This is a genomic window from Ochrobactrum sp. RH2CCR150 (genome assembly GCA_014138095.1).
GTDB lineage: Bacteria > Pseudomonadota > Alphaproteobacteria > Rhizobiales > Rhizobiaceae > Brucella > Brucella gambitense.
The window spans coordinates 115344-230686 of the sequence record JACGXE010000007.1 but is presented as its reverse complement, the minus strand read 5'-3'; the positions used below and the strand labels follow the sequence as shown (position 1 = coordinate 230686).

Below are 115343 nucleotides of genomic sequence, written 5' to 3'. Positions count from 1 at the left end.
GTTCAAACATATTCCGGTCTATTATCCGGGTAATGTGGGTTCGGTTGGCGGTCTGGTCGGCATGATCGGCGGTCTGGGCGGTTTTATCCTGCCTATTCTGTTCGGTGTGCTTCTGGACCTGACCGGCTTGTGGACGAGCTGCTTCATGTTGCTCTTTGTCATCGTCGCCGTCTCCTTTGTCTGGATGCATGTTTCGATCCGCCAGATGGAGCGCGCGGCACAGGGTAAGGCTGCGGAAGAACTTCCGGCCTTTGCAGAATTGCAGGGACTGAAGAAAGCGGAGATCAAGCCGAGCAAGAGTGACGCGGTTTTGACCGATTGGCGCCCTGATGACCCAGTCTTCTGGGAGCAGAAGGGCAAGAAGATTGCCAAGCGTAATCTGTGGCTTTCCATTCCTGCCCTCCTCTTGTCCTTTGCTATCTGGCAGGTCTGGTCTGTGGTGGTGGCAAAACTGCCGCTGGTAGGCTATCAGTTTACCACTGACCAGTTGTTCTGGCTGGCGGCTCTTCCCGGTATTTCGGGCGCAACATTCCGTATCTTCTATTCCTTCATGGTGCCGATCTTCGGCGGCCGCCTGTGGACCACATTGACCACCTGGTCGCTGGTCATTCCGGCCATCGGCATCGGTTATGCTGTGCAGAACCCGAACACGCCTTACTTCGTGTTCCTACTCCTTGCGCTCTTCTGCGGCTTTGGCGGCGGCAACTTCGCCTCGTCCATGTCCAACATTTCGTTCTTCTTTCCGAAACACGAAAAGGGCAATGCAGCGGCGCTCAATGCGGGCCTCGGTAATCTCGGTGTCAGCGTGGTGCAGTTCGTGGTGCCGCTCGTCATTACTGCCGGTATCTTTGGCAAACTCGGCGGCGATCCCGCAATGGTCGCGACCGAGGCTGGCAATGCACCGCTCTGGCTGCAAAATGCCGGTTTCATCTTCGTACCGTTCATTGTCATCACAGCTTTCGCCAACTGGTTCGGCATGAACGATATAGCCTCGGCCAAGGCGTCCTTTGCCGATCAGGCTGTCATTTTCCGCCGCAAGCACAACTGGATTATGTGCTGGCTTTACACCGGCACATTCGGTTCGTTCATCGGCTATTCGGCGGGCTTCCCGCTTTTGACCAACATCCTGTTTCCAGAGGTCAATGCACTCCATTACGCCTTCCTTGGCCCGCTCGTCGGCGCACTGTCACGGTCAGGTTCGGGTTGGCTGGCGGATAAATATGGCGGTGGGCGCGTGACCATCTGGGCATTCGTGCTGATGATGATCGGTGTTGCAGGCGTGCTGTGGTTCGTCGGTGTCAAAGACCAGCCGAACGCTTTCTGGGGCTTCTTCGCATCCTTCGTCCTGCTGTTCTTTGCAACCGGTATCGGCAATGCATCCACCTTCCAGATGATCCCTGCGATCATGTCGAAGGAAATGGTCCGGCTGATGCCAAATGCCACCCCGGAGGAGCGCCGTCACGAAGCGGAAAAGGAATCTGCCGCCATCACCGGCTTCACCTCGGCCATCGCTGCTTTTGGCGCGTTCTTCATTCCGAAGGGCTACGGCACCTCGATCAGCATGACTGGCGGACCGGAAGCTGCACTCTGGGCGTTCCTGATCTTCTACGTGACCTGCCTCGTCATCACCTGGGGCGTCTACACCCGAAAAGGCGGTCTGCTCTACGACGTGGAACATGCCCGCAAACCGGCACCTGCCGCTGCCTAACGATAGAATGTGAGGATAAAATCATGAGCCTGCTCCTCGATCGCCTGAACTTTCTTGCGCGCAAGAATGTCGGCACCTTTTCGGAAGGCCATGGCGTCACCACCAATGAAAATCGTGATTGGGAAGACGCCTATCGTAAGCGCTGGCAACACGACAAGATCGTCCGCTCTACCCATGGCGTAAACTGCACCGGCTCCTGCTCGTGGAAGGTTTACGTCAAGGGCGGGATCATCACCTGGGAAACCCAGCAGACGGACTACCCACGCACCCGCGCCGATCTTCCCAACCACGAGCCGCGCGGTTGTTCGCGCGGGGCGAGCTATAGCTGGTACGTCTATTCTGCCAATCGCGTGAAATACCCGCTGATCCGCTCGCGTCTCCTGAAACTGTGGCGCAGAGAGCGTGCGATGAAAACGCCGGTCGCCGCTTGGGCTGCAATCCAGCAGGATCCCGCCAAGCGCGCGGATTATATGAAGGTACGTGGTCTTGGCGGTTTCGTGCGCGCCAGCTGGGAGGAGGTCAACGAGATTATCGCTGCCGCGAACGCCTATACGACCAAGACCTATGGGCCGGATCGCGTGATCGGCTTTTCGCCGATCCCGGCGATGTCGATGGTGTCCTACGCGGCGGGCTCCCGCTATCTGTCGTTGCTTGGCGGCGTCTGCATGTCGTTCTACGATTGGTATTGTGATTTACCGCCAGCTTCCCCGATGACATGGGGTGAACAGACCGACGTGCCGGAATCGGCTGATTGGTACAATGCCGGGTTCCTGATGCTCTGGGGTTCCAATGTTCCGCAGACCCGTACGCCGGACGCGCATTTCTACACCGAGGTGCGCTACAAGGGCACGAAGTCGGTTGTTGTTTGTCCCGACTATTCGGAAGCGGCCAAGTTTTCCGATCTGTGGTTACATCCCAAACAGGGAACGGATGCCGCGCTCGCCATGGCGCTTGGTCATGTCATCCTGCGCGAATATCATCTGGACCGGCAGGTTCCCTATTTCGAGAATTATTGTCGCCGCTATAGCGATTTTCCGATGCTGGTCATGCTCAGCAAGAAGGACGGGCAATATGTGCCGGATCGGTTCTTGCGGGCTTCCGATTTCAAGGGTGATCTCGGCGAAGGAAACAATCCAGACTGGAAGACCGTCGCATTCGACACCAAGTCAGGCGCCTATGTTGCACCGCAAGGCTCCATCGGCTTCCGCTGGGGGGATGACGGCAAGTGGAACCTCGAAGAAAAGGACGGCAAAGGCAAGGACGTCGAACTGGCCAAGAGCTTCATCGATGTGGACAGCCATGATGCAGTCGCTGATGTGGCTTTCCCTTACTTCGGCAACCGCGAGCATGATTATTTCGAAGGCACAGACCATGAAAGCGTGCTTGTGCGCAAGGTTCCAGCCCGCAAGCTGAAGCTGAAGGGCGGTGAGGTTATGGTCGCCACCGTGTTTGACCTGTTTGCAGCCAATTATGGTCTTGATCGGGGTCTTGCTGACAAGAATTCAGCCAAGTCTTATGACGAGGCTCTACCCTATACCCCGGCATGGGCCGAAAAGATTACTGGTGTTCCACGCGATCAGATTATCGCGGTTGCGCGAGAATTCGCGACCAATGCGGAAAAGACCAATGGTCGCTCCATGGTCATTCTGGGGGCTGGTCTCAATCACTGGTACCATATGGACATGAACTATCGCGGCATCATCAATATGCTGGTGATGTGCGGTTGTATCGGCCAGTCTGGTGGTGGCTGGAGCCACTATGTGGGACAGGAAAAACTGCGCCCGCAAACTGGCTGGACAGCGCTCGCTTTCGCGCTCGACTGGAACCGTCCGCCGCGCCACATGAACTCGACCTCGTTCTTCTATGCCCATACCGACCAATGGCGCTACGAGACGGTCAAGGTGCAGGATATCTTGTCCCCGACCGCGCCTGATGGTGCATGGGACGGCACTTTGCTCGATTACAACATCCGTGCCGAACGCATGGGCTGGCTGCCATCTGCGCCACAGTTGCAGACCAATCCTTTGGACATAGCAAAGGAAGCATCAAGCTCCGGCAAGGAACCGAAGGACTTTATCGCCAATGCGCTGAAGAATGGCACAGTCACCATGTCCTGTGAGGACCCGGACCACGAAGCCAACTGGCCGCGTAACATGTTTGTCTGGCGCTCGAACCTGCTTGGCTCATCAGGCAAGGGACACGAATATTTCCTGAAGCACCTGCTCGGTACCTCCAACGGATTGCTTGGCAAGGATCTGGGGCAGGACGGCGCGCAGGAAAGCCGCGAGGCGGTCTGGCACGAGAATGCGCCGGAGGGGAAGCTCGACCTCCTCGTCACGCTCGATTTCCGCATGTCTACGACCTGTGTTTATTCCGATATCGTTTTGCCGACTGCTACCTGGTACGAGAAAAACGATCTCAACACATCCGACATGCACCCCTTCATCCATCCTCTGTCGAGTGCGGCGGACCCGGCATGGGAAGCGCGCAGCGACTGGGATATTTTCAAGGGCATTGCGAAGAAATTTTCCGAAGTGACCCCTGAAGTGCTAGGTGTCGAACAGGACGTTGTTCTGGTGCCGACCCTGCACGATACCGCGGGCGAACTGGCGCAGCCCAAGGACGTGCTCGACTGGAAAAAGGGTGAGGTTGAACCGATCCCCGGCAAGACCATGCCTTCGGTCGTCGTCGTAGAACGTGACTATCCAAACCTCTACAAACGCTACACCTCGGTTGGACCTCTTCTTGACAAGCTCGGCAATGGCGGCAAGGGCATTTCGTGGAATACCGAGCATGAGGTCGATCTGCTGGCCAAGCTCAACGGGAAAGTTGAAGAGCCGGGTGCAAGCCAGGGCCGCCCGCGCATCTATACCGACATTGATGCAACGGAAGTCATTTTGTCGCTCGCGCCGGAAACCAACGGCGAAGTGGCGGTCAAGGCGTGGGAAGCACTTTCGAAGTTTACCGGACGCAACCACTCCCATCTGGCGATCCCCAAGGAAGACGAAAAGATTCGCTATCGCGATATCGTTTCACAGCCGCGCAAAATCATTTCGTCCCCGACATGGTCGGGCATTGAATCAGAGAGCGTGTGCTACAATGCGGGCTATACCAATGTTCACGAGCTTATTCCGTGGCGCACCCTGACAGGCCGCCAGCAGCTCTATCAGGATCATTTGTGGATGCGTGCCTTTGGTGAAGGTTTCTGCGTCTATCGTCCACCGATCGATACAAAGACGGTCAATCCAGCGATCCGCGAGAAGGCGGACGGCAAACCGCATCTGGTGTTGAACTTCATTACGCCGCACCAGAAATGGGGCATTCACTCGACCTATACTGATAACCTCTTGATGCTCACGCTCAATCGCGGCGGGCCGGTGGTGTGGATTTCGGAGCCGGATGCTGCAAAAGCGGGCCTCGTCGATAATGACTGGGTGGAAGTCTATAACGCCAATGGAGCCATTGTAGCCCGTGCGGTTGTCTCCCAGCGCATGAAGGACGGCACTGTCTTTATGTACCATGCGCAGGAGAAAATCGTGAATACGCCCGGTTCGCCGCTGACTGGCCAGCGTGGCGGCATTCACAACTCCGTTACGCGTATCATTACCAAGCCGACGCATATGATTGGCGGCTATGCCCATCAGTCTTATGGCTTCAACTATTACGGAACAGTTGGGTCCAACCGCGACGAGTTCGTGGTGGTTCGCAAGCTTGACCATGTGGACTGGATGGAAGGTCCGCTGGAAGAAGGCAAAGCTTCGTCATTCGCCAAGGAGGCAGCAGAATGAAAATTCGTGCTCAAATCGGAATGGTGCTCAATCTCGACAAGTGCATCGGCTGCCATACCTGCTCGGTGACGTGCAAAAACGTCTGGACCAACCGTGAAGGCGTGGAATATGCCTGGTTCAACAATGTTGAGACCAAACCCGGCATCGGCTTCCCCAAGGAATGGGAAAACCAAAAGAAATGGAACGGCGGCTGGGTCCGCAAGAAGAATGGCAAGATCGAGCCCAAGATGGGTTCGAAATGGCGCATCCTGGCCAAGATTTTCGCCAATCCCGACCTGCCCGAAATCGACGATTATTACGAACCGTTCGATTTCGATTATGGTCATCTCCAGACGGCAGGCGAGAGCAAGACCATGCCGACCGCCCGTCCGCGTTCGCTGATTTCGGGCGAGCGGATGGAAAAGATCGAATGGGGTCCGAACTGGGAAGAAATTCTCGGCGGCGAGTTTGCCAAGCGTTCGAAGGATTACAATTTCGAGGGCGTCGAAAAGGAAATTTACGGCCAGTTCGAAAACACCTTCATGATGTATCTGCCGCGTCTGTGCGAGCACTGCCTCAATCCGACCTGTGTTGCGGCTTGTCCATCGGGCGCAATCTACAAGCGTGAGGATGACGGCATTGTCCTGATCGATCAGGAAAAGTGCCGCGGCTGGCGCATGTGCGTTTCCGGCTGCCCTTACAAGAAAATCTATTACAACTGGAGCTCGGGCAAATCCGAGAAGTGCATCTTCTGCTATCCGCGCATCGAAGCCGGTCAGCCTACAGTGTGCTCGGAAACCTGTGTCGGTCGCATTCGCTATCTTGGCGTCATGCTTTATGATGCTGATCGTATTTCTGAAGCCGCTTCCACGGCCAATGAGCAGGATCTCTATCAGGAACAGCTCAACATCTTCCTCGACCCGAACGATCCTGCGGTGATCGAACAAGCCCGCAAGGACGGTGTGCCGGAAGCCTGGCTGGAGTCTGCCAAGCATTCGCCAGTCTATAAGATGGCGATGGAGTGGAAGATTGCCTTCCCGCTCCATCCTGAATATCGCACCTTGCCGATGGTCTGGTATGTTCCGCCGCTCTCGCCACTGCAGTCGGCCGCCGCCGCAGGCAAGCTCGGCATGGACGGACCATTGCCCGATGTGCGCTCCATGCGCATTCCGGTGCGCTATCTCGCCAACCTTTTGACGGCGGGCAAAGAAGAGCCGGTCATCTCGGCGCTGGAGCGCATGCTCGCCATGCGCGCCTATATGCGCGCCAAGACCGTTGACGGTGTTCTTGATGAGGCGATTGCTGATCGCGTCGGCATGAGTGGCGCGATGATCGAGGAAATGTATCACATTATGGCTATTGCCAATTATGAAGACCGCTTTGTCATCCCGACCACCCATCGCGAAGTGACCGAAGACGCTTATGATATGCGGGGGTCGTGTGGCTTCACCTTCGGGAACGGTTGTTCAGGTGGTTCGTCGACAGAAGACCTGTTCGGCTCCAAGCGCCCGAAGCTGGTCCAGACGCCAACAGATATTTTCAGGGAGCGTGTGTAATGAACAAGACCCTGAAAATCATATCGCTTTTGCTTTCCTATCCGACCGCCGAGCTCCAGCTTGGCGGGCATGAGCTGAAAGATGTGCTTGCGGAGGAAAAACTTTCATCCGGTATCCGCAAGCTTCTTGACGGCCTTACCGATTACGTCTGCAACTGCGATCTCTATGAGGCGCAGGAGCGTTATGTTCATCTGTTTGATCGGACGCGTTCGCTGTCGTTACATCTTTTCGAACACGTCCATGGCGAAAGTCGTGATCGTGGTCAGGCCATGGTTGACCTGATGAAGATGTATGACGACAACGGCTTTGTCGTGGACGCCAAGGAATTGCCGGATTATCTGCCGCTGTTTCTGGAGTTCCTCTCGACGCGGTCGCCGGAAGAAATCCGCGATCTTCTCAGCCAGACAGGCCATATCACAGCAGCAATCGGTGAACGTTTGCGCAAGCGTCAGTCGCCTTATGCGAACGCCTTTGCGGCGCTGCTTCATGTCGCCAATGCCAAACCGGACAAGAATCTTGTCGGTGAGTTGCTTCGACAAGAAGAAGATGATCCGAACGATCTCGCTGCGCTCGACCGCATATGGGAAGAGGAGGTCGTGACCTTCGGCGGCAATGCGGGCGAAAATTCCTGCGGACCGGACCGGTTGCGTACGCAGATGCGTGCTGCGCAACGAAAAGCCGGAAGCCAGTCCAACCCATCACACCTATAGGAGACGGAAAATGGCTTATATCCATACGTTTCTGTTTGGCATCTATCCCTATATTGCGCTCAGCGTGCTCGCGCTCGGTTCAATCTTCCGCTACGATCGCGAGCCATATACGTGGCGTTCCGGATCGAGCCAGCTTCTGCGGCGCAAGCAACTTATGTGGGGCTCGGTGCTTTTCCATGTCGGCGTATTGTTCATCTTTGCCGGGCACTTTGTCGGGCTTCTGACGCCGATCTGGGTTTTTGACACGCTTGGCATCAGCCATGAGGCCAAGCAGATACTGGCCGTTGTCGCAGGTGGAATCGCGGGCGTGATGGCTATCATCGGCGCATCACTTCTGGTGCATCGACGGGTTTTCGATCCACGTGTTCGCGCGTCGTCGCGCCCAAGCGATACGCTGATCATCATTCTGCTCTGGATCCAGCTTCTGCTCGGCCTTAGCTCGATCCCGATCTCGTTACAGCACATTGATGGCCATGAAATGGTGAAGTTCATGAACTGGGCGCAAGGTATCTTTACCTTCAATCCCGAAGCTTCAAGCTATATCACCGATGCATCAATCGTCTTCAAGATGCATATTTTCCTCGGGCTCACCATCTTCCTGTTGTTCCCGTTCACGCGTCTTGTGCACATGTTGAGCGCTCCGGTGCGTTATATCTGGCGGCCGGGCTATCAGGTGGTACGTGAACGCAACCATACAGCGCAGCCCTCGCATATGCGCCTGCCTGCGGAGTAAAGTACATGGTGACACTTTTTGATCGGAAACAGCCATCAGATCAGCCGCATGGCGCTCATGTTCATCAGGAAGGTTACACGACCTATAAGGAACCGGATACGCGTGTGCCGCCAAAACCGCGCCCGGTCTTCGACGCTGTATCCGTCAATGGCGTAGCGATTGATGAAACCAGTATTTTGACAGAGGCGCAAAACCATCCATCGGAAAATCCCGGGGAAGCGCTACTGGCTGCAGCGCGTGCGCTGGCGGTGCGTGAACTTCTTTTGCAACGGGCAGGAGAGCTTGGCCTCGCGCCAGCGCACGAAAAAGATGCCGAAGGGCGTAGCGAGACCGATGAAGATGCGCTTGTACGCATGGTGATCGAGCAGGAGGTTGCAGTTCCATCGGCAACGCAGGATGAAGCCTTGCGTTTTTACGAGAAAAATCGACAACGTTTCACCAGTGAACCCATTCTGGAGGCCAGTCATATACTGATTGCTGCTGATCCCGCCGATGAGAAGCAGCGCGATAGCGCGCGTGAAGCTGCGGCGCAAATCGCAGCCTCAGTGATTGCCGAGCCGGATCGTTTCGCTGCGCTTGCCCGTGATTGCTCTGCGTGTCCGTCCAGTGCACAAGGCGGTAATCTGGGACAACTAACACGGGGCAGCACTGTGCCGGAATTCGAGCGGGCTCTGGAACGTCTGAAGCCAAGCGAGATCACAGCAGCACCGATCGAAAGCCGCTTTGGCTTTCACATCATCCGTCTCGACCGCAAGGTCGATGGCGAGGCGCTTCCCTTTGATTATGTTGCGGACCGAATTGCGGGCTGGCTGGAGGCATCGGCTTGGTCGAAAGCTGTTTCGCAATATATCGCAATTCTTGCCGCAGATGCTACAATCACCGGAATTGATCTTCTGGCGGATGATCGGGGAAATGCATGAACCACAGGCCCAGTCTGGCTGCTATTCACTGTGTGAAGGATTTGCCGGTCGATCATTTTCTGGTCGATGTTGTGGCGCGAGCGCGGGATGAAGGTCTGCGGGTCACGGGGTTTCTTCAGTACCGTGGTGCTAAAACCGATGAATGCTGCCGCACAATATCTGTCGAGAATATCGACAGTGGCGAGGTGCGGCTCATTTCGCAGCCATTGGGCGCAGGGTCTGCAGGGTGTCGGCTCGATCCGGCAGCGCTTGCAGACATCGCAGGTGAGTTGCTGGTCGAACTCGACATGCCGACGGATTTGCTGGTCGTTAATCGCTTTGGCAAGGGCGAATGTGAGGGCCATGGTTTGCGCGCGGTTATCGAAACCGCGTTTGCGCGCGGCGTGCCGGTTCTGACCATTGTGCGCGATACTTATGCAGATGGGTGGCGTGATTTTGCAGGTCATTTCGGTGTCCTGCTGGCCGCTGATCAACAGAGCGTAACTGACTGGTTTGACGCGCATATTTCGCGTCGGACCAGGGTTCTGCAAGACAGTTTTTAACAATAACCTCTCTACCCTATGCCCCCGACATGCAGGTACGTTTCGCCGCACCTATAAAGAAGTATTTTATTTGCATGTTTTCGTGAGGACATATAGATGCATATCAGATACGTGATTTAATCATGTGACGCGCGTTCCGGCGGTCCCTCCGCCGAAATGCGCAACAAGGCCGGACAAGGATCGGGCCGCCTGACATGCATTTGATACGGAGACACACATGTCGCAGACACTGAACGAAAACACGGTTGCTATCGTCAAGGCTACTGTTCCCGCGCTCAACGCCCATGGACTGGATATTGTTCATGAGATGTATTCGCGCATGTTTCAGAATCCTGAGATTAGGGACCTGTTCAACCAATCTCATCATGGTGATACCTCATCGCAGCCCAGAGCCCTTGCGGGGGCCATTCTTGCTTATGCCAGCAATATCGAGAATCTGGGTGCGCTTGCTCCGGCAGTGGAACGGATTGCGCAAAAGCATGTCGGCCTTCAAATCCTGCCGGAACATTATCCGCATGTGGCCGAGGCTCTGCTCGGCGCGATCAAAGCTGTTCTGGGCGACGCTGCAACCGATGAAATTCTGGAAGCTTGGGGAGAGGCTTATTGGTTCCTGGCGAACATTCTGATGGCCCGGGAAAATCGTATCTATGACGAGCAGAAAGTCGCCGATGGTGGCTGGAATGGTTGGCGCGATTTTCGCATTGAGGAGATCATTCGCGAGAGCAGCACCATATCGTCGTTCGTTCTTCGCCCGGTGGATGGCGGGCCGGCGATGGAGCACAAGCCGGGCCAGTATCTGACTTTCTGGTTTGAAATCGACAATCAGGCGCCGATCAAGCGGAACTACTCCATTTCCAGCGCAACCAACGGCAAGACCTACCGCATCTCGGTCAAGAAGGAGCAGGGAGGTGTAGCTTCCAGCTGGCTTCATGAGCAGGCCGGTGTCGGTAGTGTCATCAAGGTTGCAGCGCCAGCGGGTGAGTTTTTCCTTGCAGAAAACCCAGCGCGTCCGGTGGTTTTGCTGTCTGGTGGGGTGGGCCTTACGCCGATGGTCGCCATGCTGGAAACCATTGCTGACCGACACCCTGCGCTTCCAACGCAGTATATTCACGGCACGCATGATCGTGAGACGCACGCGATGCGAGATCACGTTCGCGCACTTGCTGCAAAGGGCAGTACTATTCGCGTGAGCGACTTTCATCAAACGCCGCTTGCCGGTGAGGAAATTGGCGGCGATTACGATCATGCGGGACTGATTACGGATGAGTGGCTTGTTGCAAACACGCCGTTGAAGGACGCTGATTATTATATTTGCGGACCGCGTCTTTTCCTTCGCGCCGCCGTGTCAGCGCTCTCGCTTGCTGGCGTGCCTTCCGACCGAATTCACTATGAATTTTTCGGACCTGCCGACGAACTTCTGGCAGCGTGAGGTCGCTCTCAAATAATGTGCGACGACAAAACATGGAACGGGTGAAAGCCCGTTCCTCAGACTAATCCACCAGGTCAAAGCCAAGCGGTGGCTTGCGTTCAGTCAAGCGGCGCATGACTGTCTTGTCTGTCAGCAGGTCTTCAACCGTATAGCTATCGAAGACACGAAGCATCGCTTCAACACCCTGAGCGAGCACGCCTGTGAGGCCGCAAGCGGGTGAAAGTGCGCATCCCGGGCAATCTGCCAGTTGATGGAGCCCTTCCTCAGTATGTCGGACAACAGCGCCAACCGATATCATCTTCGCAGCACGCGCCAGACGCAGGCCTCCGCTCCGTCCACGAACAGTTTCAATGAAGCCACCACTCACCAGACCATTGACGACCTTCATCAAATGGTTGTGGGAAATTGAATATGCGTTGGCAATTTCTCCAATCGAGCACAGACGGTCCTCATGAATTGCCAGATGGATCAAGACGCGAAGCGAAAAGTCCGTATAGAGCGTCAAGCGCATATGATTTTGTCGGTGCCTTTCGTTCGCGTAAGATGTGAGAGGAATATGAGCTGTTCGGTATTACACAGGACGTCGCCAGACATCTCTTGTTTGGCGTGCGTATAATAGCCGTCTCAGGCAGCTTTCCTATCAGTTTATGCCGGGCATGTTAAGCAGAACCCAAAAAGGCTTTCGTTGAGCCTTACGAAGATGAGCCACTTTTCAAAAGCGCGGCAAAACGCGGGTCGAAATGTCTGCTGATCTGCTCCAGCGCCGCTCCCTTCGCTACTGCCCATATGTCGGTTATCCCGACCAGCAAACGGGGCAGCGTTCGCACTGGATAGTCAACACTGGAAGAAACGAGCGGTTCGATGCGGTCTACAAGCCGATTGACCAAAAGCTTCGGTGCTCCGCCGCACAAAATGACGGTTTGGGGATCGAAAAACGCCTCTATCGTATGGATCGCTGATCTGAGTTCCAAAGCCGCCCGTTCCAGCCATGCTTCGACTCGGGGGTCGTTCTGCAGCAATATGGTTTCAAGCTCGGCGGACAAATCGGGCTGTGCTTCGTCGAGTTTCAAATGCTTGTAGAGTGACGAAAGAGAGGCGTGGTGTTCCAGTGGTGTCTCCGGACCCCGATTGGCCATCAGCATAGTGCCAATTTCACCGGCATTGCCTTTGCTGCCTGTATAGATTTCTCCATTCAGTATCAGACCGGCGCCAACGCCGTATCCAATATAAACACAGACAACATTGTCGAGCCCGTCTGCAAGGCCGACCATTTTTTCTGCACGTGCACAGGCCGTCGCATCGTTCTGCAACGTTACCGTCAGACCTGTGCTTTCGGTGAGTCTGTCAATCAAGGGGAAAGATTGCCATGCGCTCATCACCCACCGGTCATCCTCGGGAACCGGAGTGCCAAATGGTCCAGGCATCGCGACACCAAGTCCCGACATTCGGTAGTGCCCATGGGGAAATTCGCGTGCAAGCGCAGCCTGCACTTCAGCAATTTCCTCCAGAATGATGGCGCAGCCCTTTTCGGGGTCATCAGGTGGCAGGACGGCTTCCCGACGCATCACTTCATCGCCGGTCAGATTGACGACGACGATCCGCGTCAAATGTCGGTCGATCTGAACCCCCAGTGCAAATGCACCCTCCGACACCAGTCGATAGGGCGTTGCCGGTTGTCCGCGACCTTGTCTGACGACATTCTCCGAGCTCACCAATCCGTCGCTTTCCAGACCTTCAATGAGGTTGGAAATAGTCTGTTTCGTGAGGTTTGTCGCGCGGGCAAGTTCGGCGCGTGAAAGCGACCGGTTCTGACGCAGGGCGTCGATAATCACCCTGCGATTATGCGCACTTGTGCCTTCATGGTTGGTGCCGCTTGTGGCCCGAATGTCGCTCTTTCTTGGCATCCTCAATCCCTCTTGACACCAATAGATATTTATAACACGTTTAAGTCAATGGATTTGACTTAATAAAGAACATGAACATTTAACGGTGGAACAACAGCTCTGAATTCACGGCAACAAGGCAATGTGCGGGGCACGTTGCACGGGCCAAAGTCAAGTTAACGGGAGGTAACATGCTTAAATCAATTCACACGATCCTGCTGGGTACGCTGGCCGTATCCGCTTTCTCCGTCCCTCATGCTTTTGCCGAGACGACCCTGAACGCTCTGTTCATGGCGCAGGCCGCTTATAGCGAAGCAGACGTGCGCGCGATGACGGATGCCTTTCAGGCGGCCAATCCGGATGTGAAGGTCAATCTGGAATTCGTGCCTTATGAAGGCCTGCACGATAAAACGGTTCTGGCTCAAGGGTCGGGGCAGGGCTATGACGTCGTGCTGTTCGATGTGATCTGGCCAGCCGAATATGCAAGCAACAATGTCCTCGTTGATGTCTCTTCGCGCATTACGGACGAAATGAAGAAGGGCGTTCTGCCGGGTGCCTGGACGACGGTTCAGTATCAGGATAAATATTACGGTATGCCGTGGATTCTGGATACCAAGTATCTGTTCTACAACAAGGAAATTCTTGAGAAGGCGGGCATAACCAATCCGCCAAAGACTTGGGCCGAGCTGAACGATCAGGCCAAGATCATCAAGGATAAGGGCTTGCTGGCATCGCCAATTGCCTGGAGCTGGGCGCAGGCCGAAGCAGCCATTTGCGATTACACCACATTGGTCAGCGCTTATGGCGGCGACTTCCTGAAGGATGGGAAGCCTGCGTTCGATAAGGATGGCGGACTGGATGCCCTCAAATATATGGTGGACAGCTATAAATCCGGCCTCAGCAACCCGAATTCGAAAGAGTTCCTCGAAGAAGACGTGCGCAAGGTCTTCCAGAATGGCGATGCCGCTTTCGCTCTGAACTGGACCTATATGTATAGCAAGGTCAATGATCCTGCAGAAAGCAAAGTGGTTGGCAAAGTGGGTGTTGTGCCTGCACCGGGTGTTGACGGCAAGAGCAAGGTCTCGGCGGTCAACGGCTCGATGGGGCTCGGCGTGACGACCACCAGCAAACATCCCGACGACGCATGGAAATACATCGTCTTCATGACGTCGCAGAAAGTCCAGAACGATTATGCGAAACTGTCTTTGCCAATCTGGGCATCCTCTTATGACGACCCGGCTGTGTCCAAGGGACAGGAAGATCTGATCGTGGCGGCGAAGCTCGGTCTGGCTGCCATGTATCCGCGTCCAACGACGCCGAAGTATCAGGAAATGTCCACGGCATTGCAGCAGTCCATTCAGGAAGCCCTGCTGGGGCAGTCTTCGCCGGAAGATGCCCTCAAATCCGCAGCTGAAAACAGCGGTCTCTAACACGCTAACGGGGGTGGGCGCGCACGCATCCACTCCCTTCTTTTATACAGGCTGAGGTGCAAACAATGTCCGGCAACTGGATGACAATGCGAGCGTGGTTGCTGATGCTCCCGTTACTCGCCGTCATGATCTGCGTGATCGGCTGGCCAATGTTTGAAACGGTCCGTCTGTCATTCACAGATGCAAAGCTTGTCGGCACTGGCGGCGAATTTGTTGGAATCGCCAATTACTTGAAGATGCTGTCCAGTACCAATTTCCAGCGCGCCTTCTGGACCACGACCTGGTTCTCCCTCATCTCGGTCACGGCCGAAATGGTTCTTGGCGTTTTGGCCGCCCTTTTGCTGAACCAGCAGTTTTATGGCCGCACTATTCTGCGCGCTTTGCTCATTTTGCCATGGGCGCTACCAACGGTGGTCAATGCAACGCTTTGGCGTCTCATCTATAATCCTGAATATGGTGCCCTCAATTCGCTGTTGACGCAGCTTGGCATTATTTCCGAATATCAGTCATGGCTCGGTGAACCGTCAGCGGCAATGACAGCTCTGATTGTCGCCGACTGCTGGAAGAATTTCCCGCTTGTGGCACTCATCGCACTGGCGGCGCTGCAAGCAGTGCCACGAGACATAACGGCCGCATCGCTTGTGGACGGCGCGGGTCCGCTTAACCGCTTTCGGTTTGTCATTCTGCCATATCTCGCAGGACCGTTGATGGTGGCTTTGGTGCTCCGCACGATTGAGGCGTTCAAAGTCTTTGATATCATCTGGATTATGACACGCGGCGGCCCGGCCAATTCAACGCGAACACTTTCTATCCTTGTGTATCAGGAAGCCTTTTCCTTCCAGCGGGCCGGATCGGGCGCATCGCTGGCGCTCATTGTGACGTTGATCGTTACAGTTCTGGCTTTGGGCTATGGACTTCTGGTGCGTAAAACGGCGGGAGCGGCAACGTAATGGAACGTCGAAACCCAATCGCTACTTTCTTCGTTTATGTCGCCGCGCTGTTGCTGGCAGTCGTGATCCTCGCGCCGTTGTTCTGGCTTTTTGTCATGAGCATTTCGCCGATGGCGGATTTGTCTGTGCGCCCGTTAAAATGGTGGCCTACAACGGTCGATTTCTCACGCTACCAGGCTCTGCTGTCCGCTGTTCCAAACAGTGCTGGCGCGGCCTTCGTCGCATCGATGTATAACAGTTTGAGAGTGGCGGGCATGGCGACATTGGTCGCGATCCTCGTTGCAATTCCTGCCGGTTGGGCAGTTTCACGAACGTCGCGCATCGGGTGGTCGCTAACACTGGTCATTGGAACCTATATGCTGCCCCCTGTTGCGCTTGCGGTTCCGCTCTACATGGTCTTGGCAAAACTTGGCCTCCTGAATTCGGTGTTTGGCCTCGCGCTGGTTTATTTGACCATTCTAGCGCCTTTCACCACATGGCTGATGAAATCCGGCTTCGATGGTATCCCGCAGGAGATTGAACAGGCGGCCATGATTGATGGTGCAAGTCTTTTCCAGACATTGCGCATCATCACCCTGCCGCTTGCATTGCCGATTGTTGCGACATCTGCCCTGTTTGCATTCCTGCTCGGCTGGGATGAATTTTTCTATGCGCTACTGTTCACGTCGGATCAGCGAGCGCGAACACTGACAGTTGCCATTGCCGATCTCGCTGGCGGGCGTGTTTCCGATTACGGCTTGATTGCAACCGCTGGCGTTCTGGCTGCGCTGCCTCCGGTTATTGTCGGCCTTTTGATGCAGCGCGCACTTATATCCGGCCTGACCAGTGGTGGTGTGAAAGGATGATAATGAATACGCAAAAGCCCCGTCCAGAAGGACTTGTCGCAATCGATAAGGAAATGGCGCGCCAGTTCGGCGATGCCCTGATTTCCTTTCAGAACAATCGTGATCTTGCCGAAAAGATCGCCGGGAGTTTGCGTAAGACTGGCAAACTGTTGCTGTTAGGGATGGGCGGTTCGCATGCTGTCAGCCGTGCAGTGGAGCCACTCTATCGCGCCCATAATATTGATGCGGTCGCCATACCACTTTCGGAACAGCTTGGTGCGCCTCTGCCCATCGAGGGCAAGACCGTTCTGGTCACATCACAGTCCGGCGAGAGTGCCGAGGTCGTGCGCTGGTTTGCCGAGAAGAAGGGCAATGCAGACATATTTGGCCTGACGCTCGACGCTCAGTCGTTTCTCGGCAAAAAGGTTGATTGCCTGGTGGGACATGGCGGCGGAGAGCTGGCATTTGCCGCAACCCGCAGTCTGACGATCAGCTTTGCGCTACATCTGGCCATACTTGCGGCGCTGGGCGACGATCCGGATTCGGCGCTGAACGTACTGAAATCGCCTCGAACTGTTGTGATCGATGCAGCGCTTGGCTGCATTGCCGGTGTCGATACGATTGTCACGTCAGGGCGCAGTCTTCAAGGTGTTGCGGAAGCAATCGCTCTTGGCTCTACGGAGCTTTCGCGCGTGCCGAGCTATTCTCTGGAAGGCGGTCAGTTGCGTCATGGCCCGATGGAAATGCTCTCGCCCAAGGTTGGCGTCGTCCTGTTCAAAGCTGATGATGCGACTGCACCGCTGGTGACAGCAATGGCGGAGTCTGTTGTCGAGGCCGGTGCGAAGCTGGTGGTGTTCGACGCTTCTGGCGAACCGCCCGTTCCGGGAGCGGTGACAATTTCCGTTGCCGCAGCGAGTGGGCTTGCAGCCATATTCGAGATCCTGCCCGCGGCACAGCGGCTCATGATAGCTTTCGCCGACATGCGCGTCGAGAACGCCGGAACGCCGGTCCGCTCTTCCAAAATCACACGGAGCGAGTGAGTGAGGCCAATCGCAATTATCGGCAACGTCAATGTCGACATGATCCTCGGTCCCACTGCAGCCTGGCCGCAACCGGGAACCGAGAACATTGTCAGCCATGATGAGTTGCGCGTCGGCGGTTCGGCGGGCAATTCTGCCCTGACGCTTATGGCGCTTGATGTGCCGTTTCAGATGGCTGCCAATACCGGTTCAGACCAGTTTGGGCGTTGGCTTGCCGAGCATTTTGTTGATCATGCCAGTCAATGGGCGGTGTTCTCAGGCAAGACTACCCTGTCAGTTGGTCTGACGCATCCAGACGGCGAGCGAACGTTCTTCACGACGCTCGGCCATCTGCCGCATTTTTCCATTGAAGATACTTTGGCGGGACTTGATGGTCAGGCTCTGTCTGGTGGTCTGGCGCTGCTGTGCGGAAGCTTTCTGACTGACAGGTTGGCCGATGCTTATGACCAGTTTTTCGATTGGGCTGATCATCACAATATCGACGTGGCACTTGATACTGGCTGGCCTGTTGAAGGCTGGACCGAACGAAACCGAAGTCGCGCGCTTTCATGGTTGAAACGCTGCAAATTCGCAATGTTCAATGAGGTTGAGACAGTCAATCTTGGAAACTCGGCTGACCCTATAGAGGCTGCACGCAGCCTTTCTCAGATTATGCCGGACAGCGCCCTTTTTATCGTCAAATGCGGCCCGAATGGTGCATTTGCAGTCGAGCGTGATGGCAGTGTTATATCGGTGGATGCACCGCAGGTGACGGTTATCGACACCATCGGTGCGGGCGATGTCTTCAACGCGGCTTTCCTTGCGTCTTTCGCCAAGGGGCAGCCGGTTGAAGCAAGTTTGCGAGCCGCTACACGCAGCGCTTCTAGGGCAATCTCGACCAACCCGCGGGCATATGAATCGGATACCGAAGGAGCGCTTGCATGAGCACCCTGACTATAAGCAATGTATGCAAGAGCTTCGGGTCGACCGACATCCTCAAGGGTATCGATCTGTCGCTGGCCAGTGGTGAGTTTCTGGTTTTGCTCGGCGCTTCTGGCTCCGGCAAATCGACATTGCTCAACATTATTGCGGGTCTGGCCGAGCCAACGAGCGGCGACATTCGCATCGATGAGCGTTCTATCGTTGGCGTTCATCCCAAGGACAGGGACACGGCGATGGTGTTCCAGTCCTATGCGCTGTACCCAAATCTGAATGTAAGGCGCAATATTGGCTTCGGTCTCGAAATGCGCAAAGTGCCAGCCGCAGAAAGGGAAAAAGCTGTTCTGGAGGCGGCGCGCCTTCTACAGATAGAAAACCTGCTGGATAGAAAGCCGGCGCAGCTTTCTGGTGGGCAACGTCAACGTGTTGCAATCGGACGCGCACTGGTGCGACACCCGAAGCTGTTCCTGTTTGACGAACCGCTGTCCAATCTTGATGCCAAACTGCGCATGGAAATGCGCGCCGAGTTGAAGCGACTGCATCAACTCATGAAGACCACAATGGTTTATGTCACGCACGATCAGATCGAAGCGATGACGTTGGCGACGCGGATTGCGGTGATGCGCAACGGGCGCATCGAGCAATTGGATACACCAGAGAATGTTTATAATCGCCCTGCGACCCTTTATGTGGCGACATTTGTCGGCGCTCCGCCGATGAATATGCTGGAAGCCACGTTTAACGGGGATCGTTTGACGATTGATGGCACGGAAACCAGCATTCCGGCGAGCAGTCTCCCAAATGTTACCCATGGCAAGCGGGTCCTGCTGGGTGTCCGGTCAGAAGCAATCGGACGGGAGCGCAAAGATCACAGTGTTGCATTGCGTATGAAATGCGATATCGCAGAACTCACCGGCCCAGAACTGATCGTCACAGGGACGGTGGGTTCGCAAAGGCTCGTGGCAGCGTTGCCGCCAAGTCACAAAGTACAGCCGGGTGAAGAGTTCGATGTCATGCTCGATCCCGAGAATGTCCATCTCTTTGATCCCGAAACCGAATTGCGACTGAACTGATTTCTCCGGCTTAATACAGCCCGGGGGTCAGTCCAATAGCTTCATCGCCGTCTCTTCGTCCGTAATGAGGCCATTGATGATCTGGCCTCGGAGCGCCGACAGCAGTGGCTGTACTTTGCGCTGTCCTGAAGCCACACATATGCGTTGTCTGCTGACATTGATTTGCGGCGCGACGCTGGTAATCCGCAGATTTGTCGCGCCATTGACGATCTTCCCGTCGATATCGAATGCCCAGCCGCAAATCTCGCCAACGCCACCGAGCCTGTTGAGTTCAAAAAGCTCATCACGGCTGAGAAAGCCTTCTTTGGCGAGTGGAGAATCCGCAGCCAGATCGCTGATGCCTGTCAGCCAGAGGTCGGCAGTTGACGCCAGTTCATGAACGCGCCGTACCGGCTCAATTGCCAGCAAGGCATCCCTTTCTTCCACTGACGAAAGATAAAGCGGCAGGAGGAGAGGGTAATGCTGTGCGCTGACCGTTTCCGACAGTTTGATCAAGGCATCGAAAGGGCTTGCCGATCCGTCGATGCCGATATGGCCCACCAACGATACCAGGCGATGAACAGAGCCGTTGAGTGGCGAAACGCGCTGGACCGTGGCGCGCATGGTGCGGCCGGTGCCAAGCGCCATGACGATGGCGGTTCTGGATCGCAATTGCCGTTCGATAAAGACGGCAGCCGCTTCAGGAACCGTCGTCGAGCCTTCCGGCCACGCACCTTCCGAGGGGACGACGTCGCAGTAAACGAGGTCGAATTTCTCCGACAGTCTTCCTGCAAGCTCCATGCAGTTTGCAATTGGATGGTTCATCCGAAATGTAATCAGCCCTTCGGACCGGCATTGCGAAACAAATCGCTGCGCCGTCGGGCGGGAAACGCCCAGCATCTGGGCGATCTCGTCCTGGGTCTTGCCGGCAATATAATAAAGCCAGCCCGCTCTTGCGGCATCGTCCAGTCTGGGCTTGTCGTTATCGGCCATCGGCGGAAATTTCTCTTAGTAAGGAAGGTAGATCGGCAGCATGCTTTAAAATGTGATCCGCACCGGCATTACGCAATGTTTCAGTGTTGTCCAGTACGGAATAGTGACTCCCACCGGTAAATCCGACAGCCGTCATGCCTGCAGCCTTGGCAGCTTTCACGCCGCTTGGGCTGTCCTCAATGACGACACATCGCGAGGCCGATACGCCCATCTGTCTGGCCGCATAAAGAAAGAGGTCAGGAGCTGGCTTGCCATGCTTCACCATCGTTGTACTGAAGATATTGCCTTCGAAAAGCGGCAGCAGACCCGTCTGCCCCAATGATATCTGAAGTCGCTCCTCATCGCTAGACGATGCAACGCAGCGGGGCAGTGGTATCGCTTCAATTGCCGAACGAATTCCCTCGACGGCAATCAGTTCCTTTTCGAAGCGTGCAAAAAGATACTCTCGCCAGCTTGAGACAAAGGTGTCGGGCAGCGGCTTGTTGGTTTGCTCGGTAAATGCATCCGTCACTGCCGATGCCGGACGCCCCAAAAACGTGCGCAGCGCATGATCGAGTTCCGTTGGTACGCCATGCCTGCTCAGCACATCGGCCACTGCGCCGCAGCTGATGATTTCGCTATCGACCAGCACGCCATCACAGTCAAAAATCACCAGATCGAATGCCAGTGGGGCGGAGTTTTTGGGATTGATATCCATTGAGCGACTCGTGAGAAAATGATTGATGTATGAGCGTATGATAAGCATGACGTATTGCGAAGAGCAATAAGTCTTCGGTAAAATAGTCGGCTTAATGCGATTAAAGCGTGATTATGCCGAATCTCGCGCGATTATAAAAATTGGCTGGACAAACCTATATCGGAGCGTATGCTCATTATTAAAGCACTTGATCGATATGGGAGGAAACGATGAAGCGTCTTCTGGTGGCATCTTTGATGCTAGGCTGTTCTATGCTCTCTACGCTGGCAGCAGAGGCCAAAACGCAGCTCGAATTCTGGCATGCGATGGGAGGCGTGCTTAACGACCGCGTCAGCGAACTGTCCAAGAAGTTCAATGAATCTCAGGATGAGTATGAGGTTGTCCCGGTAAACAAGGGCAATTACGAAGAGCTCATCAATGCGATGATTGCGGCTTATCGTGCAAAGCGGGCGCCTGTCATCGTGCAAACCAATGAGCGTGCATTTCTGACCATGCTGAACTCGTCGGCGATTATCCCCGTCGCCGATTTGATGGCCAAGGAAGGCTATACTATTGATTGGAGCACGGTGATTGCGCCGGTTGCCGCGTATTACAGCGACAAGGGCAAGCTGCAGGCTTTACCATTCAACTCGTCAACGCCGATCCTTTGGTACAATCAGGATCACTTCAAAGCGGCAGGTTTTGAAAAACCTGCCGACAACTGGGAAGAGCTGACGCAACAGCTGCACGCAATCCATGACAAGGGCGTTTCAAAATGCGCAATGGTCTTGCCGGGCGACTATGAATGGAGTTTCCTCGAAAACTATGCTGCCGTGAACGACTTCCCTTATGGCACAAAGCGCAACGGCATTGACGGTATCGACACCGAGTTTATTTTCAACAAGTCTCTGACCCGTCAAGTTGAGCGTATGCATGACCTTGTTTCGAGTGGAGTGATGGAAATCGCGGGTCAGGGAATTCAGCCGGTCCAGCTTTTCACTTCAGGCACCTGTTCGACGATTATTGCATCGACTGCATCCCATGCCGCCGTAGAGGCTTCGGCCAAATTCCCGTGGAATGCGACTTTCCTTCCCCATGAAAAGGACCGCACCGCACATAACAGTGTCATCGGTGGCGGCGCTTTATGGGCAATGAAGGGCCATTCCGATGATGAATATAAAGGCGCTGCAGCATTCTTTGATTTTCTTGCTAAGCCCGAGACCCAGGTTTGGTGGAGCAAAAACACCGGCTATGTTCCTGTTACGACGACAGCTTACGAGGCGCTGAAAAGCGAAGGCTACTTCGACAAGCACCCGACCCGGGCCATTGCGATTGAGCAGCTTATGCGCAAGCCGAATTCCGATAATTCGCTTGGTTTCCGGTTCGGTAATTCCAATCAGGCCAATATCTTCATTATGGAAGAAGTGATGGCAGCCTCACTGGGGCAAAAGCCGGCACGGGAAGCGCTGGATTCCGCTGTTACACGGGGCAACGAAGTGCTTCGCCGCTTCGAAAAGCTGAACGCAGGAAAATAATACAATGAAAGCACAAGGTGGAGGTGCTTTCCGACTGCGCTCCCCATTTGGGGAGCGGCAGGAAAGCGGTCTGAAGCGCGCGCATTTTCGGGAATGGAAGACGCCGGTTCTGCTACTGGCACCGCAATTGCTCGTCCTGCTATTCTTCTTCTTTGTTCCCTCATTCCGAGCGCTGATTCAGGCGTTTCAGCTCAACGATCCGTTTGGCGGCTCGGTGCAATGGGTCGGGTTTTCCAACTTTGCGGCATTGTTCGCTAGCCCGCCTTATTGGATGTCAGCCAAAATGACGCTCTGGTTCACGCTGGCACAGAACGCAATCACGCTTTCGGTCGCGCTGCTGTTTGCCTTCGCGACCAACCATGTCATTCGTGCGCGTGGCGCTTATCGTACGATCCTGCTGCTTCCTTACGCAATTGCTCCTGCAGTCGCGGGCATTATGCTGGCATATTTGTTCAATACCCGTGTTGGTCCCATCGCACAGATGTTGCATATGCTGGGGATCGGCTGGGACCCCACAAAAAACGCCACTGATGCGATGATCCTTGTCATCCTTGCGGCGTCGTGGAAGCACATCTGCTACAATTATATCTTTCTGGTAGCAGCATTGTTGGCTGTGCCCCGTTCGATCCTGGAATCTGCAGCCATTGATGGTGCTGGACCACTTCGCCGGTTTCAGCGAATTTCCCTACCGATGATCGCGCCCACACTGTTCTTTCTGGTCGTCATCAATTTCGTCTACGGCCTGTTCGACACATTCGCGATTATCGATGCCACCACACGTGGCGGCCCCGCAGGTGCGACGTCGATCCTCGTCTATAAGGTCTATCAGGATGGCTTCGTCAATCTGGACATGGGCTCATCAGCTGCTCAATCCGTTATATTGATGATACTCGCTCTCGCCCTCACATTCGCGCAGTTCCGCCTCGTCGAGCGGCGCGTCAATTATGCGGTGTAACTCATGCATGAAAGAACACCGATCCTCGATGCAATTTGCCATGCGGTTCTCATAATCGGGATCGTTCTCGTTTGTCTGCCGCTTTATTTCGTGGTGGTCACGGGTTCGTTGAGCCAGCAGGACGTGTTGAAAGTGCCGATGAGTTGGCTGCCGGGCGATCAGTTTCTGGTCAATTCGCGCGAAGTTCTGACAACGATTCATTTCGGACAGCTTTTGCTGAACACATTTATCGTGGCTCTTGGCATTACGGTTGGAAAACTGGCTCTGTCAGTGCTCGCCGCCTTTGCGGTCACTTACTTTCGCTTTCCGTTCCGAATGACCGCTTTCTGGCTGATATTCATATCGATGATGCTGCCAATCGAGGTCCGCATTGTTCCAACCTATGAATCCGCAGCCAATATGGCGCTGCCGTTGAACATCATTTTTGCGTGGCTCGGTGTTTCGGTAGAGTTGAACTGGAACATGGTGAACACCTATCCCGGACTAATCCTGCCGATCATCGCTTCCGCGACGGCCACATTTTTGTTCAGACAGTTCTTTCTGACAATTCCGGACGATCTGTGTGAAGCAGCGCGCATTGACGGCGCCAAGCCGATGCAATTCTTCTTTCGCATTCTGCTACCGCTATCGCGGTCGAACATTGTGGCGTTGTCGATTATTCTCTTCCTGATGGGCTGGAACCAGTATCTGTGGCCTTTGTTGATGACGACCGACCCCAATATGGCAACGGCCGTTGTGGGTTTGAAACAGGTCATGCCGCAGTCGGACGGTCTTCCGACATGGCATCTTCTGATGAATGCCTCGCTTTGGACCATGCTTCCACCAGTGCTGGTGATCCTCATTATGCAGCGATGGTTCGTGAAGGGCCTCGTCGACAGCGGCAAATAGCAAGATAATTGGAGAATATGAAAATGGTGAAGATCATTGGTCATCGTGGCGGGCGCAATCTGTGGGCTGAAAACAGCATAGCCGGATTTCAAAACCTGCTCGCTTTGGATGTCGACGCGGTGGAGCTTGATGTTCATTTGAGCTCTGATGGTGTCCCGGTTGTGATCCATGACCCATTGCTTGATCGCACCACGAATGGTCGGGGGGCGGTTCAGGCGCAAAGTGCAGAGGCGCTTGGAAAAGTCCTCCTGAATGACGGTCGCGGTCAAACTGTACCAACTCTGGCGGCCGTTCTGGATATCTTCGCTCCCACCAAGCTGGAGCTAGAGCTGGAGATCAAGATAGATGAGCGTGGGAGACCTTATCCCGGTATGCCCGAAAAGATCATCGCGCTTGCTCAAGAGCGCAATATGCTCGATCGCGTCTTCCTTACCTGCTTCGTGCCGGAAGTTCTGGAAGATGTCCGTATGAAATTTCCCGACCAGCAATTGCTGATGTCGATTGACCGGCGCTCGGCGGAGTTCTTCGGTGGATTTGAAAAGGTGCTCAAGCGCGGCAACGATGTTGCAACGGTTCTGGCCTTCGAGAAGAGCTTGCTCGAGATCGTATTGGACCAATGTGTGGCAGAGGTTGGGACGCCAAGGCTAGGATGCTGGGTGCCTAACACGGAAACCGAGCTTGAGTATTGGTTGAGCAAGCCAATCGGCCAGCTGACGACTGATAGGCCCGACCTTGCAGTTCTTGTTTCTGGCCGACAGTCATCATCGGTCAATCGGCAGAAAGGGTGAGCCTATGGCATCGGTTGAGCTTCGTTCAATTCACAAGACCTATGGCAATGTGGAAGTCATTCCGGGTATTGATCTGTCGATTGCTGACGCCGCGTTTGTTGCGCTTGTTGGACCTTCAGGGTGCGGCAAGTCAACATTGCTTCGCATGATTGCCGGTCTTGAACAGATAACCTCTGGTGATCTGCATATTGGCGACAGGAATGTAAACCGTGCTAATCCCAGCGAGCGTGATGTTGCCATGGTTTTCCAGAACTATGCGCTTTATCCGCATATGTCTGTCTTCGACAACATCGCATTCAATCTTCAGCTTGCGGGCCGACCGAAAGCCGAAATACGGGATCGGGTGAATGAAGCTGCTCGTATGCTGGATCTGACTGCATTATTGGACCGCAAACCGCACCAATTGTCTGGAGGTCAGCGCCAGCGTGTCGCAATGGGGCGCGCCATTGTGCGAAAACCTTCTGTTTTCCTGTTTGACGAGCCGCTTTCCAATCTGGATGCAAAATTGCGCGTTCTGATGCGCGCTGAGATCAAGGAACTACACCAGAAGGTAAAGATCACGTCGATCTATGTCACGCATGACCAGATTGAAGCGATGACACTGGCGGATAGAGTGGTGGTGTTGAACAAAGGGCGGATCGAACAACAGGGAACGCCTATGGAACTCTACACAAAGCCCGCCAATGTCTTCGTCGCAGGCTTCATTGGTTCGCCGTCCATGAACTTCCTAGACGCGACCGTCGAGCAGGGTGCGGCAGGCGCTGCTATCGTTCTGAGAAATGGCGCAAAACTGGACCTGCCCAATAGCAATCTCGATAGAAACGGCACGGTCGTGCTGGGGTTACGCCCAGAGCATCTGGAAGTCCGCCGCGACGGTGGCATTCCGGCAAAAGTGCGTCTTATCGAACCCACCGGGGCTCAAACGCATGTCGTGCTTGAAGTCGGCTCCGAAAAATTGACGGCTGTTGTTGACAGTGAAATGCCGCTGACAGTTGGTGATGTGGTCGGTCTGAATATCGCGCAGGAGCGCGTGCATCTATTCGATCCGTCCAATGGTGCTCGTATCAACTAGTGACCGCCGCATGGCATGTCGGTAGAGCTTTAAGAACGCTCATTTTTGATGGCTTCAAAAAGCCAGGGGCAATCGGCGACAGCCGGTGCGCGAATGCCGCGAGCGGCAGCGTCGAGCCGCATGTCGCGCAGCCGCTTTCGACCACCTTCTTCTGTCAGGTAGAGACGCTCATGCCCCCAGAAAGAAGGGCCGTCTGTTGTTTCATGCGGCTCCCAATTTGCGGGGTCAATCTGTCGTCCACCCCAACCATTTTCTACAAAGAAACCGGAAGGTGTGTTTGCATAGAATGATGTCATATAGTCGTTAGTATGGCGTCCAAGCGTATAGGCTAGCCTGCCGTCTTCAAGCCCTGCAAGGTCGTATCCTTGTCCGACATCATCGAGATTCTTGAACTCAACCATAAAGTGATGGAAGCCCTGTTGACCTGAACCCACCATCGCAAAACTATGGTGTCGGTCATTCACATGGAAGAAGTAGAGCCCATAGGGCTTCAGTCCATAATCCGTGACATGGAAATCCAGATTATCCCGATAGAAGGGCATCATAATCTCGATATCCTTCACATGCAGCACTGCATGTCCCATGCCGAGCGGCCCGGTGTTGAACCCTGATATGGGGCGGCCCGGAACGAAAAGATCGGAAGCAATCATCGGTTGCCAGATCAGTTCGACGCGATTGCCCATCGGATCGTCGAACCATACCATATCTGCGCAAAATCGCTGATCGCAAAGCGCGGCATTGGCGCGATGAACGCGGGTGCCGACCGCTTCCAGACGCGATGCATAGTGATCGAGGTCTTGTTGAAACGCGACTTCCCAGCCCATGCAAGCCAGTGTTTCGCCCGGTTCATCCATCACGATCAAGCGCTGCATGCGGTCATCCATCCGGAATGCAAGTTGCCCGGCCGTGCGGTCAATCTTCTGCATGCCAAGCAAACCGGATGCAAAGCCGGCCCAGTCATCAAGCTTGTCGGAGCGCACGCCGATATATCCCAGAGCATTGATGGCCATGGCCTTTTCCTCCTCGAAAGTTCCGATTAGCCCCGCTTTGGGCGGGGCCGTAAGCATCAGGCTGCGTCGGCAATTGGATTTGACAATGTGCCAATGCCGCTGATTTCAACCTCAACGCGGTCACCCGCAAACATATAGAGCTGAGGCTCACGGAATTTGCCGACACCGCCAGGCGTTCCGGTGGCGATAACGTCGCCGGGCAGCAGTTTGGTCACCGTTGAAACATAGGCAATGATTTCGCCAATCGAGAAAGCCAGATCGGAAATCGGGGTCGTCTGGACTTCCAAACCGTTTACCCGGGTGCGCAGATGCTGTTCTTCCGGGTTCGGCAGCTCGTCTTTCGTGACCAGCCATGGTCCCATGGAGCCGGTATCATCAAAGCTCTTTCCGGGCCAGAACTGGGTCGTATGGCGCTGGAAGTCGCGGATTGAGCCATCGTTGAAGCAGGAATAACCGGCAATGTAATCAGCGGCATCTGCGGCGCGGATATTGCGGCCGGCTTTGCCGATAATGACGGCGAGCTCACCTTCATAGTCGAATTCCTTGGAAACGGCTGGCCGCAGCAGCGCATTCTCATGCCCAAGAACCGAAGAAGAATAGCGCGTGAAGATCGAAGGATATTTTGGCTTTTCGCGACCGGTTTCTTTGATATGTGCGGCGTAGTTCAGGCCGATGCAGAGAATCTTGTCCGGGTTTGGAATTGGCGAAACCAGCGTGACATCCGTTAAAGGAACCGGCGCTTCAGCATTTGCAGACAGTTCGGCTACGGCGTCGGCGTTCAAAACAGCCCGGAGATCGCTGTATCGAGCCTTTAGCGCGGCGGTAGCCTTGTGCAGCCCCGCATCCGTAATGAACCCATATCCTGCACCTTGATCCGCTGTCGTGAATGAAACCAGTCGCACCGTTGTAACTCCCTTCGATCCGTCGAGCGCGGCCCAACCGGGGTCGCGCATTCGTTGGCCTTATGGTGTGGGCAACGAAGCAAGGCCAGATCGAATTGGGGTTGCGTTCACCAGATGAACGGCGTGCTTCAGGCGGAGTGTCTAATCCGCAGCTTCTATGCTTTCGCGCTGATAACGCATTGTCATATCGGGAAAGGCTTCGCATTTGTGGGCGATGCGCGCTGCGCATTCTCGCGCAGGTTCGAGGAAACGGCGGATACCTTCGGCAACAGGAAGCGCGGATACAAACCAGACGACGGTCACCACGGCCTGCACCCGGCCTTTGGCATGTACGGGTACGGACAGGCTGTTGGTTGCGCGGATCAGTTCGCCACAACGCAGACCATATCCTTGCTGCCGGGTGGTGGCAATCTGCTGTGAGATATGGCGACGATCGCCAGCAAGCGCCGCCTGATTGGCCGGATTCTGCGCAAGCCGGTCCAGAATGGCCTCTCGTTCTTCATCCGGGCAGAATGCCAGATAGGCGCGACCGGATGACGTGTGAAGAATGGGTAATCTCGTTCCGACCAGCCCATGCTGGATTGAAAAGGGGCTGGTGCGGTGGGTGGACTCTCGCACCAGCATCATGTCGTTTTGTAATGTGTGCAGGTCGACCGGCCACAAGATCTGCTTGCCAAGCCGTTCGATCTCGGGTGCTGCGCATTCGCGCACCCACGCCTCATCATTATATCCGTCGGAAAGCGAGCGCACATAAAGCGTCGGATACCAGCTGCCGTCTGAAGGGCTGCGTTCGACGAATCCCAGTCCTTCAAGCGTTTCCAGAAGCCGAACCACGGTCGGACGCGGCAAGTCGAGCCGCCGCGCAATCTGCTGCGGATGCGCGCCTTTGTAGAGTGACAGGTCTTGAAGCAGGGCCAGACCGCGCTCCAGAGCGCGGACAGGGGCAAAATTTCGTTTGTTGGTCGGTTCCATGGGCACTTACGCTCGGCGGCGCGGGAGATTGCGTTCGACAGGTGAACTCTAGTCGAAAATGGGTTGAAGTTGAAGTTTCAATATCCCAAACCCGCCGAGAGTTTTTATGGGAGATAATCATGCCGATCAATCGTCGCAACCTGTTGCTGTCGAGCGCCGGGCTTATGGCCGCTGGGCTGTTGCCGGGTTTTCAGTCTGCTGCCCGCGCCGCCGCAGGTGATCCGTTGAAAATCGGCTGGTTTGCCGCACTTTCCGGTCCGTATTCGACGGGTGCGCTGGCGCAGGATGCAGGCCACAAGGCAGCAATTGCTGAACTGAACGGCAAAGGCGGTGTGCTTGGCCGTCCGTTGCAGCTTGTCGCTCGCGATACGGTTGCCGATCCGGGCAAGGCTGTAAACTTCGTGCAGGAACTTCTGTTCTCGGAAAAGGTGAATGTGCTCTTTGGGCCGAACACGTCCGGCGAAGCGATGCCGATCCGCGACTTCATTGCGGAAGCCAACACAATCAACATGCCGACGGCCCTGATCGATCATGTGATCGACCCGGAAGCCTATCCGACGATCTTCCGCGTTGGCGGATCAGCCGGACAGCAGATCGAAGCGGGTATCAATTTCGCCGTCGACCACTATAAGAAGCAGAAAATCGCGCTTTTCGTCGACAATCTGTCTTATGGCGTGCTCTGCCGTGATCTCGCTCTTGAAAAGATGAAGGCACGCAACATCGAGCCGGTTTGTGTCGGCACGCTTGACGCCAACAAGGTTGATCTGGGTGACGATGTCATCAAGGCGCGCGACAGCGGTGCAGATGTACTTCTGGTGTGGTCAGCTTCGTCATCCTTCATGGCGCGCGTTTTGACGGCGCGCGGCGAGCAGAAGTGGGGCATCCCTGCGATTTGCGCCCCGATTTCGCTGAACGCCCAGATCACCGATCTGGTGAAGAAGGAATATCTCGACGGCGCTGTCGGCGTCGGCTTCCGCCACCTTGCGGTGGATGGCGCTGGCAAGTTTGCAGCTGGCATTGAAGCACTGCTTGCCGAGCAGGCACCGATTGTCGGGCCACAGCTCAAAAACGGCATTACCTGGATACTTCTTGGCTACGCTTCCACCAAGCTCTGGGCCGCAGCCGCCGAAAAAGCCGGTAGCGTTGAGACAGATGCTGTGATCGAGGCGCTCGAAACCATGGGAACGACGGACACGCTGTTTGGTAAAGTCGGTTTCGGCTCGGGACGCCGTGAAGGACTTTCGATGGAAGAATATGCGCTCTTTACGATTTCTTCGTTCCAGAACGGCGGCTTCACGCTGGCCTGATCGATTGTAGACGGACTCCCGCATGTTGTGCGGAGCCCGTCACCAAGAGGACTAAACCATGTTTCTCGTTCTGATCTCGGGGCTTGCTCTGGGATGCCTCTACGCCACGGTGGCGCTAAGCTACAACGTGATGTACTCGACCTCGAAGGTGCTGAGCATGGGTGCCGGACAGTTCGCCATGGTTGGCGGCATTGTCGGCGCCTGGACGTTGGGCGATCTTGGTTGGCCGATCTGGGCTTCACTACCACTGGTTCTGCTTGTCGGCCTGATCTTTGGCTGGCTGACAGAACTGGTTGCCATTCGTCGCACGATGAATGGAGGTGATGATCATCTCTGGATTCTCTCGACGCTTGCCGTTGCAACCATTGTCCAGCAAGGCATGGCGCTTTGGTGGGGAACCGAGCCGAGACCGTTCCCTCGGCTCATTCCACAAGACTATGCAGGCGTACTGGACCAGAAATACTGGTTGCCGATTGTGACGGCCTTCGTCATGGCGGGCGGGCTTGCGCTTTTCTATCGCAAGACGACTATCGGCAAAATCTTCGTGGCGCTTTCCGACGATACATTTGCTGTCAGCGCCCGTGGCATTTCGGCGATCCGCATGCGCTCGCTTTCCTATGCCATTGCGGGTGCGCTCGGCGCTCTGGCCGGGTTCATGACGGGGCAGCTCACTTACGCTTATTTCGCACTTGGATTGTCGCTGACGCTGAATGGCTTCATTGCACTTGCGATTGGCGGTATCGGCTCCAACATCGGCGCGGTGGCAGGCGGCATCATCTTCGGCGTGGTCACCACCTGCGTCGCTTATGTCTTCGGCTCGGAGTTCCAGCAAACCATCGCCGTCGGGACGCTTGTCATCCTCCTGACCTTCATCCCTTCGGGATTGTTCGGCAAGAAGCGGGTACGCCAGGTATGAACGTGAAATCGCATCAGGGCCTTCTCTTTGCCCTCATTGGTATCGGCCTTGCCGTTGCCTTCCCCTTTCTCACCAGTGATCGCTATCTGCTCCGGATCGGAGAAATGGTGCTGATCTACTGGATCATCGTGGCCGGTCTGAACCTGCTTGTGGGTTATGTCGGACTGATGTCCATTGGCCATGTCGGTCTTCTGTCGATTGGCGGTTATGCATTCGCAATTCTCGCCGGCAAGCTGGGGCTCCACCCCTATGCGGCGCTGATTGCTTCCGGTGGTGTTACGGCGCTTGCTGCGGGGCTTCTTTGCCTGCCATCGCTGAGACTTCCGGGCTTCTATTTCGCGCTCGCCACGATTGCCTTTGCGCTTATCATGGTGGAACTGGCGCTCGGCTTCTCCGGTCTTACCGGTGGCACCGTGGGGCTTGCGGTTCCAGCCTTTCCAGCTCCCTTCAAACGGACGATTGGGGAATATTGGCTGGCACTTGGCATCGCCACAGTGGTAACGGCCATGACCTGGAATCTGGCACGCAGCATGTGGGGCCGCGCGATGATTTCCATTCGCGATAGCGAAGTGGCGGCGCAGAGTGTTGCGGTATCGATCTTCCGGACAAAGCTCACGGTGTTCCTCTTCTCCGGCTTTTGTGCGGGCGTTGCAGGCGGACTTTTCGCTCGGGCTCAAAGCCACATCACACCCGAAGCCTTCAACTTCGATGTCTCGTTAATGTTCTTCACGGCGATCATCATTGGCGGACGCGGATCGATCATCGGTCCAATGGTTGGCACTCTGTTGTTGGCAGTGATCCCCGATGTGTTCGCTTCGATGCAGCGCTATACCGCATTCTTCTACGGCGGCATTCTGCTTGCTGTCGTGCTGGCGATACCGCAGGGCTTGGGCGTTTGGGCCAAGGATCATCTTGGCAACATCTTCGGAAAGAGCACAGCAGACGATCAGCGCGGCGCGCAACAGCCCAACATGCCTGCATTGACGGCCCTTTTGCAGGAGAAAGCCTGATATGAACATGATCGATCCTGCAATGAGAAAGAGCGTTGGGGCTTCCAGTCCGGATATGCTGGAAGCGCGTAATGTCTCCAGAAGCTTTGGTGGGGTGAAGGCCGTCAACAATGTGTCGCTGTCCATTCAGGCTGGCCAGATTCATGGGCTGATCGGCCCCAACGGATCGGGCAAGACCACCATGCTCAATCTTATCAGCGGCTATTACATGATTGATGAGGGTGCCGCGGTACTCGGCGGCGACAATATCAGCCGTCTTGACGTGCGCGCCCGTGCCCGCGCCGGTATTGCGCGAACCTTCCAAAAACCAAGACTTCTGCCGTCCTTGAGCGTGCTCGACAATGTCATGCTTGGCGGTTGGGGAGCCGTTCAATCGGGTTTCGTTGAAACCGCGCTGCATTTGCCGCGTCCAAAGCGCGAGGAGCGTCAGATGCGCGAACGCGCCCAGGCGTTGCTCGATGCTTCGGGCCTCGGGCATCTATCAGAACGGCGCTGCGAACATCTCGAACATGCTGAGCGGCGTTTCCTTGAAATCGTTCGCGCACTGATGATCAGGCCAAAGCTGTTGCTTCTCGATGAACCTGCTGGCGGACTGACGGGCCGCGAGATTGAGTATCTTGGTCAGATCATCCAGTCAGTGGCGCAGGCAGGCATCGGTGTACTGCTTGTCGAACATCATACTGATTTTGTCTTTCGCTTGAGCCATCACGTCACCGTCCTGAACCTCGGCGCGGTTCTGGCAGAGGGCGCTCCGGACATGGTGCGTAATGATGCGGAAGTCGTCCGCGTTTATTTGGGGAGTTGAGAGCATGGCAATGACGCAGAACGGCACGCCGTTGCTCGAAATCATAGATCTGAGCGTCGCCTATGGAAAGGCGCCGGTCGTCATCGGCGCATCTCTCAAAGTGCATGCCGGTGAGTTCCATGCCATCCTCGGTCGCAATGGAGCGGGAAAAAGCACCATGCTTCACGCGGTCTCCGGTTTGATTGGCAAACGCAGCGGTCAGGTCCGCTTTGGCGGCGAGGATATCACCAGCGCTAGCCCCGAAAAGATCGTCGAGTTGGGACTGGTTCAAGTATTGGAGGGTCACCGTATTTTCCCTTCACTGACAGTGCAGGACAATCTGGAGGTTGCCGCTTATCCGGGAAAAAAGCGCGGTAAAAAGCCTGATTACGAGCGCATCAATCAGTTTTTCCCTGAATTGGCTGCCAAGAAGAATGATCCAGCGTCCTCGCTTTCCGGCGGACAGCAGCAGATCCTGGCGGTTGGTCAGGGCATTCTTGCCGAGCCGCGCCTGCTTGTTCTGGACGAGCCGTCCGGTGGTTTGGCGCCTATCGTCGTGGATCGAATTCTGGATGTTGCGGCGCAGCTCGCAAAAGAGGGCGCGGCGATCATTCTGGTGGAGCAGTTGGTTGAAAAGGCGCTGCGCCATGCCGATACGGCGTGCGTGATGGATACCGGACGTGTGGTGCATACGGGCAGCGCGGAGGAAATCGCTTCCAGTCCTGTCATTCGGGAAATCTATCTCGGCCACGCATCGTAACCTATCCGACCTGCCAGCTAACAGGCACGTCAACATGGGGCGCAAAACACGCGCCCCGTGAAAGATTTCTCATGTTCAAGGATGAAGCAAGTGTCAAAGACGACAGAACTCGCGCGCTACCACGGCAGGGTGGCTTTGATTACCGGTGGGCTTGGCGCCATGGGATTGGCTATTGGTCGGCGGCTGACCGAAGAGGGCGCAACCGTCTATCTGGCCGATCTGACCGTCGATGATGGCGGTCGAATCGCCGAAGCTTACGTGGGCGTGACTCATCCGAAGGTGCTTGCCCTTGATGTCAGTTCGGCGGAAAGCTGGGAAGAGGTGATCGATGTGATCCTCACCGCAAGCGGTGCTTTACACCTGCTCGTCAACAATGCAGGCGTGATAACGCCAGTGCCTCAGCCCATTACCGATATTCCGCTGGCCGAGTTTCATCGCGTGCTGAAGGTCAATCTGGACGGCGTTCTGCTTGGTACTCAGGCCGCTTTGAAAGTGATGAACCCGGGAGCAGGGGCGGCAATCGTCAATCTCGGTTCACTGGCCGCCTATACCGGGTCTGCGGATAACGGCACTTATGGCGTTTCGAAAGGGGCGGTGCGTTCGCTGACGAAACATGCTGCACTTTCGGCGGCGCGTAATGGGCATGATGTGCGCATCAACGTGGTGCATCCGGGTTATGTCTGGACGCCACTGGTGGCGGCAAAGGCGGCTGGTCAGTTCGGAACTGAAGAGGCTGCGCGCGAAGCTTTTTCGAGAATGAACCCATCGGGCCGCATCGTCGAACCGTGTGACGTCGCAGCCGCGATTGCCTTTCTAGGCTCAAGCGATGCACGTATGATCCACGGAGCGGACCTCGTCATCGATGGTGGTCGCCTGATCCAGTGATAATTCAGGGCGCGGCCTTCAATAGGAGCGTGTATGGCTCTGGTCGCGCCCGATCTACTGTCCTTCAGGAATGATTTTGTCTTTCCTCGAATGCGCATTGACATTCTACCTACTAGTAGGTAAATACTACGTATGAGCAATTTGACGACCACCTCTGAAGACATTCTGAACTGCGCGCGATCTCTGGTCATTGCGGGTGGATATAATGGCTTCAGCTATGCCGATATCGCCACCGTTGTCGGCATCCGTAAGGCCAGTATCCATCACCATTTTCCAAGTAAGGTGGATTTGGTGAAGGCGCTGATTGCCCGCCATCACGAGGATACGGAAGCGGGCTTTGCCAATCTTGAACGCAGCATTTCTGACCGGCTTGAGCAGCTGCGCGCCTACACGCACTATTGGGCTGCCTGTATCAAGGATGCCAGCGCATCTTTTTGCGTCTGTGCTTTGCTTGCCAGTGAGTTGCCGGTCCTTCCTGCCGAGATTGTTCCAGAGGTCCGGGCCTATTTCAAAATGCTCTCGTCATGGCTTACCTCTGTGCTCGAACGGGGCGCGCTAGAGGGTCGGGTTCGCTTGAACGAAGCCCCGCATATCGAGGCTGAAGCATTTATGGCGACGGTTCATGGGGCTATGCTATCGGCAAGAGCATATGGTGATCCGGATATGTTCCCACTGGTGACTGAGCCGTTGTTGAGGCGATTGTCAGCGGAGTGACCTCCGGCGACTGAATGCAGACAGCAGGCCGGTTCTATTCGTATGATGGCAGTTTAAAAACTGTGCGGCATTAATAACTACCTACTAGTAGGTAAAAATGAATGTGATGATCAAAAATCGCTCTCGATCCGCGAAAAGGAGCTTGAAATGTTTGGTATTTCCTCGCTTGGATGGGTTCACACCCTTGGTAGTTTGCCTGCGATCCCTCTGGCTTTTTATATGCTCGCCCGACACGGGCGGATCGTGCCGCGCTCAACGCCGGGGATCCTCTATTTCATTTCAATGCTGGTTGGGGCCAGCACTGTATTTCTCGTCGCAAAACAACCAATCAGCAGTGGCGTTGGTGCGGCGACATTGGTTCTGTTATGCGCGGGATATGTCGTCGGTCACATCGCGATTTTGGGGCGTGCTGGAAAATATCTGGAGACTATTCTTCTAAGCCTGACGGTGTTCCTGCTCATGGTGCCGACGGTCAGCGAGATTCTTCGCCGTGTCCCTGATGGACATCCTCTGGTGACGGACCTCCACTCTCCACTTCTTCTGGGTGCGCAGGCCAGTCTGCTTGTGCTCCTTATTGTCGGCTTGACCGCTCAGATGATTTATCTTTGGAGACGTAACAGGACTAAAACGACTTGATGAGCACCTCATCTCTCCGTTTTGGTCAGGTGAGTGATGAAGAGTTGGAAAAGCTCCGACTGGCTCGATATGGATAGCCGTTTGTAAATATTGTGGCGATGAATCTTTGCGGTCCCCTCTGAAATATTCATATGGCGTGAAATCGAGATATTGCTATGGCCGCGCAGGATCAACTTTGTGATTGATTGCTGCGCGGGCGTGAGCTGCCCATGGAATGCACCAAGAAATGTCTCCTCGATGTCCTCTTTTGTATATTCATGATTGATATAGCTCGCATTGTTGCGGCAATGGGTTGAGATAGAGGCAGCGATAACCGGCTCAATCTGTCTTAAATTATCCAGTTCAGACCTCGTAAAGGGAACGCTTCCGTGGTTGCGCATCAGCGAATAGACACCTGCCGTTCGATGTCGCAACGGCACGATAATGCCTATCTCCTCCACAAGCGCGCCGGCTTCGGATGAAACGCAGGGATGGATATCCTTTGCGATGACAAACTCCGATGTAAAGAAGCTGTCGGGGGCAAGGTCGCCCATTCTCCAAACGCCAGATGTGTGTTCGTTGATCGACGCCACATAGAACGGATCAAGCAGATAACCGCCCCGCAAATAGGTTTCCAGCGTCTTGCGCGGTACGGAACTGCAATAGCCGTCATGGAGGAAAAGCGGGGTGTTATTGAAGCTGAACAGGAAAATGCAGCTCATGTCGAATTGCACCCGGCCACTGATGGTCTGGTCGAGTCTCTGGCCGAGCCCGTCCGTTCCGATGGACCGGATTATCTCTGACAGTCCGTTGGCATCCAGCGGAAACACGGTTTCTCCTCCCGTATAACTTTCGGCATATCGACGCATCTGCGTATGATTTCTAGACTTCGCATCAAAAGCAAGAGTTCGGCGGATGTATCGAACCGATTGGGGAAAATAGTTGGACTTTGTCCAGAAGGAGGAAACATGGCTGGTCGTTTGTCAGGAAAAGTAGCGCTTATAACAGGTGGCGCTGGAGGCTGCGGTCTCGCAGCATCGGAACTCTTCGCTGCGGAAGGGGCAAAAGTCGGCATCGTGGATTTACCGTCAAGCCCCGGCGCCGATGTTGCCAAAAGGCTCAACGAAGTCGGTCACGAGGCGGTCTTTGCGCCAGCCGATGTCTCGGATGCCGCGCAGGTCGCATCGGCAGTGGAGAAAATTATAGGGGCTTTCGGACACATTACGGTTCTGATGAACCATGCAGGCACACTGGCGGCAGGTCCGTTTCTCGAAACGAGCGAAGAGGAATGGGACCGCCTTATGGCGATCAATGTGAAAAGCATGTTCCTCGTCTCAAAGGCCGTACTGCCATCGATGATCAATGCGGGTGGCGGTAGCATTATCTCTACGTCGTCGATTTCAGGCGTCGTCGGAACGCCCATGGAAGTGCTTTATTGCACGACCAAAGGAGCCTGCCACATGTTCGCACGCGCCCTTGCCGTAGAGTTTCGCGACAGGAATATTCGGAGCAATGCGATCTGCCCCGGCTTCATCGCCACGGCGCACGGACGCAAGGAATTGGCGGTGCTGCAAAGCTTCGGCGTCGATGTTTCGGAAGAGGCAATAAAAACTGCGCAAGGACGGCTCTGCCTGCCATCCGAAGTCGCTTCCGCCGCACTTTTCCTTGCAAGTGACGAGGCAAGCTTCATCAATGGCGCGCATCTGTTTGCCGATAATGGTTACACTGCCATCTGACAAAGCCGTGTCGCTTCCAGCGACACGGGACGCCCACAACAGCAATAAGCAAAAAGATGGGAACGAGAATGTCGAAGCAGGGCAATATGAGTGCAGGCGGCCACTGGCGCAATTGGGTCGGCAATCAGTCATGTGTGACATCCGCTATGGGCACTCCTGCCAGCGAGGCGGAACTTTGCGAGATGGTCAATTCCGCAACGTCTCAAGGATTGAATGTCCGATGTGCGGGGTCTGGTCATTCCTTCACGCCAGTTGTCGCGACCAGCGGGCTTATGCTCACTCTTTCAGGCATGAAAGGGGTGAAAAATGTTGACCATAATCGCAAGCGGGTCACCGCGGCGGCGGGTACGACCATCAATGAGCTTGGGCGATATCTCAAGAACAATGGTCTATCGATGGTCAATCAAGGCGATATTGACAGTCAGGCTTTGGCTGGCGCGCTGACAACCGGCACGCATGGCACGGGCGCAAAACTGTCCAATCTGGCATCATCGATTGTCGGTATGAAGATCGTCCAGCCCAACGGTGCCATTCTGACAGTCGACGAAACCACGCCGGATATCTTGCGTGCGAGCCGCGTTTCAATTGGTACACTCGGTGTGATTTCCGAGATTACCTTGCAACTCATGGATTCCTATAACCTCTATGAAAGGCTCTGGCGGGAGGATTTCGATGCATGCATGGACATGCACGACGAACTTGCCTCCAAACATAGGCACTTCAGCTTCTTCTGGTGCCCGACGGAAAAAAGCCGTCATTGCTATTGTCTTCCGGATACGGCTTCGACGTCCCGCTCGGGAAAGACAACCGATGTCTGCGAGATGAAAATCATGGACATTACCGACCAGCCGCCAATGAGCCGTGGGTTTGAGAAAGTCGCATATAGCTCGGAGATTTATCCAATTGAGTATGTGCCAAACTTCCACGAGCTTGAATATGCGGTGCCTGTTGCGCACGGCAAAGAGGCGGTCAAGGCAGTCCGAAAACTGATGCTGGAGAAATATCCAGAGTGCATCTACCCTATCGAGTATCGCTTTACGGCTGGTGATGATGCGTGGATGAGCCCATTCTTTGAACAGGACAGCGTGACGGTGTCGGTCTCAGGCGAGCCCGGAACCGACTATTGGCCCTATCTCAGGGACGTGGATAAAATTTTGCGGGATTTCGGTTCACGTCCGCATTGGGGCAAGCTGCACTTTCTGACGGGTGCCGATGTGACATCGATCTATCCGAAAGCCGATGCGTTTCGCGCCTTGCGTCGCAAGCTTGACCCGCAAGGCTATTTCCTGAATGACCATCTGACGCAGTTGTTCAGATAGGTGAGATCAGCGCTTGCGGCATGTGCACGGTTCGTAGCCTCCTGCAAACAAGCGCCCTGGTTTCATGCCGATCATCGCCGGAACCTCGCTCAATGCTTGCGCACCTAGCGCGCGCGCGATCGAGATCGTGGTTTCGGCGCAGATCGCTGCGTCTTCAGCCGCGTTGTGATGCTTGAAGGTGAGGCCGAGGTGAGAGGCCAGAACATTTAACTTGTGCGATCCGAGGTCCGGCCAGACCTTCTGCGCCATCTTGACCGAACAGAGATACTGAAATTCGGGATAGCTCTGCCGGTACTGATCAAGACAGGCGCGCCAGACGCTGAAATCGAAGGCGGCATTGTGAGCGATCATCGTCGCGCCCGCAAAATCTTCCGCGAATTCATCCATGACTTCGGGAAACTCTCCGGCATCTTCCACATGTTCGGGGCGAATGCCGTGGATCGCGATATTGAAAGAGGAAAAGCGCATGTCCTTTGGTCGGATAAGGCGCTCTTCAACGCGCACGACGCGACCATCTTCAATCCATGCCAATCCAACTGAACAGGCGCTTCCACGCTGTTCATTGGCCGTTTCAAAATCAACTGCGATGGTTTTCAAGGGATGCTCCGGCTGGCTTTGCCACGCTTCTACCGTCAAGCGCACCATTTGGCAAAACCAAAGCATCATCTGCACCAATTCGAGAGAAATCGGTGCAGGAGAAACGGTACCGGTTATTTCAGTTCGACAACGGCGGCCTTTATGTCCGGCTTTTGCGGAATGATGCCGCTCTTCGCGTACCAGTCAGCAATTTTTCCGATCTGATCGACATCTGCTGCCGTAACCGCTGTGGTCGGAACAGCATTATTCGCGCCGATCACCGCACCCAGTTCAGTCGGAATATTCATTTCCTTTGCCCAGATCGCGCCTGCATCGGCCTTGTTCGCCACTGCCCAGGCATTGTCCTGCTTCAGGACATCGAAAATGGCCTGAAGCTCGTCGGCTTTCTTTTCAGCGAATTCGCGGCTTGAAACGAGAACGACGGCATTGTCCGAGCCGATGGCCGCGCCATCCGCGATCACCTGACCACCATAGGATTTCTCAGCGATTGCCACGAAGGGGTCCCATGTTGCCCAGGCGTCGACATGTCCCTGCACAAAGCTTGGACCACTGTCACTTGGGCTAAGATAGACGCGCTCGACGCTTTTCGGATCGACGCCGTTTTTCTCCAACCCTTGCATCAGGAGATACTCGCCCGTGCCACCTCGGTTGACGGCAACCTTCTTACCGGCCAGATCCTTGATCGACGTGATGCCTGCATCCTTTTTGGCGACGATCCCTTCAGAGCCAGCCGACATTTTCTGATAGCCGAAGATCGTCAGTGGAATATTTGCAGCTAGTGCTGCAATGGCCGATGTGGAACTGCCAGCGGTGATATCGATGCTGCCCGCGTTCAGTGCTTCAAAAGCGGGAGCGGCAGCGGGAAATGGACCGGCCCATTCCACCTTGATGCCCTTTTCTGCGAGTGCCTTTTCCAGTGTACCGCGCGATTTTGCCAGGGTGATGTCATTGGGGCCGCGAAGCCAGCCAATGCGAACAACCTGATCGGCGGCGAAAGCGGTTGTGCTCGCAAGTGTCATTGCCACACCGGTAAGGGCGGCCAGAATTTGAAGTCTTTTCATTGATTATCTCCGCTTTTTCAAGGGTGCAGGACACGATGCCGGACGCCAAGCGCTTCCAGCAATTCGGTTTCGATGGCGGCAGCGCGTTTGTCTGTTCTCTGCCTTGGATGATCGATATCGACACGCAGATCGCGAATGAATCGCCCCTGATCGAGAACGAGAATCCGGTCGGCGAGTGCCACTGCCTCCCAGACATCATGCGTCACCAACAGGGTCGCAGGTCTGTGTTTGCGCCAGAGATTGAAGACCAGATCGTGCATGCGAAGACGCGTCAACGCATCGAGCGCTGCAAACGGCTCATCAAGCAGAAGCAGTTCCGGCTCGCGAACCAGCGCCCGGGCCAAGGCAGCCCGCTGCGCTTCACCGCCAGACAGTGTCAAAGGCCAGACATTGACCCGGTGCGACAGGCCAACATCGGCAATTGCTTGCACCGCTTTGCCGTTGCTGCGCGCGTTGCGCTCACCGAGTGCAACATTGTCAATGACGCTCTTCCACGGCATCAGTCGGGGTTCTTGAAACACCACAGCGCGGCGATGTGGAATTTCCAGTGTAGTGGCCGGAGCTTGGTCGAGCCCCGCAAGCACACGCAGAAGCGTGGATTTTCCAGAGCCGCTTCTGCCAAGCAGAGCCACGAATTCTCCCGGTGCTATGCTCAGATCGATATGGTCAAGAATTGCGGGTCCACCGAAAGATCGCGACAGGTCGCGAATTTTAACGATGTCGCTCATGATACCACCGCCGGGCGCCAGCGCAGCGCATAGGCTTCGATTGCACGCACCAGCCCATCCGTCAGCAACCCCATGAGTGCATAGACCAGAAGGCAAACCACGATGATGTCGGTTTGCAGAAAGTCACGCGCATAGGTGATGATGTAACCAATACCACTGGACGCATTGATCTGTTCCGCCACCACAAGGCTAAGCCATGCAATGCTCAGTCCGTAGCGCACGCCGACAAGCAGGGAGGGAAGAGCGCCGGGGATCACGACATGTCGAATGATTTCCAGCGTGCCGAGATTGAGGGTACGCCCAGCCTCGATCAGCTTGCGGTCAACGCTGCGAATGCCGCCATGAAGCGTGAGGTAAATCGGGAAAACGGAGCCAAAGGCAACCATGCCGATCTTGGGCGCTTCACCAATGCCGTACCACAGGATGAAGAGCGGCAAGAGGCCCAGAAACGGCATCGCCTTCAGCATTTGCACCGGCGGGTCAATAATCGTTTCGCCAAGTCGGGAAAGCCCGGCAAAAAGCGCCAGAGCGACGCCTATGACGAGCGCGATGGAGAAGCCCGCAATGACACGCAGGAACGAGACGGCCAAGCCCGTCGCCAGTTCTCCGGATGTCAACAGTCGCAGGCCGGTTGCTGCAATGTCGATTGGTGACGCCAGCGTGCGGGGTGACAATAGCCCGGTGACGCTCGCCAATTGCCACAAAATAAGGATGGCGATAGGCGACACGAGCCTCAGCATCCATTGCGGAAAGCGTGGGGCTGATTTGGCACTCTTGGCTGGAGGAGAACCGACGCCAGCCGCTTTCTCCAAAGCGCTTGTATCAGCCATTGGCGGCCTTTCCGGTCAGGTCCCGGTCGAACAGTGTCGACCATGTAAACTGCTTGCGTTCAAAGACAGGGCGTTCAACGGGCAGACGCGGCAAAACCATCTCGCCGAAGCGATATGCTTCCTCGAGCAGAGGCATGCCGGAGAGGATGAACGTGTCGACGCCAACAGCCTGATAGGCTTCGAGCGTGCGAATGACTGTGTCTGGTGATCCGACGATTGCAGTGCCCGGACCGGGGCGCACCAGCCCAATGCCCGCCCAGAGATTGGGCGATATTTCAAGGTCGCGCAAATTGTCGGGTTTCACGCCGCCATGCATTGCAGTCATGCGTTGCTGACCGACAGAGTCTGTGTTGGAGACGAAACGTTTGTTGCCAGCCATGGCCGCCTCATCCATCTGGTCGTAAAGATCGGCGGCAGCTTCCCAGGCTTTCGCGTCGGTCGAGCGCACAATCACATAAAGGCGGATACCGTATTTCAGTTCGCGTCCATGGGCTGCGGCGCGTGCTTTGACCTGCTTGACCTTTTCCCCCATCTGCTCGGGTGTTTCACCCCAGGAAAGATACGTGTCGACGTGCTTTGCCGCGACTTCGATGGCGCTGTCAGACGAACCGCCAAACCAGAGCGGCGGTGGGGCGATCGACGAACCGGCCGGAAGCGCCAGTTTTGCGCCTTCGGTCTGGAAATATTTGCCCTTATGGGTGACGCTTTCACCCGCCATGAGACGATGCCACAGGGTTAGGTATTCATCGGCCATCAGATAACGTTCGTCATGCGGCAACATCATGCCGTAAGCACCAAGCATCTTGGCGTCGCCAGAGACGACATTCAGCATCAACCTGCCGTTGGAAAACTCCTGAAATGTCGCCGCCATTTTGGCAAGCAGCGTTGGTGCTACGAGACCCGGATGGAAGGCGAGCAGAAACTTCATGCGTTCCGTATAGGGCAGTAGCGCGCCGGCAAGTGGCCAGACGTCATGAGCGCCGGTGGCAAAAAGCGCGCCCGTATAGCCCAGATGATCGTAAGCCTGGGCGAGCTGCTTGTAATAGCCGTAGTCCACGACGCGCGAGCCTTCGGACTTCCAGGGATAAGCGCCATCTGGAGCGCACATGTACCAAAGGACGTTCATGCTTTTTCTGCCTCGTTATGCTCTGCAATAATTTCGATCTTGCGGCCGATCGCAGCATGGCGCCGCAATATGTCCGCTTCCGCCTGCTGTTCGCGCAAAAGAGTGTCGTCAGCGGGCACTATGTGCCAGTTGCGTTCCTGGATAACCCGCGTCCAGGCGCGGCGTTCGTGGTCGTCGGTGTCCTTGGCAAGAAGAGCTGCAGCCTTTTCGGGATGTGCAATGATCTCTTGGCCGACCCTCGCGAGTTCCACCGCAAATGCATCGATAACATCGTCCGGGAGATTGCGTTGTCCAATTGTCCAGAAGACCGAGCGGTTGGGAATGGTGGTGCCGCAATGCAGCAGGACATGAAATTCGCCGCTGGCGAGCGCCTGTTCGAGATGCGGGGCCATGGCAATCCATGCAGCGACCTTGCCTGTGCGCAGAAGTTCACGCGATGGACTTGCCAGAAGATCGTGGCGCTTCACGTCATTGAGGCGAAGGCCCACCTGCTCCAGACTTTTAGCGAGAAAATAGGTGTGAAACGAGCCGTCCACGAGCGCAACGTCGCGCCCTTTCAGGTCGGCGACGGTCTGAATGTCGGTATCCTTGGCAACCAGTATTGCACCATTGGCGGGTCGAGGAGCGGACGCTGCGGCGTAGATAATTTTGAGCCCGGCTTCAGCAGCAAGAATAGGCGGCGTAGACCCTGTGCCACCGATGTCGATATCCCCGGCAACAAGCTTCTTGGCGGTATCACGACCCTCAGGATAAAGCACGAATTCCGGTTGCAGATCGGCAAAGGCACCCGGCCAGCGGGACGCAAGCGTCAGGTGCAGATTGTTCGGATGAAAGCCGATCTTGATTGCCATGAATACGCGATCCGGTTGCAAATTTGTTATATAAATTTATATAATGGGATTCAGGTGGGCACCGAAGGAAGGCTTGATTAAACCTTTGGCAAAACGTGGAAAACCATTCCTTGTTTGCTCGATTTTTGAGATTGAACAACAGGGCGCGACGATAATGAACGAGAAAGCCACGCCGAAAGGGCACACGCCCAAGATAAAATGCAGGGCCATTGGCGCAGCGTCTGATTTCTTGAAAGCCATATCCAATCCGGTGCGGCTTTCGATCCTGTGCGTTTTGCTGGAAGGTGAACGCACAGTAAGCGAATTGGAAGACATGCTGGATGTTCACCAGCCGACGCTGTCACAGCAGCTTGGTGCGTTGCGCGAGGCCGGTATCATCGAAGGCAGACGCGAAGCCCGCGCTGTTGTCTATCGCGTGGCCGATCCACGCGCGGGCCAGCTTATCGGCCATTTACGCCTGTTGTTTGCCGACCCCGGCGCATCGGCAATATGGAAGGGCGCACAGCTTGGTGCGCCCGCTCCGACGGAAATGATGGATGGTTGAACAGGTTCGCTGAAGCAGTTTACCAGTTCACGCGCATGCCGAGCTTTCCATTCCAGGCATAGTTATCGGCATCGAACGTGGTGCTGTAACTGACATTGCCGTAAAGCGACATATTCTTGGTAATTTGCCTTGTGGCACCGCCTCCGATTTCGATCCATGTCTCTTCGAGATCGGACTTGAACGGAACAAACCCGGTTGCGGACGAAATGTCGACCTGAGCCTTTGCCGTGAATTCGTGCCAGAGATTGACACGACCCCAGACTGTCGCCAGACGCGCTGGTTCGGTTGAGGTTACTTCTTCAACGGCCCATGTGCGCGATATGCGTGCACCGATACGCCCGGCCAAGGAATTCAAATCGTCGTACCGAATATCGGCGGCCCCATCGTTGAAGTCATCGAAATTGATGGTTTGCCAGACGAGTTGCGCCTGCGGTTCAATTTGCCATTGGTTCCCGAGGTCAAAAGGATAGCCACCCTCAAGCGAGGCCGCAAAACCGAAGCCTTTGACATCTTGATCCGGAAAGCCAAATTCGGTTGCCCGGTTCGAGCTGGTTGTCATGTTGTACCAGGTGCCCTGCAGGACACCATCGAGATACCAGCCATTATCTCCAAGACGCGTCCAGTAACCACCAACCGAATATGCGTCGAAATCATTGCGCCCTGCATCACGGGTTTCGATCAAACGGTTCTGGGTCACATCCATGCGACCATGACCATAAGCGAGATACATTCCGGCATGGTCGGTGACGCCGTCGGCTTCGTGTCGATAGAAATCGAGCCCTGCCTGTATTGCGCCGAACCGGTAGTCATATTCGGGAGCGCCATCATAAATGCCGTTGGTGTCGCCGTTCCGGTGTCCTGAATGACCTAATCCCCGGACCCAGTAACCGTTGAATTTCGGGTCAGCGCCAATATCAGTGCGGCCTTTAAGCTGTTCCTCTTCGCCGACACGCTCATGGTAGGAGCCAATCAACTGCCTGCCGTAAATCGCTCCCATCGAAGGTATTGCGGCATAGAGTGATACTTCAGGACGGTAGTCCGGCGTTGGGTCCGGGATTGGTGGCACCGGCGGGATTGGAGGATTCGGAGGATCTGGCGGGGTAGGCGGCACTGGCGTTAGTTCTGACCGCAGATACCAGTTCTCTGCACCGGAAGCGTCAACGCTGCTTCTATAGAGCGAATATTCGTAAGGGCCCGCAACCACAGGCGCGACGAGATGGAACGCTCCGGCGCTGGTCGTCCCATCATTGACCGTATCGACGACGAGAATACCGTTTCCTGTGGTGAGCGCACCTTGCCCACCCGCATTTGCTATCAGCAACCGGCTGGAACCTGATGCGGTGCCGCCATCAATAATCAGGCGGTCGGATGGCGAACCGTCCGTATCGAGATACGTATTGAGGCCGATCTGGCCTGCATTGCCGGTATAATTGCCGACAGTCAGCGTCTTAAATGTGCCGCCGTCCGGCGCACTGAACTGAATCTGGCTGTTGGTATTGGTCAGGTCGGTAAGGATCGAATTGCCGGTAAGGTTCCATTTCGATTGATCGGAAAGCGTAACGTTCGATGTGCTCCCTACTTCTGTCTGGGCTGCGCCTGTCAGCTCGGAATCTGATGAATTCAAATCGAGACGGCCACCGCTGACGACCTCAAGCACATCGGCATTACCGGTAACCGATGAGGACGTCAGATCGACGTCGAGAAATGCCGTACTGCCGAAGACACGAATGGCTGCAGACTGGGCTGAGACTATTCCCGTGCCTGAAATCTGCGCGGTATTGTTGCCTGCCGCACCATAGAGCGCACGCGCACCAGCCCCTGTCGTTGAAATCGAACCGCCTGTCATAGTCAGGCTGCTATTGCCACTCAGATAAATACCCGAAGCGGATGTTCCAGTCGTGCTGACGGAAGTGTCAATCAGGGTCACGGTTGCGGCAGTGCCGGTTTGAATGCCAGTCGCACTGCTTTCGATAGACGAGTTGGTCAGCGAAAGAGCACCCTCCAACACCACGGCGCCGCGCTCAGCGCTGGACGTGACGGTTAGTCCTGTACCGGTAATACTGGACCCTGCCGCCTGAATCCAAAGCGCCAGCCCGGTATCCGTTTCAACCAAACTGTTGTCGATCGTAACTTGGCCGCCCGTAAAGGCTGCAATACCCGTCGCGTTTAGGGTGGTGACGGTGCTGTTGCGCATTTCGATACGGCCCGTGGTGCCGGCAATAAGGCCGTAGCCGACGCTATCAACTTGAATGTCCGTACCTTCGGCCGTTACAAGACTGCCGCCAGAAGAGACAATACCGTCGGCGCCACTGCCCGTGGTGTGGATTGTTGAGCCGTTGTAGAGATTGATCTGAGAACCCCGTAGGGCCTGCGCGCCGATAGCATTGCCGCCGCCAGTCGTAATCGTGAGAGGTGAAAAGCTCTGAATAATGCCACCATCGCGTGCCAGTAGCGCTATGCCAGCGGTGCCTGCAGTCGTGCCTGTATCAATGGTGCCCGAGGCGGTGACGGTGACACCGTCGGCCACAACCTGCTGAGCCATCGCTAATCGCGTTGAAAACGACAGCGTGCACAAGAAAGTCGCAGAAGACAGCAGACTGACCAGCAGCCGACTGACAGACTTTTTCGGCATTGCAGATGACAGATTGAACATTCGAACCTCTCCGTCCCCACCCGTCGGAGATTAGTTCATGATTCTTTATGTGAAAAAAGTTTGTTACAGTAAAGTACGCCCGTTCTGGCTCGCCTGAAATGGATAATTGCCCGGATAAGGGCAATCAACCTCCATTGTTTTCTTTGGCGGAAAGCGCTGTATACTCATCAGCAAGAAAGTCGAGGAGCGCGCGAACGGAGGGGAGAAGACCCCGGCGCGACGGAAAAGCAGCATGGATTATGCCAGTGCGCGGCGCCCAACCGGACAGGACGTCGACCAGTCGCCCAGCTTTCAAATCCTGATCAATTACCATCGTGGGAAATTGACAAATACCAATGCCCTGAAGGGCAGCCAGTCGCAGCGCCACCATGTCGTCGGTGATCAGCAAAGGCTCGTAAGGGACTTCAGTCGTTGCGCTGTTCGGGCCTTGCAGTTTCCATTCGAAATTATTCTTTGACGATCCCCAGGCAAGACCGGGCATATTGGCAAGATCGGCTGGCGCTGGTCGGTGACCCTCCTGGATCAATTTTGGGCTTGCTACCAGTCGCTGATGGCTTTCCGCCAGTTTTCGTATGACAAGATCGCTATCATCCAGCGGGGGAAACCGCACCCGAATGGCGAGATCAAATCCCTCCCGGATGACATCCACCCGGCGGTTGGTGCTTTCCAGTTCGACCTTCACTTGGGGATATTTTGCCATAAAGCGCGCAATCATCTCTCCGACCTGAAAATAGATCACCGAGGCAGGGCAACTCACGCGCACGGTGCCTTTCGGTTCTACCTGCATACGGGCAATGACGTCGAGCGCGGCGTCAGCTTCGATCATCATGGCAACGCAATGCCGATAAAACTCCTGACCGAGTTCGGTCACGGCGAATTGTCGGGTGGTCCGCTGAATGAGCCGGACGTGCAGATCATCTTCCAACAGGCCGATCCGGCGGCTCAGCCGCGAGCGCGGCAACCCGAGTTGTCGGGCAGCAGCCGAAAAGCCACCAAGTTCAACGACTTTTACGAAGAGGCGCAAATCATTGAGATCGGTCATGAGGGGTTCTTTCATTGTCCTGTTTTCAGGACAGATTAACCCGAAAACCGATCTACAGACCAGTTTGTTTCAGTCTTATCTTGCTCTCAGACGATGAATTCATCGCCGTTCACACAGCAGATGAACCAAATAGGAGACTTGAAATGAGTAGCCCAGCAAACTTCAATGGTCAGCGACCGGTAATCGATCCGAATGACGCAGTCATGCTTCTCATCGACCATCAGAGCGGTCTTTTTCAGACTGTTGCGGATATGCCGATGCCTGTTCTGCGCAATCACGCGACAGCGCTTGCCCGCATGGCAACGCTGACCAACATGCCGGTCATCACCACCGCATCTGTACCACAGGGCCCGAACGGGCCACTGATCCCCGAGATCCATGAAAATGCGCCGCATGCGCAATATGTGGCGAGGCGGGGTGAGATCAACGCCTGGGACAATCCCGAATTCGTCAAGGCCGTCAAGGCGACCGGTCGCAAAACGCTCATCATCGCCGGCACGATTACCAGCGTTTGCATGGCGTTCCCGGCGATCAGCGCTGTTCAGGATGGATATAAGGTATTCGCTGTCGTGGACGCTTCCGGCACTTATTCCAAGATGGCACAGGAAATTACACTGGCGCGCATTGTACAGGCTGGCGTGGTGCCGATGGATACGGCTGCCGTGGCGTCCGAACTCCAGAAAACCTGGCATCGCGACGATGCGCAGGAATGGGCGAATGTCTATACGAAGATTTTCCCTCCCTATCAGCTTCTGATCGAAAGCTACATGAAGGCGCAAGAAGTCGAAAAGAACAGCGAACAGCTCGATTCACAACGCGGCTGATCAGAAACGAACAGGGCGGCAATCATTGCCGCCCTTTTTACAACGGAATTGGCTGGTTCGATACTGATCCTCAATACGTGGCCAGCATCGCAAAGGGATGATTTTAATTGATACGATCATATGAATCGATTTTCCATTATCAATATATCATATGATTGACGGTTGATCGCTATTCACGAAATTATGGCCCATCTACATAGCTTATATGCAAGGGAGGTTTGCATGTGGAGGGTTGGAATTGACGTCGGCGGTACTTTTACGGATTTGTTTGCCTGGGAGGAAAAGACCGGCAATCAGGTTACCGCTAAGGTTCTGACAACAAAGCAGGATCGTTCCATCGCAGTCCTTGAATCCATTGAAAAAGCCGGGATCGATATTTCGGATATTTCATATCTGATGCACGGTACGACGACTGCGACCAATGCGCTGATCGAGCGCAGCTATCCCGATGCTGCGTTCATCACGACGGATGGTTTTCGCGACACGATCGAAATAGGGCGGCAGCATCGTCAGTATCTGTATGATCCCTACCAGACAAAGCCCAAGCCCGTCATCAAACGGCGTTATCGCTACACGATCCCGGAACGCGTGAATGTTCGTGGTGAATCCGAGCGTCCGATGGATGTCAGTGCGGCACGCGAGGTGGCCGCCAGAATTAAAGAAGCGGGCATTCAGTCTGTGGGTATCGGCTTCATCAACTCCTATGTTGGGTCGCAGCATGAAGAGCAGATGCGCGATATTTTGCTCGAATATTGTCCCGATATTCACGTTGTTCTCTCTGCGGAAACCCGTCCGATTTTCCGCGAACATGGCCGCTTCGTAACGACTGCCGTTCGCGCGGCATGCATGCCGGTCATGGTAAAATATATGGACGATCTGGAGAGCCGTCTTGACCAACATGGTTTTGCCGGAAAACTACTGATCCTGAAGAGTAGCGGCGGTGTTATGTCGGCGGGCGCGGCACGCCAGCATCCAGAAGACATGCTGGAATCGGGTCCGGCAGGTGGCGTGGCCTATGCCGGCTATCTTACCAAGCAAAGCGGTTTTGAGCGCATTCTGCACACTGATGTAGGCGGCACGAGTTTCGATGTTTCCATTGTCGAGAATGGCAAAGGTCTGATTACGCGCGACCACGAACTCGAGTGGGAAGTGTCGATTGTCGTTCCTATGCTCGACATCCACAGCGTGGGTTCTGGTGGTGGTTCCATCGGCTGGGTTGATCAGGGTGGCTCGCTGCGTGTAGGTCCCAAGAGCGCCGGTTCAGAGCCCGGGCCCGTATGCTACGGCAGAGGCGGCACGCAACCGACAATCACCGACGCCAATCTGATCCTCGGTCGCCTTGATCCGACGCTGAATGGTAAGTTTGATCTGGATGCTACCGCTGCGGAACAGGCTATTTCCGCGCTTGCCGAAAAGATCGGGCTTTCCACGCTTGCAACTGCTGAAGGCATGATCCGGATCGGTTGCGAATATATGGCGCAAGCGGTGAAAAAGGTTCTTGTTGCCCGGGGTCGTGATCCGCGCGATTTCGTTTATGCCAGCTTTGGTGGTGCAGGTGCCTTGCATGCCTGCATCGTGGCCAAGTCGATGAATATTCCTAAAGTCATTGTTCCGCCCCATGCAGGTGTCGCCTCGGCATTCGGCGCGACGGCGATGGATCTGCGCCAGGATATCGAGCAGTTCTACTATTCCCCAGTTAAGGAAGCAGACCTCGGAAAGATCAATGCTATCCTTGCGGATCTGGAAACAAAAGCCACGCAGGCCTTGCTGGATCAGGGCTTCCAGAACAAGAGCGATATCGAACTCATCCGAACCGCCCAGATGCGCTATGTGGGGCAATCCTATGAGGTGGAAACACCCTTACCGAACGGCGTGCTGACGGCTGAACTGCTGCCAGATATCGAGAACGATTTCCACGCCGTTCACAAACAGGAGTTCGGCGTCAGTTCTGAAGATTTCGCACCTACTTTTGTTTCCTTTGGTGTCACCGCGATTGGCCGGATGGAAGATCCTCCCGTCGTGGAAATCGCACAGTCTTCAGGGGAGGAAATTCTGAAGAGCCAGCGCGACGTCTATTTTGATGGCGAGTGGACGAGCTGCAACGTCTATGACGGTGAAGCATTGGGTGCCCGACACGAGATCACCGGTCCGGCAATCATTGAGTATGAGCACGCTTGTACCGTTCTGCCGCCAAAGACACGGGCGCATGTCAACACGACAGGTTCGCTTGTCATCGACATTGAAATCTGAGGGAGGAGATAGTGATGGATAGCCAAACCACTCAACATGATATCGATAACGATATCGATCCGATCACCTTTGAAGTCATGCGCAGCATTTTCGAGTTTGCCAGCGATCGTATGGCGACTGTACTACAGCGCTCATCTTTCTCGCCAATTCTGGCGGATATGCTAGATTTCTCCAACGCAATCTACGACGCCGACCTGCAATTGTTGAGTCAAGCTGCAAACTGCCCGGTGCATCTTGCAGCGATGAAGTTCAGCGCGGAAGAAGCCGTCAACAGTATCGGCAAGGAGAATGTTCTCGAAGGCGATGTGCTGGTCCTGAACGATCCGTATCGTGGTGGAACCCATATCAATGACATCACGTTTACCAAGCCGATCTTCTACAAAAAGCAGCTGATCGGTTATGGGGTCAGTCGAGGACATTGGATGGATCTGGGCGGTGGCGGCGCTGGCGGTCAGTCCTTCAGCACCCATATCGCTGCCGAAGGTCTGCGTCTGCCGCCGCTGAAAATCTATTCGCAGGGTAAACTGAACGACGACCTGATTGCCATCATCCTGAATAATACGCGCACGCCGCACTTCATCAAGGGAGATATTCAGGCGCATCTTGGTGCACTGCTTGCGGCTGAACAGGAGTTGCAGCGCGCCTGTGATCGCTATGGTGTTGAAATCGTCCAAAAAGCCATGAAGAAAATTCAGGCTTACACCGAAAGGATGGTTCGTGAGAGCATTCGCACGATTCCCAATGGTATCTATGAGGCGGAAGACTATGCCGACACGGATGGCATTAGCCAGCAGCGCGTGAAGGTTAAGGTCAAGCTGGAGATCGGCGATACGTCGATCAAGGTCGACTTCACAGGAACCGACCCGATCTGCCAGGGTGCGATTAATTCACCGCGTGCCAATACAATGTCTGCGGCGCTTTATTCACTGCAGTTCTTCTTGGCGCCGGATGCTCCGCAAAATCAGGGCCTGTTTAACCCGATTGAAGTCGTGCTTCCCGAGGGTTGCTGGCTGAATGCCAAATGGCCAGCGCCTACCATTGGTTGTACGACTTTGACGGCCTCCAAGATTACCAGTGCGATCTGGCAAGCCTTGGCAAAAGCCATTCCAGAACGGGTTACGGGGTCAACCTGTTCCGACGCGAACTGGTTCGTTGCAAGCTGCACAGATGGTCAGGGCAAGACGGACGTGTTTTCCGATCTTCCAGCCGGCGGCTGGGGAGGAACGCCTTTCTCCGACGGTATGAATGTCACCATGGATCCGCTCGGCAACTGCATGAACATGGCTGCCGAAACGGCTGAACTGTTTTTCCCGATCGCCTATGAGGCCTTCGAACTGAGAAGCGATTCAGCTGGTGCCGGTCAGTACCGCGGCGGATTGGGTGCCCGGTTCAAGGTGCGCTTCTTTGGCGGCGGTGAACTGGGCATGGAAACATCGCGCACTTTGGCCGGAAGCCCCGGCGCGGCTGGTGGTCTTCCAAGCGTGGTGCAACGTGCAAGCCATATCGGAGCGGATGGTTCAGCGGCCGTAATCGGCGGCATTGATGGCGAAGGCGTGTGGCACAATCCTCTGCTGGCCTCGCACAAGTTTGCAGCTGGTGAGACATTTATGTTCGAAAGCACCGGCGGTGGCGGGTGGGGCAACCCCAAGACGCGCTCCATCCATGATGTGCTGGAAGATGTGCTCGACGAGTATATCACTGTGGAAGCGGCCAAAGATCTTTATGGCGTGGTCGTAGATCCAAAAACGTTGAAGCTTGATGAAGCTGCTACGCTTGCACTGAGAGGCTAGGCGTTCAGTCTAAACCCGACGATTAGCATGCGCGGCATCAATGCGGTGCCGCGCAGTGGGGAAGACATCGCCGAGACCATCCTCCAGGCCGGATCTGAGTGAGAAGGTAGAAATCATTATGAAATTCCGGTTCTCAAAACCGCTTAAACGAAGCTACTGGCAGGAATCCATTGAGCCGTTCGCTCCTTGCGAGCCGCTGGAAGGAAATGAGCGGGCTGATATCGCGATTGTCGGCGGGGGCTTCGTCGGTCTGTGGACTGCAATTACCATAAAGCAGCACGAGCCCGATTGTCGTGTTGTCGTTCTTGAAGCGGATGTGTGCGGCGGTGGCGCATCGGGGAGAAACGGCGGCTTTGTCATGTCGTGGTGGCCGAAGATTGGCACACTAAGGTCGTTCTGCAGTGAACAGGAAGCGCTGTTTCTGGCGCAAAGCTCGGAGACGGCGATCTACGAACTTGATGAATTTTGCCAGACCCACAACATCGACGCACATTTTGTGCAGAAGGGGTGGCTCTGGACCGCGACAACGCCTGCCCATGTCGATTCATGGAATGGAACCCTTGAGGCCTGCGAACGATTGGGCGTTAGGCCCTTTGAACGTCTCTCGAACGATGAAATCAAACGACGCACTGGTTCGACAAAGCATCTGTCCGGTGTTTTTGAGGCGTCCAATGCGACTGTACAGCCCGCAGCGCTGGTGCGGGGCATGCGCCGCGTTGCGATGGAACTTGGCGTCATTATACACGAGAAATCGCCCGTTCATCAGATCGATGCAGTTTCGCGCCTTCAACTGAAAACCGACCGCGGTGTGGTGTCCGCCGAAAAGATAGTGCTGGCGACCAATGCCTGGTCTGCGGCCATACCCGAACTTGCCCGGCTCATTACCCCGGTCAACAGCGCGATTGTGGTGACACCGCCGCTCGGGACCGATCTTGAAGAAATCGGCTGGGTCGGGGGTGAATCGATCACGGATTCGCAGCTGATGGTCGATTATTATCGCACCACGCGGGATGGGCGCATCGCTTTTGGTAAGGGGACAGGCGCGATCTCGTTTGGCGCGCAGATCAAAGGTGTCTTCAGTGAAGACCAGAACAGCATAGATCTCACCAAAGCGGATTTGCTCTCGACTTACCCCATTTTGGCTGGCCGCGCTGTCAGTCATAGCTGGTCTGGACCGATTGACCGCACGTATGACAGCCTGCCCGTTTTCGGTTCCCTGAAGGGGCACCGAAACATTTATTACGGCATAGGCTGGAGCGGTAATGGCGTTGGACCAAGCCGGATGGGCGGACGCATCCTTGCAAGTTTGGCGCTTGGTCGTGATGACGAATGGAGCCGCTCATCCTTAGTTGGCCGCCAGTGCAGGGCGTTTCCGCCTGAGCCGTTGCGATATCTCGGCGGAAATCTGGTGCGAAACGCTGTTATTCGCAAAGAGCGGGCCGAGATGCGCGGTGTCAAGCCAGCTCTAATAGATAAGGTTCTGGCGGGACTTGCCCCTTCAGGCCTTGAAGACAAATCGTGAGGAGATTGCGATGTCGCCAGTTTTAATGCGCATTGACGATGACAGCGCCTTTAGTGCTTACACGCCCGTTGGGGCGCCGACGAGTGCCACGGTCGCGCAGGTGCGAACGGCTGGTGCCGTGCAAATCCCGGAGGGCAATTCCGGGATATGGGAATGTACGCCGGGATGTTTTCGCCGTGGTGTCGTGCAGGCCGAGTTTAGCTATTTCATCGAAGGGTCTGGTTGCTTTCGCGGTGATGACGGCACAACAGTAGAGTTTCGCGCTGGCGATACCATCTATTTTGCCGCCAACACGCAAGGCGAGTGGGACATCCGGCAGAGTGCGCAAAGCCTATGTTATTTTCGGCTAGGAGAGTGTATTGGGCCGAAAGGCGGCAAACCATAACTGGCGTTAAAATTGTTTCAGAAATACAATTCACTGGAACAGTACATCAGTCGAGTTGACCCATGCCTTTGCGGATAGCAGATATTATCAGTATGCCGGAACTGCGCACGCGCGCGGTCAGTGGTGAACAGGGTTTGGACCGCCTCGTCCGCTGGGCCCATGTCTGTGAATTGTCCGACCCTACCGAATGGTTGGGTGATGGCGATCTGCTGATGACCACTGGCATGGGCGTTCCTTCCGATCCTGATGCACAGGTCAGATATATAGAGGCGCTTTCGGAAGCGAGCCTCGCCGGTATGATGATTGGCGAGGATATGCAGGCTCCGACTAATCTCGACGCCCTTAAGGAAACGGCGACACGTCTGGGCTTTCCATTGCTATTTACCCATTATGGTGTGCCGTTTTCGTCTGTCACCAGAGCTGTGATCGATGCTGCCCGCGTTGAGGAGTTTGAGCGTCGCAATGCGATAGCGCGGGTGTGTGTCAGTGCTCGAATGGCCATCGAAGGGTTGGGCCTCGAAGAGCTTCTGCAGCGGCTGGGGAGAGACGTTCGTGCGGAACTATCCTTGTGGGACCCGCAAACACACGAATTGTGGCTACCGAAACAGGGAGCCCTGTCTGAAAAACTTCGTGAGTTTCTGGTTCAGCAAAAGCCAGACACCACAAATACCCAGCCGGTGGTCCGCAGACATGCAACAGAAGGTGGTGAAACCCTTGCCATTTCAATACCGTCGCGAAGGCGATGTGTCTTGCTGGCGCATCGTAACGGTCACGATTATGTCGATTACAGCCTGCTGAACTATATGGCGGCAGTGCTTGGCATCGCACTGGAGCGCTTGCACGTGGAATGCGAGCGCAGTCTCCGGTCCGGCGCGGAACTCATGGAAGAACTGTTTCAATTGCGCCTTTCTCGTCATCAGGCGAGCAAGCGGGTCGAGCAATTTGGGCTTCAGCTTGATCTGGCGCATCTCGTAGTTGCAAGACGGGGTGCATTGCAGTTCGTCGAATTGGCCTCACTTTTTGAGAGGGTCGATGCGGCAGTGCTGCCCTATCCATTGGGCGAAGAGCTGGTATTAATGATGCAACGCGGTTCTGCGCCACAAATCGCCACCATTCTTGAAACGGAACTGGGGGTCAGCAATCCGATTGGGAACTGTGATCGCCTCGAAGATGCGCTTCGTGAAGCGCGTCTTGCCCTCGCGCATGCAAATTCGAACCGGCCTGCGGTGTTCTATTCGGAAGTCGCGGACAGACTGCCTTGGCTTCCGCAGAATTTGGATGAAGCGATGCAGACCTTTCGTCACGTTCTGGGGCGTCTCGCAGATCATGATGAAGAGTCGCGGGCTTCATTGCTGCTCACACTGAAGATTTTTCTCGAACAGAACCGGTCGTGGCAGGCTTCGGCTGAGAAATTGCACATTCATAAGGCGAGCTTGGTCTATCGCGTTCGCCGCATCGAGGAACTGACCGGACGCTCGCTCAGCAATACCGCAGACGTGACAGCCATGTGGCTGGCACTCCAGGCTGCGGAGATTTTGGGACTTCCGCAATTGCGCGCGACGAAACCCTGACCGAGCTATCGGCCCGTATAGCGGGTAGGTTTCTTATCGAGAAAATTCCTGACAGCATCGCGGAAATCTTGCGTATCAGTTGCTTCTATGAAGGCTGCCTGTTCCGCTTCCAGTTGGTCTGATAAAGACAGGTCATTCCTCATAAGCTGCTTGAACAGGCCAAAAGCATAGGTTGGGCCACAGGCAATCTGGGCCACCAATTCGTTCACTCTTGCCGTAAACTTATCATCGCTGACCACTTCGTTGACGAAGCCCAGCTCATGGGCTTGTGCAGCAGTGAGTTTCTGTCCACGTAGCATAAAAGCGAACGCCGCCTGTCGCCCCAACCTGTTCTTCAAAAACCACGTGCCGCCGCAGTCTGGTACAGTCGCCAGCTTGTCATAGGCTAGAACGAACTGGGCAGTTGTATTGGATATGACGTAATCGCAGCCGAGAACCAGACTGAGGCCCGCGCCTGCCGCCGGGCCCTGAACCGCCGCGATGACTGGAACCGGGCAAGCCTGTAGAGCCAGAATTGCCGGATGCATATGGCGCAGAAGTGCTTTCAATGCCAGATCAGCCTTGTCTGGATCATCGGCAAAAGCTGCAATGTCGCCGCCAGCGACAAAGGCTCGCCCGGCGCCACGAAGCACTATGCAACGCAGACCCCTTGTAGCAAGAGCTACGTCGACGACATCTCTAAACGCCGCTGCCATTGGCTCATTGAGCGCGTTTAGCTTATCGGGGCGATTGAAGATTATTGATGCGACACCGGTATCGGCGTCCATATCAAGCAGGACTGGGTTCATGTTTATTTTTCTCTCATTTCAAGGATAGTTTGGGGGACGGATCATTTGGAGCGCCTGACTGTCAATGTCGTGCTTGCCAGTATGATCGTGGCGCCAATAAGCGCTTCTGTGCTGGGGATGATTTGCCAGACGACCCAAGTGACGACCATCGACCAGGGCAGGCTGGAATAAGCGAAAGGGGCAAGAAACGAAGGCGACGCCATGCGATAGGCGACTGCGCTAAGCCCGAGGGCGAGACTGGAAAAGCAGGCGGCAGCGCAAAAAAACAAGGCATCGGAAGGAGCAACGGGCGTCCAATGCCAAAGAGCGATGGGCATGATGAGAAGCGCCGAGAATCCCGCGCCATAAAAAGCGATCGACCAGATATTATCTTCGGGTGGAATATGGCGCGAGCAGACCGCATTGATGGCGTATAGGAGGCTTGCCGCCGCAACAAATAGCATGGCGGGCTTGAATCCTGTCGTGCCCGGCTGAATAGCCACCACCACCCCGCCAAAGCAAAGCAGTACGGCGGCCCACGTCGAGAGGCCAATTTTCTCCTTAAGGACGCCCCAGGCAATGCAGCTGATCATTATGGGTGAGAGAAACAGGATGACGGTCGCTTCCGAAACGGTCAGGCTTTCCAGTGAGCGAATATAGAAAAACGCTGCCGTAAGGCCGATAACGCCCCGCAATGCGTGAACATCTATTCGTTTTGTACGGATGCTCTTTTGTTTGGTTGTGCAAGTATGGATCAGATAGAGTACAGGCAGCGCGATGAGACTGCGTAGCAGAATGATCGAGGATACATGGTAGCGGTCTATCAGCAGTTTTGTCATTGCGTCGTTCAAAATGTAAGACAAGCTGCTGAAGCAAATGAGAATTGCCGGGACTATTCGATGCCACGTCATGGCAGAAGCTTCCCGGCGGGGGTGTCGAGACTATTGGCATAGATAGATCCATTGCGCCGCCGATAGGCGCTGTACCCGTTCCTCAAGGATGAAGTCGATATCTGCACGGTTTTCCCCATTTTGCCGTTATAGTCGATTATAGTTAAATGATTTCAATAAATTAAAAAAAAGTTGGACGTTCAGCCAATATTTGTATTGACTTACAGTCTCAGAATTTGAAGATTTACTCAACAAGTTTTCCAGTAGGAGGGGAAGAAGTGAGGACACGCGTTACCGAGCTTCTGAAGACGCGTTACCCAATCGTCCAGGGAGGGATGCAGTGGGTAGGCAGAGCGGAACTGGCGTCGGCAGTATCCAATGCCGGTGGGCTTGGCATTCTGACGGCGCTGACCCAGCCGACGCCAAAGGATCTGGTGCTAGAGATTGAACGCTGCCGCCAGATGACGGATCAGCCTTTTGGTGTCAACTTGACCATCCTCCCAACGACATCGCCTCCTCCTTACGAGGAGTATCTCGATGTAGCGTTGTCTGCAGGTGTCAAGATCATTGAGACCGCCGGACGAAGCCCCAAAGAGTTTATTGCCAAGATCAAATCCGCTGGCGCTATCGTTGTTCATAAGTGCACGGCGGTGCGTCATGCGCTTTCTGCTGAACGCGCAGGGGTTGATGCCGTATCAATTGATGGTTTTGAGGCTGCCGGGCATCCCGGTGAAGATGATATTGGTGGTTTGATACTCTTCGCCGCTGCGGCGCGGCAGGTTCGAGTGCCATTGATTGCTTCAGGCGGCATTGGAGATGGTCGGGGCATGGCCGCTGCCTTGATGCTTGGTGCCGAGGGCGTGAACATGGGAACGCGCTTTTGCGCAACCAAAGAAGCGCCAATTCACGAGAACATCAAGCAAGCTCTGCTTTCCGCGAATGAACGTGACACCAATCTTATTTTCCGCACCTTCCGCAATACCGGACGTGTTCTGAAGAACACGGTTTCTGATGAGGTTGTGACTATCGAAAATCGCGCGGGAGGCGCGGAGTTTTCGGATGTTCAGCCACTTGTGTCGGGAAGCCGGGGGCGAGCTGCACTTTCGACAGGGACCATTGATGACGGTTTGATATGGGCAAGCCAGGCCATCGGGTTGATCAATGATATCCCCAGTTGCGGCGAGCTTATCGAGCGGATGGTTTCTGATTGTCGTGCGGCGCTGAAGGGAGGGCTGGAACTCTTTTCCAATTGATGGGCATAGGCCGCTCGAAACGCCTTGGAGGAGGAACGGTTCGGGCAAGGCCATAAATCAAAGCAAGATGATCGGGCAAGATAATTGCCAAAATGGGAGGAACAATGAAAACCAGGATTATGATTGCGGCGGCTGTCGCAATGTTTGCCAGTGCCGCATATGCCAATGAGACGGTCAGCTATGCGTCCTATGGTGGTGCCTATCAGGAAGGCGTACGCAAGGCCATTCTTGACCAGCTTCCGGCAGATCACGGCATGGACGTTGTCGACTATGTGTTGGCTGGTGGTATACGCGACATCAGAACAAAGGTGCGCGCCAAGGCTGTCGATATCGACGTTGCGGAACTTTATGGCGGTCTTTGCGATCTGGCCGGAACTGAAGATCTTCTTGTGCCACTGGATTATTCTAAGATCCCCAACGCGTCAGGTATTCCAGAGCATTTGCGCAGCAAATACTGGGTTGGCTTTACCGCTTATACGACGGTTCTCGCCTATAACAAAAATGTCTATGGAGACAATCCGCCCAAGAACTGGACCGACTTCTTCGACGTCGAAAAGTTCCCGGGTAGCCGTGCCATTTCGGGCAATTCGCCTGCGACGAACATGGAAATCGCGCTCATGGCGGATGGCGTCGACAAGAAGGATATCTATCCTATCGATATGGATCGCGCGATGGCGAAGTGGCAAAAGCTGAAGCCGGATATCGCGGTTCAATGGGCCACCGGCGCGCAAGCCACGCAGCTCGCCACATCTGAAGAAGTCGACATGCTCTCCATTTGGGCAGCCCGCATCGATGCGGCGATCAAGGAGGGCGCGCCTTATGCCTATAAGCTCAACGACGCCGTGATGGATGTCGAATGTCTCGTCATCCCAAAAAACTCGCCAAACCCCGAAGGCGCGATGCGCTTGATCAATCATTTGCTTGATCCGAAGTATCAGGCGCGTCTGCCCGATTACATTTCATACGGTCCTATGAACCAGGATGCGTTTCGTCAGGGTCTGGTCTCACCTGAGAAGGCCGCCAGGATCATCACAAGTGGCGATAACCTGAAACAGCAGCTCATCACCAATATGCCGTATTGGGCGAAACACAGCGAAGAAGCCCAGACAAAGTGGGATTCAACCATGATGAAGTAACCGGCGGTCGGGGTGCGGGTTATTTGAGCTCGCGCCCCGTTTGCTGGTCCAATTCGGGTTCCCATTATTCTCACCGGTTCGACGCCCGGAATAGACGGTGTCGTCAGATGGAACATATAGATGCCTCACTCACCGATCACGGCTCTGCCGGTTACAATCCGGTCATTGTCAAAGCATTATGGATCAGTTCGCGCGGTTGATGATGTCTCGTTCAACATTCAGGCGGGCGAGTTCCTGACCCTGCTCGGTCCGTCGGGTTCCGGCAAGACCAGTCTTCTGATGATGATTGCTGGCTTTTCCAGACCGAATGCCGGTTCAATCCGTATTGCCGATCAGGAGATCATTCATCTGCCACCGCATAAGCGCAATATCGGTATGGTGTTTCAAAACTATGCTCTATTTCCGCATATGTCGGTTCAGGAAAACGTCGCCTATCCGCTGCGTCTGCGCAAAGTTTCGAAAAACGATGTGGAGACCCGCGTTAACCGTGTCCTGGATATGGTCCAGTTGTCCGGTTATGGCGCGCGGCGGGTCAACGAACTGTCAGGCGGTCAACGCCAGCGTATCGCACTGGCGCGTGCTATCATCTTTGAACCGCGCATCCTTCTCATGGACGAGCCACTGTCTGCGCTGGATAAACAGCTGCGCGAGACGATGCAGATCGAAATTCGCAAGTTGCATGACCGTCTTGGCATGACGACCATTTCCGTCACCCATGATCAGCGTGAAGCCCTCACCATGTCGGATCGGATCGCCGTTTTCTGCAACGGCAAACTGGCGCAAATTGCGACGCCGTCGGACCTGTATGAGAAGCCTGACAGCCGCTTCGTTGCCGAATTCATCGGTGAGACCAGCTTTCTGCCTTTGCACAAAACGCCCGATGGCTTCAGCTACGACAACAAGCCTGTGCGTTTTGCCGGAGACGTATCTGCGCTGGGTAGTGACGCTCTGTTGTCATTGCGCCCGGAACATCTTCGCATTGTCGTTGATGAAGGTCGTGCCGCGCAGAACGGTGACAACATTTTCAAAGGTCTGGTCACCTCATCGATTTATCAAGGTGAGTGCCTCCTCTTCGAAATCATGCTGGATGGCGGCCACAAAGTCTTCACACGTGTCGCGAACCGGTCAGACAATCACGGTTCATTGCCGCGTGCCGGCGAGCGTGTAACGCTCGGTGTTGAAAGAGCGGACACGCGCTATGTAAGAGCGGAGGCTTCATCATGAAGGAAGCCGTCATTTCAGCCCCGATAACGGGCCGTGAACTTGATGAAAACAGCCGTCTCTTGAAAAGGGAAAGACGGAACGAAATCTGGTCGATGCTGGGCCTGACAACGCCTGCGCTGCTGATTGTTGGCGTCCTGATGGTGGCTCCGCTGGTGTGGCTGCTCTCCATGTCGGTCATCGATGTGACTGGCCAGATGAGCCTCGAAAACTATCGACTGTTCTTCTCGGAAGAAGCCTATGTTGAGATGTTTCTCAACACGTTCCGGATTGCGCTGATTGTCACGGTGATATGTGTGCTTCTGGGCTATCCCGTCGCCTATCTGATCTCGATACTGCCGAGCAAATGGGCCGGCCTGTTGATGCTTCTCGTGCTGGTCCCATTCTGGACATCGGGACTTGTGCGTACCTTTGCCTGGCTCATCATTTTGCAGCGCAACGGTGTGGTCAACAAGACGCTTGCCTTCCTAGGCGTCATCGATCGGCCACTCACGCTCGTGCACAACACGACAGGCACTGTCATCGGCATGGTGCATATTATGGTGCCGTTTCTGGTATTGCCGCTCTATGCTTCGATGAAGACAATTGACACCAATCTGATGCGCGCGGCTGCGAATGTTGGATCATCGCCCACCCATGCGTTCTTCCGCATATTCTTGCCTTTATCCATGCCTGGACTTGTTGCGGGCACCGTCATGGTTTTCGTCATGTGCCTTGGCTTCTACATTACTCCGGCACTGTTGGGCGGCGGGAGGGTCAAGCTGATTGCGCAACGCATCGAAGAGTCGATCTCGCTTTATCCTACCTGGGGCCCCGCGGCAGCCCTTGCAGTACTTCTGCTTGCGATGACGGCGCTGTGCCTGTGGATCAGTCTGGTCCTTGTGCGCTGGCTCTCATCAGGTCGTTGAGGTGATATTATGGAATCTCACATCTCACATCGTGATCGGCTCTGGCTCTATATTCTGGTTGGCGCAGTCATCTTCTTCCTGATAGCACCAACACTGATTGTTATCCCTGTATCCTTTAGCTCCAGCACCGCACTGATATTTCCGCCGGCTGGATGGTCGCTGCGCTGGTATGATGCCTTTCTTCATCAGGAAAAATGGATCGATGCCTTGTGGGTATCCCTGCGGGTTGCTTTGGGTACCATGGTGCTGGCAACGGTGACCGGCGTCGCCGCATCTTATGCGCTCAATCAGGGCCGGTTTGGCCTGAAGCACCTCATCCGTACCACGTTGGTCGCGCCGCTCGCCGTACCGTCGATATTAATCGCCATCGGCATATTCTTTGTCTATGCGAGCATCGGCGGAATGCTCAACACGATCTGGGGTATGATACTGGGTCATTCGGTTGTGGCAATGCCATTTGTCATCCTCACGATGACGGCCGGGTTCAGCGCCTATGACGAAAGCCAGGAAATGGTTGCGCGCAGCCTCGGTGCCAATCGCTTCAAGGCCTTCATGACCGTAACACTGCCGCAACTGAAGTTATCAGTGATTACCTCCATGCTGTTGTCATTCCTGATATCTTTCGATGAACTAATCATTTCGTTAATGGTGGCTTCCGGACCTATGTCTACTCTGCCGCGCGTCACATTTGCGACCTTGCGTGATGATGTCGATCCAACTCTCGCAGTCGTTTCAACAGTGATGCTGGTCGTGACTTCGGTGCCCCCATTGTTGCTGCATCTCTACAGTTTGAAGGCTGCAAAGAAGGGAGCTCAACAATGATTGAAACGTTGAATGTCGAGTTCGCTGGCTATCTTTCGTTGCAGCGCGATGGGGCCGTCTTGGTCATCCGTATGGTCAAGCCGAAGGTCAATGCGATCTGCCGGACCCTAAGCCGACATCTGGAAAAGGCTGCATTATATCTTCAGAACGATCCCGATTTGCGCGTTGGTATTCTCACAAGCGGATCTGACAAGGCTTTTTCTGCGGGCCTCGATTTCAATGAGGCGGGTCGCGAAGATCAATCCGGTCCAGGAGCGCTTGAAGGCGGCTTTGGCGGCATCACCACCTTATGGTCTTTGAAGAAGCCCTTGATTGCAGCCATCAACGGTCCAGCCGTTGGCGGTGGGCTGGAACTGGCGCTTGCGTGCGACATGCTTATAGCTGCGGAAAGCGCCTTCTTTCAACTGCCTGAACTGGAGCGTGGGTTATTGCCAGACGGTGGTGGTCTTCAGCGTTTGCCGCGCCGTATCCCTTATCATGTGGCGACCGCGATGATCTGGACCGGCATGCCTATGAGTGCTCAGGAAGCATTCCGCTGGGGGCTTGTCTATCGCGTGACTTCGAAAGAGGACCTTATGGTCACGGCCATGTCGGTTGCCCAACACATTGCGGGAACAGCACCATTGGCACAACAAGGTCTGAAGGAGGCCTTGCGGGCGGCGGACGGTCTTTCGGAACGCGAAGCCATGCATCTGCGCGCCTACGGACGGGCGGATCTGACCATATACGAGAAAATGCTGACATCGCAGGACATGATCGAAGGGCAGCGCGCCTATCTGGAAAAACGCACGCCGCGATGGAGCGGAAGCTAGAGGATCAATAACAACGGAACGTGCCCTCCACTTTTAGGGCAGAAATGGGAAAAATGTATAAGTTTATCAAAGTCGAACGGCACGGCGCCGTTGGGGTGATCGCGCTCGACCGTCCGGAAGCCAGAAATGCGCTTGGCATGGGCCTGACGATTGAATTGCGCAGGGCTCTTCGCGAAGCGGCATTGGACGCCGAGATGCGCGCATTGATCTTGACCGGTCGCGGCGGCGCATTTTCTGCCGGAGCGGACGTCAAGGAATGGGCAACGGGCAAGACCGACTGGCCGGATATGAACTGGGTGGAAGAGTCGCTGCGTCTTGTCCAGCAGGTCAACGACATGCCGAAGCCGGTCATTGCGATGATTGAAGGGGCGGCTGTCGGAGCCGGTCTCGATATGGCCCTCGCCTGTGATTTCCGATACGCATCAAAGACGGCCAAGTTCATCTGCTCCTATACCAATGTCGGCTATAATCCCGACTGTGGTGGAACCTGGCTTTTGCCGAGAATTGTTGGATTGGAGACGGCCAAACATTTCGTCTATACCGGCGAATTGTGGAATGCAGAACAGGCGCTGGATAACAGACTGGTCAGTCATGTCAGTGCGCCTGAGAATCTTTGGGCCGAAACGCTCGCATTTGCACAAAAGCTCGCAAGCGGTCCGACGGTCGCCATCGCGCAAGCGAAGAAGCTTCTCAACGCATCCAATCTTCGCAGCCTGTCCGATCAACAGCTTGAGGAAGTACTGGCCGGGAAAATCTGCGCCAAGTCGAAAGATCATGCAGAAGGTTTGGCGGCGGCCAATGAACGTCGCGCGCCGCGCTTTATTGGTGCATGAGGGGGATAGAATATGGATTTTTCACTCAGTTTCGAACAGCAGGCGCTCATCGATTCCCTGGAAGAGTTCTGCAAAAGAGAACTTTATCCGCATGAAAATATCGTTGAGGAATTGCGTTATGTTCCTGACGAGATCAAGGATGAGATTAAACAGAAGGCGGAGGATGCCGGTTTTGCCGGCATGAATCTGCCGGAAGAATGGGGCGGGCCCGGTCTCGACAAGCAGACGAAAATGCAGGCGGAACGTGTGCTCGGCAAGGTCAGTTCGGCGCTGACCATGTGTATGAACCGCGGTGTCACGGGCATCCTCTTCAAATGCAAGGGCGAGCAGATTGAAGAATATCTGAAGCCTGCGATCCGGGGAGAGCGCAAGGATGCTTTCGCATTGACGGAGCCGGGTGCCGGCTCTGACGCGCGCGGTATCACCACCAAGGCGGTGAAAGAAGGCGATCATTGGGTTATCAATGGGGTCAAACAATTTATCTCCCATGCTGACATCGCCGATTTCATCATTCTGATTGCTGTTACCGGTGTAGATGAGACACCGCGCGGTCGTCGGAAAAGGTTTACATCATTCCTTATCGACAAGTCTCTGCCGGGCGTCCGCGTTGAGCCGATGAAATCGATCGTGACACGCGGTTACAATCCGACCATGGTGTATCTTGAAGATGTGCGCGTGCATGAGGACAAGATACTGGGCGAGGAGGGCAAGGGCTTTGATATGGCCAATGAATGGCTTTATGACGGTCGCGTTGCCTTGTCGGCGCATTGTGTCGGGCGCGCGGAACGCATCTTTGAGATGAGCAAGGAATGGGCTGGCACGCGCAAGGCATTCGGCAAGACCATTGGCGAGTTTCAGGGTGTCGGTTTCAAGATAGCCAACATGGCTGTAGATGTTAGGCTGGGCGATTTGATGGTGAAGGAGGCGGCTTGGAAGATCGAAAATGGATTGATGAACCGGACGGAAGCCTCGATGGTCAATTACTATTGCTCAGAGATGGTTTTCCGGGTCGCTGACAATGCGGTTCAGGTCTTCGGTGGCATGGGGCTTATGGAAGAATTCCCGATACAACGCTTCTGGCGCGACGCTCGTATTGAGCGCATATGGGAAGGAACATCGGAAGTTCATCAGGATATTATCGCCCGGGATCTGCTTAACCCGTATCGACAATAATTGACGCAGGATTTCGTATTTTAGAAGGTAGCTGATGAGAAGACAGAGCAAACCACGGCAGACGAATGAAATCAGGAAGCAGGAGCTGATCATTGCTGCGTTGAATTCGATCATCAAGAACGGATATCTGAATTCGACGATTAATACGATCAGCGATGAATCCGGGTTCTCGCGCGGACTGATCAATCATTACTTTGCCAGCAAAGAGGATTTGCTGACGGCTGCTCATCGCTATTATCTTCAAAATGCGGATGATTTTTATCGTCATCTGATGACCTCGACCACCACTGGCAATTTCCAACGGCTGATTTTTGCCGCATCTGGCCCGTTTCTTCGCGATATCGGGTATCATCCACTGCTGATCCATTACATGAGCGCAGCCTGGGTGGTGCCTGAGATACTCGCACTCCATCGCAGTCTGTGGGGCAAGTACCGGTCGTTTATCGAGCGTCGGCTGCTGGCGGTCGCCCATGACAAGGGTATGGAGATTGATGTGCGGCTGGAAGCCATCACACTGACCCAACTGGCGGATGGCTTGTGGCTTGGTCGTGTGATGGAACAGGCCTACACGGATGAGGAATGCTGCATCATTCTTCGCAGATGGCTTTGTGGTCTGTTCGGTGAGAAGCCGGAGGACTATCTATTGAGGCCGGACTTCGGGGTGGATGAGTTTCCAACATCAGCGCCTTTGCCAAAGAGATTTAATACCTATCCCAACCAATCCGACGGTCACTGATATGTCGCGGAGGCGATAGGGGAGCGTTCACGGGAGGAAAGAATGCTAAAGACCCATGCGCTTGCGCAGGATGGATTCGTGCGCCCAGCGTTGCGAGAAAATTTCAGGCGATTGCTGGCGCCAAAGACCATGGCTTTCATTGGGGGTGGTCAGGTTGAATCGACTCTGAAAACCTTGCGCGAGCAGGACTTTGCAGGCGAAGTTTACGTGGTCAATCCAAAGCGCAACGAGATTGCAGGATATCCATGTGTCGCATCGATTGCCGATCTGCCGGCCTCTCCCGATGCGGTCTTTCTGGCTGTGAATGCCGACGCCACGATTGTCGCGTTGCGGCAACTGGAAGCGCTTAAGGCCGGAGGTGTCGTTTGCTATGCTTCTGGGTTCTCCGAGATCGGCGAAGCGGGCATGGCACGCCACGAAGCGTTCATTGACGCGTCTGGTGACATGGCTGTGGTTGGTCCCAATTGTTATGGCCTGGTCAACTACGTCAATCATGGCAGCATCTGGCCAGCTCTTTATCCGCGGCTCAAAGGCGGCCGCGGTGCAGCCGTTATCTCGCAAAGCGGTAATGTCACAGGGCATCTGGTGTCCAACAGCCGTTCGGTCCCTTATTCCTACCTTATCAGCGCGGGTAATCAGGCTGTCCTCGGCTTTGAAGACTATATTGACTGCCTGATCGATGATTCCAATGTCACCTGTCTTGGCCTGTTTATGGAGGGTATCCGCGATGTGGAAGCCTTTTCACGGGCCTGTCTGCGTGCACGATCAAAGAAGATCCCGGTGATTGTCTACAGGTCTGGCCGGTCGGAGTTGGGCGCGGTCATGGCGGCAAGCCATACCAGCTCACTGGCAGGTCAAAATGAATATTACGAAGCACTGTTCAAAAAACTCGGCGTGCTGGAAACCGATACGGTTCCGCAGTTCCTGGAGATGATGAAACTCGCTTCGATCAGCGAGCCTTTGGGCGGCGATCGGGTTACGGTGTTCTCAAGTTCGGGCGGCGACAACGGACTTGCCGCGGACTACTGCTCGTTCTCAGGCTTGAAACTGCCTCAGCCCGACAAGCATCAGGTTGATACGATCAAGCCGATGTTGCCGGATTTCGGACATGTTTCCAATCCGCTCGATTTCACAGCCGGTTACTGGGGTAGCGAGCCATTGCTCACTCCGATGTTTACAACGATGCTCGAGGGTGAAGTCGATGCCGGAATTCTCGTGATCGATTATCCGCCTGTCGGATCACCCTACAAAGACAAATCAGCTCATCAGGCAATGGATCGCGCTTTGGCTGCAGCGGGACGTGCAACCGGCAAGCCGGTCTTTCACGCATCTGTTAATACTGAGAGCATCCCTCCGGAAGATGCTGCCATGCTCATCGAGCAGGGAATTGTGCCTTTGAACGGCTTGCATGACGCGGCTCGCGTTATTGCTTTGTGGGCCGGGTATTGCGGAATGATCGCAAACGACGTTGCGACCGGATGCGAGAGAAATCCGGTGCCGTCGCGAGCCGGAAAGAGGTCTTTGGATGCTGATGCTAGGGTTGTGCATGAGGCAGAATCCAAACGGCGGCTGAGCGCTTTTGGGTTGCCCATACCGGCGGGATGTGTCGTGTCCCTTTCAGAGATAAGCGCTCTCCCCGAACATTTCGAAAAGCCGGTCGTGTTGAAGGTACTGCATGAAAAGCTGGCACATAAGACCGAGGTTGGTGGCGTTGCACTGAACATCAAGTCGCGCGCTGACGCGATTATCGCTGCCGGGAAGATGGTCGCGTCAGTTGAACGCCACGATCCGTCGATCAGGCTTGAAAGCTTTCTGCTTGAGCCGATGCAGTCCGCGCCCCTTGCCGAACTGATTGTCGGCGTCAAACGAGATCCGCTATTCGGTCAGGTTCTGGTAATCGGCGCGGGTGGCATTCTGGTAGAACTGCTCAAGGATGCGGCCATCTTGCTTCTCCCGGTCAAACGGGATGAAGTGAGATCCGCTCTGCAAAATCTGAAGAGCTTCAGTCTGCTCGACGGTTTCCGCGGGCGACCAAAGGCTGATCTCGAAGCAGTTGTGGATGCAATCATGGCAATCGCCAACTATGCCGACGAGCATCATGAGACCCTGCTTGAACTGGACGTCAATCCATTGATGGTGGGGCCTGATAGTGCCGTCGCCGTGGACGCACTCATAGTAGAGGCAGTTGGGGCTTGACCTAAGCCCCACGCTTGTGGCGGGATACTGTAATCTGGGGTTGGAGGAAACATGACCGATAATAGCTTAACCGGAGCCGAAGCTCTCGTGCATACCCTCGTTGAAGGGAAAGTCGATACGTGTTTTGCCAATCCCGGTACCAGTGAAATGCACTTTGTTGCCGCGCTCGATACCATTCCAGGTATCCGTTGTGTGCTGGGGCTGCAGGAGAATACGGTTACCGGAATGGCCGACGGCTATTATCGTGTGACCCAGAGGCCAGCAGTCACACTTCTTCATTGTGGACCCGGCTATGCGAATGGCATTGCCAATATCCATAATGCAAAACGCGCGGGCAGCGGAATGCTGAACATTGTCGGCGATCACGCGACGGATCACGTCGCCTATGACAGCCCGTTGACGGCGAATGTCGAGGCACTGGTTGGCGGCACGTCGCAGTGGGTCCGCTTTGGGACTGATCCGGCGAAGATTGGTGAGGATGCACTGGCGGGATTGGCTGCCGCATCGTCCGACAATGGCAAAATAGCATCGCTCGTGCTTCCAGCGGATGTATCCTGGAGCAAAGGCGGTGTGATCGCCCGGGATTACACAGCCGGAAATCCCGAGCCATTCGATGACGAGGCCGTCAATAAGGTGGCCAAAGCGCTTGGTTCAGGAAAGAAGGCGCTGTTACTGCTCGGCACGGCAGGGGTAGCCGCTGATCTACATCCAGTTCTTCATGGAATATCCGTCAAGAGCGGCGCAACATTGATGGGAAGTCCGATGATTGCGCGACAACCCAAAGGACGGGGACGCCTGGACCTGTCAGCGGTACCTTATTCGGTCGCAGATGCGGTTCACACGCTTGAGCCTTTTGACATTGTTATTCTGGTGGGATGCCCGCCGCCGGTCGGATTTTTCCGCTATCCGGGACTGCCCAGCCTCACGCATCGAGAAGATGCGGAAGTCCTGACATTGTGCACGCCCGGCGAAGATGCCCATGGTGCGCTTGTGGCGCTGGCTTTGCGCATCGAAGCCAGCCCGATAGATGTACCCGTTCAAAGTGAAGTGTTGCGTAGTCCTCAATCCGGCCCGATTACGCCGGAAGCCCTGGCCCGGATTGTGGCCTCGCAGTTGCCGGAAGGTGCAATCGTTATCAACGAGGCTTTGACTTCGGGCGGTGGGTTTGAGGCGGTTATGCCCTTGGCTGCGCGATGCGACTGGCTGGCTGTCACTGGTGGCGCTATCGGTGGCGGCATTCCACTCGCTACGGGTGCAGCTATCGGCGCCCAAGCGATGGGTGATCCCGATCGGCGCGTGATCACTCTGCAAGCAGACGGTTCCGCAGCCTATACATTGCAAGGCCTGTGGACGCAGGCGCGCGAAAACTTGCCGATCACAACGCTTCTCCTCAACAATAGGTCCTATGCGATCCTGCTCGGTGAGTATACCAAAGTTGGCGCAAAGCCGGGTGAGACGGCGCGGGATATGATGAGCCTTGACAGGCCCGAGCTTGACTGGGTTTCTCTGGCCCGGGGTTTTGGTGTCGACGCCGTGTCGGTTTCAGACAATGCTGCCCTCGCAGCAGTGCTGAAATCGGCCTTGTCCAAAGACGGCCCAATGCTGATCGACGTTCGTTTGTAACGCGAATACGCTGATGTCTGGCCTGATGCCCGCCTCACAGAAATATGAACGCAATCTGCTGAGTTACTGAAGACTGCGTCGCGACCGTCACCCAGTGCAAGATAACACCAGAATAAACAGTGATTACATATGCATTTCGAAAGCGCGGGTACCGCTTTTCACTTGGAAGACTTCGGTTGCGTGACCTGAGCAGCCGAAGTCCGGTTGCCAAAAAACCATAATTGCTCCACATAGATTGTAACTGAACATTTTCGCGCTGAACAACAGGTCAACTCTTGAAACGTCTAAAATTTGGTTCTCTTTGCCTTTTCCTGGCAACCGTCTCTCCTGCACTTGCCTTTGAGGCCGGTTCACCGCCGGCGCTCGAACCGCAACCGCAGCAGGTTGAGGCTGCGCACCTGACCGCAGAATTTCTGACGCGTTTTCATTATAAGCCTGTGCCGCTCAACGATGCTCTGTCCACCAAGATCATGGACCGGTTTATCAAATCGCTGGACCCGGATCGGCTGATCTTCCTTAAATCGGACGTTGACGGCTTCATGGCCGACAAGTCCAAGATTGACGACGCGATCAAGCAGGAAAATCTGAGCATCCCGTTTTCGATCTTCAACCTGTATGAAAAGCGCATTACTGACCGCATGACCTATGCGCGCAGTCTGCTCAACACGAAGTTTGATTTCAGTGAGCAGGAAACCTATCCGCTTATGCGTGACAAGGCGCCGTGGCCCGCGACAGACGAGGAAAGCAAGGATCTTTGGCGCAAGCGCGTCAAGAATGACTGGCTGCGCCTGAAGCTGGCAGGCAAAGACGATGTCTCCATCCGCGATACGCTGGAAAAGCGCTATCAGAACTCGCTGGAACGTATTTACAAATACAAAAGCGACGACGTTTTCCAGATGTTCATGGCGGCCTATACGACCTCGGTTGATCCCCATACGGATTACTTCGGGGCAAGTGCGTCTGCCGAATTTGATATATCGATGAAGCTTTCTCTTGTTGGTATCGGCGCGGTGCTGCAGGAGAGGGATGATTACATCACGATCCGTGAACTGGTTGCCGGTGGACCGGCTCAGGTCTCGGGCAAGATCGCAGTCGGTGATCGTATTACCGGTGTTGGCCAGGATGAAACCGGGCTGATGAAGGAAGTGGTCGGCCAGCGCCTCGATGAAGTGGTGCAGTTGATCCGTGGCGCCAAGGGCTCTGTGGTGCGTCTGGATATTCTGCCTGCCAATGCAGGACCCGACGCAAAGCACCAGATTATCAGTCTGGTCCGCGACAAGATCAGCCTTGAAAAGCAGGCTGCGCAGAAATCGGTTCTCGATGTCAAAGACGGCAATGCTACCCGCAAAATCGGCGTTATCACGTTGCCCGCTTTCTATGAAGATATCGAAGCGCGGAGAAAAGGTGACAAGGATTATCGCAGTGCCAGCCGCGATGTCGCAAAGCTTATCACCGAGTTGAAAGAGGATAAGGTCGACGGCATCCTGTTCGATCTTCGTAACAATGGCGGCGGCTCGTTATCGGAAGCCATTGAGCTGACCGGTCTTTTTGTCGGGAAGGGACCTGTGGTTCAGCAGCGAAACGCTGACGGCAAGGTCAAGGTGGAAAGCGACGATCTTCCGACCCCTGCATGGCAAGGGCCGCTCGGCGTGCTGATCAATCGCGGTTCGGCATCCGCATCCGAAATCTTTGCCGCAGCGATCCAGGATTATGGCCGGGGCGTGATTATCGGCGAACCGAGCTTCGGTAAAGGCACCGTGCAAACGGTGGTCAATCTTGACGAGGTCGCGCATAATCCCGAACCTAAATTCGGTGAGCTGAAACTGACGATCGCCCAGTTCTTCCGTGTGAACGGAGGCACGACGCAGCTGCGTGGTGTGACGCCGGATATCAGCCTGCCCGGACTTTTTGATCTCAAGACCGTTGGCGAGTCGAGCTTCGACAATGCCTTGCCGTGGAGCGAAGTGAAACCGGCAAAATACAAGCGCCTTGGCGATATCAAGTCCTTGTTGCCCCAGCTGCAGAGCCTTCATGATGCCCGCATAAAGGATGATCCTGAATTCCAGCAGTTTGTGGAAGATATCGCTGTATTGAAGACGCAGCGCGAAAAGACCGAACTTTCTCTCAATGAAACGGAACGCCGCAATGAAATGACGGCGGAAGAAAACCGTCTGAAGTCGCGCAAGAAGTCCGATGATGGTTTGAGCAGCAGCGCCGATGATGGTCTTCAGTCCAATGAGCGGAGCCTGAGCGCGGATATTGCCATTGAGAAGACCCGCAAGAACGCCAAGGATGTTCTGCAGACCGAAGCGGCTGGGATCGTTGCCAATCTGTCCGATCTGCAGGCCGGAGCCAAGGCAGCGGCGAAATAGTCGAAGCAGAATTCGCCCCTATGCGGAGTGCTTCGCATAGGGGCGAATATCGGTCCCGGACCATTCAGGCCCGGATGGCTGCGGCTTTACTGTCCGATTTTGATGACCAGTTTTCCGAAGTGTCCGGCACCTTGGAGAGCATTATAGGCGTCCTCGGCTTGGCTGAACGGATAGACCTTGTCGATCTGCGGCTTGACGCCGCTGCGAACAAGGGATGCAAGCGTAGAAACCGGGCCGACATAAATGCCCTGCAGGGTAATCCGCTTTTCCAGAATCGCGGCGGTTTCGATGGGGCCGTTAAACCCTGTCAGTACGCCCATAAGCGATATGCGTCCATCAAAGCGCGTCGCCTTGAGGGTCTTGTTCAGCGTGGCCGGCCCTGCCGGATCGACGGCCAGATCAACGCCCACATTATCGGTGAGCCGCAGCACTTCATTTTCCCAATCGGGATGTGTTTGATAGTTTATAAGGTGGTCAGCACCGAGCTTTTCAGCCCGCTCCAACTTTTCGTCGGAACTTGATGTAATGATGACGCGAGCGCCCGCCATTTTGGCAAGTTGCAAGGCGAAAATCGCCACACCTCCCGTGCCAAGGAGCAATACGGTCTCGCCGGGCTGGATTGGTCTTCTTTCAAAAAGCGCTGACCATGCCGTGACACCTGCACAGGGGAGCGTTGAGGCTTCTTCAAATGTCATCGTGTCCGGTATACGCACGACCCCGGTTGCCGGTACGACGATGCGTTCGCTTAACACACCATCGACCGTATTGCCGCCGAGGCTTGCAGCCTTTTTCGTCTCAGAAAATGGACCTTCCACCCATTCAGGCATGAAGCCGATGACCACACGATCCTCAATGGCGTAATCAGTTACGCCTTCTCCGACAGCCGATATGACGCCCGCTCCATCAGACAAGGGGATACTGTCTTTGGTGCGCTTTGCGACAATGAGATCGCGATAGTTCAGCGATGCAGCACGCAAATCGACTGTGATCTCTCCGCGACCCGGCTTGCGATCCTGCTTTTCAACCAGCTTCAGGCGTGGATTTTCGTTTCCGGTCAGAATGTAACTTTGCACGGCATTGTCTCCTTTAATGCCAGAACAAATAAGCCTATATTGACCTTTGAAAAAGTACGTACAAATTTGGCATGTAGTATCATGGATGATGGTATCAAGGCGCGCGGCAAGCGTCGCAGTGTCAGCAAAACAGGCTGTGCGGTGGAGGCAACGCTTTCGGTTATTGGCGGCGTGTGGAAGCCGGTTATCCTCTTCCATTTGCTGAAGGGAAAGCTGCGCTTCAATGCGCTATGCAGACTTGTTCCGGCGGCCACGCCACGGATGCTGACTTTGCAACTTCGGGAACTCGAAGCGGACGGCATCATCAGCCGCACTGTTTTTCCGGAAGTGCCACCAAAGGTGGAATATGAATTGACGGGCCTTGGCCACTCTCTGGCACCCATATTGATCAGTATGCGTGACTGGGGTGAGCGTATGCAGGGCGATCAAGCCCAGCCGGGAGCAAAGTGCTGAGTTGGTTACATCGGGGCGACTTCATCCTTGACGGGCGGGCACTTGCGCGTTTAAGCGGAAGGGCAGACGGAACCAACAGCGGAAGCCTCTGCCAATGAGCACTTTGCGCATTCTCCCCAGCGCCGATATCCCTGAACTGCCGAACCGCTACAACGGCAAGGTTCGCGAGAATTACGATCTGCCTGATGGCAGCCGCATCATCATCTCGACCGACCGTTTGAGCGCATTCGATGTTATCCTGACGTCGATCCCGTTCAAAGGTCAGGTTTTGACGCAGACAGCGTCTTATTGGTTCGAGGAAACGGCTGATATCTGCCCGAACCATGTTCTGGCCTATCCTGATCCGAATGTCGTCATCGGCACACGGTTGAATATTCTGCCGGTTGAAGTGGTTGTTCGTGGCTATCTGGCTGGAACGACGAGCACGTCGATCCTCACGAAATACCGCAAGGGCGAGCGTCAGATGTATGGCGTCACATTGCCGGATGGTTTGAGGGACAATGAGAAGCTGCCGCATCCGATCATCACGCCGACGAGCAAGGCTTTCGATGGCGGACATGATGAGCCGCTGTCCGGTGAGGAAATTCTTGAACAAGGACTGCTGACTAAAGAACAGTGGGAAACCGTGTCGGGTTATGCGCTGGCGCTTTTCGAGCGCGGACAGGAGCGTGCGGCTGAGCGCGGACTGATCCTTGTCGACACCAAATATGAGTTTGGAACAGACGCTGACGGTCGCATCATTCTTGCCGATGAAATCCATACACCGGATTCAAGCCGTTACTGGATTGCCGAGAGCTATGAAGCGAGCTTCACGGCGGGCAGCCGTCCGGCAAGCTTTGACAAGGATTTTGTGCGCGCCTGGGTCACGGAGCGTTGCGATCCTTACAAGGATCCGATCCCGGAAATTCCGTTTGATCTGATCGAACAGACTTCGAAGGTCTATATCCAGGCTTACGAACAGATCACCGGCAAGACTTTTGAGCCTGACCTGACCGGTGAGACGGTTCTGGATCGTGTTCGCGCCAATCTCGCGCCTTACTTCGTGAAGAAGGCTGGGGCTGTTAAGCCTAAAACGCGTACGCCGCGCAAAAAGGCAGAACCCAAGCCTGTGGCAGCAACGCCAGCCGCAAAGGTAACCAAGACGGCTACGGCTGTCGCCGCACCGGTAGCTGGCACGAGAAAGAGATATTCTCCGGCTGAACGTGCTTCCATTCTCGCTTCTGTTGCAAAGGCGTTGAAGAGCAGTGAGACCACGCTGAAAGCTGCATTGCAACAGACTGACATCAGCGAACAGACCTATTACAACTGGAAAAACGCTGCTGGAAAGACTGCGGCACCTGTGACTGCCAAGTCATCTGAGGGCGATGATCTGAAGGCGCTTGTGGCGCTGGAAGCCGAAAACCTCAAGCTGCGCAAGGAACTGGCTGCAAGACTTCGCGCTGAGAATGCCGAATTGCGCAAGCGTCTCGGCAAGGCATAAGTTTAAGCCTAACCTTGTATCACTGTCTCTCACAGTTAAACTGAGAAGTTACTCAAACAGGCGCTCTGAATTCAGGGCGCCTGTTTGGCTTTCAGATTGTGTTTGTTGTTTTGGATTGTGGCAGCCAGATCATTTGACCTGAAATATCCGGTCAAATGCACGCATGAAGTGGTCGTTCTCGTCAGGGCTGCCGATGCTGACGCGAATGAAGTTCGTATAACCTTGCTGTTTCCAAGGCTTGACGATAACGCCGTCTCGTAAGAGTTTTTCGGCAAAAGTGACAGAATCCGACGTCACGTCGATGAACAGAAAGTTGCCTTTCGACGGGGCGAACCGGACTTTCCGTGTCGTGAGAAACTCAGCCACCCGTTCCCGTTCACGCAATGCAAGCGTCACGCCTGTAGCGAGATGTTCGGTATCACGGCGAGCAATCAATCCCGTCGCCTGCGCAATCGCATTTGCATTGAAGGGCGTGCGTGCGCGGTCGAGATATCCGCGTAAGGCGCTGCTGCTTGTCAGACCAAAGCCAAGGCGCGCGCCTGCCAGCCCGTAAGCCTTGGAGAATGTCCGAAGCACCACCCAGTTGAGATCGGTATCGCGCAGCAGGTCGATGGCAGAGGGATAGTCATCGCCAGCGGCATATTCTGCATAGGCTTCATCCAGTACAAGCAAGGTGTCTGGCGAGACGGCTTTTATAACCCGTTGCAGCGCCTCTGGATCAAGCCAACTGCCTACCGGATTGAGCGGATTTGCGAACATGACAAGGCGCGGGCCGTTCGCGACAGCTGCCACCAATGCGTCGACATCCACCTCCAGTGATTGCTTGACTTCGACCCGTTCGACGGTTGCGCCCATCAAGGTTGAATAGTCTTCATGCAAAGGGAAGGAGGGATAAAGTGTCACGACGCGATCGTTGGCGCGAAGGACAGAGCGGCAAATCACCCCAATGAGATCTTCTGATCCATTGCCCAGAATGACCTGATCTTCAGGCCACTGAAATTCTCGTGCTATCTCCAGCGCCAGAGCACGACCGGAGGGATCTGGATAGAGCCGCAGCAGATCATGCACGGATGCAAAAAGCTCTTCGATTTTTGGGGATGGGCCTAAAGGGTTTTCGTTCGAACCGAGCTTTGCGATCTGAGCCGGGTGATATCGCCCTTCAACTTCTGCAATGGTCAGTCCCGCATTATAGGGGCTAAGCGCCCATATTTCTGGACGAATCAGACTGCCGAGCGATGCTTCATCTTTGGTCATTTGCGTTCTCCTCTGACGGCGCACTCTTGGATGTGGCGCGTCCTTCATAAAGAGAGTTCTAAGACTAAACTCCTATTTTGTATATATATGTATAGACAAGTTCCGAAAAAGATGGCTTTATGTCGGGGAGACCATAAAAAATTGCTAAACATTGCTCGCAGAATGATTAGAAGTTCTGGCGATGTTTTGTTCAGGCAAGGTCCATAGGGGAATATGATGCAGGTTTTATCGCTTTTCGACCTCAGCGGGCGTAAAGCGTTGGTCACCGGTGCAAGCCGGGGGCTGGGACAGGCTATTGCCGAAGCACTTGCATCGGCGGGAGCTGATGTTTCCATAACAGCGCGCAAGTCCGACGATCTGACCGAAACGGCTTCTCGTATCGCCGCTCTTGGACGCGCATGCGTGCCGCTCTCGCTTGATGTGCGCGATGTTAAATCCTGCGCTGATGTGACTGAGCAAGCTGCCGCAAAACTCGGCGGTCTGGATATTCTCGTCAACAATGCCGGTTATGAAGAAATACGGCCTTCGCTCGACGTGGACGAAGAGCTGTGGGATCGCATTGTCTCGACCAATCTGAAGGGCGCATTCTTTTGCGCTCAGGCCGCCGCGCGTCACATGACGGATGCCAAAAACGGCGGCGCAATCATCAATCTTTGTTCACTCACCTCCTATGTCGGCGTGCCGACGGCAGCGCCTTATGGCTCGTCGAAATCCGGCCTTATGGGCATGACGCATGCGCTCGCAACAGAATGGGCGCCGCACGGCATTCGGGTCAACGGTATCGCACCCGGCTATTTCCGCACGTCGATGACGGACGTCTTTTATGAGAATGACGAGTGGCAAAAATCCATGCTGGACAAGATTCCGCAAGGTCGGTTTGGCCGGATGGAAGATGTCGCCGGAGCAGTTGTATTTCTGGCGAGCAAAGCTTCGGCTTATGTGACGGGGCAGATTATTCCAATCGATGGCGGCTATCTGGCATCGATTTAAGTGTTTCGGAGCCTCGAGCACAATTTGAGATAATTCTATCTGGCGTTTTCGAACGCTTCTGAATGAAACGGGAAACATCGATGAAAACCACCGAAAACGGAACTGGCCCTACTACCAAGAATGGATCGGCTGCCGTCTCGGCAAAGAATGTCAGCATGATCTATAACGGCTTTCATGCCGTTCGGTCGGCTTCTTTTGACCTCGAACAGGGGCGTTTCCTGACTATTCTCGGGCCGTCCGGTTCGGGAAAAACGACTTTGCTGCGACTTATCGCAGGCTTCCAACGCCCGAGTGTCGGCGAGATCTTCATCAACGGTCAGGCTGTCAGCGCAGTCCCGTCGCACAAGCGTTCGATTGGCATGGTATTCCAGAAACTCGCCCTGTTTCCGCATATGACGGCGGCGGAGAATGTCGCCTTCCCACTCAAGATGCGCCGATTTGATGCCCGCACTATCCCTGAAAGGGTTGAGCGCTATCTCGATCTGGTTCGCCTTGGCGGATTGGGCAATAGGCGTGTTCATGAACTTTCCGGCGGTCAGCAGCAGCGTGTCGCGATTGCACGCGCCCTTGTATTTGAACCTGATCTTCTGCTGCTGGATGAACCGCTGGCCGCACTTGACCGCAAGCTTCGTGAAGAAATGCAGCTTGAATTTCGCCGCATCCAGCGCGAACTGGGCGTCACGACCATCAACGTCACGCACGATCAGCGTGAAGCACTGGTCGTGTCGGATGAGATCATCGTTATGGATGGCGGCGAAATACAACAGATGGCGAGGCCGTCGGAAACCTATCGTAACCCGTCCAATGCTTTTGTCGCAAACTTCATCGGCGTCACCAACTTCATCACCGGTAAAGCTGCCGCCGTGGACGGCAGCGTTGTGCAGGTCGATGCCGGGCCAAAGCTTGCTGGTGTGGCTGTCGATGGTCATAAGCCCGTTGCAGCAGGCGATACCGTTTCTTGTGCCATTCGCGCCGAACAGATCCGTATAGGTTCCAATGCCGAAAGCGGTGCAGGGCTTGATACGAAGCTTGAAGGTGTGGTGACCGATGCGATTTTCGAAGGCGAGCGCATTGTATACGAATTGCGCGTGCCGGCACTGGGCAACGCCTTGATGCGCGTGTTTGATCACGATCCGGTCGGACACAGCCAGTTTGAAGAGGGCGCGACTGTTCCCATTGGCTGGAATGCCCGCGATCTCATCGTTTTTGCAGCATGAACTGAACACCTGATTATAGACAAAACCCTAGAGGAGAGAACATAATGAGCGCTCTGAAGAAGCCCTTTTTGATACTCGACCGCCGTCGCTTCCTGCAAAGCGCGGGCGCTCTTGCTGCTGCTGCCGGAACGACTTCACTCGGCCTGTCCCATGCCTTCGCAGAAGAGCCTGCGAAGCCAAAGGAACTGATTGTTCGCGCTTGGGGTGGCAGCTGGGTCGACGCGCTGAAAGCGGGCGTTTCCGACCCCTTCACAGCAAAGACTGGCATTTCAATTCGCCACGATCTGACCGAGGATAACGAGATCCAGCCGAAGCTTTGGGCTGCGGTTGCGCAGAAGCGCGTTCCGCCGATCCACGTCAACTGGGATACGACGACCAATGCGACCAAGTCGGCATTGCGTGGTGTGACGGAAGATCTGGCCGATCTGCCGAACTTGAAGAACACTACCGATCTTGCCAAGCCGGTCGGCCTCGACGGCTATCCGATCGTCAATACCTATGGCTATGTCTATGTGCTGGCCTATCGCCCGGAAGCGTTCCCGGACGGCCCGCCTAAGTCGTGGCATGCCCTGCTTGATCCGAAGTTTAAGGGACGCATCGCGCTTTACAATGATGGCATCGGATTCCACTTCCCGGCGCAGGTTGCTGGCGGCGGCAAGCTCGAGGATATCCCGGCCAATATGCAGCCAGCCTGGGATTTCATCGCCAAGGTGAAGCAGCAGCAGCCGCTTCTCGGTGAAGATCCGGATTTCACCACGTGGTTCCAGAAGGGCGAAATCGATCTGGCCTGCACCATCTCCACCAATGCGCGCGAAGCGCAAAAGAACGGCGTCAAGATCGACTGGACCGTTCCGGAAGAAGGCGCAAAGTTCGACACGGATGGTCTTTGGGTTCCAAAGGGCCTGCCGGAAAACGAGCTTTACTGGGCCAAGGAATATGTCAACTTCGCCTTGACCAAGGATGCACAGCAGGTGTGGCTCGATGGTCTTGGTTTGCCCGGCGTAGTTCCGGGTCTGACGCCACCCGCCGATCTGGTGAACGACCCGGCTTATCCGACGACGGAAGAGGATTTCAAACATCTCATCCGCATCTCGGCCAAGGTACAGGTTGAGAACGAAAGCGAATGGTTCTCCAAGTTCAAGGCGATCATGCAGGGCTGATCCAGTTCTCCAAACAACAAGGGTCGCCCCAACAGGGCGATCCCGATGCCCGATATCTCACGGCAAATATTCAGGAATTGAAACATGCGAGCGGCACGCACTGCCTATCCCATGACATGGCGCATCATGGACGCGCTGGAAGCAATCGCAGCCTTTTTATGGCCCGCGCGGTTCAACCGTGCTGTTCCCTATCTGATGCTGCTTCCGGCAATTGTTCTGGTTGGCTTGTTGGTGCTGGGTCTGATTCAGATCGCAGATGCCAGCTTGCGCACGCTCGACACGTCGACATTCCTAATGTCGGACTATTATACGCTTGCAAACTACAAGCGGGCCCTGACGGAATCCCTTTTTGCGACAGTCGCCTGGCGCAGTCTTCTGGGATCGCTCGTCGTGACCTTTTTCACACTCGTTCTGGCATTTCCTTACGCTTATCTGATGGTGAGAACGCCTTCGGCGGCGCTACGTAAATTTCTGCTGATCGCGCTTTTCCTGCCGTTTTTCATCGGGCAGGTGGTGCGCGCTTATGGATGGCTCATCATTCTGGGTAATCAGGGCATGGTGAACGAGGCGCTCGGTCTCGTCGGCATCGCACCCTTGCGTCTGCTTTATAACTACCCCGCGGTTCTGTTCGGCCTTGTGCAATATATGCTGCCATTTGCAGTTCTGATGCTGGCCCCGGCACTGACGGCCATACCAGAAGAAATGGAAGCGGCGGCAAGTTCGCTCGGTGCGAACTGGTTGCGTACATTTGCGCATGTTGTGCTACCCATGGCACGCCCCGGCCTGATTGGCGCGGGGCTGGTGGTTATGACGCTTTCGCTCACCGACTTTGCCATTCCGGCAATTCTTGGCGGCGGCTCTCAGGACTTTATCGCTAACGCGATCTATGACCAGTTCTTCCGCACGTCAGATCAGGGACTGGGGGCGACTTTGGCGCTGCTTTTGGTCGGTGTCGGCTCCATCCTTGTCGGGATCGTCTTCACCCTGTTCGGGGCGGGAACGCTCGCCATGGGAAGGGCGCGCAAATGACCGCTCCATTGTCCAAGTCTGTCGTTATCTGGACCTTTGTGATTGCCGTGCTGATACTGCTTTCGGCACCGACCATTGTGGTTCTCGGCGCTTCGTTTACCTCGGGCAATATGATCACCTTTCCGCCGGAAGGGTTTTCACTGAAGTGGTATCAAAAGATCGTCGGTACCAGTGATCTGTGGGACGCATTCCTGCGTTCGCTCTACGTCTCCTTCATCTGCACCATCGCGGCCATTCCGATCGGGACGCTCGCCGGTATTGCTCTGGCCAAATATGCGGTTCGTTTTGAAAAGACGATCCAGATCTATCTGCTGCTGCCCTTTACGATCCCGCTGATCGGCTCGGGTATCGGCTTGATGCTGATCTTCGGGCATGCGGGTATTCTCGGTCAGCTCTGGCCGGTGGGGATTGCAGCCTGCGTCATCAATCTCCCGTTCATGATCTGGGCGGTGACGGCAAGTGCTGCCAATCTCGATGCCGATCTTGAACTGGCCGCCGCCAATTGCGGGGCAGGGCCTATATCGACATTCTTCTTTGTCACACTGCCCGTGGTGGTGCCGGGTGTGATCAGCGGTTCATTGCTGATGTTCATTCTGGCACTCAACGAATTTCTGGTGAGCCTGCTTCTGGTTGATGCCCGGATCGTCACCTTGCCGGTGCAGATTTACAATTCGATCCGGTCGATCATCACCCCCGATCTTGCAGCGATTTCCGTCGTTTTCATCGCATGTGCTGCACTCGCCATTTTCCTGCTCGACCGGCTGGTCGGGCTCGACATCTTCCTGAAATCGAAATGATCAGCTGCGTCCCATTGCAGCAAGCAAGGAGCCGACTATGTCCGATGTTACCTTTCACGAACTGGCAAAGCTCGACGATGCCGGACGCGCGGAGCTTCTGAAGCGTTCGGAAACCGATCTTTCCGGCTTTGTCGAGAAAGTGAAGCCGATCATCGAAGCGGTGCGCACGGAAGGCGACGCCGCACTGGTGCGGTTTGCGCGCGATCTGGACAAGGCTGAAGTTGATCCGGCGAATATCAAGGCAACCGAGGCGGAGTTTGACGCGGCGTTCGACAAGGTTGAAAAAGACGTCATCGAAGCCATTCAGTTTGGCATCGACAATATCCGTCACTTTCACGAAGAGCAGAAGCCGGAAGCGATGTGGCTGAAGGAAATGCGCCCCGGCGCCTTTGCGGGTGACCGCTTTACGCCAATCCGCTCTGTTGCGCTTTATATTCCGCGCGGCAAGGGCGCATTTCCGTCTGTCACCATGATGACAGCCGTTCCCGCTGTCGTTGCCGGTGTGCCGGAACTGGCCATTGTGACTCCACCGACACCAGATGGCTCGGTTGATGCCGCCACGCTTGTTGCGGCACGTCTTGCCGGTGTGGAAACGGTCTACAAAGTCGGCGGCGCGCAGGCCGTTGCGGCGGTTGCTTACGGTACAGAGACCGTGAAGCCTGCACTCAAGATCGTTGGCCCGGGCAGCCCGTGGGTTGTCGCTGCAAAGCGCCTTCTTGGCGGCGTCATCGATCCGGGATTGCCTGCAGGTCCTTCCGAAGCGGTGATTTTTGCCGATGATACGGTCAAGGGCGGTCTTGCCGCGCTTGACCTTTTGATCGAAGCCGAACACGGCCCGGATTCATCTGCATGGCTTGTTACGCATAGCCGTCGTGTGGTTGAGGAAGCACTCGCCGCTCTGCCCGATCATTGGGCACGCATGACGGAACAGCGCGTCGGCTTCTCCAAGACTGTGCTGACCGGTAAATATGGCGGTATCGTTCTGACGTCGTCAATCGAGGAAAGCTATCGCTTCATCAACGAATATGCGCCGGAACATCTGGAGCTTCTTTCGACCGATCCGTTTGCGCATCTTGGCCACATTACCGAGGCCGCTGAAATTCTCATGGGGCCGCATACGCCGGTCGTCATTGGCAATTTTGGCCTTGGCCCGAATGCCGTACTGCCGACCAGCCGCTGGGCTCGGACCTATGGCCCGCTTTCGGTGACCGATTTCGTGAAGCGCTCTTCTATCGGCTATGTGACGGCTTCCGCCTATCCGGAATTCGCCAAGCATGCCCGCACGCTTGCCCGTTATGAGGGCTTTTCTTCTCATGAGAATGCCGTTTCGGAAATCCGTAAAGACTATCTCTGAACAAGGTGGGTTCCATGAAAGCGGTTCGGCTTTATGCGGCCAAGGATTTGCGAGTCGAGAGTATCGACCCGCCAGCAGCACTTGAGCTGGGCTGGGTCCGGCTGAAAGTGTCAGCGGCTGGAATTTGCGGTTCCGACCTGCACAATTTCGCTACCGGACAGTGGATCAGCCGCTCGCCATCGGTCGCGGGACATGAATTTGCTGGTGTCGTGACCGAGATTGGTGCCGGTGTCAGCGGGTTCAAGCCGGGCGATACGGTGATTGCCGATTCCAGATACTGGTGCGGCGAGTGCGCGGCTTGCAAGAGCGGTCGGCACAATGTCTGTTCCATCCTTGGATTTATCGGCGAGGTCTGCGATGGCGGCTTTGCCGAGGAGACTGTGCTGCCTGCCCGGTTGCTTGTCCCTTATGCTGCAAACATCAACCCTGTTGTTGCCGCGATGGGCGAGCCGCTTTCGGTTGCGTTGCACGCCATTCGCAAGCAGCGCGTGCCGTCAGGCGAGGCAGTTCTGGTTGTCGGTTGCGGACCGATTGGTGGGCTTGTTGCTTTATTATTATCGAGGTTGCACGATGGGCAAGTGCTGGTCTGCGACCGTAATGAACAGCGGGCAGAACTGGTTGCAAGGGTGACTGGTGCCACCAGTGTCCAACTCAACAAAACTGCGCTGGAGGCGGTCCTTTCGGGAAAGACTTTGCGTTATGCAATCGATGCGACGGGCAATATCGCCGTTTTGAACGCGATAATCGATGTTCTGTCCGGTGGTGGTTCTCTGGCGCTCGTCGGGATTTCACATGGCAAGATTGAGCTTGATCCGAATGTTCTGGTCGAGCGTGAAATCAGTCTGATCGGCTGCCACGCCTATCAGGATGAGCTTGCGGAAGTCGCAGCCTTGCTTCCAGAATTGGAAGCGTCCTTAGTCGAACTGATTGATCGCGAGATCTCGCTTGATGACGTACCGGAGGCTTACGACCGGTTGATTGCGGGGCGGGCCGAGGGGCTGAAAACGATCATACGGATAGGAGCGTAGTTTATCATGGGCTCTGCCGGCAAGTCGGATACTGATCACGCTTCAGCGATGGAGCTGCCTGAAACAGCGGGGCCGCTTTACGAAAAGGTCAAAGCCCAGGTTCTGGAAAACATCAGGTCTGGTCGCTGGCCAGGCAATTTTCGCCTGCCTTCAGAACATGAGCTTGTCGACGCTTTAGGGATCTCCCGCATGACGGTCAATCGCGCGCTGCGCGAACTCACCGATCAAGGCATATTGAAGCGCATTCAAGGTGTTGGGACGTTTGTGTCGCCACCAAAGCCCGAAACGACATTGATCGAAGTGGTGAATATTGCCAATGAGATCGTCGCGCGCGGTGGTACGCATCGCGCTCAGGTGGTGGCGCTCGATGTTGTGCAGCCGGACGCAGCACTGTTGAACGCTTTTGAACTGCAAAGCCCAATACCTGTCGCGCATTCAATCATCGTGCATTTCGAAAACGATGTGCCTGTGCAGTTGGAGGAACGTTTCGTCAATACGCAACTGGTGCAGGACTATGAATTGCAGGATTTCCGCATCATGACGACCTATGATTATTTGCAAAAGAGCACACCGATGACGGAAGTCGAACAGGTGATCTCAGCGGTTACTGCAGATGCAAAGATTGCCGCTTTGTTGCAAATCGAGGTCAATGCAGCGTGTCTTCATCTCGACCGCCGCACATGGACCAGAGATACAGTCGCGACCGTCAACAAGCTGATCTATGCTGGTGATCGCTATCGTTTGGGCAGTCGCTATAAGCCTGAAATTTACAGGTAACGGTTGCCTGTTTCCCGTCCTCAGCGTTTCCGAACCATCTCGACATTGCTGTGCTGAATGCGCGCTTTAAGCAGGTCCTGACGCGAGACCAGACCAACGACCTTGTGTGATTGCGGGTCGAGTATAGGAATACGTGGAATACCGCTCATAACCATGAGATCGGCGACTTCACCAAGTGGCGTTGATGTAAAGGCCGTGGGCTGTGAAGCGTCGGAGAGCGTTTCGGCAAGGGATGCGGCCACAGGAGCGCCGGACACCTGCCATTGCAGAACTTCCGATCTGGAAACAAGACCGAGCAAGCGCCCGTCATCGTCCAGAACGGGATAGGCTCTGTGGCGTGCGTCTTTGGTGAAGAATGCAATTGTGTCGTCAATCGACTGCTTGCCCGACAGGCATTCCGGGCTGGGCGTCATCACGTGAGAGGCTTGCAGGAACGCAAACGGGTCCACCGAATATTCCTGCAATATATGCCGTCCCCGACGTGCAATTTTCTCCGTCAGAATTGAACGATTGAGAATGAGCACGCTGACCGCATAGGCCGAGGCCGAAGCGGCAATTGTCTCGGGCAGCGCGGCAAAATGGCCAGTGAGCTCCACTGCAAAGATCGCACTTGTCAGTGGCGCCCTCATCGCGCCGCTCAATATACCGGCCATGCCGATCATCGCCCAGAAACCTGCGCCGCCGGGCAGGAACTGACCAATCAAAGCGCCCAGAGCGCCACCAAGCAGAAGAAGCGGAGCAAGGACGCCGCCGGAAGTGCCAGACCCAAGCGCGATCAGCCAGACCGCGGCCTTGACCACCAGCAGCAATGCGATTGCCTTCAGGGTCATTGAACCATCCAGCAATTGCTGAATGCTGGCATAACCCGCACCAAGGACATGCGGATCAATGAGTCCACCTATACCGACCGCAATGGCGCCAAGAGCTGGCCACCACATCCAGTGAACCGGCAGCCGGTGAAACATGTCTTCAATGCGATAAAGGCCGGTGGAGAGCAACACGCTTTGGATGCCGACAATAGCACCGAGGATCAGCGCAAACAAAAGAGGCATTCCGCCGCTGGCGTCGAGGCTCATAAAGGGGAAGAGCGGGCCTGAACTGATGAGAAAAGGCCGCCAGGCAGTTGAGACCAGAACGGCGACGACAACAGGTATGAAACTGCGCGGCTTCCATTCGAAGAGCAATACCTCCAATGCAAGCAGGATGGCCGCCATAGGCGTGCCGAATATCGCAGTCATGCCCGCAGTGGCGCCAGAGACAAGCAGGGTTTTCCGCTCCGCTGCACTCAGTTCAAAAAGCTGGGCGAACAAGGAGCCAATGGCGCCACCTGTCATGATGATCGGTCCCTCGGCACCGAAAGGGCCGCCGCTGCCAATGGAGATCGCAGAAGACAGCGGTTTCAGCACCGCAACCTTGAGCGACAGACGGCTTTCACCAAACAGGATTGCTTCGATGGCTTCCGGGATACCGTGCCCACGGATTTTTTCCGACCCATATCGCGCCATCAATCCAATAATGAGGCTGCCGACAACGGGTATGAGAAGCGCCAGCCATCCCAGTTGATTGTCGATGATTTCAGAATTCGCGAATGAAAATCGTCCGAACCAGAAAAGATTGGTCGAAAGGGCGATGAGCTTTAGCAGCAGCCACGCCCCGAACGCGCCACCTGTGCCAACCACAACAGCCGCGAGCGCGAGCATCAACATACGGCGGTCGGTCGTATGGTCGCGCAACCTTGGAAGATTTGGTATGGCTGAAGGCGTGGACATAATCGCTCCGGGCTTGATGAGATCGGAAGCGAGATATATCGTATTACGATATAATTCAAGAAGGTAAAAATGGCTTCGAGAAAAATGACTGATAGCGATTATGCGGTGCTGGCGGATTTTCGCTATTCATTGCGAAATTTTATGGCTTTCAGCGAAACCAAGGCTGCCGAGTATCATCTGACACCGCAGCAGCATCAGGCTCTTTTGGCCATTCGAGCATCAACAGATGGCAAGGCCACTGTCGGTTATGTCGCGGAGCGTCTGGTTTTGAAGCCGCACAGCGCCAGCGGATTGATTGCGCGTCTTGAAGCTTTGGGTCTTCTCAGGCGGTTGCCGGGAACGGACGATAAAAGGCAAACTCTACTCGGCCTGACCGACGAAGCCGACCGCATACTGGCCGAACTTAGCTTGACCCATCGCGAAGAAATCCGCCGGTTACGTCCTCTGCTGCTTGATTTGCTGACGCGAATAGAAAGTGAAGCCTAGCAGCCAATTTCCGACGCCCGCCTGTGTGGTTTGTCTAGCCGATGGGCAGACCGCTCTCTGATTTCATTGTGCGCAAGGCGATTTCGGACTGTACCCGGGCAACCTGCGGATGTGGTAGCAGCACGAGGTGAATGAAATCAGCAAAGGCGGCCAGATCTTTGGCAACGATGATCAGAACATAATCCGCATCGCCAGAAACCGAATAGGCTTCGCGCACTTCTTCATGTCTTGCGAGAAAGCTGACAAAAGATTCATCGGTACGTTCATTGTGTGTCGACAGATTGATGCGTGTGATAGCCCGCAGGCCATAACCCAGTTTGGTTGCGTTGAGACGGGCAGAATAGCCTTGAATAATGCCTTCCTGCTCCAGCCTTGTGCGGCGACGCGAGCATTGGGATTGTGACAGATTGACGAGTTCGGATAGCTCGGCATTGGTCAATGACGCGTCCCGCTGCAATGTTTGCAGAATTGCACGATCAAAGGAATCGAGGGTAATTTCGTGCATTGAATATCCCTATGGCTCACAATTCGTGCAAATCTTCCACAACACTGCACCATATTGCAAGCCCTTGGCGTAATTCGTCTCGTAGAATCTATCCTAATCACTATAAGGAGGATTCAAAATGGGACCATATCCGCACGACGCGCCGAAAGCGGAAATCAACGACGCAAACCCCGCCGGGACGGATGGTTTCGAGTTTGTTGAATTTGCGCATCCCGAGCCTGAAAAACTTGACATCCTCTTCCGGCAGATGGGTTTTCATCCTGTCGCCAAGCACCGCAAGAAGGACATTGTTCTCTACCGTCAGGGCGACATCAATTATCTCTTGAACCGTGAGCCAAACAGCCATGCCGCTGCATTTGTTGCAGACCATGGTCCTTGCGCGCCTGCAATGGCATGGCGTGTGGTGGATGCAGGCCATGCGCTGCGCCGCGCAGTGGAGCTTGGCGCCGAAGAATATCGCGGCGACGGCAAGTCGCTCGATGTTCCCGCTGTCATCGGCATCGGCGGCTCGCTGCTTTACTTCGTGGACACTTATGGCGATGACGGTTCGTGCTATTCAGCGGAGTTTGAATGGCTTGGCGAGGTCGATCCGAAGCCGAAAGGCTTTGGCTTTTACTATCTCGACCACCTCACGCATAATGTGGTGCGTGGTAATATGAACACCTGGTACAAATTCTACCACGACACATTTAATTTCCGTGAGATCCGCTATTTCGACATCGCCGGGAAAATGACCGGGCTGACCAGCCGCGCATTGACGTCTCCTGATGGAAAAATCCGCATTCCGATCAATGAAAGTGCGGATGATCATAGCCAGATCGAGGAATATCTTCGCGAGTATAAGGGCGAAGGCATCCAGCATATAGCCATCGCCAGCAACGATATTTATGACGGCACGGATGCAATTGCGGAGCAGGGGCTGGAATTCATGCCCGGTCCTCCGGACATTTATTATGAAAAGTCCAAGGCGCGTGTCAAAGACCACAATGAGCCGCTCGACAAGCTGAAAAAGCGTGGCATTCTTATTGATGGCGAAGGCGTTCTTGGCGGCGGCGAGACACGCATTCTTCTGCAGATTTTCTCAAAAACCGTTATCGGGCCGATCTTCTTTGAGTTCATTCAAAGAAAGGGCGATGACGGCTTTGGCGAGGGCAATTTCAAGGCCCTGTTCGAGTCTATTGAGGAAGATCAGATCCAGCGCGGGGTCCTGGGCAATGTGCAGCCGGCAGCTAAGAGCGGCCAACTGGCTGGCAATCGTGCATGAGTGATGCGTGGCGCTCGTATTCCGGAGCACCTCAGAACGGCACCGTTCTATGCGCGTCGGCGGACATAGCCGACGGGCATACAAAATGTATGGTCTTGCGTGGTGACGGGAAGGAGTTCCCGCTTCTTCTCATCCGGCACAACGGTGTCGTGCGCGGGTTTGTCAACGCTTGCCCGCACCAGTATCTCCCCTTGAACTACCGATCAGACGCGATACTTTCAGCTGATGGTGCGCGTCTCCTCTGCACGGCGCATGATGCGACGTTCAATGCTGAGAGCGGCGAATGCCTGTCTGCCGGACTGGATGGACTTGATGTGGTTCCTGTAGCGGATGATCAGCATGGGAATGTCGTCATCTACGAGCGGCAGTAAACAAGCAACGGGAGGAAAACATGCCGAGTACAATTCGTCTGCATCGTGTCATTGCTGCAAAGCCTGAAAAGATTTTTCGGGCGTTTGTCGAGCCAGACGCAATAGCGAGCTGGTTGCCACCCTATGGATATCTTTGCACTGTTCATGAACTGGATGGGAAAGTTGGCGGCAGCCACAAAATGTCGTTTCGCAATTTCACGACAGGCCATGGTCACGCCTTTGGTGGGACATATCTAGAACTGGAGCCCGGTGAACGTCTTGTCTACACGGACAAATTCGACGATCCGAACCTGCCGGGCGAGATGAAGGTCACGGTTGTTCTGAAAGCGGTGTCTGTCGGGACTGAAGTAACAATCACACAGGAAGGTGTGCCGGATATTATTCCTGCAGAGGCCTGCTATCTGGGCTGGCAGGATTCCCTGCACAAGCTGACCAAATTGGTCGTGCCGGAGATAAACGAGTAGCTATCGTGGCTATGTATAAGCATGTGAGTAGCCTTGGCGACCGTTGGCTTGATCGACCTTACGGGTTGTAATGCAACAAATAGTGCAACTGCTTCATTTCGGGGCAGGGCGCGTTATTCTGATGATGAGCTTGCGAAACGTTTTGCCCTTAGTCTCGCGAAAGTATCAGGATCAGCCACGGCGAATGCTTATTTTATAGCACTCTAATTTTTCTTGGTGACTTTTCTTGCCTTAAAGCAACTGCGCCCTACTCTCCTTATCTGTCCGATTGTGGCTTGGAGGGCAGTATGCAGTGGCTTCAGTCCGTATTTGAGCAGGCGCCGGAGATCGCGTTGTTTCTATCTCTGGCTGGCGGCTACGCGCTGGGAAAAATACATTTTGGGAAATTTCAGCTGGGCGGCGTTGCTGGCTCGCTGCTTGTGGCGGTTGTGATCAGCCAGGTGGGCGTTCACATTGATAATGGGGTGAAGGCAGTGCTCTTCGCCCTTTTCATTTATGCCGTCGGTTTTGAAAGCGGTCCGCAATTCTTTCGGTCGCTTGGACGTCAATCTCTTCGCGAAATTGCAATGGCCGCAGTGCTGGCCATCAGCGGGTTGGTGACGGTCGTTGTCCTGGCGCGTATGTTCGGCCTCGACAAGGGTCTTGCAGCTGGCATTGCCGCCGGAGGCCTGACACAGTCAGCCATCATAGGCACTGCCAGCTCGGCGATTTCGAAACTTGGCCTTGCCGCTGACGAAGTTCAGCGATTACAGGCCAATGTCGCGGTTGGTTACGCGGTTACCTATATTTTCGGGTCTTTTGGCGCGATCCTCGTTTGCGTCAATTTGCTGCCGAAATTCATGGGACGCACCATACGCGACGATGCCATTAAGGCGGAAGCGGAGCTCTTGGCTGGTATCCGGTTGCTCGGTCCTAACGAACAGGAAGCTGCGCCTGACCTCGTCGGGCGTATATATCAGGTGGACAAGGCCGCCGGAAAAACTGTCGCCGAAATCGAGGCCAAGACCTCTATCGACAATTCCATCACGGTCGAGCGTGTCAAACGCGCAAACAAGATCATCGGCGTTTCACCGGATTTGAAGCTGGAAACCAATGACATTGTGCTGATTGTCGGACGCCGCACGGGCGTTGTCACATTGGGCAATGAAGTTGGCTCCGAACTGCAATCATCGGATGGCATGGATGTTATCGTGGCCATCCGCGATGTGACGATTACTGCGCCGGAATTCGTCGGAAAGTCGGTCGCAGATATCAAGCAGCATATCAGCTCGGAACTTCGTCACGGCATTTACGTGATTGGCGTCAAGCGAGCCGATAAGCCGCTTCCACTCAAGCCCGATACCGTCATTGCTGCCGGTGACGTCGTTTCGCTTTACGGAACGGATCAGGATTTGCAGCGCGTTGCAAGCTCCATTGGGCCAGTCATCGTCGTCAGCGACAAGACGGATTTTGTCTTCCATGGTTTGGGGATTGCCGTCGGTCTGTTGATCGGTCTTGCCGTTATTCGTCTTGGCTCCATTCCGCTGACACTGGGAAGCGGGGGCGGCGCCCTTTTATCCGGTCTGTTGTTTGGTTGGTATCGCAGCCGCAACATGGCTATCGGCAACATGCCAACTGCGGCTTCCACGCTTCTGCGCGATCTCGGCCTCGCCGGTTTCGTGGCAGTCGTCGGTCTTCAGTCGGGGCTGCAAGCCGTTCAGACGATCGTCAGCAGCGGCCTGTCGATTTTCTTGATTGGCGTTGTGGTGACTATTCTCCCACTCATCATCACGATGCTGTTTGGCCGCTATGTTCTCAAATATGACAACGTAGCCGTCTTTGCGGGCGCGCTCTCTGGCTCGCGCAGCGCAAACCCGGCCTTTGGCGAAATACTGGATAAGGCCGGTAACTCGATACCAACCACTCCATTCGCAATCACCTATGCACTTGCCAACGTGTTCCTGACCTTGCTCGGGCCACTGGTAGTCGCGTTTTCCTAAGGAATAGATCATGGCGAAAAATGAATATAGCAAATATGCAAAGCTGAGCCCGTTTGAGCTGAAGGATGCGCTTATCGAACTTGCTTCCAGCAAAGCAAACCATGCTATGTTAAATGCTGGGCGCGGCAACCCCAACTTCCTGGCCACATTGCCACGGCGGGCATTCCTGCGTCTTGGGCTGTTTGCGGTTGCGGAAGCAGAACTGTCCTATTCCTACCTCTCAACGGGTGTCGGCGGACTCCCGAAGATTGAAGGCATTGAGGGCCGGTTCCAGCGCTTTATTTCCGACAATAGCGATCAGCCCGGCGTCCAGTTTCTGGGGCGGTCGCTCTCTTATGTACGCGATCAACTGGGACTTTCACCGTCCGAGTATCTTCATGAAATGGTGGAAGGCATTCTCGGCTGTAACTATCCTGTTCCGCCGCGCATGCTGAAAATCAGCGAAGAGATCGTGAAGCACTATCTCGTTCGCGAAATGATCGGCGGCTATATGAGCTCCGATAAAATCGATCTGTTTGCGGTCGAAGGCGGAACGGCCGCCATGACCTATATCTTCGATACGCTGAAGCAGAACAAAATTCTTGCGGAAGGCGATACGGTTGCTATCGGCATGCCTGCTTTCACGCCCTATATCGAAATCCCGGAATTGAACAATTACCGGCTGAAAGAAGTGCATATCAATGCAGACCCGAAGCAGGGTTGGCAATATCCAGAGGCCGAGCTGAACAAGCTGCTCGACAAATCGGTCAAGGTCTTCTTCCTGATCAATCCGAGCAACCCGCCATCGGTCAAGGTTGATCAGCGTGGGCTGGACCAGATCGCCAAAATCGTCAAGGAAAAGCGCCCCGACCTCATCATCCTGACTGATGATGTGTACGGAACATTCGCCGATGACTTCAAATCGATCTTCGCGATATGCCCGTACAACACGATGCTCGTTTATTCGTTCTCGAAATATTTCGGCGCGACGGGCTGGCGACTTGGTGCGATTGCTATGCAGAAGGATAACGTTCTGGACGCAAAGCTGAAGGACTTGTCGGGCTCGGCGAGAAAGGAACTGGATCAGCGCTATTCATCGCTGGTTCCCAATGTTTCAAAGCTGAAGTTCATCGACCGTCTTGTCGCGGACAGCCGCACCGTCGCGCTCAATCACACTGCGGGTCTTTCCACCCCGCAGCAGGTCCAGATGGTTCTTTTCTCCCTGTTCGGTCTCATGGATGAAAAGGATGCTTACAAGGCAGAGCTGAAGAAACTCATCCGTAATCGCGAGGCTGCACTTTATCGCGAGCTTGGATTGTCGCCACAAACCGATAGCAACGAGGTCGACTATTATACTTTGCTTGATCTCGAAGAGATCGCGCGTCGTCTTTATGGCGATGATTTCGCCGCCTGGGTCAAAAAGAACATTTCGCCGACCGAGCTCTTGTTCCGGATTGCCGATGAAACCGGCATCGTTCTCTTGCCGGGTACAGGTTTTGGCACGCAGCAACCGGCTGGCCGCGCATCGCTCGCCAATCTCAACGAGTATGAATACGCTGCAATCGGACGTGCATTGCGAACGATGGCTGACGAAGTCTACCAAAAGGAATACAAATCCAAGAAATAATTAGGTTTAGTCCTGGCCTAAGAGCCAGTACTGCCCTTTGAAACGAATACGCCGATCTGTTTCACGCAGATCGGTGTTTTCGTTAGATGTGTCGAACTCATCATACAAATATGATAAATCCGGGTAAGACCTCCTATGACTGTCATTGCATGACTTGTGAGCGCCCCGTTGGCCTGATACCAAAGAGTTACAGGAAACAGTGCGCGAGATGGTGACGATGGTGACAAAGAACGATGAGGCAACCATTCGCCCCGCAGGCAATCTCGTTGTCAAAGTCAGCGGCGAACTGAAAAAGCTTATTCAGTCAGGCGCGTTCAAGCCCGGAATGAAGCTACCTAGCGAAGCGAAACTGACAGAATCTTATGGCGTCAGCCGCACGGTTATTCGCGAGGCTGTTGCAGCCCTTCGTGCCGATGGCCTCGTGGAAGCGCGTCAGGGGGCTGGTGTTTTTGTGCTGGAGGCGCAGTCGGCTGAAACAATGCCGTTCCATAACCTCGATTATGACCGGGTTTCCTCGGTTATAGAGCTGCTTGAGCTGCGCACGGGGGTGGAGGTGGAAGCCGCAGGGCTTGCTGCGCTGCGCCGTTCTCCCCAACAGGAAGAGGCCATAATCAACAGTCATCGACAGGTGTTGAGCTGTCTCGAGGCAGGTCTCCCGACAGCCGAGGCTGATTTTGCATTGCATCTGGCGATTGCTGATGCGGCCAACAACCCCCGTTTTCGAGAGTTTCTGACGATGATCGGTAGCGGCGTCATTCCGCGTGCGGCTTTGCATTCCCAATCGGATACAAACTCGGCCGACTATATTGCGCGTATCCATGAAGAGCATTCCCAGATCATTGATGCCATTTCAAATGGTGATGAAGAAGCTGCGCGGTCGGCGATGCGACGGCATTTGAAGGGAAGCCAGATGCGGTACCGCAGCATTCTCAGACAAGTTCGCTCTAATTTATAATATAAGTTGTTGACATGTATTATCTGATCGCGCTAGGTCATATGCAGACATCAAAAAAGGGGTCAACATATGGAACCGCAGCAGATCAAGGAAAAGCTTGGAGCAGGACTTCTCTCCTTCCCGGTAACGCACTTCGATGCCGAGGGGCAATTTGCACCTGAAAGCTATAAAGCCCATGTCGAATGGCTTTCGGGCTTCGATGCGCCGGTATTGTTCGCGGCTGGCGGCACTGGTGAGTTCTTTTCTTTGCGCCCGAGTGAGATTCCGACCATTGTGTCAGCGGCAAAGGAGGCTGTTGGCAACAGCAGCACCGCGATTGTTTCGGGCTGCGGCTATGGCACCGACATGGCGATTGAGATTGCAAAGTCGGCTGAAAAGGCTGGCGCGGACGGCATATTGCTTCTTCCGCATTATCTGATCGATGCTCCCCAGCAGGGTCTTTACGAACACGTCAAGCGCATTTGTCAGTCGATTGGCATCGGCGTGATGGTCTATAATCGTGATAATGCTGTCCTTCAGGCTGATACTCTGGCGCGCTTGTGTGATGAGTGCCCTAATCTTGTCGGTTTCAAGGATGGCGTGGGCGATATCGGGCTTGTCCGCCAGATTACAGCCAAGATGGGTGATCGTCTGACCTATCTCGGCGGAATGCCGACGGCAGAGCTCTTCGCCGAAGCATATCTGGGCGCCGGGTTTACGACCTATTCTTCTGCGGTTTTCAATTTCGTTCCGGGCTTGGCGGTGGAATTCTACCGCGCGCTGAGGGCTGGTGAACGTGCCACCTGTGAGCGCATTCTCAACGAGTTCTTCTATCCGTTCATGGCAATTCGCAACCGCCAGAAGGGTTATGCCGTGGCTGCCATCAAGGCAGGCGTGCGTCTTCAGGGTTTCAAGGCCGGAAAAGTTCGTTCTCCGCTTTGCGATCTGACGAGAGAGGAAGAAGGCCTTCTTGAAGCGCTCATCGGTAAATATAGCCGCAAGCAAGCGGCTTGAGCGCCCAGTAAGAAGAACCGCGGGTTGTTAACCCGCGGTTTCTTTACGAGATGCAACATAGGTCGCGTTTAAAGTGACGCGGCCATTTCTTTCAGGCGTTCACAAGCCTTAGTCAGTTCTGCTTCCGAGGCGGCAATCGACAAGCGGATGAAGCCGGGCGCGCCAAAGGCGATACCCGGCACGCTGGACACACCAAAATCATTCAGCAGATATCCTGCAACATCAGTGTCGCTTTTCAACGTCACGCCTGCTGGCGTTGTTTTGCCAATCAGCTTGCTGACACCGATGAAGGCATAAAACGCGCCGTCTGGCTGGCGAAAATCAATGTTGGGTATTTCTGAAAGATAGGTCGCAACAAGATTGGCGCGACGACGGAAAGTCTCTGCCGCTTCCTGCACAAAACTCTGGTCTCCGTCGAGCGCGGCTTTCGCGGCCGCCTGTGCAATGCTGCAAACAGACGTGACGCTTTGCGATTGCATCTTGTTGATCCCGGCGATGAGCGCCTTTGGGCCTGCCGCGTAACCAACCCGCCAGCCCGTCATTGCATAGGCTTTCGAGACGCCATTGACGATGAGGGTCCGATCACGCAATTGCGGGCATATGCTTCCGAACGAAACGAAAGGATGATCGCGCAGCAAGATGTGCTCATAAATCTCATCGGAAAGGATGAGAACACGCGGGTGTTGTTCCAAAACCGTTGCGAGTGCTCGATATTCCGGAGCGCTGTAAATCGCGCCCGTGGGATTGGATGGTGAGTTCAGCATCAGCCAACGGGTGCGTGGCGTCACGGCCTCTTCCAGTTGTTGGACTGTCAGCTTGAAATCGTGTTGCGGCCCGCATTCAACATATATCGGCGTGCCGCCATGCAAGGAAACGATATCGCCGTAAGAAACCCAGCAAGGTGTGGGGATGATCACTTCGTCACCCTGCTCGAGCGTCGCGAGGAAGGCGTCGAACAAAATTTGCTTTGCGCCATTAGCGACGGTCAGCTCTTCCGGTGAAAAATCAAGATCATTGTCGCGCCTGAACTTGGCGATAATCGCGGCGCGAAGCGCTTCAGTGCCGGCTGCCGCTCCGTACCGCACACCGCCAGCGTTGACTGCTGCGCAGGCTGCATCGAGAACATGGCGCGGCGGCTCAAAATCAGGCTCCCCCAGAGACAGGTCGATAATGTCGCGGCCCTCCGCGCGCAGTTTTTTGGCGGCCATCGAAACAGCCATGCTCGGTGAGGACTGAATGCCCGCCGATCTTCTGTTTTCATATTGCATTGCTATGCTCTCATCTGCTGATCGAAAAAAGAGAGAAGCCGCCCTAAAGGCGGCTTCTGGCAGGGTTTGGTGTCAGCCATTCACGACATAATCGAATTCTTTGTCGCGCTGCTTGGCATCCGGGCATCGTTCATCCGCAGCGCCATAACCGCCGCCACCCGGCAATTGCAGGATGAGCCTGCGTCCAGCGGGGACATGCTGTCGGCCCTTGGCATTAAGCACCGAGCCATCATCGAGCAGAACTGCACCAGGTGCGCCATTCTCGCCGCCTTCACGCCCGCGCGGCGGGTGTTTGATGCGATCAAACATGGCATTGAAGTAGATCTCATGTCCGTCCGTCGGCGCAATCTCGACAACCTGACCAAGCCCGCCACGGAATTTTCCGGCGCCGCCGGAACCGTCGCGCAATTCCTTGCGCCAGAAAATAACCGGGCCGACATGTTCCGTCGCCTCGATCGACATCGAATGAACACCGCTTGGAAAGGCGGTGGCGCTTAGCCCATCAAGATGGGAGCGGGCACCGGCTCCGCCGCTGTTGAACAGAAGAACCTCCGCACGCTGGCCGCCATCTTTCGGGGCCTTGTCGCCGGAAAGCGGACGTGCACTAACATGAAGGTTCCACAGCGCGCCTGAGCCTTCCGCCGGTACTCGACCGGGCAGCATCTTATGGACGGCACCAAGCACTGCATCTGGCACCAGATGGCCGAGCACGTGGCGCACGGAAACCGGAGCAGGGTGTTGCGCGTTCAAAATGCAATCCTTCGGCGCAATTACCTTGAAGGGAAGAAGCGATGCGTGATTATTCGGGATTTCCGGTGCAATCGAGCATTTCAGGCCGTAACAGGCATAGGCAGCCGAATAGATCAGCGGACAATTGATGCCTTTGGGGCTTGGCGCGGATGTACCGTTGAAATCTGCGAGTATGTGATCGGCATGGACGTCAATACGCACTGCGATGTCAATGGGATCACCGTAACCGTCCACTCGCATCACGTTGGAATAGGTGCCGTGTGGAAGTGCCGCCAGCTTCTCAAGCGTGGCATCATAGCTGCGCTTGAAGATGAATTCAGCCAGTCCTTCCAGATCGTCGAGCCGGAACTCATTCATCATGTCCATCAAGCGACGATGACCGATTTCGTTACAGGCGGCGAGAGAATAGACGTCACCAACGACCTGATGGCTTTCGCGAACATTGTTGCGCAGAATGTTCACGAGATCCTTGTTGACCACCCCGCGTTCCGCGAACTTCATGATCGGCACAAAGATGCCTTCCTCATAAACTTCATTGGCATCGGGACCAAAGCCACGGCCGCCAACATCCACCACATGGGCGGTGCAGGCAAAGAAACCGGTCAGTGCGCCGTCGCGAAAGCTCGGCGAGACGACGGTGAAATCATGCAGGTGGCCCGTGCCCTTCCATGGATCGTTGGTTATGTAGACATCACCCTCGAAGATGTTCTCGCGTCCGATATCATTGATGAAATGGCCAACGGCTTCCGCCATCGCATTCACATGTCCGGGCGTGCCGGTCACCGCCTGTGCGATCATCTGTCCGGCGCGATTGAACACACCAGCCGATAGATCGCCGGATTCACGCACACTGGTGCTGAAGGCTGTACGAATTAGCGTTACGGCCTGTTCTTCGACGACTGAGATCAGGCGGTTCCACATGATTTGCATGTGAACATCGGAAATAGGTTTCACTGACATGGGTAAACTCCTTCAGGCGGCCTTGGCGCGCAGCAACAGGCAACCATCGGTCTGCATGATCGCTTCGCGGCTTGAGGTCACGATGGTCGACGTCTCGCGTTCTGTGATGACGGCCGGACCAGAGATCCAGTCGCCCGGCTTCATGTCGCTGCGGTCGACGACACTGGCGTCGAGGAAACGTTCTTCGAGAACGTCGAACACCTTGCGCTGGCCGGATATGGTTGCCGTCGACTGTTTCGTAACGGGTTTGGCGGGTGTGGGTGCGGCTGCATCGGCGCTGGCGCGCAGCGACCAGCTGACGATTTCGACGTCCAGTCCATCAATAACGCGGCCGAAGAACCGCTCGTAGCACTCATCGAAAAGCGCGCTGAAAAGCGAGGCATCCGCTTGGGTATAATCGCGGACTTCGATGGTAACCGGCACTTCCCATCCTTGCCCGACATAGCGCATGTAAGCCGTGCATTCGAGCGAGGGGTTAGCATTGGGCGCGCCCGACCGCACGAAAGACGTCGCTTCCTGTACCAGTTCGGCTATCACAGTATTGACGGCGTTGGCGTCGAAGCGGCTGATGCGGCTATAAGCACTGCGAACCGATTCAAAACCAAAAGGCGCACGCAGGAAGCCGATTGCAGAGCCGACACCAGCGCCAGGCGGGATAAGCAGATCGTTGACACCAAGCTTTTCGCAAAGTCGCGCAGCATGAACCGGGGCCGCGCCGCCAAAGGCAATCATGGTGAACTCGGAAAGTTCCTTGCCATTCTCCACCGCATGCATACGCGCGGCATTGCTCATATTCTCATCGACGACTTCGCTGAGGCCATAAGCTGAGGTGGCAACATCTGAACCCAGCTTGCTGCCGATATCTGCATCCATGGCGCTTTCGGATGCTGAGCGCGACAGTTTCATCGACCCGCCGGCAAAGCTGTCGGGATCAAGGCGACCAAGGATGACATCTGCATCAGTCACGGTTGGATTGACACCGCCACGATCATAGCAGGCTGGTCCCGGTTCCGAACCTGCGCTGTGCGGACCAACGCGTATCTGACGCATGGCATCGACGGTTGCAATCGAGCCGCCGCCAGCGCCGATTTCGACCATTTCGATGACCGGGATGGAGATTGGCATGCCGCTGCCCTTCTTGAAGCGATAGGTGCGCGCCACTTCGAAGGTCTTCGACGTTTTGGGTGTCTGCTGTTCAATCAGGCAGATTTTTGCAGTGGTGCCGCCCATGTCGTAGGACACGACCTGATCGAGCTTGTGGTTGGCTGCAATATGGGCCGCGAAAATCGCGCCGCCAGCCGGTCCGGATTCGAGCAGGCGAACGGGAAACTCAATTGCACTGTCGACGCTGATAATGCCGCCGCCCGAGTGGATCATAAAGACCGGTGCAACAAGCCCTTCATCGTGAAGACGACCAACCAGTCGATTGAGATAGGATGCCATCAACGGTTTGACATAGGCATTGGCGCAGACGGTATTGAAGCGCTGAAACTCGCGCATTTGCGGCGAGACTTCCGATGAAATCGAGACGGAAAGATCAGGCTTCCTGCCCAGCAGCCTGTCGCGGAAACGGCGCTCATGTTCGCCATTGAGGTAGGAGTGGATGAAGCCGACGGCGACACTCTCATAGCCTTGCGCGATGATGCGATCACAAAGCGCTTCCATCTCGCTCTCATCCAGAGGCTTGAGCACTTCACCTGTTGCGCCCATGCGTTCGTCAAGAACGAAGCGGTCGCTACGGTCGACCAACGGGGCCGGGAGGACAATATCGAGATCATATTGCTCGAAGCGGCTTTCGGTGCGCATTTCGATGACGTCGCGAAAGCCTTTGGTCGTGACGAGCGCAGTTTTTGCACCACGACGTTCGATCAGGGCGTTTGTCGCCAGAGTAGTACCGTGGATCACTGTGTCGATCTGGTTCAGCGCTATACCGGCCTTCTCCGCGACTTCGCGAATGGCTTTGACAATCGCATTTTCAGGAAACGCGTAATCGGTCAGAACCTTGGTTGAGTGAAGTGTTGAACCAACTTCCATCGCCACATCGGTGAAGGTTCCGCCAATGTCGACGCCAACCCTGATCAGTTTGCCATCTATCGTCATGTCTTGCCTAACTCCCAAGATCAGATTCTATGCGTTAAGTGCGGGGCCGGGCTGGAAGGCCGCGGTTCAGGCACGTGTTTCCTCGTTCCGGCAGGCGGTGCCTGCCGGTTCAAAACTGTTGCTTCGTATTGTTGCGGCTAACTTGAAACGTTCAGACGTTCACCAGTCAGTCTGCCTTAGTTCTTGCCGGTGAAATCCACCCCTTCGACGGTAGTCGGCAGCTTTGCGCGATCCACACCGATCCATTTCTTGTAAAGGCCGTCGAGCGAGCCGTCCGCTGTATGGCGGGTGACAAAATCATTCAGATAGTCGAGCATTTCCTGGTCGCCTTTGCGAACCGCCATTGCCTGGAAATTGTCTGCGACCTTGTATTTGCGGCCGTAATTGCCGCTGTTACCGGTCTTGTCGATCACGAGCCCATAGGTCACGCTGCCCAGAATGGCATCGACCTGACCGGACAGAAGCGCCTGTACTGTGGTTGCATCGTCATCGAAGCGCTTGATCTGCGTGTTGGCTGGAGCGACTTTCTTCAGGACCGGCTCGAAAACGCTGCCGCGATTGACGCCGATGATGTATTTGCCCAGATCATCATTGCCCTTGATATCAACGTCGTTCTTGCCCCAGACAGTGATGTCGTTGGATGAATAGGGAATGGCGAACTGAATGACCTTGGCACGCTCTGGTGTGATGGTCATGGATGGAACAAGAAAATCGACCATGCCATTGGTGAGAAGGGGAATACGGTTCTGACCGGTGATGCGCTCGAACTTGATTTGAACGCCCAGTTCCTTTGCAATCAGGTCAGCTACATCAACGTCATAGCCGCCATTCTTGCCATTTTCATCGATGAAGCCCCATGGAAACTGATCCATCTGTACGCCGATGGTTACGGTGCCCTTGGCCTTGATTTCTTCCGGCGTTGCGGCACCAGCCGCAGTGGCCATGCATACCGTTGCGAGCAGGCCCATCGTGAAACCGAATGAAGCTTTGGAACGAGCGAAACTTGAATTAAACATGTTCTTACCTCTGGTTGTTTTATTGTTATTCAACGGGACGCATTCAGGCGCTTTTCGATACGGGCGCTGTAATAGGTGAGCGGAATGCAGATCACGAAGTAGACAAGGCCGACAGCGCCGTAGACTTTGAGCGGCTCGAAGGTAATGTTCGCCATCAGCTGCCCTGAGCGCGTCAGCTCGGTCAGTCCAAGCAAAGCCGCCAGTGCTGTGCCCTTGATCAGATTGACCATAAACCAATGGTTGCGGGCAGGCCGATGCGGAATGCCTGGGGAAGCACGACATCCGACATGCGACGGACATAGCCAATGCCAAGAGCGCGGGCCGCTTCATCCTGCCCCGCTGATACAGCCTCGATGCTGCCTCGCCAGATTTCACCGAGAAACGCACTGGTATGGAGCGAAAGACCGATGATCAGCGCGACCCAGACATCAACACGAATGCCGAGCAGCGGCAGGCCGAAATAGACGAAGAAAAGCTGGATCAGCAGCGGTGTGCCCTGAAAGATCTGGATATATGTCGCCATGAAATAGCGAAGCCATTTCTTGTTGCTCGTGCGTCCAAGGGCCACGATGAGGCCGCATACGCCACCGAAGACGAAGGCGAGGAGTGACAGGATGACTGTCCAGCGAGCCCCTTCGAGAATGAACAGGAATTCTGCAAAGCCGAAACTGCGTATCATCGGTCTGCCTCACTTCGTCGGATAGGAAAAGTAAGTTCTGCCAATGAGTTGGAGAACGATGGAGAAGAACTGCGAAAGCGCGAGATAGATAACGCCGAGTACGAAATAGACTTCGAAGCTGCGGAACGTCTCGGAGTCGATCATTTGCCCGACATAGGTGAGCTCTTCTGCGGAGACTGAAGCCACCAGACTGGAATTGAGCATCATCAGGATGAACTGGCTGCAAAGCGCCGGGTAGACCGCACGAATGGCCGGCCGAAAGATGATGAAACGATAGACGTCGAGCGTATGAAGTCCAAGCGCGCGTCCTGCTTCCACCTGACCCTTCTTGATGGACTCCACCCCGCCGCGCACGATTTCGGCTGCATAAGCCGCACAATTGAGCGTCATGGCGAGAATTGCCGCCTGTGTGGCTGTCAAAGTGACGCCAAGAGATGGCATTCCGAAGAAGATGAAAAATACCTGTACCAGAAACGGTGTGTTGCGGATCAGTTCGATATAGGCAAATGCCACCCGGGATACGGTTCGTATCGAGCTCATGCGCATCAACATGAAGACAATGCCGAGCATTAGCCCAAGCGCCATCGAGATGGAGGATATCTTCAGGGTTTGTAACGCGCCGCTAAGCAGCAGTGGCCAGGCCGCCAGAACCGGCCCCATGTCGAAACTATATTGCATTGGCAAGCTCCCGTAATTTCGCCTGGTTCCCCTTTGTTTCGTTAGTGATTGAGGATCTGGCCCAGAAATGCCTTGGCGCGTTCGTGCTTGGGATTTCCGAAGAATTCTGCGGGAGGGGCGCTTTCTATAATCTCTCCGCGATCCATGAAAATAACGCGGTGGGCAACGGCGCGCGCAAAGCCCATTTCATGGGTCACGCAGATCATGGTGATGCCGTCGTCAGCAAGCGAGATCATCGTATCGAGAACTTCTTTCACCATTTCAGGATCAAGCGCCGATGTGGGCTCATCGAACAACATGATCTTCGGTCCCATGCAAAGCGCGCGTGCAATGGCCACACGCTGCTGCTGGCCTCCGGAAAGCTGGGCCGGATATTTATTGGCTTGTTCCGCGATATGCACCCGTTTGAGAAAATGCATGGCCTTTTCTTTTGCCTCGGCTGTCGAAGCCTTATGCACGCGGCGTGGTGCAAGCATGCAGTTTTCAAGTACAGTCATATGGGGGAAAAGATTGAACTGTTGAAACACCATGCCAACGTCGCGTCGGATATGATCGACATTGGCCCCTTTATTGCCGAGGCGCGTTCCATTCACATCGATGGTGCCGTCCTGAATTTCCTCAAGGTGATTGATACACCGGATAAGCGTTGATTTACCCGAGCCGGAGGGGCCGCAAAGAACGATATGTTCGCCCCTGTTCACGTCCAGATTCACATTCTTGAGTACGTGAAGCTGGCCATACCATTTATTGACCGCGCTCATCGTGATGGCTTGTTCAGACATCTATCTCTCGCTTCATATGTATAGGCAGAAAGGAAATCGCCGCTCAGGACTGAACTTCGAAAATGGCGTCGACTTCGACGGCGAAACCGCGGGGCAGGGAACCTGCGCCCAATGCGGTGCGGGCATGTCGACCCTTCTCGCCGAGAACCTCGACCAGAAGATCGGATGCGCCATCGATCACCGCGGGATGGCTCTTGAAGTTTGGCACGGCATTCACAAAGCCTCGCACCTGCAGGCAGGCAGAAATGCGGTCCAGATCGCCATCAAGGGCCATCGAAGCGCGCGCCAGAAGATTGAGTGCGCAGATTCGAGCGGCCTGATACGCTTCTGCGATATCCATAGTGTCGCCGACAAGCCCCAAGTAGCAGTCGACGCCGTCGACACGGGGCACCTGTCCGGAAATGTAGAGCGTGGTTCCACTCAGCCGGAACGGAACATAGGTTCCGCTCGGTGCCGTCACACTGGGCAGGGCAAGGCCCAACTCCGCCAGTCTGGAAGAAACGATTCCCATCTCGAATTCCCCTGTTTTAGTTACGCATTTCGCAATCGCCACATCTGAAACTGTACGGCTTTTGCATAGTGATATTATCACTTTGCGCTGTGTTATGGTGTCAGGTTTGCTGAAATAATATCACTTGTCAAGAATGAATCTTGGGCGACATTCTAAGCGCCCCGGGCGCGTGATAGTGGGATTCAATCACGAAAACAACGATTTGATCGGAAATGAGACGCTTTTTTACCGGTCTTCTATAAAAACGGAATTTGTTGTATTTGGATTTTTTGGGCTGGAATAAGCAGTGCGACTGTCTGTTTGTGAATGTTCTCACCATTGAAAGGGGGAGAAAAATCTACAGAGATATTATCTCTATCTACGATGATAATATCTTGTATTGCTTTTCCGAACCGCGTATCACGATAGAAAGATAATATTTTTAGACTGGGATAGGCTCATATTGAAAACATTGACTTCGCGAACGATTGAGAGCCTCAAGGCATTGATCGGTGACGGTACGCTTCAGGTTGGAGATAAATTGCCGACCCTGGCCGAGCTTGGCGACAAGCTCGGCGTCAGCCGCACGGTCATCCGGGAAGCCGTGGCAGCATTGCGATCGGATGGATTGCTGGAAGCCAAGCACGGTGTTGGAATTTTCATTCGCGAGCCCGGAAAGGAAACAACGTCAATCACGGACGAATCCATGCTGGAACCCCTGGCCCGGCTCTCGCTTCCATTCATGGATTTGCTTGAATTGCGCATGGCTTTTGAAGTTCATGCCGCCGGGCTGGCTGCGCAGCGGCGTTCCTGGGCGCAAGAAGCAAACATGTGGGATGCACTGAAGCAGTTTGAGGTGTCTATCGAGAATGAAGCTGCGTTGGATGAGCTGGACTTCATTTTCCACCGATCCATATCGGAGGCCACGAATAATCTTGCGTTTATAGAGTTCTTCAGTGTCATGAGCCTGAAAATACTGCCTCAGCCAGCGTTCTCGCGGGACCTCAACCCTTCGCTTATCACGCCCGACTATATCCAGAACACGGTCATCGAGCATCGGGCCATTTGCGAAGCGATCAGCGCCGGAAATGCTGAATTGGCTCGTGAAGCGATGCAGGCGCATCTCAATCGCAGCCATCAGCGCTATCGCGGCTTCAACGGCGCTTTCGGGTCACCGTTGAGCAATATCGTGGATAGCTGAATGCTGTTAAGCAGGCTTTGCCAGAGGCCATGTATCGGCCATCTGGCAATAGCCGCCGTTTTTCAGCATTCAGGCAGGGACGGTGGAATTACCGGCTGTTCAAAGGTGCGCTGCAGCTGACCCCAGCCGGGACTGTGCATATGGGCCTCCAGTCCGGCTCTGGCTACCAATGCGCGCGCTTCGGTTTCGCCGAAAGCAAGCGCCTCGTGTATATCGGTGGTCAAAACCACGCCGTCCTGCATGATAATCTTGCCATCAACGATGACAGTATCCACATCGCTGCCAAGTACCTGATGAACCAGCCGATGGACGGGCATCCAATTGGGCGTCAGATGCGGCTTGCGCATGTCGATAATCGCGATATCGGCTTTCTTACCCGTTTCAAGCGAACCGATCTCGTGGTCCATACCGATGGCGCGAGCCGCATCGATGGTGATCATCTCGAAGACTTTGCCGGGTGGCAGAAGATACCGGTCATGGTTGTGCAATATATGCTGTGTCGATTGTGCTATACGGGCGACTTGCAGCATATCGAAATGGCGGCTCGGTGCAGCGCCATCCGATGTGATCGCAATGGATACGCCGCGTGCGAGCATTTGCATGATCGGGGTGGAGCGTCCGGGCGGTGCATGGGTGACGTGTGTACCAGTTTCGGCGAGGATCTCTATCTCCTCATGGGATATGCCCCAGCAGTGCTGTAGATGCACATCGGGACCGAGCAGTGCGTTTTCCTTATCCTGATACGCCATCCGAATTTGTCCGGCAAAGGCATCGGAATGGATGCGTACGCCCCATTTGCGTGCGGTTTCGCGAATGCGGCGTGCCTGCATCCGGTCGTTCTCGGTCAGGTTGACGGCAAAATCCGGCGTCGATGCGTTTGATGGCTCGACTGAAGGGACGATCGTGAAAGGCGTAAGAAAGACCTTGATCCGACCGTCAGCTGTTCCGTTGAGACTCTCAATAGTGGCTTCCGCGCCCTCAATCATTTCTTCAAATGAAACAGCGTGACGGACAGGCTTGCCGCTTTCCCATCGTGTCACTGACTGCGGCCATGGTAAGCCTGCGGGGCCGACGCAGATGATCTCGCGCAGTCCGAGTTCAGCATAGGCGCGGGCATGATTGGCTGCAAAGACCGGATCGTCACTACGCGGCATGGACGTGATGATGCTGGCAGAAGTTGTCACGCCTGCGCGCAGCCTTTCCAGGCCGGACACGAGACCGTCGGCATACCAGTAGTCCCGCGTCACATAATGATAATAGGTCGGCGTGACGATCCGCATCCAGAGCGAATTCGTGTCGGCGGCAATGCTGCGTATCAGCGCGTGACCAGCGTGACCGTGTGCATCGATGAGACCCGGGATCAGCATCTTGCCGCGACAGTCGATTGTCTTCTTGTCGATATGGCGAGGGGACAATTCCAGTGAGGCGCCAATATCGACAATTCTGTCATTCTCGATTGCCACAGCGCCATCTTCGATGATCCGCCGTGTTTTATCGACTGTCACGACAGTCCCGTGAAGTAGCAGCAATCCAGCCATGTCATCCCCTTTTTATATGAGCAACGACGTCTTTGAACGTCGGAAAGGCTCATCTTGTTGTGTCGATGTTTTTAAACATAATTGGCGACAATATCGTTGACAATAAAAGAATGGATTAAGATACTGCCGCGAAATTCAGACCAACAATCTTATCGTTATGGATGAGGGGAAAAGCATGTCGCGTTTAAATAGGTTTTTCATATCGGCCCTGACAGCAGCTGCCATTGCGGCGCCGGCGCTGGCCAGTTCTGCCGACGCGGCTACGCTGCGCTGGGGCAGTCGCGCGGATATCTACTCGCTCGATCCTGATTCTGTTCCATCCACATCCAATCTGGCTTTTCTGAACCACATTTACGAAGGTCTGATCCGTTACGGTCCTAATTTCGAGATCGAGCCCGCACTGGCTACCGAATGGAAGCTGGTCGATAACAAGTTCTGGCGCTTTACCCTTCGCAAGGGCGTGAAGTTCCACAATGGCGCAGATTTCACGGCTGACGATGTCGTGGCTTCCATGAACCGCGTTTCGGACCCAACGTCGCCCTTGCGCGGCAATATTCCTCTCTATGTCGGCGTCAAGAAGGTGGACGATTCCACGGTCGATATCGAGGTATCGGCCCCCTCGGCGCTGTTCCTCAATGACATGACCAATATTTTCATGTTCAACGCCAAGTGGCTGAAGGATAACAACGCTGAAAAGCCGACCGATATCGCGTCTAAGACCGAGAACTATGCGACGCATAACACCAATGGCACGGGCCCGTTCAAGCTCGACAGCCGTGTACCCGATTCAAAGACGGTTCTGATCGTCAATGATCAGTGGTGGGATCAGAAGAAACACAATCTGGATCGCATCGAATACATTCCGATTTCCTCGGCCGCGACACGCGTTGCGGCGCTTCTCTCCAATGAAATCGATCTGGTCGATTCAGCACCCATTCAGGATATTCCGCGTCTGGAATCCACACCGGGCATCAAGGTCGACAAGCGCACCGAGCTGCGTACGGTATTCATCGGCTTTAACGGCAAGGAGAAGCTTGAGGATGGGCGTCCGAACCCGTTCCTGGATGTCCGGGTGCGTCAGGCCGTTGAAGCAAGTATCGATCGTGATCTCATCAACAAGAAGATCATGCGTGGTTTGGCGCGACCTTCCGGTTCGCTGATTGCGCCGGAAATTGCAGGCTATTCGAAAGCACTCGACACTTATCAGCCAGCCGATCCCAAGCTCGCCCAGAAGCTGCTTGAAGAAGCTGGCCAGAAAGGCCTGACTTTCAACTATCTGTGCATGAATGATGAGAGCATCAACGAGGAAGATATCTGCTCGGGCATCGCCAATATGATGAAACGCGGCGGTTTCGAACCGTCCATCGATATGGGGCCGCGTGCCGTTCAGCAGCCTAAGCGCACAAATGGCAAGGCTGATATGTTCAATCTGAGCTGGGCTAATGAACCCACGCTCGATGCCTACTCGCTGCTTTCGCAGGTGCTTTCTACGCGCAGCGGTTCTACCGGCGTGTCGAATTATGGTGGCTGGTCTTATCCTGAACTCGATGAGTTGATGAAAAAGGCGGCACAGGAACCCGATACGGCGAAGCGTTTGGCGCTGGAAGAACAGGCGCTGAAAGTTGCCAAGGATAAGGCAATTCTGATCCCGCTTCACCAGCAGCCCATTGCGTGGGGTATGCTGGATAAGGTCAAAACCGTGGACTTCAGGGCTGATAACAAGCCGCGCCATTGGCATACACAAATGGCCGAGTAAGGCCAGCAACGCGAAAACCGAAAAGCGCTTCACCCTGGTGAGGCGTTTTTTTTATGTGGTGCGCAATCTGGAGATGCGACAACGCTCATTCAAAAAGCCGCACTTTGATTGTTGCTCAGAAATGGGGCAATGACTGATCAATTGTAGAGCATCGTTGTCGACAAATAGGTTATAGAAACTCAAAAAATTGTCTACAATTACGTTGACAACTTTATATCGACTGGCAATACTGCCCTTCGTGATCTGGGAGGCAGGTCACCTCAAAAGGGAGAAATCAGTATTATCCGCCTGAATGGCGTGAGCAGACACTGAAACGCAGCACCGAAACGGATGCGGCGATGCATGAAAACAGACCTCCAAAAAAGGAGGCGCAAATTTCCAGAAGCGGAGCAAAATCTATGTTAAGAAAACTTGGCCTCGCGGCCACAATGCTGGCTGGACTGACTTTGGCTGGCCACGCCGAAACGCTCAAATGGGGCGCTGCGCGCGATATCTATTCGCTTGATCCCTATTCTTATGGCGACAGCTATACACTGTCCTTCCTCAATCACATCTATGAAGGCCTCGTGCGCTACGACGCCGAGCTGAAGATCGAGCCTGCGCTTGCTGAATCCTGGGAAAATGTTTCCGAGACGGTTTGGCGTTTTCATCTGCGCAAGGGCGTGAAGTTTCATGATGGTGCGGATTTCAATGCAGATGATGTGCTCGCTTCGCTGAAGCGCGTCAGCGATCCGGTTTCACCACTGCGTGGTAATTTGCCTGCCTATAAGTCCTCCAAGAAAGTGGACGACTACACAATCGATATCGAGTTGAGCGGCCCTTATCCGCTGCTTCTCAACGACCTCACCAATATTCATATCTTCGATGCTGGCTGGCTGAAGACCAATAATTCAGAGAAGCCGACCGACGTTGGCGCCAAGATTGAAGGCTACGCCACCTACCACACCAATGGCACGGGTCCGTTCAAGCTGGAAAGCCGTGTACCGGATTCCAAAACCATTCTGGTCAAGAACCCGGATTGGTGGGACAAGACGTCGAAATCCAACATTGACCGCATTGAGTTCAATCCGATCACGTCATCGGCGACACGTGTGGCTGCGCTTCTCTCCGGTGAAGTCAATTTCACGGAAAGTGCGCCATCACAGGATTTGCCGCGCCTTCAGGCTCAGCCTGACTTGAAAGTCATGGAACGTACCGATCTGCGCACCGTTATGATGGGCTTCAATCGCAAGCCGAAACTCGAAAACGGATCGGAAAACAAATTCAACGACTTGCGCGTGCGTCAGGCTTTTGCACATTCGCTTGATCGCGACCTGATACAGAAACGTATCATGCGCGGCAAGTCGCGCACGGCAGGCGCGGTGGTTGCACCGGAAATTCCTGGCTACACACCGGAACTGGACACCACGCTTGCCTATGATCCGGCCTTGTCGAAGAAGCTTCTGGCCGAGGCTGGCGCTACGGATTTTCCGTTCACACTGGTCTGCACAACCGATGCCTATGTGAACGAGGAAGAACTGTGCCAGGGGCTTGTGAATATGTTGAGCCGAGGCGGTTTCAAACCGCAGCTTGATATTGCACCAACCGCTGCACAGGCACCCAAACGCACGGGTGGCAAGGCCGACGTTTATATCATTGGCTGGGCAACTGAGCCGATGCTCGACAGCTATTCCATCTTGTTGCAGATGATTGAAACTAAGACCGACAATGCCGGTGTCTTTAACTGGGGTGGCTGGAGCTATCCGGAAATCGACAAACTGGTTATTGAGGCCTCCACGGAGATGGATCGCAGCAAGCGGCTGGCGTTGCAGACAAAGGCTCTGCAAATGGTCAAGGACGAGATTGTCATGCTGCCGCTGCATCAACAGCCAATGGCGTGGGTCATGTCGAATAAGATTGATCATATCGTACAGTTGCCAGACAACAAGCCGCGTCACTGGCTGACCCATTTTGCCGAATAGTCTCATCATGATGCTCCGGGGCACGCCGTTCCGGAGCATCCTGTTCCCAAGGAATTCACATGCTGGTTTTTATCATCAAGCGTCTGGCCAATGCCATCATGGTCATGCTGGCAGTTGCCTTGCTGGCCTTTTTGATCTTTCGTCTGGCGGGCGACCCCGTCGAGATGATGGCCAACGAACAGATGACGCAGGCTGACCGCGATAATCTGCGTGAGCGTCTGGGGCTTAACGATGGCCTGATGACACAATATACCCGGTTCGTGGTGAACGCTGCTCAAGGCAATTTCGGCATCTCCTATCGCAATGGTCAGGATGTTCTGGGTCTTATCGCTGAGCGGTTTCCGGCAACACTGGAACTGGTTCTGGTCGCCACGTTGATCTCGTTGCTGCTCGGTCTTCCTCTTGGTGTACTGACGGCAATCAAGCGAGGCAAATGGTATACGGAGGGACTGCAATTTCTTTCCATTGTCGGTGTCTCTCTGCCAAGCTTTGTCGTCGGCATCCTGCTCATTCTGGTTTTTTCAGTCACGCTTGGCTGGTTCCCGGCGTTTGGCCGGGGTGATGTCGTACAGCTTGGCTGGTGGTCCACGGGATTGTTGACGCATTCCGGCCGTATAGCGATTTTGCTGCCGGCTATTGCACTCTCGCTTTACCAAGTTACGCTTGTCATGCGTCTGGTTCGCGCTGAAATGCTCGAAGTGCTACGTTCGGACTATGTGAAATTCGCCCGTGCCCGCGGTATTCCGCGCTGGCGCATCTATTTCCGTCATGCGCTTCGCAACTGCTTGATGCCAGTTGTGACCATGACAGCAATGAATGTCGGCTCGCTGATCGCCTTTGCGCTGATTACCGAAACCGTGTTTCAATGGCCGGGTATGGGCATGTTGTTCATTCAGGCCGTTACCTTCCTCGATATCCCGGTCATGGCAGCCTATCTCTGCATCATTTCCTTCATCTTCGTTGTGCTCAACACTTTCGTGGACATTGCCTATGCGGTGATCGATCCACGCCTGCGCACGGCGCGTTGAGTTGCCCATGGAACCGATTGTGGAGTCAAAGCCGATGAGCACCCCAACCACGCAAAGCACCACCATCTCGCGCCCGTCGCTTTTGCAGCGGCTCCGTAAAAGCGACTTGTGGTGGTCGTTCACACACAGCAAAACAGCGATGATCAGCGCAGCGCTGCTCGCAATCCTGATCCTGACGGCGTTGTTTGCACCCCTCATTGCACCGCAAAACCCCTATGATGGCGCTGCACTTGATATGTGGAAAGCAGAGCTGCCGCCTATCTGGGAAGAGGGCGGCGAATGGCCCTTCCTGCTGGGCACTGATACTCAGGGTCGCGATATGCTTTCAGCCATTCTTTACGGCACGCGTATTTCCATCGTCATTGGCATCGCTTCTGTTGTGCTTTCATTGGTCATCGGCATGAGTGCCGGTTTGGTCTCAGGCTATTTCGGTGGCTTCATCGACAATCTCCTGATGCGCATCGGCGATATCACACTGTCGATCCCAACCATTCTGGTCGCCATTCTGGTTTCAACCGTTGTGCGGCAGATGTTGCCGGTGAGCCTTCGTGAAGTAGGGGCATCCGCGGTTCTCATTCTGGCCATCGCTCTCTCTGCATGGGTGCAATATGCCCGAACCGTACGCGCTCAGGCCATCGTTGAAACTGGCAAGGATTATGTGTCCGCCGCCCGCCTGATCGGGGTGCCCGCGCGCCGCATCATGGCGAGACATATCCTGCCAAACACGCTGACTCCCATCATGGTGGCGGCAACGCTTAACTTCGGCATGGCCATCCTTACAGAAGCCACGCTCTCCTTCCTCGGCATCGGCATGCCGCCGAGCCAGCCTTCTCTCGGGACGCTGATCCGTATTGGTAACCAGTTCCTGTTCTCCGGTTCCTGGTGGATCGTGCTCTTTCCCGTCATTCAGCTCTGCTTGCTGGTCGTGGCCGTCAATATGCTTGGCGACTGGCTGCGCGATGCTCTCAATCCGAAACTGAGGTAATATCGATGGACAATCTTTTGCTCCGCAATGTGCGCCCTATGGCTGGCGATACGTGCGATGTTTTGATCAAGGATGGGAAGATTGCGGGTTTCGGACAGTTCGAGGCAGAGCCGGGCATGGCCATCGAAGATGGTGGCAATGCAATCATGGCGCCAGGCCTGATCGATGCGCATACGCATCTCGACAAGACGACCTGGGGCATGCCATGGCATGTCAATAATCGCGCCGCGGTCCTGCGCGAGCGTATCGACTATGAACGCGAGCACCGGCTGGGAATCGGCCTTGATCCACATCGCCAGTCGATGCGTCACGCCATCGGTCTAGCCGCTCACGGCGCAACGCATATCCGCAGCCATGTCGATATCGATCCTACCCATGGGTTGTCATTGGTCGAAGGCGTCTGGGAAACACGCGAGAAGCTTAAAGGCATCATCGATATCGAGATCGTCGCATTCCCCCAGTCAGGCCTGATGGTCATGCCGGGTACGGAAGAATTGCTAGATGAGGCCCTGCGTCAGGGTTGTGAAGTTCTGGGTGGCATTGATCCATGCGGTATCGATCGTGACCCGAAGGGGCAGCTCGACATTCTGTTCGCCCTTGCTCTCAAGCACGGCGTGCCGATTGATATTCATCTGCATGAGACGGGTGATCTCGGCGCATTCACGATGGAGCTTATCTTCGAGCGCATCCGTGCCAATGGTATGGAAGGGAAAGTGGCGATCAGCCATGCTTTCGCGCTCGGCATGAATGATTACTTGCGCGTTGGCCAGTTGATAGAACAGATCGCGGCACTGGATGTTGCAATTCTGACGACCGGCGCGCCATCGGCCACGGTGCCGTCAATCAAGCGCCTCAAGGAGGCAGGCGTTCGTATTGGTGGCGGTTGTGATGGCATTCGCGACACCTGGGGACCGTGGGGACAACCGGATATGCTGGATCGTGCCAAGATCATCGGCATGAAAAACGGCGTCCGCTCGGACCATGATCTGGAACATCTTCTGTATATCGTGTCGCAGGGCGGCGCAGACGTGATGCGTCTTGAAAACTATGGTCTGGATGTGGGCCGCAATGCCGACTTTACCCTTCTGACGGGTGAAACACTGGCCCATGCCGTGGTGGATATCGCGCCACGCCCTCTGGTGGTCAAGAACGGTCGCGTCACTGCACGTAACGGTGTTGCTGTGGTGGAGATGCCGTGATGAACAATGCTATCGATACACTAACACTTGGTCAGCGACCCGACGGACGGACTCTGATTACCGCCAGCTGGGTGGTTGGACACAAGGATGGCGGCCATACGCTTTTGCGCAATGGCGAAGTCGTTTTTGAAAA

Annotated in this window: 103 protein-coding genes and 2 pseudogenes (2 of these 105 cut by a window edge); 74 read left to right on the top strand and 31 right to left on the bottom strand. The window is 55.0% G+C overall.

The genetic code is table 11. From position 1 onward, the window contains the following. The 8 genes from FHW03_RS16335 to hmpA all read left to right on the top strand — a co-directional run. A protein-coding gene (locus tag FHW03_RS16335; protein ID WP_182521592.1) for an MFS transporter crosses the window boundary here: on the top strand, window positions 1-1708 show its 3' portion. It extends 1031 nt beyond the left edge of the window; the window shows 1708 of its 2739 coding nt (coding positions 1032-2739); its start codon lies off the left edge, out of view; its stop codon occupies window positions 1706-1708. Between the two features lie 23 nt (window positions 1709-1731). Continuing rightward, window positions 1732-5496, top strand: a complete 3765-nt coding sequence (locus tag FHW03_RS16330) for a nitrate reductase subunit alpha (RefSeq protein WP_182521591.1) — start codon at window positions 1732-1734, stop codon at window positions 5494-5496. After that, window positions 5493-7031: a nitrate reductase subunit beta gene (narH, locus tag FHW03_RS16325; RefSeq protein WP_182521590.1), complete on the top strand. Its 1539-nt coding sequence runs from the start codon at window positions 5493-5495 to the stop codon at window positions 7029-7031. Before FHW03_RS16330 ends, narH begins: the two co-directional genes overlap by 4 nt. Beyond that, on the top strand, window positions 7031-7741 hold the full coding sequence (gene narJ, locus FHW03_RS16320; protein WP_182521589.1) for a nitrate reductase molybdenum cofactor assembly chaperone: 711 nt from the start codon (window positions 7031-7033) through the stop codon (window positions 7739-7741). The genes narH and narJ overlap by 1 nt, the downstream gene beginning before the upstream one ends. A 10-nt stretch (window positions 7742-7751) precedes the next feature. Then, complete coding sequence (narI, locus tag FHW03_RS16315) at window positions 7752-8474, top strand: respiratory nitrate reductase subunit gamma (RefSeq protein ID WP_182521588.1); 723 nt, start codon at window positions 7752-7754, stop codon at window positions 8472-8474. Window positions 8475-8479: 5 nt separating this feature from the next. Next, entirely contained in the window at window positions 8480-9394 is a 915-nt protein-coding gene (locus tag FHW03_RS16310) for a peptidylprolyl isomerase (protein WP_182521587.1), read from the top strand. Continuing rightward, the gene (locus tag FHW03_RS16305) at window positions 9391-9936 is read left to right on the top strand and encodes a DUF2478 domain-containing protein (RefSeq protein WP_182521586.1); all 546 of its coding nucleotides are present in this window, start codon (window positions 9391-9393) and stop codon (window positions 9934-9936) included. The genes FHW03_RS16310 and FHW03_RS16305 overlap by 4 nt, the downstream gene beginning before the upstream one ends. Window positions 9937-10153: 217 nt before the next feature. Next, window positions 10154-11365 carry an NO-inducible flavohemoprotein gene (gene hmpA, locus FHW03_RS16300; RefSeq protein WP_182521585.1) on the top strand — a complete coding sequence of 404 codons (1212 nt, stop codon included), beginning with the start codon at window positions 10154-10156 and terminating at the stop codon, window positions 11363-11365. Between the two features lie 61 nt (window positions 11366-11426). On the opposite strand, the gene FHW03_RS16295 is transcribed toward hmpA, so the two are convergent. Then, window positions 11427-11876 carry an Rrf2 family transcriptional regulator gene (locus FHW03_RS16295; RefSeq protein WP_182521584.1) on the bottom strand — a complete coding sequence of 150 codons (450 nt, stop codon included), beginning with the start codon at window positions 11874-11876 and terminating at the stop codon, window positions 11427-11429. Window positions 11877-12057: 181 nt separating this feature from the next. Continuing rightward, a complete protein-coding gene (locus tag FHW03_RS16290; protein WP_182521583.1) occupies window positions 12058-13269 on the bottom strand; it encodes an ROK family transcriptional regulator in 1212 nt (403 codons plus the stop codon). 170 nt (window positions 13270-13439) lie between these two features. Here FHW03_RS16290 and FHW03_RS16285 point away from each other — a divergent pair, with 170 nt between their 5' ends. The 6 genes from FHW03_RS16285 to FHW03_RS16260 all read left to right on the top strand — a co-directional run bounded on the left by FHW03_RS16285 (window position 13440) and on the right by FHW03_RS16260 (window position 19483). Continuing rightward, on the top strand, window positions 13440-14678 hold the full coding sequence (locus tag FHW03_RS16285) for an extracellular solute-binding protein (RefSeq protein WP_182521582.1): 1239 nt from the start codon (window positions 13440-13442) through the stop codon (window positions 14676-14678). A gap of 65 nt (window positions 14679-14743) precedes the next feature. Continuing rightward, window positions 14744-15628, top strand: a complete 885-nt coding sequence (locus tag FHW03_RS16280; RefSeq protein ID WP_182521581.1) for a carbohydrate ABC transporter permease — start codon at window positions 14744-14746, stop codon at window positions 15626-15628. Beyond that, window positions 15628-16473 (top strand): carbohydrate ABC transporter permease, encoded by an 846-nt coding sequence (locus tag FHW03_RS16275; protein WP_182521580.1) that lies wholly within the window; start codon window positions 15628-15630, stop codon window positions 16471-16473. The genes FHW03_RS16280 and FHW03_RS16275 overlap by 1 nt, the downstream gene beginning before the upstream one ends. Window positions 16474-16475: 2 nt before the next feature. Further along, the gene (locus FHW03_RS16270; RefSeq protein WP_182521579.1) at window positions 16476-17492 is read left to right on the top strand and encodes an aminotransferase; all 1017 of its coding nucleotides are present in this window, start codon (window positions 16476-16478) and stop codon (window positions 17490-17492) included. Beyond that, entirely contained in the window at window positions 17493-18416 is a 924-nt protein-coding gene (locus FHW03_RS16265; RefSeq protein ID WP_182521578.1) for a carbohydrate kinase family protein, read from the top strand. Beyond that, window positions 18413-19483 (top strand): ABC transporter ATP-binding protein, encoded by a 1071-nt coding sequence (locus tag FHW03_RS16260; protein WP_182521577.1) that lies wholly within the window; start codon window positions 18413-18415, stop codon window positions 19481-19483. Before FHW03_RS16265 ends, FHW03_RS16260 begins: the two co-directional genes overlap by 4 nt. A 27-nt stretch (window positions 19484-19510) precedes the next feature. Here the strand turns inward: FHW03_RS16260 and FHW03_RS16255 are convergent, their stop codons facing one another. Continuing rightward, the gene (locus FHW03_RS16255; protein ID WP_182521576.1) at window positions 19511-20455 is read right to left on the bottom strand and encodes a sugar-binding domain-containing protein; all 945 of its coding nucleotides are present in this window, start codon (window positions 20453-20455) and stop codon (window positions 19511-19513) included. Continuing rightward, window positions 20445-21152: an HAD family hydrolase gene (locus FHW03_RS16250; protein ID WP_377515010.1), complete on the bottom strand. Its 708-nt coding sequence runs from the start codon at window positions 21150-21152 to the stop codon at window positions 20445-20447. The genes FHW03_RS16255 and FHW03_RS16250 overlap by 11 nt, the downstream gene beginning before the upstream one ends. Window positions 21153-21361: 209 nt before the next feature. Between FHW03_RS16250 and FHW03_RS16245 the strand changes: the two genes are divergently transcribed. The 5 genes from FHW03_RS16245 to FHW03_RS16225 are packed head-to-tail and all read left to right on the top strand — an operon-like array spanning window position 21362 to window position 26369. Further along, window positions 21362-22666 carry an extracellular solute-binding protein gene (locus tag FHW03_RS16245; RefSeq protein ID WP_182521575.1) on the top strand — a complete coding sequence of 435 codons (1305 nt, stop codon included), beginning with the start codon at window positions 21362-21364 and terminating at the stop codon, window positions 22664-22666. A gap of 4 nt (window positions 22667-22670) precedes the next feature. Further along, window positions 22671-23621, top strand: a complete 951-nt coding sequence (locus FHW03_RS16240; RefSeq protein ID WP_182521574.1) for an ABC transporter permease subunit — start codon at window positions 22671-22673, stop codon at window positions 23619-23621. 3 nt (window positions 23622-23624) lie between these two features. Then, on the top strand, window positions 23625-24509 hold the full coding sequence (locus tag FHW03_RS16235; RefSeq protein WP_182521573.1) for an ABC transporter permease subunit: 885 nt from the start codon (window positions 23625-23627) through the stop codon (window positions 24507-24509). A gap of 23 nt (window positions 24510-24532) precedes the next feature. Further along, window positions 24533-25297 carry a glycerophosphodiester phosphodiesterase family protein gene (locus tag FHW03_RS16230; protein WP_182521572.1) on the top strand — a complete coding sequence of 255 codons (765 nt, stop codon included), beginning with the start codon at window positions 24533-24535 and terminating at the stop codon, window positions 25295-25297. Between the two features lie 4 nt (window positions 25298-25301). Further along, a complete protein-coding gene (locus FHW03_RS16225) occupies window positions 25302-26369 on the top strand; it encodes a sn-glycerol-3-phosphate ABC transporter ATP-binding protein UgpC (RefSeq protein ID WP_182521571.1) in 1068 nt (355 codons plus the stop codon). 29 nt (window positions 26370-26398) lie between these two features. On the opposite strand, the gene FHW03_RS16220 is transcribed toward FHW03_RS16225, so the two are convergent. From FHW03_RS16220 to FHW03_RS16210, 3 genes are all read right to left on the bottom strand, one after another. After that, complete coding sequence (locus tag FHW03_RS16220; RefSeq protein ID WP_182521570.1) at window positions 26399-27379, bottom strand: VOC family protein; 981 nt, start codon at window positions 27377-27379, stop codon at window positions 26399-26401. A gap of 56 nt (window positions 27380-27435) precedes the next feature. Then, a complete protein-coding gene (locus FHW03_RS16215) occupies window positions 27436-28281 on the bottom strand; it encodes a fumarylacetoacetate hydrolase family protein (RefSeq protein ID WP_182521618.1) in 846 nt (281 codons plus the stop codon). A 141-nt stretch (window positions 28282-28422) separates the two neighbouring features. After that, window positions 28423-29253: an IclR family transcriptional regulator C-terminal domain-containing protein gene (locus FHW03_RS16210; protein WP_182521569.1), complete on the bottom strand. Its 831-nt coding sequence runs from the start codon at window positions 29251-29253 to the stop codon at window positions 28423-28425. A 119-nt stretch (window positions 29254-29372) separates the two neighbouring features. Here FHW03_RS16210 and FHW03_RS16205 point away from each other — a divergent pair, with 119 nt between their 5' ends. The 8 genes from FHW03_RS16205 to FHW03_RS16170 all read left to right on the top strand — a co-directional run bounded on the left by FHW03_RS16205 (window position 29373) and on the right by FHW03_RS16170 (window position 36265). After that, window positions 29373-30560 (top strand): ABC transporter substrate-binding protein, encoded by a 1188-nt coding sequence (locus tag FHW03_RS16205; protein WP_182521568.1) that lies wholly within the window; start codon window positions 29373-29375, stop codon window positions 30558-30560. Between the two features lie 58 nt (window positions 30561-30618). Beyond that, window positions 30619-31476 carry a branched-chain amino acid ABC transporter permease gene (locus FHW03_RS16200; RefSeq protein WP_182521567.1) on the top strand — a complete coding sequence of 286 codons (858 nt, stop codon included), beginning with the start codon at window positions 30619-30621 and terminating at the stop codon, window positions 31474-31476. Then, complete coding sequence (locus tag FHW03_RS16195; RefSeq protein ID WP_182521566.1) at window positions 31473-32486, top strand: branched-chain amino acid ABC transporter permease; 1014 nt, start codon at window positions 31473-31475, stop codon at window positions 32484-32486. The genes FHW03_RS16200 and FHW03_RS16195 overlap by 4 nt, the downstream gene beginning before the upstream one ends. A 1-nt stretch (window position 32487) precedes the next feature. Next, the gene (locus FHW03_RS16190) at window positions 32488-33291 is read left to right on the top strand and encodes an ABC transporter ATP-binding protein (protein ID WP_182521565.1); all 804 of its coding nucleotides are present in this window, start codon (window positions 32488-32490) and stop codon (window positions 33289-33291) included. A gap of 4 nt (window positions 33292-33295) precedes the next feature. After that, a complete protein-coding gene (locus FHW03_RS16185; protein ID WP_182521564.1) occupies window positions 33296-34030 on the top strand; it encodes an ABC transporter ATP-binding protein in 735 nt (244 codons plus the stop codon). Between the two features lie 90 nt (window positions 34031-34120). Then, window positions 34121-34915 carry an SDR family oxidoreductase gene (locus FHW03_RS16180; RefSeq protein WP_210277301.1) on the top strand — a complete coding sequence of 265 codons (795 nt, stop codon included), beginning with the start codon at window positions 34121-34123 and terminating at the stop codon, window positions 34913-34915. 132 nt (window positions 34916-35047) lie between these two features. Next, on the top strand, window positions 35048-35629 hold the full coding sequence (locus FHW03_RS16175; protein ID WP_182521562.1) for a TetR/AcrR family transcriptional regulator: 582 nt from the start codon (window positions 35048-35050) through the stop codon (window positions 35627-35629). Window positions 35630-35776: 147 nt separating this feature from the next. Beyond that, window positions 35777-36265: a hypothetical protein gene (locus FHW03_RS16170; protein ID WP_182521561.1), complete on the top strand. Its 489-nt coding sequence runs from the start codon at window positions 35777-35779 to the stop codon at window positions 36263-36265. A gap of 8 nt (window positions 36266-36273) precedes the next feature. Here the strand turns inward: FHW03_RS16170 and FHW03_RS16165 are convergent, their stop codons facing one another. Beyond that, window positions 36274-37074 (bottom strand): helix-turn-helix transcriptional regulator, encoded by an 801-nt coding sequence (locus FHW03_RS16165; protein WP_182521560.1) that lies wholly within the window; start codon window positions 37072-37074, stop codon window positions 36274-36276. 138 nt (window positions 37075-37212) lie between these two features. On the opposite strand from FHW03_RS16165, the gene FHW03_RS16160 reads away from it, so the two are divergent. Beyond that, complete coding sequence (locus tag FHW03_RS16160) at window positions 37213-37980, top strand: SDR family oxidoreductase (protein WP_182521559.1); 768 nt, start codon at window positions 37213-37215, stop codon at window positions 37978-37980. 68 nt (window positions 37981-38048) lie between these two features. After that, complete coding sequence (locus FHW03_RS16155; protein WP_377515003.1) at window positions 38049-39299, top strand: D-arabinono-1,4-lactone oxidase; 1251 nt, start codon at window positions 38049-38051, stop codon at window positions 39297-39299. 6 nt (window positions 39300-39305) lie between these two features. Here FHW03_RS16155 and FHW03_RS16150 read toward each other — a convergent pair whose 3' ends face one another. From FHW03_RS16150 to FHW03_RS16125, 6 genes are all read right to left on the bottom strand, one after another. Then, entirely contained in the window at window positions 39306-39896 is a 591-nt protein-coding gene (locus FHW03_RS16150) for a 3'-5' exonuclease (protein ID WP_182521557.1), read from the bottom strand. Between the two features lie 113 nt (window positions 39897-40009). Then, a complete protein-coding gene (locus tag FHW03_RS16145; protein WP_182521556.1) occupies window positions 40010-40957 on the bottom strand; it encodes an aliphatic sulfonate ABC transporter substrate-binding protein in 948 nt (315 codons plus the stop codon). Window positions 40958-40974: 17 nt separating this feature from the next. Next, complete coding sequence (locus tag FHW03_RS16140) at window positions 40975-41706, bottom strand: ABC transporter ATP-binding protein (protein WP_377515025.1); 732 nt, start codon at window positions 41704-41706, stop codon at window positions 40975-40977. Then, window positions 41682-42515: an ABC transporter permease subunit gene (locus tag FHW03_RS16135; RefSeq protein WP_182521554.1), complete on the bottom strand. Its 834-nt coding sequence runs from the start codon at window positions 42513-42515 to the stop codon at window positions 41682-41684. The genes FHW03_RS16140 and FHW03_RS16135 overlap by 25 nt, the downstream gene beginning before the upstream one ends. Continuing rightward, window positions 42508-43641, bottom strand: coding sequence for an LLM class flavin-dependent oxidoreductase (locus FHW03_RS16130; RefSeq protein ID WP_182521553.1), 1134 nt, complete (start codon window positions 43639-43641; stop codon window positions 42508-42510). The genes FHW03_RS16135 and FHW03_RS16130 overlap by 8 nt, the downstream gene beginning before the upstream one ends. Continuing rightward, window positions 43638-44486 (bottom strand): ABC transporter substrate-binding protein, encoded by an 849-nt coding sequence (locus FHW03_RS16125; protein WP_182521617.1) that lies wholly within the window; start codon window positions 44484-44486, stop codon window positions 43638-43640. The genes FHW03_RS16130 and FHW03_RS16125 overlap by 4 nt, the downstream gene beginning before the upstream one ends. Before the next feature lie 160 nt (window positions 44487-44646). Between FHW03_RS16125 and FHW03_RS16120 the strand changes: the two genes are divergently transcribed. Then, entirely contained in the window at window positions 44647-45036 is a 390-nt protein-coding gene (locus FHW03_RS16120) for a metalloregulator ArsR/SmtB family transcription factor (protein ID WP_182521552.1), read from the top strand. Between the two features lie 19 nt (window positions 45037-45055). Here the strand turns inward: FHW03_RS16120 and FHW03_RS16115 are convergent, their stop codons facing one another. Together FHW03_RS16115 and FHW03_RS16110 are read right to left on the bottom strand one after the other, a co-directional pair. Beyond that, window positions 45056-47578: an autotransporter outer membrane beta-barrel domain-containing protein gene (locus FHW03_RS16115; protein ID WP_182521551.1), complete on the bottom strand. Its 2523-nt coding sequence runs from the start codon at window positions 47576-47578 to the stop codon at window positions 45056-45058. A 235-nt stretch (window positions 47579-47813) separates the two neighbouring features. After that, window positions 47814-48731: a LysR family transcriptional regulator gene (locus tag FHW03_RS16110; protein ID WP_182521616.1), complete on the bottom strand. Its 918-nt coding sequence runs from the start codon at window positions 48729-48731 to the stop codon at window positions 47814-47816. 143 nt (window positions 48732-48874) lie between these two features. Here FHW03_RS16110 and FHW03_RS16105 point away from each other — a divergent pair, with 143 nt between their 5' ends. The 6 genes from FHW03_RS16105 to FHW03_RS16080 all read left to right on the top strand — a co-directional run bounded on the left by FHW03_RS16105 (window position 48875) and on the right by FHW03_RS16080 (window position 57073). Further along, complete coding sequence (locus tag FHW03_RS16105; protein ID WP_182521550.1) at window positions 48875-49555, top strand: hydrolase; 681 nt, start codon at window positions 48875-48877, stop codon at window positions 49553-49555. A gap of 222 nt (window positions 49556-49777) precedes the next feature. After that, window positions 49778-51805: a hydantoinase/oxoprolinase family protein gene (locus FHW03_RS16100; protein ID WP_182521549.1), complete on the top strand. Its 2028-nt coding sequence runs from the start codon at window positions 49778-49780 to the stop codon at window positions 51803-51805. 14 nt (window positions 51806-51819) lie between these two features. Continuing rightward, window positions 51820-53595 carry a hydantoinase B/oxoprolinase family protein gene (locus FHW03_RS16095; protein WP_182521548.1) on the top strand — a complete coding sequence of 592 codons (1776 nt, stop codon included), beginning with the start codon at window positions 51820-51822 and terminating at the stop codon, window positions 53593-53595. Window positions 53596-53713: 118 nt separating this feature from the next. Next, complete coding sequence (locus FHW03_RS16090; RefSeq protein ID WP_182521547.1) at window positions 53714-55117, top strand: FAD-binding oxidoreductase; 1404 nt, start codon at window positions 53714-53716, stop codon at window positions 55115-55117. 10 nt (window positions 55118-55127) lie between these two features. Then, complete coding sequence (locus FHW03_RS16085; protein ID WP_210277299.1) at window positions 55128-55502, top strand: cupin domain-containing protein; 375 nt, start codon at window positions 55128-55130, stop codon at window positions 55500-55502. 62 nt (window positions 55503-55564) lie between these two features. After that, window positions 55565-57073 carry a PucR family transcriptional regulator gene (locus FHW03_RS16080; RefSeq protein WP_182521546.1) on the top strand — a complete coding sequence of 503 codons (1509 nt, stop codon included), beginning with the start codon at window positions 55565-55567 and terminating at the stop codon, window positions 57071-57073. Between the two features lie 5 nt (window positions 57074-57078). Here the strand turns inward: FHW03_RS16080 and FHW03_RS16075 are convergent, their stop codons facing one another. After that, entirely contained in the window at window positions 57079-57861 is a 783-nt protein-coding gene (locus FHW03_RS16075; RefSeq protein WP_210277298.1) for an enoyl-CoA hydratase-related protein, read from the bottom strand. Window positions 57862-57902: 41 nt separating this feature from the next. Further along, complete coding sequence (locus FHW03_RS16070; RefSeq protein WP_182521545.1) at window positions 57903-58751, bottom strand: DMT family transporter; 849 nt, start codon at window positions 58749-58751, stop codon at window positions 57903-57905. 314 nt (window positions 58752-59065) lie between these two features. On the opposite strand from FHW03_RS16070, the gene FHW03_RS16065 reads away from it, so the two are divergent. The 12 genes from FHW03_RS16065 to FHW03_RS16010 all read left to right on the top strand — a co-directional run bounded on the left by FHW03_RS16065 (window position 59066) and on the right by FHW03_RS16010 (window position 73815). Next, on the top strand, window positions 59066-59983 hold the full coding sequence (locus FHW03_RS16065; RefSeq protein ID WP_377515023.1) for an NAD(P)H-dependent flavin oxidoreductase: 918 nt from the start codon (window positions 59066-59068) through the stop codon (window positions 59981-59983). Between the two features lie 104 nt (window positions 59984-60087). Continuing rightward, entirely contained in the window at window positions 60088-61119 is a 1032-nt protein-coding gene (locus FHW03_RS16060; RefSeq protein ID WP_182521544.1) for an ABC transporter substrate-binding protein, read from the top strand. 120 nt (window positions 61120-61239) lie between these two features. Further along, window positions 61240-62343, top strand: coding sequence for an ABC transporter ATP-binding protein (locus tag FHW03_RS16055; RefSeq protein WP_182521543.1), 1104 nt, complete (start codon window positions 61240-61242; stop codon window positions 62341-62343). Further along, complete coding sequence (locus FHW03_RS16050) at window positions 62340-63248, top strand: ABC transporter permease (RefSeq protein WP_182521542.1); 909 nt, start codon at window positions 62340-62342, stop codon at window positions 63246-63248. Before FHW03_RS16055 ends, FHW03_RS16050 begins: the two co-directional genes overlap by 4 nt. Before the next feature lie 9 nt (window positions 63249-63257). Then, window positions 63258-64070, top strand: coding sequence for an ABC transporter permease (locus FHW03_RS16045; protein ID WP_182521541.1), 813 nt, complete (start codon window positions 63258-63260; stop codon window positions 64068-64070). After that, entirely contained in the window at window positions 64067-64882 is an 816-nt protein-coding gene (locus FHW03_RS16040) for an enoyl-CoA hydratase-related protein (protein ID WP_182521540.1), read from the top strand. The genes FHW03_RS16045 and FHW03_RS16040 overlap by 4 nt, the downstream gene beginning before the upstream one ends. Before the next feature lie 53 nt (window positions 64883-64935). Then, window positions 64936-65715: an enoyl-CoA hydratase/isomerase family protein gene (locus FHW03_RS16035; protein ID WP_182521539.1), complete on the top strand. Its 780-nt coding sequence runs from the start codon at window positions 64936-64938 to the stop codon at window positions 65713-65715. Between the two features lie 12 nt (window positions 65716-65727). After that, window positions 65728-66888, top strand: coding sequence for an acyl-CoA dehydrogenase family protein (locus FHW03_RS16030; RefSeq protein ID WP_182521538.1), 1161 nt, complete (start codon window positions 65728-65730; stop codon window positions 66886-66888). A gap of 34 nt (window positions 66889-66922) precedes the next feature. Then, a complete protein-coding gene (locus FHW03_RS16025) occupies window positions 66923-67624 on the top strand; it encodes a TetR/AcrR family transcriptional regulator (RefSeq protein ID WP_182521537.1) in 702 nt (233 codons plus the stop codon). Window positions 67625-67666: 42 nt separating this feature from the next. Beyond that, entirely contained in the window at window positions 67667-69820 is a 2154-nt protein-coding gene (locus FHW03_RS16020) for an acetate--CoA ligase family protein (RefSeq protein ID WP_377514994.1), read from the top strand. Window positions 69821-69871: 51 nt separating this feature from the next. Further along, window positions 69872-71443 carry an acetolactate synthase large subunit gene (locus FHW03_RS16015; RefSeq protein ID WP_182521536.1) on the top strand — a complete coding sequence of 524 codons (1572 nt, stop codon included), beginning with the start codon at window positions 69872-69874 and terminating at the stop codon, window positions 71441-71443. 275 nt (window positions 71444-71718) lie between these two features. After that, complete coding sequence (locus FHW03_RS16010; protein WP_182521535.1) at window positions 71719-73815, top strand: carboxy terminal-processing peptidase; 2097 nt, start codon at window positions 71719-71721, stop codon at window positions 73813-73815. An 86-nt stretch (window positions 73816-73901) separates the two neighbouring features. On the opposite strand, the gene FHW03_RS16005 is transcribed toward FHW03_RS16010, so the two are convergent. Then, the gene (locus FHW03_RS16005) at window positions 73902-74888 is read right to left on the bottom strand and encodes an NAD(P)-dependent alcohol dehydrogenase (protein WP_210277296.1); all 987 of its coding nucleotides are present in this window, start codon (window positions 74886-74888) and stop codon (window positions 73902-73904) included. Window positions 74889-74969: 81 nt separating this feature from the next. Between FHW03_RS16005 and FHW03_RS16000 the strand changes: the two genes are divergently transcribed. The 3 genes and pseudogenes from FHW03_RS16000 to FHW03_RS26075 all read left to right on the top strand — a co-directional run bounded on the left by FHW03_RS16000 (window position 74970) and on the right by FHW03_RS26075 (window position 76821). Continuing rightward, window positions 74970-75341, top strand: a complete 372-nt coding sequence (locus tag FHW03_RS16000) for a helix-turn-helix domain-containing protein (protein WP_182521533.1) — start codon at window positions 74970-74972, stop codon at window positions 75339-75341. 103 nt (window positions 75342-75444) lie between these two features. Next, a pseudogene (locus FHW03_RS15995) lies at window positions 75445-76383 on the top strand (phosphoribosylaminoimidazolesuccinocarboxamide synthase); the annotation flags it as partial. After that, a complete protein-coding gene (locus tag FHW03_RS26075) occupies window positions 76384-76821 on the top strand; it encodes a transposase (RefSeq protein ID WP_377515021.1) in 438 nt (145 codons plus the stop codon). Between the two features lie 129 nt (window positions 76822-76950). Here the strand turns inward: FHW03_RS26075 and FHW03_RS15990 are convergent, their stop codons facing one another. Further along, a complete protein-coding gene (locus FHW03_RS15990; RefSeq protein WP_182521531.1) occupies window positions 76951-78075 on the bottom strand; it encodes a histidinol-phosphate transaminase in 1125 nt (374 codons plus the stop codon). Window positions 78076-78291: 216 nt separating this feature from the next. Here FHW03_RS15990 and FHW03_RS15985 point away from each other — a divergent pair, with 216 nt between their 5' ends. From FHW03_RS15985 to hutC, 8 genes are all read left to right on the top strand, one after another. Next, window positions 78292-79065 carry a glucose 1-dehydrogenase gene (locus FHW03_RS15985; RefSeq protein WP_182521612.1) on the top strand — a complete coding sequence of 258 codons (774 nt, stop codon included), beginning with the start codon at window positions 78292-78294 and terminating at the stop codon, window positions 79063-79065. Window positions 79066-79145: 80 nt separating this feature from the next. Then, window positions 79146-80282 (top strand): ABC transporter ATP-binding protein, encoded by a 1137-nt coding sequence (locus FHW03_RS15980; protein ID WP_182521530.1) that lies wholly within the window; start codon window positions 79146-79148, stop codon window positions 80280-80282. A 44-nt stretch (window positions 80283-80326) separates the two neighbouring features. After that, the gene (locus FHW03_RS15975; protein ID WP_182521529.1) at window positions 80327-81442 is read left to right on the top strand and encodes a PotD/PotF family extracellular solute-binding protein; all 1116 of its coding nucleotides are present in this window, start codon (window positions 80327-80329) and stop codon (window positions 81440-81442) included. 84 nt (window positions 81443-81526) lie between these two features. Continuing rightward, entirely contained in the window at window positions 81527-82471 is a 945-nt protein-coding gene (locus tag FHW03_RS15970; protein WP_182521528.1) for an ABC transporter permease, read from the top strand. After that, window positions 82468-83268, top strand: coding sequence for an ABC transporter permease (locus tag FHW03_RS15965; protein WP_182521527.1), 801 nt, complete (start codon window positions 82468-82470; stop codon window positions 83266-83268). The genes FHW03_RS15970 and FHW03_RS15965 overlap by 4 nt, the downstream gene beginning before the upstream one ends. A gap of 37 nt (window positions 83269-83305) precedes the next feature. Then, a complete protein-coding gene (gene hisD, locus FHW03_RS15960) occupies window positions 83306-84622 on the top strand; it encodes a histidinol dehydrogenase (RefSeq protein WP_182521526.1) in 1317 nt (438 codons plus the stop codon). Between the two features lie 14 nt (window positions 84623-84636). Next, complete coding sequence (locus tag FHW03_RS15955) at window positions 84637-85650, top strand: alcohol dehydrogenase catalytic domain-containing protein (RefSeq protein WP_182521525.1); 1014 nt, start codon at window positions 84637-84639, stop codon at window positions 85648-85650. 6 nt (window positions 85651-85656) lie between these two features. Next, the gene (gene hutC, locus FHW03_RS15950) at window positions 85657-86427 is read left to right on the top strand and encodes a histidine utilization repressor (RefSeq protein ID WP_182521524.1); all 771 of its coding nucleotides are present in this window, start codon (window positions 85657-85659) and stop codon (window positions 86425-86427) included. A gap of 20 nt (window positions 86428-86447) precedes the next feature. Here hutC and FHW03_RS15945 read toward each other — a convergent pair whose 3' ends face one another. After that, on the bottom strand, window positions 86448-88196 hold the full coding sequence (locus FHW03_RS15945) for a chloride channel protein (protein ID WP_210277295.1): 1749 nt from the start codon (window positions 88194-88196) through the stop codon (window positions 86448-86450). Between the two features lie 69 nt (window positions 88197-88265). On the opposite strand from FHW03_RS15945, the gene FHW03_RS15940 reads away from it, so the two are divergent. Further along, window positions 88266-88682, top strand: coding sequence for a MarR family winged helix-turn-helix transcriptional regulator (locus FHW03_RS15940; protein WP_377514989.1), 417 nt, complete (start codon window positions 88266-88268; stop codon window positions 88680-88682). A gap of 34 nt (window positions 88683-88716) precedes the next feature. On the opposite strand, the gene FHW03_RS15935 is transcribed toward FHW03_RS15940, so the two are convergent. Next, window positions 88717-89187 carry an Lrp/AsnC family transcriptional regulator gene (locus tag FHW03_RS15935; protein WP_182521523.1) on the bottom strand — a complete coding sequence of 157 codons (471 nt, stop codon included), beginning with the start codon at window positions 89185-89187 and terminating at the stop codon, window positions 88717-88719. 118 nt (window positions 89188-89305) lie between these two features. Between FHW03_RS15935 and hppD the strand changes: the two genes are divergently transcribed. From hppD to kdgD, 7 genes are all read left to right on the top strand, one after another. Further along, on the top strand, window positions 89306-90451 hold the full coding sequence (gene hppD / locus FHW03_RS15930; protein ID WP_182521522.1) for a 4-hydroxyphenylpyruvate dioxygenase: 1146 nt from the start codon (window positions 89306-89308) through the stop codon (window positions 90449-90451). Further along, entirely contained in the window at window positions 90448-90822 is a 375-nt protein-coding gene (locus tag FHW03_RS15925) for a Rieske 2Fe-2S domain-containing protein (RefSeq protein WP_182521521.1), read from the top strand. The genes hppD and FHW03_RS15925 overlap by 4 nt, the downstream gene beginning before the upstream one ends. Before the next feature lie 20 nt (window positions 90823-90842). After that, a complete protein-coding gene (locus FHW03_RS15920) occupies window positions 90843-91286 on the top strand; it encodes an SRPBCC family protein (RefSeq protein ID WP_182521520.1) in 444 nt (147 codons plus the stop codon). A gap of 287 nt (window positions 91287-91573) precedes the next feature. Next, window positions 91574-93265 carry an aspartate-alanine antiporter gene (gene aspT, locus FHW03_RS15915; protein WP_182521519.1) on the top strand — a complete coding sequence of 564 codons (1692 nt, stop codon included), beginning with the start codon at window positions 91574-91576 and terminating at the stop codon, window positions 93263-93265. Window positions 93266-93275: 10 nt separating this feature from the next. After that, the gene (locus FHW03_RS15910) at window positions 93276-94871 is read left to right on the top strand and encodes a bifunctional aspartate transaminase/aspartate 4-decarboxylase (protein ID WP_182521518.1); all 1596 of its coding nucleotides are present in this window, start codon (window positions 93276-93278) and stop codon (window positions 94869-94871) included. 217 nt (window positions 94872-95088) lie between these two features. Beyond that, a complete protein-coding gene (locus FHW03_RS15905; RefSeq protein WP_182521517.1) occupies window positions 95089-95826 on the top strand; it encodes a FadR/GntR family transcriptional regulator in 738 nt (245 codons plus the stop codon). Between the two features lie 69 nt (window positions 95827-95895). Then, window positions 95896-96819 (top strand): 5-dehydro-4-deoxyglucarate dehydratase, encoded by a 924-nt coding sequence (gene kdgD / locus FHW03_RS15900; RefSeq protein ID WP_182521516.1) that lies wholly within the window; start codon window positions 95896-95898, stop codon window positions 96817-96819. Between the two features lie 68 nt (window positions 96820-96887). Here kdgD and FHW03_RS15895 read toward each other — a convergent pair whose 3' ends face one another. The 8 genes and pseudogenes from FHW03_RS15895 to FHW03_RS15860 all read right to left on the bottom strand — a co-directional run bounded on the left by FHW03_RS15895 (window position 96888) and on the right by FHW03_RS15860 (window position 105563). After that, window positions 96888-98087: a pyridoxal phosphate-dependent aminotransferase gene (locus FHW03_RS15895; protein WP_182521515.1), complete on the bottom strand. Its 1200-nt coding sequence runs from the start codon at window positions 98085-98087 to the stop codon at window positions 96888-96890. A 72-nt stretch (window positions 98088-98159) separates the two neighbouring features. Beyond that, window positions 98160-99797 carry a hydantoinase B/oxoprolinase family protein gene (locus FHW03_RS15890; protein ID WP_182521514.1) on the bottom strand — a complete coding sequence of 546 codons (1638 nt, stop codon included), beginning with the start codon at window positions 99795-99797 and terminating at the stop codon, window positions 98160-98162. A 12-nt stretch (window positions 99798-99809) separates the two neighbouring features. Next, window positions 99810-101897, bottom strand: coding sequence for a hydantoinase/oxoprolinase family protein (locus tag FHW03_RS15885; RefSeq protein ID WP_182521513.1), 2088 nt, complete (start codon window positions 101895-101897; stop codon window positions 99810-99812). Window positions 101898-102073: 176 nt separating this feature from the next. Beyond that, complete coding sequence (locus FHW03_RS15880) at window positions 102074-102913, bottom strand: transporter substrate-binding domain-containing protein (protein ID WP_182521512.1); 840 nt, start codon at window positions 102911-102913, stop codon at window positions 102074-102076. A 29-nt stretch (window positions 102914-102942) separates the two neighbouring features. Next, window positions 102943-103592 (bottom strand): annotated as a pseudogene (locus FHW03_RS15875) (amino acid ABC transporter permease). A 9-nt stretch (window positions 103593-103601) separates the two neighbouring features. Beyond that, entirely contained in the window at window positions 103602-104270 is a 669-nt protein-coding gene (locus FHW03_RS15870) for an amino acid ABC transporter permease (RefSeq protein ID WP_182521511.1), read from the bottom strand. Between the two features lie 41 nt (window positions 104271-104311). After that, complete coding sequence (locus FHW03_RS15865; RefSeq protein WP_182521510.1) at window positions 104312-105052, bottom strand: amino acid ABC transporter ATP-binding protein; 741 nt, start codon at window positions 105050-105052, stop codon at window positions 104312-104314. A gap of 43 nt (window positions 105053-105095) precedes the next feature. Next, complete coding sequence (locus FHW03_RS15860; RefSeq protein WP_182521509.1) at window positions 105096-105563, bottom strand: RidA family protein; 468 nt, start codon at window positions 105561-105563, stop codon at window positions 105096-105098. A gap of 442 nt (window positions 105564-106005) precedes the next feature. Between FHW03_RS15860 and FHW03_RS15855 the strand changes: the two genes are divergently transcribed. After that, window positions 106006-106743 (top strand): FadR/GntR family transcriptional regulator, encoded by a 738-nt coding sequence (locus tag FHW03_RS15855; protein ID WP_182521508.1) that lies wholly within the window; start codon window positions 106006-106008, stop codon window positions 106741-106743. Between the two features lie 62 nt (window positions 106744-106805). Here FHW03_RS15855 and FHW03_RS15850 read toward each other — a convergent pair whose 3' ends face one another. After that, window positions 106806-108281: an amidohydrolase family protein gene (locus FHW03_RS15850; protein ID WP_182521507.1), complete on the bottom strand. Its 1476-nt coding sequence runs from the start codon at window positions 108279-108281 to the stop codon at window positions 106806-106808. A 175-nt stretch (window positions 108282-108456) separates the two neighbouring features. Here FHW03_RS15850 and FHW03_RS15845 point away from each other — a divergent pair, with 175 nt between their 5' ends. From FHW03_RS15845 to FHW03_RS15820, 6 genes are all read left to right on the top strand, one after another. Beyond that, the gene (locus tag FHW03_RS15845; protein WP_182521506.1) at window positions 108457-110037 is read left to right on the top strand and encodes an ABC transporter substrate-binding protein; all 1581 of its coding nucleotides are present in this window, start codon (window positions 108457-108459) and stop codon (window positions 110035-110037) included. 398 nt (window positions 110038-110435) lie between these two features. Further along, complete coding sequence (locus FHW03_RS15840; protein WP_182521505.1) at window positions 110436-111998, top strand: ABC transporter substrate-binding protein; 1563 nt, start codon at window positions 110436-110438, stop codon at window positions 111996-111998. A gap of 59 nt (window positions 111999-112057) precedes the next feature. Further along, window positions 112058-113026 carry an ABC transporter permease gene (locus tag FHW03_RS15835; protein ID WP_078337171.1) on the top strand — a complete coding sequence of 323 codons (969 nt, stop codon included), beginning with the start codon at window positions 112058-112060 and terminating at the stop codon, window positions 113024-113026. Window positions 113027-113060: 34 nt separating this feature from the next. After that, window positions 113061-114011, top strand: coding sequence for an ABC transporter permease (locus FHW03_RS15830; RefSeq protein WP_182521504.1), 951 nt, complete (start codon window positions 113061-113063; stop codon window positions 114009-114011). Window positions 114012-114016: 5 nt separating this feature from the next. Continuing rightward, window positions 114017-115210: an amidohydrolase family protein gene (locus FHW03_RS15825; protein ID WP_182521503.1), complete on the top strand. Its 1194-nt coding sequence runs from the start codon at window positions 114017-114019 to the stop codon at window positions 115208-115210. Then, on the top strand, window positions 115210-115343 hold the start of the coding sequence (locus FHW03_RS15820) for an amidohydrolase family protein (protein WP_182521502.1). It continues 1360 nt past the right edge of the window; 134 of the gene's 1494 nt are visible here — the first part of the coding sequence; it begins with the start codon at window positions 115210-115212; the stop codon falls past the right edge of the window. Before FHW03_RS15825 ends, FHW03_RS15820 begins: the two co-directional genes overlap by 1 nt.

What these genes read in the sequence shown, in the direction of transcription:
- FHW03_RS16330 (WP_182521591.1), top strand. Translation starts at nt 1,732, where the DNA reads ATGAGCCTGCTCCTCGATCGCCTGAACTTTCTTGCGCGCAAGAATGTC.
- narH (WP_182521590.1), top strand. Translation starts at nt 5,493, where the DNA reads ATGAAAATTCGTGCTCAAATCGGAATGGTGCTCAATCTCGACAAGTGC.
- narJ (WP_182521589.1), top strand. Translation starts at nt 7,031, where the DNA reads ATGAACAAGACCCTGAAAATCATATCGCTTTTGCTTTCCTATCCGACC.
- narI (WP_182521588.1), top strand. Translation starts at nt 7,752, where the DNA reads ATGGCTTATATCCATACGTTTCTGTTTGGCATCTATCCCTATATTGCG.
- FHW03_RS16310 (WP_182521587.1), top strand. Translation starts at nt 8,480, where the DNA reads ATGGTGACACTTTTTGATCGGAAACAGCCATCAGATCAGCCGCATGGC.
- FHW03_RS16305 (WP_182521586.1), top strand. Translation starts at nt 9,391, where the DNA reads ATGAACCACAGGCCCAGTCTGGCTGCTATTCACTGTGTGAAGGATTTG.
- hmpA (WP_182521585.1), top strand. Translation starts at nt 10,154, where the DNA reads ATGTCGCAGACACTGAACGAAAACACGGTTGCTATCGTCAAGGCTACT.
- FHW03_RS16295 (WP_182521584.1), bottom strand. Translation starts at nt 11,876, where the DNA reads ATGCGCTTGACGCTCTATACGGACTTTTCGCTTCGCGTCTTGATCCAT.
- FHW03_RS16290 (WP_182521583.1), bottom strand. Translation starts at nt 13,269, where the DNA reads ATGCCAAGAAAGAGCGACATTCGGGCCACAAGCGGCACCAACCATGAA.
- FHW03_RS16285 (WP_182521582.1), top strand. Translation starts at nt 13,440, where the DNA reads ATGCTTAAATCAATTCACACGATCCTGCTGGGTACGCTGGCCGTATCC.
- FHW03_RS16280 (WP_182521581.1), top strand. Translation starts at nt 14,744, where the DNA reads ATGTCCGGCAACTGGATGACAATGCGAGCGTGGTTGCTGATGCTCCCG.
- FHW03_RS16275 (WP_182521580.1), top strand. Translation starts at nt 15,628, where the DNA reads ATGGAACGTCGAAACCCAATCGCTACTTTCTTCGTTTATGTCGCCGCG.
- FHW03_RS16270 (WP_182521579.1), top strand. Translation starts at nt 16,476, where the DNA reads ATGAATACGCAAAAGCCCCGTCCAGAAGGACTTGTCGCAATCGATAAG.
- FHW03_RS16260 (WP_182521577.1), top strand. Translation starts at nt 18,413, where the DNA reads ATGAGCACCCTGACTATAAGCAATGTATGCAAGAGCTTCGGGTCGACC.
- FHW03_RS16255 (WP_182521576.1), bottom strand. Translation starts at nt 20,455, where the DNA reads ATGGCCGATAACGACAAGCCCAGACTGGACGATGCCGCAAGAGCGGGC.
- FHW03_RS16250 (WP_377515010.1), bottom strand. Translation starts at nt 21,152, where the DNA reads ATGGATATCAATCCCAAAAACTCCGCCCCACTGGCATTCGATCTGGTG.
- FHW03_RS16245 (WP_182521575.1), top strand. Translation starts at nt 21,362, where the DNA reads ATGAAGCGTCTTCTGGTGGCATCTTTGATGCTAGGCTGTTCTATGCTC.
- FHW03_RS16240 (WP_182521574.1), top strand. Translation starts at nt 22,671, where the DNA reads ATGAAAGCACAAGGTGGAGGTGCTTTCCGACTGCGCTCCCCATTTGGG.
- FHW03_RS16235 (WP_182521573.1), top strand. Translation starts at nt 23,625, where the DNA reads ATGCATGAAAGAACACCGATCCTCGATGCAATTTGCCATGCGGTTCTC.
- FHW03_RS16230 (WP_182521572.1), top strand. Translation starts at nt 24,533, where the DNA reads ATGGTGAAGATCATTGGTCATCGTGGCGGGCGCAATCTGTGGGCTGAA.
- FHW03_RS16225 (WP_182521571.1), top strand. Translation starts at nt 25,302, where the DNA reads ATGGCATCGGTTGAGCTTCGTTCAATTCACAAGACCTATGGCAATGTG.
- FHW03_RS16220 (WP_182521570.1), bottom strand. Translation starts at nt 27,379, where the DNA reads ATGGCCATCAATGCTCTGGGATATATCGGCGTGCGCTCCGACAAGCTT.
- FHW03_RS16210 (WP_182521569.1), bottom strand. Translation starts at nt 29,253, where the DNA reads ATGGAACCGACCAACAAACGAAATTTTGCCCCTGTCCGCGCTCTGGAG.
- FHW03_RS16205 (WP_182521568.1), top strand. Translation starts at nt 29,373, where the DNA reads ATGCCGATCAATCGTCGCAACCTGTTGCTGTCGAGCGCCGGGCTTATG.
- FHW03_RS16200 (WP_182521567.1), top strand. Translation starts at nt 30,619, where the DNA reads ATGTTTCTCGTTCTGATCTCGGGGCTTGCTCTGGGATGCCTCTACGCC.
- FHW03_RS16195 (WP_182521566.1), top strand. Translation starts at nt 31,473, where the DNA reads ATGAACGTGAAATCGCATCAGGGCCTTCTCTTTGCCCTCATTGGTATC.
- FHW03_RS16190 (WP_182521565.1), top strand. Translation starts at nt 32,488, where the DNA reads ATGAACATGATCGATCCTGCAATGAGAAAGAGCGTTGGGGCTTCCAGT.
- FHW03_RS16185 (WP_182521564.1), top strand. Translation starts at nt 33,296, where the DNA reads ATGGCAATGACGCAGAACGGCACGCCGTTGCTCGAAATCATAGATCTG.
- FHW03_RS16175 (WP_182521562.1), top strand. Translation starts at nt 35,048, where the DNA reads ATGAGCAATTTGACGACCACCTCTGAAGACATTCTGAACTGCGCGCGA.
- FHW03_RS16170 (WP_182521561.1), top strand. Translation starts at nt 35,777, where the DNA reads ATGTTTGGTATTTCCTCGCTTGGATGGGTTCACACCCTTGGTAGTTTG.
- FHW03_RS16160 (WP_182521559.1), top strand. Translation starts at nt 37,213, where the DNA reads ATGGCTGGTCGTTTGTCAGGAAAAGTAGCGCTTATAACAGGTGGCGCT.
- FHW03_RS16155 (WP_377515003.1), top strand. Translation starts at nt 38,049, where the DNA reads ATGTCGAAGCAGGGCAATATGAGTGCAGGCGGCCACTGGCGCAATTGG.
- FHW03_RS16145 (WP_182521556.1), bottom strand. Translation starts at nt 40,957, where the DNA reads ATGAAAAGACTTCAAATTCTGGCCGCCCTTACCGGTGTGGCAATGACA.
- FHW03_RS16135 (WP_182521554.1), bottom strand. Translation starts at nt 42,515, where the DNA reads ATGGCTGATACAAGCGCTTTGGAGAAAGCGGCTGGCGTCGGTTCTCCT.
- FHW03_RS16130 (WP_182521553.1), bottom strand. Translation starts at nt 43,641, where the DNA reads ATGAACGTCCTTTGGTACATGTGCGCTCCAGATGGCGCTTATCCCTGG.
- FHW03_RS16120 (WP_182521552.1), top strand. Translation starts at nt 44,647, where the DNA reads ATGAACGAGAAAGCCACGCCGAAAGGGCACACGCCCAAGATAAAATGC.
- FHW03_RS16115 (WP_182521551.1), bottom strand. Translation starts at nt 47,578, where the DNA reads ATGGCTCAGCAGGTTGTGGCCGACGGTGTCACCGTCACCGCCTCGGGC.
- FHW03_RS16110 (WP_182521616.1), bottom strand. Translation starts at nt 48,731, where the DNA reads ATGACCGATCTCAATGATTTGCGCCTCTTCGTAAAAGTCGTTGAACTT.
- FHW03_RS16105 (WP_182521550.1), top strand. Translation starts at nt 48,875, where the DNA reads ATGAGTAGCCCAGCAAACTTCAATGGTCAGCGACCGGTAATCGATCCG.
- FHW03_RS16100 (WP_182521549.1), top strand. Translation starts at nt 49,778, where the DNA reads ATGTGGAGGGTTGGAATTGACGTCGGCGGTACTTTTACGGATTTGTTT.
- FHW03_RS16095 (WP_182521548.1), top strand. Translation starts at nt 51,820, where the DNA reads ATGGATAGCCAAACCACTCAACATGATATCGATAACGATATCGATCCG.
- FHW03_RS16090 (WP_182521547.1), top strand. Translation starts at nt 53,714, where the DNA reads ATGAAATTCCGGTTCTCAAAACCGCTTAAACGAAGCTACTGGCAGGAA.
- FHW03_RS16085 (WP_210277299.1), top strand. Translation starts at nt 55,128, where the DNA reads ATGTCGCCAGTTTTAATGCGCATTGACGATGACAGCGCCTTTAGTGCT.
- FHW03_RS16080 (WP_182521546.1), top strand. Translation starts at nt 55,565, where the DNA reads ATGCCTTTGCGGATAGCAGATATTATCAGTATGCCGGAACTGCGCACG.
- FHW03_RS16075 (WP_210277298.1), bottom strand. Translation starts at nt 57,861, where the DNA reads ATGAACCCAGTCCTGCTTGATATGGACGCCGATACCGGTGTCGCATCA.
- FHW03_RS16070 (WP_182521545.1), bottom strand. Translation starts at nt 58,751, where the DNA reads ATGACGTGGCATCGAATAGTCCCGGCAATTCTCATTTGCTTCAGCAGC.
- FHW03_RS16065 (WP_377515023.1), top strand. Translation starts at nt 59,066, where the DNA reads ATGCAGTGGGTAGGCAGAGCGGAACTGGCGTCGGCAGTATCCAATGCC.
- FHW03_RS16060 (WP_182521544.1), top strand. Translation starts at nt 60,088, where the DNA reads ATGAAAACCAGGATTATGATTGCGGCGGCTGTCGCAATGTTTGCCAGT.
- FHW03_RS16055 (WP_182521543.1), top strand. Translation starts at nt 61,240, where the DNA reads ATGCCTCACTCACCGATCACGGCTCTGCCGGTTACAATCCGGTCATTG.
- FHW03_RS16050 (WP_182521542.1), top strand. Translation starts at nt 62,340, where the DNA reads ATGAAGGAAGCCGTCATTTCAGCCCCGATAACGGGCCGTGAACTTGAT.
- FHW03_RS16045 (WP_182521541.1), top strand. Translation starts at nt 63,258, where the DNA reads ATGGAATCTCACATCTCACATCGTGATCGGCTCTGGCTCTATATTCTG.
- FHW03_RS16040 (WP_182521540.1), top strand. Translation starts at nt 64,067, where the DNA reads ATGATTGAAACGTTGAATGTCGAGTTCGCTGGCTATCTTTCGTTGCAG.
- FHW03_RS16035 (WP_182521539.1), top strand. Translation starts at nt 64,936, where the DNA reads ATGTATAAGTTTATCAAAGTCGAACGGCACGGCGCCGTTGGGGTGATC.
- FHW03_RS16030 (WP_182521538.1), top strand. Translation starts at nt 65,728, where the DNA reads ATGGATTTTTCACTCAGTTTCGAACAGCAGGCGCTCATCGATTCCCTG.
- FHW03_RS16025 (WP_182521537.1), top strand. Translation starts at nt 66,923, where the DNA reads ATGAGAAGACAGAGCAAACCACGGCAGACGAATGAAATCAGGAAGCAG.
- FHW03_RS16020 (WP_377514994.1), top strand. Translation starts at nt 67,667, where the DNA reads ATGCTAAAGACCCATGCGCTTGCGCAGGATGGATTCGTGCGCCCAGCG.
- FHW03_RS16015 (WP_182521536.1), top strand. Translation starts at nt 69,872, where the DNA reads ATGACCGATAATAGCTTAACCGGAGCCGAAGCTCTCGTGCATACCCTC.
- FHW03_RS16000 (WP_182521533.1), top strand. Translation starts at nt 74,970, where the DNA reads ATGGATGATGGTATCAAGGCGCGCGGCAAGCGTCGCAGTGTCAGCAAA.
- FHW03_RS15990 (WP_182521531.1), bottom strand. Translation starts at nt 78,075, where the DNA reads ATGACCAAAGATGAAGCATCGCTCGGCAGTCTGATTCGTCCAGAAATA.
- FHW03_RS15985 (WP_182521612.1), top strand. Translation starts at nt 78,292, where the DNA reads ATGCAGGTTTTATCGCTTTTCGACCTCAGCGGGCGTAAAGCGTTGGTC.
- FHW03_RS15980 (WP_182521530.1), top strand. Translation starts at nt 79,146, where the DNA reads ATGAAAACCACCGAAAACGGAACTGGCCCTACTACCAAGAATGGATCG.
- FHW03_RS15975 (WP_182521529.1), top strand. Translation starts at nt 80,327, where the DNA reads ATGAGCGCTCTGAAGAAGCCCTTTTTGATACTCGACCGCCGTCGCTTC.
- FHW03_RS15970 (WP_182521528.1), top strand. Translation starts at nt 81,527, where the DNA reads ATGCGAGCGGCACGCACTGCCTATCCCATGACATGGCGCATCATGGAC.
- FHW03_RS15965 (WP_182521527.1), top strand. Translation starts at nt 82,468, where the DNA reads ATGACCGCTCCATTGTCCAAGTCTGTCGTTATCTGGACCTTTGTGATT.
- hisD (WP_182521526.1), top strand. Translation starts at nt 83,306, where the DNA reads ATGTCCGATGTTACCTTTCACGAACTGGCAAAGCTCGACGATGCCGGA.
- FHW03_RS15955 (WP_182521525.1), top strand. Translation starts at nt 84,637, where the DNA reads ATGAAAGCGGTTCGGCTTTATGCGGCCAAGGATTTGCGAGTCGAGAGT.
- hutC (WP_182521524.1), top strand. Translation starts at nt 85,657, where the DNA reads ATGGGCTCTGCCGGCAAGTCGGATACTGATCACGCTTCAGCGATGGAG.
- FHW03_RS15945 (WP_210277295.1), bottom strand. Translation starts at nt 88,196, where the DNA reads ATGTCCACGCCTTCAGCCATACCAAATCTTCCAAGGTTGCGCGACCAT.
- FHW03_RS15940 (WP_377514989.1), top strand. Translation starts at nt 88,266, where the DNA reads ATGGCTTCGAGAAAAATGACTGATAGCGATTATGCGGTGCTGGCGGAT.
- FHW03_RS15935 (WP_182521523.1), bottom strand. Translation starts at nt 89,187, where the DNA reads ATGCACGAAATTACCCTCGATTCCTTTGATCGTGCAATTCTGCAAACA.
- hppD (WP_182521522.1), top strand. Translation starts at nt 89,306, where the DNA reads ATGGGACCATATCCGCACGACGCGCCGAAAGCGGAAATCAACGACGCA.
- FHW03_RS15925 (WP_182521521.1), top strand. Translation starts at nt 90,448, where the DNA reads ATGAGTGATGCGTGGCGCTCGTATTCCGGAGCACCTCAGAACGGCACC.
- FHW03_RS15920 (WP_182521520.1), top strand. Translation starts at nt 90,843, where the DNA reads ATGCCGAGTACAATTCGTCTGCATCGTGTCATTGCTGCAAAGCCTGAA.
- aspT (WP_182521519.1), top strand. Translation starts at nt 91,574, where the DNA reads ATGCAGTGGCTTCAGTCCGTATTTGAGCAGGCGCCGGAGATCGCGTTG.
- FHW03_RS15910 (WP_182521518.1), top strand. Translation starts at nt 93,276, where the DNA reads ATGGCGAAAAATGAATATAGCAAATATGCAAAGCTGAGCCCGTTTGAG.
- FHW03_RS15905 (WP_182521517.1), top strand. Translation starts at nt 95,089, where the DNA reads ATGGTGACAAAGAACGATGAGGCAACCATTCGCCCCGCAGGCAATCTC.
- kdgD (WP_182521516.1), top strand. Translation starts at nt 95,896, where the DNA reads ATGGAACCGCAGCAGATCAAGGAAAAGCTTGGAGCAGGACTTCTCTCC.
- FHW03_RS15895 (WP_182521515.1), bottom strand. Translation starts at nt 98,087, where the DNA reads ATGCAATATGAAAACAGAAGATCGGCGGGCATTCAGTCCTCACCGAGC.
- FHW03_RS15890 (WP_182521514.1), bottom strand. Translation starts at nt 99,797, where the DNA reads ATGTCAGTGAAACCTATTTCCGATGTTCACATGCAAATCATGTGGAAC.
- FHW03_RS15885 (WP_182521513.1), bottom strand. Translation starts at nt 101,897, where the DNA reads ATGACGATAGATGGCAAACTGATCAGGGTTGGCGTCGACATTGGCGGA.
- FHW03_RS15880 (WP_182521512.1), bottom strand. Translation starts at nt 102,913, where the DNA reads ATGTTTAATTCAAGTTTCGCTCGTTCCAAAGCTTCATTCGGTTTCACG.
- FHW03_RS15870 (WP_182521511.1), bottom strand. Translation starts at nt 104,270, where the DNA reads ATGCAATATAGTTTCGACATGGGGCCGGTTCTGGCGGCCTGGCCACTG.
- FHW03_RS15865 (WP_182521510.1), bottom strand. Translation starts at nt 105,052, where the DNA reads ATGTCTGAACAAGCCATCACGATGAGCGCGGTCAATAAATGGTATGGC.
- FHW03_RS15860 (WP_182521509.1), bottom strand. Translation starts at nt 105,563, where the DNA reads ATGGGAATCGTTTCTTCCAGACTGGCGGAGTTGGGCCTTGCCCTGCCC.
- FHW03_RS15850 (WP_182521507.1), bottom strand. Translation starts at nt 108,281, where the DNA reads ATGGCTGGATTGCTGCTACTTCACGGGACTGTCGTGACAGTCGATAAA.
- FHW03_RS15845 (WP_182521506.1), top strand. Translation starts at nt 108,457, where the DNA reads ATGTCGCGTTTAAATAGGTTTTTCATATCGGCCCTGACAGCAGCTGCC.
- FHW03_RS15840 (WP_182521505.1), top strand. Translation starts at nt 110,436, where the DNA reads ATGTTAAGAAAACTTGGCCTCGCGGCCACAATGCTGGCTGGACTGACT.
- FHW03_RS15835 (WP_078337171.1), top strand. Translation starts at nt 112,058, where the DNA reads ATGCTGGTTTTTATCATCAAGCGTCTGGCCAATGCCATCATGGTCATG.
- FHW03_RS15830 (WP_182521504.1), top strand. Translation starts at nt 113,061, where the DNA reads ATGAGCACCCCAACCACGCAAAGCACCACCATCTCGCGCCCGTCGCTT.
- FHW03_RS15825 (WP_182521503.1), top strand. Translation starts at nt 114,017, where the DNA reads ATGGACAATCTTTTGCTCCGCAATGTGCGCCCTATGGCTGGCGATACG.